Source organism: Streptomyces megasporus, assembly GCF_000718985.1.
In the GTDB taxonomy this organism is placed as follows: Bacteria; Actinomycetota; Actinomycetes; order Streptomycetales; family Streptomycetaceae; genus Streptomyces; species Streptomyces megasporus.
On the sequence record NZ_JODL01000031.1, the window covers coordinates 1 to 88,711 of the forward strand.

74 protein-coding genes and 2 pseudogenes are annotated in these 88,711 nt (G+C 73.3%); 43 read left to right on the plus strand and 33 right to left on the minus strand.

What is annotated here, in order from left to right:
• A partial coding sequence (locus IF47_RS28095) for a methyltransferase domain-containing protein (RefSeq protein WP_157840020.1) occupies nt 1–1,103 on the minus strand: 1,103 nt, incomplete at its 3' end.
• Between the two features lie 607 nt (nt 1,104–1,710).
• On the opposite strand from IF47_RS28095, the gene IF47_RS0122610 reads away from it, so the two are divergent.
• From IF47_RS0122610 to IF47_RS0122635, 6 genes are all read left to right on the plus strand, one after another.
• A complete protein-coding gene (locus tag IF47_RS0122610; RefSeq protein ID WP_031510776.1) occupies nt 1,711–2,307 on the plus strand; it encodes a DUF4956 domain-containing protein in 597 nt (198 codons plus the stop codon).
• Entirely contained in the window at nt 2,304–3,182 is an 879-nt protein-coding gene (locus tag IF47_RS0122615; protein ID WP_211257249.1) for a polyphosphate polymerase domain-containing protein, read from the plus strand. The genes IF47_RS0122610 and IF47_RS0122615 overlap by 4 nt, the downstream gene beginning before the upstream one ends.
• A gap of 136 nt (nt 3,183–3,318) precedes the next feature.
• Nucleotides 3,319–5,073 (plus strand): CotH kinase family protein, encoded by a 1,755-nt coding sequence (locus IF47_RS0122620; protein WP_051718106.1) that lies wholly within the window; start codon nt 3,319–3,321, stop codon nt 5,071–5,073.
• 383 nt (nt 5,074–5,456) lie between these two features.
• Nucleotides 5,457–6,086: a DUF6230 family protein gene (locus IF47_RS0122625; protein ID WP_031510779.1), complete on the plus strand. Its 630-nt coding sequence runs from the start codon at nt 5,457–5,459 to the stop codon at nt 6,084–6,086.
• Nucleotides 6,077–6,466 carry a DUF6114 domain-containing protein gene (locus IF47_RS0122630; protein ID WP_051718109.1) on the plus strand — a complete coding sequence of 130 codons (390 nt, stop codon included), beginning with the start codon at nt 6,077–6,079 and terminating at the stop codon, nt 6,464–6,466. The genes IF47_RS0122625 and IF47_RS0122630 overlap by 10 nt, the downstream gene beginning before the upstream one ends.
• Complete coding sequence (locus tag IF47_RS0122635) at nt 6,463–7,173, plus strand: hypothetical protein (protein WP_031510781.1); 711 nt, start codon at nt 6,463–6,465, stop codon at nt 7,171–7,173. Before IF47_RS0122630 ends, IF47_RS0122635 begins: the two co-directional genes overlap by 4 nt.
• A 222-nt stretch (nt 7,174–7,395) precedes the next feature.
• Here IF47_RS0122635 and IF47_RS0122640 read toward each other — a convergent pair whose 3' ends face one another.
• Together IF47_RS0122640 and IF47_RS0122645 are read right to left on the minus strand one after the other, a co-directional pair.
• The gene (locus IF47_RS0122640) at nt 7,396–8,754 is read right to left on the minus strand and encodes a nicotinate phosphoribosyltransferase (RefSeq protein WP_245641196.1); all 1,359 of its coding nucleotides are present in this window, start codon (nt 8,752–8,754) and stop codon (nt 7,396–7,398) included.
• A 58-nt stretch (nt 8,755–8,812) separates the two neighbouring features.
• The gene (locus IF47_RS0122645; protein WP_031510783.1) at nt 8,813–10,306 is read right to left on the minus strand and encodes a bifunctional aminoglycoside phosphotransferase/ATP-binding protein; all 1,494 of its coding nucleotides are present in this window, start codon (nt 10,304–10,306) and stop codon (nt 8,813–8,815) included.
• Between the two features lie 599 nt (nt 10,307–10,905).
• On the opposite strand from IF47_RS0122645, the gene IF47_RS0122650 reads away from it, so the two are divergent.
• Together IF47_RS0122650 and IF47_RS0122655 are read left to right on the plus strand one after the other, a co-directional pair.
• Nucleotides 10,906–11,163, plus strand: a complete 258-nt coding sequence (locus IF47_RS0122650; protein ID WP_031510784.1) for a DUF1876 domain-containing protein — start codon at nt 10,906–10,908, stop codon at nt 11,161–11,163.
• A 142-nt stretch (nt 11,164–11,305) separates the two neighbouring features.
• A complete protein-coding gene (locus IF47_RS0122655) occupies nt 11,306–12,160 on the plus strand; it encodes a nitroreductase family protein (protein ID WP_078592041.1) in 855 nt (284 codons plus the stop codon).
• Nucleotides 12,161–12,177: 17 nt separating this feature from the next.
• Here IF47_RS0122655 and IF47_RS0122660 read toward each other — a convergent pair whose 3' ends face one another.
• Nucleotides 12,178–12,462: a DUF1540 domain-containing protein gene (locus IF47_RS0122660; RefSeq protein WP_031510787.1), complete on the minus strand. Its 285-nt coding sequence runs from the start codon at nt 12,460–12,462 to the stop codon at nt 12,178–12,180.
• 378 nt (nt 12,463–12,840) lie between these two features.
• Here IF47_RS0122660 and IF47_RS0122665 point away from each other — a divergent pair, with 378 nt between their 5' ends.
• On the plus strand, nt 12,841–14,559 hold the full coding sequence (locus tag IF47_RS0122665; RefSeq protein ID WP_031510788.1) for a sensor histidine kinase: 1,719 nt from the start codon (nt 12,841–12,843) through the stop codon (nt 14,557–14,559).
• A 262-nt stretch (nt 14,560–14,821) separates the two neighbouring features.
• Here IF47_RS0122665 and IF47_RS0122670 read toward each other — a convergent pair whose 3' ends face one another.
• Nucleotides 14,822–15,334 (minus strand): flavodoxin domain-containing protein, encoded by a 513-nt coding sequence (locus IF47_RS0122670; protein ID WP_031510789.1) that lies wholly within the window; start codon nt 15,332–15,334, stop codon nt 14,822–14,824.
• A gap of 224 nt (nt 15,335–15,558) precedes the next feature.
• Here IF47_RS0122670 and IF47_RS0122675 point away from each other — a divergent pair, with 224 nt between their 5' ends.
• From IF47_RS0122675 to IF47_RS0122700, 5 genes are all read left to right on the plus strand, one after another.
• Complete coding sequence (locus IF47_RS0122675; protein ID WP_031510790.1) at nt 15,559–16,461, plus strand: universal stress protein; 903 nt, start codon at nt 15,559–15,561, stop codon at nt 16,459–16,461.
• A 133-nt stretch (nt 16,462–16,594) separates the two neighbouring features.
• Entirely contained in the window at nt 16,595–17,542 is a 948-nt protein-coding gene (locus IF47_RS0122680; protein WP_051718111.1) for a universal stress protein, read from the plus strand.
• Between the two features lie 157 nt (nt 17,543–17,699).
• Entirely contained in the window at nt 17,700–18,365 is a 666-nt protein-coding gene (locus tag IF47_RS0122690) for a DUF4389 domain-containing protein (RefSeq protein ID WP_031510792.1), read from the plus strand.
• Nucleotides 18,362–18,742, plus strand: a complete 381-nt coding sequence (locus tag IF47_RS0122695) for a hypothetical protein (RefSeq protein WP_031510793.1) — start codon at nt 18,362–18,364, stop codon at nt 18,740–18,742. Before IF47_RS0122690 ends, IF47_RS0122695 begins: the two co-directional genes overlap by 4 nt.
• A gap of 166 nt (nt 18,743–18,908) precedes the next feature.
• On the plus strand, nt 18,909–21,584 hold the full coding sequence (locus IF47_RS0122700; RefSeq protein ID WP_078592042.1) for a cation-translocating P-type ATPase: 2,676 nt from the start codon (nt 18,909–18,911) through the stop codon (nt 21,582–21,584).
• Between the two features lie 48 nt (nt 21,585–21,632).
• Here the strand turns inward: IF47_RS0122700 and IF47_RS0122705 are convergent, their stop codons facing one another.
• The 3 genes from IF47_RS0122705 to IF47_RS0122715 all read right to left on the minus strand — a co-directional run bounded on the left by IF47_RS0122705 (nt 21,633) and on the right by IF47_RS0122715 (nt 23,580).
• Entirely contained in the window at nt 21,633–22,631 is a 999-nt protein-coding gene (locus tag IF47_RS0122705) for a 2-hydroxyacid dehydrogenase (RefSeq protein ID WP_031510795.1), read from the minus strand.
• A gap of 215 nt (nt 22,632–22,846) precedes the next feature.
• On the minus strand, nt 22,847–23,368 hold the full coding sequence (locus tag IF47_RS0122710; RefSeq protein ID WP_031510796.1) for a peptidoglycan recognition protein family protein: 522 nt from the start codon (nt 23,366–23,368) through the stop codon (nt 22,847–22,849).
• Nucleotides 23,368–23,580, minus strand: coding sequence for a twin-arginine translocation signal domain-containing protein (locus tag IF47_RS0122715; protein ID WP_031510798.1), 213 nt, complete (start codon nt 23,578–23,580; stop codon nt 23,368–23,370). The genes IF47_RS0122710 and IF47_RS0122715 overlap by 1 nt, the downstream gene beginning before the upstream one ends.
• A 317-nt stretch (nt 23,581–23,897) precedes the next feature.
• Here IF47_RS0122715 and IF47_RS0122720 point away from each other — a divergent pair, with 317 nt between their 5' ends.
• Together IF47_RS0122720 and IF47_RS28905 are read left to right on the plus strand one after the other, a co-directional pair.
• Entirely contained in the window at nt 23,898–25,145 is a 1,248-nt protein-coding gene (locus tag IF47_RS0122720; RefSeq protein ID WP_211257250.1) for a hypothetical protein, read from the plus strand.
• A complete protein-coding gene (locus tag IF47_RS28905; RefSeq protein WP_051718114.1) occupies nt 25,142–25,651 on the plus strand; it encodes a hypothetical protein in 510 nt (169 codons plus the stop codon). The genes IF47_RS0122720 and IF47_RS28905 overlap by 4 nt, the downstream gene beginning before the upstream one ends.
• Nucleotides 25,652–25,666: 15 nt before the next feature.
• On the opposite strand, the gene IF47_RS28100 is transcribed toward IF47_RS28905, so the two are convergent.
• Together IF47_RS28100 and IF47_RS31660 are read right to left on the minus strand one after the other, a co-directional pair.
• The gene (locus IF47_RS28100; RefSeq protein WP_245641197.1) at nt 25,667–27,070 is read right to left on the minus strand and encodes a tetratricopeptide repeat protein; all 1,404 of its coding nucleotides are present in this window, start codon (nt 27,068–27,070) and stop codon (nt 25,667–25,669) included.
• Complete coding sequence (locus tag IF47_RS31660) at nt 27,067–28,062, minus strand: ATP-binding protein (protein WP_245641198.1); 996 nt, start codon at nt 28,060–28,062, stop codon at nt 27,067–27,069. The genes IF47_RS28100 and IF47_RS31660 overlap by 4 nt, the downstream gene beginning before the upstream one ends.
• Before the next feature lie 254 nt (nt 28,063–28,316).
• On the opposite strand from IF47_RS31660, the gene IF47_RS0122735 reads away from it, so the two are divergent.
• Complete coding sequence (locus tag IF47_RS0122735; protein WP_051718115.1) at nt 28,317–31,469, plus strand: AfsR/SARP family transcriptional regulator; 3,153 nt, start codon at nt 28,317–28,319, stop codon at nt 31,467–31,469.
• Between the two features lie 521 nt (nt 31,470–31,990).
• Here IF47_RS0122735 and IF47_RS0122740 read toward each other — a convergent pair.
• Nucleotides 31,991–33,733, minus strand: a complete 1,743-nt coding sequence (locus tag IF47_RS0122740) for an alpha-glucosidase (RefSeq protein ID WP_031510803.1) — start codon at nt 33,731–33,733, stop codon at nt 31,991–31,993.
• A gap of 241 nt (nt 33,734–33,974) precedes the next feature.
• Here IF47_RS0122740 and IF47_RS0122745 point away from each other — a divergent pair, with 241 nt between their 5' ends.
• Together IF47_RS0122745 and IF47_RS28105 are read left to right on the plus strand one after the other, a co-directional pair.
• Nucleotides 33,975–35,246 carry an APC family permease gene (locus tag IF47_RS0122745; RefSeq protein WP_031510804.1) on the plus strand — a complete coding sequence of 424 codons (1,272 nt, stop codon included), beginning with the start codon at nt 33,975–33,977 and terminating at the stop codon, nt 35,244–35,246.
• Between the two features lie 242 nt (nt 35,247–35,488).
• Nucleotides 35,489–35,695, plus strand: coding sequence for a hypothetical protein (locus IF47_RS28105; protein WP_037733155.1), 207 nt, complete (start codon nt 35,489–35,491; stop codon nt 35,693–35,695).
• A gap of 95 nt (nt 35,696–35,790) precedes the next feature.
• On the opposite strand, the gene IF47_RS0122755 is transcribed toward IF47_RS28105, so the two are convergent.
• From IF47_RS0122755 to IF47_RS0122780, 6 genes and pseudogenes are all read right to left on the minus strand, one after another.
• Nucleotides 35,791–35,991 (minus strand): DUF2795 domain-containing protein, encoded by a 201-nt coding sequence (locus tag IF47_RS0122755; RefSeq protein ID WP_031510805.1) that lies wholly within the window; start codon nt 35,989–35,991, stop codon nt 35,791–35,793.
• 126 nt (nt 35,992–36,117) lie between these two features.
• Complete coding sequence (locus IF47_RS0122760; protein WP_031510806.1) at nt 36,118–37,605, minus strand: DEAD/DEAH box helicase; 1,488 nt, start codon at nt 37,603–37,605, stop codon at nt 36,118–36,120.
• 255 nt (nt 37,606–37,860) lie between these two features.
• Nucleotides 37,861–37,968 (minus strand): annotated as a pseudogene (locus tag IF47_RS30330) (cold-shock protein); the annotation flags it as partial.
• Between the two features lie 262 nt (nt 37,969–38,230).
• Nucleotides 38,231–39,478 (minus strand): glucarate dehydratase family protein, encoded by a 1,248-nt coding sequence (locus IF47_RS0122770; protein WP_031510808.1) that lies wholly within the window; start codon nt 39,476–39,478, stop codon nt 38,231–38,233.
• Between the two features lie 402 nt (nt 39,479–39,880).
• A complete protein-coding gene (locus IF47_RS0122775) occupies nt 39,881–41,086 on the minus strand; it encodes a S1 family peptidase (RefSeq protein ID WP_245641199.1) in 1,206 nt (401 codons plus the stop codon).
• A gap of 296 nt (nt 41,087–41,382) precedes the next feature.
• Nucleotides 41,383–42,159 carry an IclR family transcriptional regulator gene (locus IF47_RS0122780; RefSeq protein WP_031510812.1) on the minus strand — a complete coding sequence of 259 codons (777 nt, stop codon included), beginning with the start codon at nt 42,157–42,159 and terminating at the stop codon, nt 41,383–41,385.
• A gap of 71 nt (nt 42,160–42,230) precedes the next feature.
• Between IF47_RS0122780 and IF47_RS0122785 the strand changes: the two genes are divergently transcribed.
• From IF47_RS0122785 to IF47_RS0122810, 6 genes are all read left to right on the plus strand, one after another.
• Nucleotides 42,231–43,400, plus strand: a complete 1,170-nt coding sequence (locus tag IF47_RS0122785; RefSeq protein WP_031510813.1) for a cupin domain-containing protein — start codon at nt 42,231–42,233, stop codon at nt 43,398–43,400.
• Nucleotides 43,397–44,236, plus strand: coding sequence for a fumarylacetoacetate hydrolase family protein (locus IF47_RS0122790; protein WP_031510814.1), 840 nt, complete (start codon nt 43,397–43,399; stop codon nt 44,234–44,236). Before IF47_RS0122785 ends, IF47_RS0122790 begins: the two co-directional genes overlap by 4 nt.
• A complete protein-coding gene (locus IF47_RS0122795) occupies nt 44,236–44,964 on the plus strand; it encodes a maleylpyruvate isomerase family mycothiol-dependent enzyme (RefSeq protein ID WP_031510816.1) in 729 nt (242 codons plus the stop codon). The genes IF47_RS0122790 and IF47_RS0122795 overlap by 1 nt, the downstream gene beginning before the upstream one ends.
• 54 nt (nt 44,965–45,018) lie before the next feature.
• Entirely contained in the window at nt 45,019–46,389 is a 1,371-nt protein-coding gene (locus tag IF47_RS0122800) for an FAD-dependent oxidoreductase (RefSeq protein ID WP_211257251.1), read from the plus strand.
• A 106-nt stretch (nt 46,390–46,495) separates the two neighbouring features.
• A complete protein-coding gene (locus tag IF47_RS0122805; protein ID WP_245641200.1) occupies nt 46,496–47,110 on the plus strand; it encodes a TetR/AcrR family transcriptional regulator in 615 nt (204 codons plus the stop codon).
• Nucleotides 47,111–47,187: 77 nt separating this feature from the next.
• Nucleotides 47,188–48,054 carry an alpha/beta fold hydrolase gene (locus IF47_RS0122810; protein ID WP_031510820.1) on the plus strand — a complete coding sequence of 289 codons (867 nt, stop codon included), beginning with the start codon at nt 47,188–47,190 and terminating at the stop codon, nt 48,052–48,054.
• A 9-nt stretch (nt 48,055–48,063) separates the two neighbouring features.
• Here the strand turns inward: IF47_RS0122810 and IF47_RS0122815 are convergent, their stop codons facing one another.
• Nucleotides 48,064–49,773 (minus strand): bifunctional 3'-5' exonuclease/DNA polymerase, encoded by a 1,710-nt coding sequence (locus tag IF47_RS0122815; protein WP_078592049.1) that lies wholly within the window; start codon nt 49,771–49,773, stop codon nt 48,064–48,066.
• 292 nt (nt 49,774–50,065) lie between these two features.
• On the opposite strand from IF47_RS0122815, the gene IF47_RS0122820 reads away from it, so the two are divergent.
• Nucleotides 50,066–51,238: an acyl-CoA dehydrogenase family protein gene (locus IF47_RS0122820; RefSeq protein ID WP_031510822.1), complete on the plus strand. Its 1,173-nt coding sequence runs from the start codon at nt 50,066–50,068 to the stop codon at nt 51,236–51,238.
• A gap of 228 nt (nt 51,239–51,466) precedes the next feature.
• Here IF47_RS0122820 and IF47_RS0122825 read toward each other — a convergent pair whose 3' ends face one another.
• The gene (locus tag IF47_RS0122825) at nt 51,467–51,868 is read right to left on the minus strand and encodes a hypothetical protein (RefSeq protein ID WP_031510824.1); all 402 of its coding nucleotides are present in this window, start codon (nt 51,866–51,868) and stop codon (nt 51,467–51,469) included.
• A gap of 209 nt (nt 51,869–52,077) precedes the next feature.
• Here IF47_RS0122825 and IF47_RS0122830 point away from each other — a divergent pair, with 209 nt between their 5' ends.
• From IF47_RS0122830 to fxsA, 5 genes are all read left to right on the plus strand, one after another.
• Complete coding sequence (locus IF47_RS0122830) at nt 52,078–52,518, plus strand: Lrp/AsnC family transcriptional regulator (RefSeq protein ID WP_031510826.1); 441 nt, start codon at nt 52,078–52,080, stop codon at nt 52,516–52,518.
• Between the two features lie 81 nt (nt 52,519–52,599).
• Nucleotides 52,600–54,240 (plus strand): amidohydrolase, encoded by a 1,641-nt coding sequence (locus tag IF47_RS0122835; protein WP_031510827.1) that lies wholly within the window; start codon nt 52,600–52,602, stop codon nt 54,238–54,240.
• Nucleotides 54,241–54,796: 556 nt separating this feature from the next.
• On the plus strand, nt 54,797–56,581 hold the full coding sequence (lnt, locus tag IF47_RS0122840) for an apolipoprotein N-acyltransferase (protein WP_051718118.1): 1,785 nt from the start codon (nt 54,797–54,799) through the stop codon (nt 56,579–56,581).
• Complete coding sequence (locus IF47_RS0122845; RefSeq protein ID WP_031510829.1) at nt 56,556–57,329, plus strand: polyprenol monophosphomannose synthase; 774 nt, start codon at nt 56,556–56,558, stop codon at nt 57,327–57,329. Before lnt ends, IF47_RS0122845 begins: the two co-directional genes overlap by 26 nt.
• 1 nt (nt 57,330) lies before the next feature.
• Nucleotides 57,331–57,969 carry an FxsA family membrane protein gene (gene fxsA, locus IF47_RS0122850; protein WP_031510830.1) on the plus strand — a complete coding sequence of 213 codons (639 nt, stop codon included), beginning with the start codon at nt 57,331–57,333 and terminating at the stop codon, nt 57,967–57,969.
• Between the two features lie 99 nt (nt 57,970–58,068).
• On the opposite strand, the gene IF47_RS0122855 is transcribed toward fxsA, so the two are convergent.
• From IF47_RS0122855 to yczE, 4 genes are all read right to left on the minus strand, one after another.
• Nucleotides 58,069–58,446, minus strand: a complete 378-nt coding sequence (locus tag IF47_RS0122855) for an RNA polymerase-binding protein RbpA (RefSeq protein WP_031510831.1) — start codon at nt 58,444–58,446, stop codon at nt 58,069–58,071.
• Between the two features lie 265 nt (nt 58,447–58,711).
• Nucleotides 58,712–60,106, minus strand: a complete 1,395-nt coding sequence (locus tag IF47_RS0122860) for an MFS transporter (protein ID WP_425423636.1) — start codon at nt 60,104–60,106, stop codon at nt 58,712–58,714.
• An 80-nt stretch (nt 60,107–60,186) separates the two neighbouring features.
• Nucleotides 60,187–60,972: a glycerophosphodiester phosphodiesterase family protein gene (locus tag IF47_RS0122865; RefSeq protein WP_031510834.1), complete on the minus strand. Its 786-nt coding sequence runs from the start codon at nt 60,970–60,972 to the stop codon at nt 60,187–60,189.
• A complete protein-coding gene (gene yczE, locus IF47_RS0122870) occupies nt 60,969–61,685 on the minus strand; it encodes a membrane protein YczE (protein ID WP_245641201.1) in 717 nt (238 codons plus the stop codon). Before yczE ends, IF47_RS0122865 begins: the two co-directional genes overlap by 4 nt.
• 98 nt (nt 61,686–61,783) lie before the next feature.
• On the opposite strand from yczE, the gene IF47_RS0122875 reads away from it, so the two are divergent.
• On the plus strand, nt 61,784–63,322 hold the full coding sequence (locus IF47_RS0122875; RefSeq protein WP_031510836.1) for an SCO1417 family PLP biosynthesis transcription factor: 1,539 nt from the start codon (nt 61,784–61,786) through the stop codon (nt 63,320–63,322).
• 64 nt (nt 63,323–63,386) lie between these two features.
• On the opposite strand, the gene IF47_RS0122880 is transcribed toward IF47_RS0122875, so the two are convergent.
• Entirely contained in the window at nt 63,387–64,991 is a 1,605-nt protein-coding gene (locus tag IF47_RS0122880; protein WP_211257252.1) for a hypothetical protein, read from the minus strand.
• A gap of 60 nt (nt 64,992–65,051) precedes the next feature.
• On the minus strand, nt 65,052–65,246 hold the full coding sequence (locus IF47_RS0122885) for a hypothetical protein (protein ID WP_031510839.1): 195 nt from the start codon (nt 65,244–65,246) through the stop codon (nt 65,052–65,054).
• Nucleotides 65,247–65,841: 595 nt separating this feature from the next.
• Here IF47_RS0122885 and IF47_RS0122890 point away from each other — a divergent pair.
• The gene (locus IF47_RS0122890; RefSeq protein WP_211257253.1) at nt 65,842–68,178 is read left to right on the plus strand and encodes a HelD family protein; all 2,337 of its coding nucleotides are present in this window, start codon (nt 65,842–65,844) and stop codon (nt 68,176–68,178) included.
• Between the two features lie 4 nt (nt 68,179–68,182).
• Here IF47_RS0122890 and IF47_RS0122895 read toward each other — a convergent pair whose 3' ends face one another.
• The 3 genes from IF47_RS0122895 to IF47_RS0122905 all read right to left on the minus strand — a co-directional run bounded on the left by IF47_RS0122895 (nt 68,183) and on the right by IF47_RS0122905 (nt 70,851).
• Nucleotides 68,183–68,602 carry a DoxX family membrane protein gene (locus IF47_RS0122895; protein WP_031510841.1) on the minus strand — a complete coding sequence of 140 codons (420 nt, stop codon included), beginning with the start codon at nt 68,600–68,602 and terminating at the stop codon, nt 68,183–68,185.
• Nucleotides 68,603–68,737: 135 nt separating this feature from the next.
• On the minus strand, nt 68,738–68,971 hold the full coding sequence (locus IF47_RS0122900; RefSeq protein ID WP_031510843.1) for a DUF2277 domain-containing protein: 234 nt from the start codon (nt 68,969–68,971) through the stop codon (nt 68,738–68,740).
• 47 nt (nt 68,972–69,018) lie between these two features.
• Nucleotides 69,019–70,851: a glycoside hydrolase family 15 protein gene (locus tag IF47_RS0122905; RefSeq protein ID WP_031510844.1), complete on the minus strand. Its 1,833-nt coding sequence runs from the start codon at nt 70,849–70,851 to the stop codon at nt 69,019–69,021.
• A 193-nt stretch (nt 70,852–71,044) separates the two neighbouring features.
• On the opposite strand from IF47_RS0122905, the gene IF47_RS0122910 reads away from it, so the two are divergent.
• The 9 genes from IF47_RS0122910 (at nt 71,045) to IF47_RS0122950 (ending at nt 78,303) form a co-directional block, all read left to right on the plus strand.
• Nucleotides 71,045–71,848 carry a DUF2382 domain-containing protein gene (locus IF47_RS0122910; RefSeq protein ID WP_031510845.1) on the plus strand — a complete coding sequence of 268 codons (804 nt, stop codon included), beginning with the start codon at nt 71,045–71,047 and terminating at the stop codon, nt 71,846–71,848.
• A gap of 264 nt (nt 71,849–72,112) precedes the next feature.
• Nucleotides 72,113–72,748: an ATP synthase subunit B family protein gene (locus IF47_RS0122915; RefSeq protein ID WP_051718119.1), complete on the plus strand. Its 636-nt coding sequence runs from the start codon at nt 72,113–72,115 to the stop codon at nt 72,746–72,748.
• A gap of 3 nt (nt 72,749–72,751) precedes the next feature.
• Nucleotides 72,752–73,165, plus strand: coding sequence for a phage holin family protein (locus tag IF47_RS0122920; protein WP_031510848.1), 414 nt, complete (start codon nt 72,752–72,754; stop codon nt 73,163–73,165).
• A complete protein-coding gene (locus IF47_RS0122925) occupies nt 73,141–73,803 on the plus strand; it encodes a DUF3618 domain-containing protein (protein ID WP_031510849.1) in 663 nt (220 codons plus the stop codon). The genes IF47_RS0122920 and IF47_RS0122925 overlap by 25 nt, the downstream gene beginning before the upstream one ends.
• Nucleotides 73,804–73,896: 93 nt before the next feature.
• Nucleotides 73,897–74,934 (plus strand): YihY/virulence factor BrkB family protein, encoded by a 1,038-nt coding sequence (locus tag IF47_RS0122930; protein ID WP_078592045.1) that lies wholly within the window; start codon nt 73,897–73,899, stop codon nt 74,932–74,934.
• 119 nt (nt 74,935–75,053) lie between these two features.
• Nucleotides 75,054–75,251, plus strand: coding sequence for a hypothetical protein (locus tag IF47_RS0122935; protein WP_031510852.1), 198 nt, complete (start codon nt 75,054–75,056; stop codon nt 75,249–75,251).
• Nucleotides 75,252–75,497: 246 nt separating this feature from the next.
• Nucleotides 75,498–76,268 (plus strand): DedA family protein, encoded by a 771-nt coding sequence (locus IF47_RS0122940; protein WP_031510853.1) that lies wholly within the window; start codon nt 75,498–75,500, stop codon nt 76,266–76,268.
• Between the two features lie 338 nt (nt 76,269–76,606).
• Nucleotides 76,607–77,491, plus strand: coding sequence for an RNA polymerase sigma factor SigF (locus IF47_RS0122945; RefSeq protein WP_078592052.1), 885 nt, complete (start codon nt 76,607–76,609; stop codon nt 77,489–77,491).
• Between the two features lie 248 nt (nt 77,492–77,739).
• Nucleotides 77,740–78,303 (plus strand): hemerythrin domain-containing protein, encoded by a 564-nt coding sequence (locus IF47_RS0122950; protein WP_031510856.1) that lies wholly within the window; start codon nt 77,740–77,742, stop codon nt 78,301–78,303.
• Nucleotides 78,304–78,511: 208 nt separating this feature from the next.
• Here IF47_RS0122950 and IF47_RS0122955 read toward each other — a convergent pair whose 3' ends face one another.
• A complete protein-coding gene (locus IF47_RS0122955; RefSeq protein ID WP_031510857.1) occupies nt 78,512–81,094 on the minus strand; it encodes an ATP-dependent Clp protease ATP-binding subunit in 2,583 nt (860 codons plus the stop codon).
• 406 nt (nt 81,095–81,500) lie between these two features.
• Here IF47_RS0122955 and IF47_RS0122960 point away from each other — a divergent pair, with 406 nt between their 5' ends.
• Nucleotides 81,501–85,970, plus strand: coding sequence for a cation-translocating P-type ATPase (locus tag IF47_RS0122960; protein WP_245641202.1), 4,470 nt, complete (start codon nt 81,501–81,503; stop codon nt 85,968–85,970).
• 264 nt (nt 85,971–86,234) lie between these two features.
• On the opposite strand, the gene IF47_RS0122965 is transcribed toward IF47_RS0122960, so the two are convergent.
• From IF47_RS0122965 to IF47_RS0122980, 4 genes and pseudogenes are all read right to left on the minus strand, one after another.
• Nucleotides 86,235–86,684: an SRPBCC family protein gene (locus IF47_RS0122965; RefSeq protein WP_031510860.1), complete on the minus strand. Its 450-nt coding sequence runs from the start codon at nt 86,682–86,684 to the stop codon at nt 86,235–86,237.
• 162 nt (nt 86,685–86,846) lie between these two features.
• Entirely contained in the window at nt 86,847–87,731 is an 885-nt protein-coding gene (locus IF47_RS0122970) for an SDR family oxidoreductase (RefSeq protein WP_031510861.1), read from the minus strand.
• Nucleotides 87,732–87,930: 199 nt separating this feature from the next.
• Nucleotides 87,931–88,350, minus strand: coding sequence for a DUF2795 domain-containing protein (locus tag IF47_RS0122975; RefSeq protein WP_031510862.1), 420 nt, complete (start codon nt 88,348–88,350; stop codon nt 87,931–87,933).
• 121 nt (nt 88,351–88,471) lie between these two features.
• A pseudogene (locus tag IF47_RS0122980) lies at nt 88,472–88,711 on the minus strand (aa3-type cytochrome oxidase subunit I); the annotation flags it as partial.

Below are 88,711 nucleotides of genomic sequence, written 5' to 3' on the forward strand. Positions count from 1 at the left end.
GGTCCGTCGGCGGCGCGCCGCTCAGCATCGTGAAGCAGTACATCGAGCAGCAGAACCGGCCGCTCTGACCCTGGCTCAGGTGAACAGTGCGGATCCGTGGACACGGCTGAGGTCAGAGCAGTTCTCAGATTCGCTTCACCACCGGGCTGAAGCCCGGTGCACTGCGAACAGCCCCGGTAGCCGTGGGCGTCGAGCTCCGCCGTCGGGACGCGGGCGGTGCGGCGGCGGACGGGGCCGCGGCCCACGAGGTGACGGTGTTCCCCGGCGTACGGCAGGCGGTGGCCGGCGACCGGCAGGTGTCCGGCCGCCCGCCCCTCCAGCGTCGCCTCCAGGCGACGCCCCCGGCGCCTCACCACCGCCTCGCCGGACCAACTCGACGAGGTGGTGGCCACCGTGGTGAGCAGCAGCCCGCCGTCGGCGAGTTGCGCGAGCCAGGCCCGGGGCACGTACGGCACCGCGAACGTCGACAGGACGCGGTCGTACGGAGCGCCGTCGGGGCAGCCGTCGAGACCGTCGGCGGTGACCACGCGCACCCCCGAGCCGAGGGCGTCCAGCCGTGCGCGGGCGGCGTCCGCCAGGTGCCGGTCCGACTCCACCGAGGTCACCGCGCCGGGCCCCAGGATGTGGGCGGCCAGGGCGGCCGTGACACCGGTGCCGGTCCCCAACTCCAGCAGGCGCAGGCCCGGTCGGAGCCGTAACCGCTGGAGCGTGTGGACGGTCATGGAGACCACGCTGCTCAGCCCCGTGATCCTCCCGCCGGCCACCATCCCGCGCCGCTGGGCGGTCACCCGCTCACCGTCGTGCTGGACCAGCACCGAGCCGCCGCCGTGGACGACCTCCGACCACTCGGCGCGGTCCTCGGGATGGGCGCCGTCCAGCAGTTGCCACACGCCCGGCCGCGCGCCGGGTTCGTTGCGGCGCACATAGGCCCGCGGCAGCAGGACCTCGCGCCGCACGGCCGACAGTGCCGCGCGGACCGCCGGGTCGCGCAGCTCCCCGCTCGCCTCCAGCCGGGCGACCATCGCCAGACGCGCGGCCGTGAGGTCGTCCGTCGGCGGGGGAGGGGGCGCGTCGGGGCGAGGGGACGGTGGGGGACGGTACACGGGCGTCTCCGGCAAGTGGTGGGCGGGCGGGGTGGGGTGGGGGCGCCGCGAGGGAGCGCCGCGTGCCCCGGGATCTGGCTACCCCACCGGGCTCGGATCTCACCGTCGTCGGCACGGGAGCCGAAGGTCTTCGCTCTCTACCGGAAATCTTTCGGTAGAGAGCGTGAACGCTTTCCCGTGCCAAGCTCTCTGATGGGGTGTCGGTCGCGTTGGTTCCTCTTCCGTTTCCGTCCTGAGCTGGGATGTGGAGGGAAGGAGGCGCTCTCGTCGCCGCACATCTCCCCGGAAAAGTTCCGGTATTCAGCATTCGGAAGACGGTTCCGGTCAGTGAACGACGCTCTCGGAGCGGACCGCGCCCGGTACCCGCGAAGCGCGGGCTGAGCTGCCCCGACGCCCCGCGCCGGGGAGCGCGCCGGGGCGTGAGGCCACCGTCCCCGCCCGCTGTGACCAGCGGTTTCCCGGGGACGATGGTCGGCCGGAAGTGGATGGCGGTGACGGCGGGGCCGGATTTACCGTGCTGGTAACCGCCAGGACGACGTCGGTTCACCGCGCGGACACCCCACAGCCGCCGCGGGCCTCCCCCCACCACCGCCGGAAGGACTACGACATGGCGCAATTGGCCCTGTTCCTGTGCGACATCGCCGCAGTGAGTCTCCTGGTGTTCGGCCTGTACTTCCCGCGTCACCGCCGCCGGGACCTGGTGGTCGCCTACCTCGGCGTGAACGTCGGGGTGTTGGCGGTGGCCGGTTCGCTGAGCGCCTCCGGCACCGGCGCCGGACTGGGCCTGGGCCTGGCCCTGTTCGGCGTCCTGTCGATCATCCGATTACGGTCCACCGAACTGGACCAGCACGAGGTCGCGTACTACTTCTCCTCGCTGGCCCTGGGACTCCTCGGCGCGGTGGAGACCTCCCACGTGTGGCGCTCGGTCGGGTTGATGGCGCTGATCCTGGCGGTGCTGTTCGTCGGCGACCATCCGCGGCTGCTGCGCGCCCACCGGCGCCAGGTGATGGTGTTGGACACGGCGCTTTTCGACCACACCGCCCTGGTGGCCCACCTGGAACACACCCTGGGCGCCCGGGTCCACTCGGTCGGCGTGCAACGGGTCGACCTGGTCAACGACACCACCGTGGTGGACGTGCGCTACCGAGGCGCACCGGGCGCCCGTTCCGAGAGCACCGCCGGCGCGGTGGCGGTGCGGCCGTGAGCCCCGCGCGCCTGGGAACCGTGGTGGAGGGCCTGCCGCCGATCGACCTGGACGAGCTCGTCGCGCGCGCGTCGTTGCAGACCCGCGTCGACCGCAAGTACGTCCTGCCGGTCGACGCGGTGGCGGCCCTGCTGAGCCGGCTTCCGTCCGGCACCCGCGTCCTGGAGATCGAGGGGGACCGCGACTTCGCCTACCGGTCGTTGTACTTCGACACCCCCGAGCTGACCGGCTACCTGATGGCCGCGCGCCGCCGGCGGCGCCGGTTCAAGATCCGCACCCGTGTCTACGAGCAGTCGGGCGAGTGCCTGCTGGAGGTGAAGGTCCGGGGGAACCGGGGCAGCACCGTCAAGGAGCGGCTGCCCCACGACCCGCGGGACCGGGAGACCCTGGAGTCGGGGCGTCACTTCGTCGACGCGGTCCTGGCCGAGAACCGCATCGTCGGAATCCGGCGGTTCACCCTGGTTCCGACGCTGACCACCCGGTACCGCCGCACCACCCTCCATCTCCCGGACACGGGCAGCCGCGTCACCATCGACACCGACCTGACCTGGGAGGACGGCGACCACCGCCTCCAGTTGCCCGGCACGGTGGTGGTGGAGACCAAGACCGGCTCCACGGCCTCGCACGCCGACCGACTGCTCTGGCACGACGGACACCGGCCCGTCCGCATCTCCAAGTACGCGACCGGCCTGGCCGCCCTGCGCCCGCACCTGCCCGACGGGCCCTGGCGGCGCACCCTGCGCCGGTACTTCCCGCCGGAGGCCGTCCGCCTCTCGACGATCGCCGGTGCCCGGGCCGCCGACGTGCCGGACGGGGGAGCCCGAGCCGTCCGTCCCCCGGAGCGGGGGCGGTTCGACTCGGTGATGTCCCACTAGCGCCCGCCGGCGCCCCGCTCGCGAACCATCGCACGCGACCCTCATTCGACGTGCCGGAACAGGACCAGTGGCAGCCGCTCGCGTCTGCCTTCGCCGCGTCACGGATAGAGGTGCGACTGTTGTGCGCAGGAAACGGATGAGTGTGGTGGGTCTGCTCGCCGCGTCGGCCATCGTCACGACGGGCGGCACGGCGGGCGGCACGGTGGTGTCCGGCGCCCCCGCGCCGTCGGGCACGGCCGGGGCCGCCGAGCGGGCCGCGACGGCGGAGAGTCGTCGGGAGGGGGCCGGGGACATCGCGTTCTCCGTGCCCAGCGGGACGTTCCGGGGGGAGGTGTCGGTCTCCCTGACCACCTCCGTCCCCGGCGCCGAGATCCGGTACACCACCGACGGGCGACCGCCCACGGCCGCCTCACCGGTGTACTCCGGCCCGCTGCGGTTCACGGCCACCACCCAGTTGCGCGCCCGGGTGTTCGTCGCCGGCGCCGCCGCCGGCGAGCCGAGCACGGCGCTGTACGTGGCCCGCTCGGTCGACGCCACGCACGATCTGCCGCTGCTGGTGATGGACGCCTACGGGGGTGGGAAACCCGGCCGCGAGTACCGGGACGTCGCGGCCCTGGTGATGGACCCGAAGGGCGGGACCACCTCCCTCGGCGCGACTCCGGAGCCGGCCACCCGGGCCGGTTTCCACCTGCGCGGGCAGTCCTCGGCCACGTTCGAGAAGGCCCCGTACCGGCTGGAGCTGTGGGACGAGGACGACGACGACGTCGACCACCCGGTGCTGGGCATGCCGGCCGACTCCGACTGGGTGCTGCGGGGACCCTTCCCCGACAAGACCCTGATCCGCGACGCCTTCGCCTACGAGCTGGGGCGGGAGCTGGGGCTGAGGACCCCGCGGCACAGGTTCGTGGAGCTGTACCTGAACCTCGACGGAGGGCCGTTGGGCGCCGACGACTACCAGGGCGTCTACCTGCTGGACGAGAACATCAAGCGGTCGCCGGACCGGGTCGACATCACGAAGCTGAAGAAGAGCGATCTGACGGAACCGGCCGTCACGGGCGGCTACATCTTCAAGTTCGACGCCTACGCGGCCCAGGAACCGAAGCTGCCCTGCACCGGTGACACGCGGACCTGCTGGCGGGACCTGGAGGTCGTGGAGCCGTCGGCGGACGATCTCCGGCCCGAGCAGCAGGCCTGGCTGGCGCGGTACGTCCAGAGGTTCCACGACTCGCTCCGCGGCCCGAACCCCTCCGACCCGCGGACCGGCTACCCGGCGTACATCGACGTCGACTCCTTCGTCGACCTGATCATCCTCAACGAGCTGAGCCGCCAGGGCGACGCCTACATCCGCAGCCAGTACTTCCACAAGGACCGCGGCGGCAAGATCGTCGCGGGGCCGCTGTGGGACTACGACCTCGGCTTCGGCGCCGTTCCCGGCTCGGACATGATCCAGGGCTGGCAGTTCCAGCCGTTCTCGTTCCCCGGCTTCCCGGCCACCACCGACTGGTTCCTCAAGCTGATGCAGGACCCGTCGTTCAACCAGAAGGTCAGGCAGCGGTGGCAGGGGTTGCGCCAAGGGCCGCTGTCCGACGCGCGGTTGAGGGAGAAGGTCTCCCGGCTGGCCGCGCCGCTGACGGGCGCGGCCGAGCGCAACTTCCGGAAGTGGCCCAACCTGGAGAGCCGCATGGTCGGGCCGTTCCAGACCAAGACCAGCCGGACCTGGCAGGAGCAACTGCGGATGATGGAGGACTGGCTGGTCCAGCGAGCGGCCTGGATCGACTCCTCCGGTTGGCGGGTCACCGCCGGCCCCTTCTCGGCTCCCGAGTCGGACACCGGACCGAAGACGGGGACGCCGCCCGCGCTGCCGCATCTCAGGGGGCGCGAGGGGCACTGACCCGACCGTCCGCCCCCGTCCACCTGCGCGTCCACCCGTCCGACCACCCGTCCGCCGCGCACCGGCGGCGCGCACCGACGAGCCGGCCCGACCTCGGGCCGGCTCGTCGCGCTTTCGGCCCGGGACGCCCGCCGCACGGGCGCGGCGGGGGCCTTTCGAATGACCGAAAAGCGTCTGTGCGGAATCTTGCCGGTGACCACAGGCGCACCTACAGTCAACCTACCCGCCGGTATTGACATGTTCACTAATACCGGACGCCCCGCGTGTGCCCCACGGCCGCGGGCGGAGCCGCACCACCGAGCACGAGTGACACCGATCAACGCTGTTCGTATGCCAGTGGCACGTCCGCGACGGCTTCGCGGACGTCGCCGGAGGGGTGTGTGATGAAGGACGTTCAGGAAAGCACTCGGGAAAGACCCACCACGGGCCGCGTCAGATGGCGCAGGTTCAGCGCCGTCGCCGTGCCCGGCTTCGCCGTCACCGGCGTACTGGCCGTCGCGCTGGCCCAGGGGGCCCTCGCCGCGTCGTTCGCCGTGTCCGGCCAGCAGTTCAAGGTCTCCGCGGACCGCCTCACCGGTTCGGGCTTCGCGCAGTACGGGAGCGTGGACGTCAACGCCCGCGACGAACTGCTGCCCGTCGCGGTGACCGGCATCAAGGAGGCCAAGCTCGAGAGCCTCTGCCAGTCGGTCGTCACCACCCTGCCGATCCTCGGCGACATCTCCCTGAACCTCACCGCCGGCAAGCAGAAGCCGGTCGAGGCCACCGACCTGTTCGTCGACGCCGTCCAGCTCTCCGGCGACGCCTCGTTCCGGAACATCGAGATCGGCCGCGACGCCTCCACGCTCGACAAGGGCCCCGACGGCGCCCAGGGCATGCAGGACGCGTTCTCCCAGCAGGCCGACAGCCTGGAGATCAGGAATCTGAGGCAGGTCGCCTGGGCCACCAACGCCGGGACGTTCAAACTGTCCGGCCTGAACATGAAGATCACCAAGGGCAAGCGCGAATGCTTCTGAGGTGGCGGACCTGGCGGCGCGGCAGGCCCTTCTGGGGAGGGCTGGTCACCATCGCCGCGGGCGTGGAGATCGCCGTCATCCCCCTGGCCCCGCTGAAGGTCATGCTCCACCAGGGAGCGGCCGGAGTCGGCTCCGTCCTCCTGGGAGCCGTCATGATCGTGATGGGGCTGTCGGCCTGGTTCGCGCCCCAGTACCGCTCGCTCGCCGGCATCCTCACGGCCATGGTCGCCGCGGCGGCCCTGGTGCTCTCCAATCTCGGCGGCTTCCTGATCGGGACGGTCGCCGGTGTCATCGGCGGCGGAATGCTCTTCGGCTGGCAGCCGGACGTCCCGCCGTCGTCTCCCCTCCCCACCCCCCAACCCTCAGAGGAGACAGCATGACGCACCGCTCGTTACTCCCCCGCGCCGTCCGGACGGCGGTCCCCCTCGGCGCCGGCCTGGCCGCGGCGGCGGCCCTGGTGCTGGCCGGGACCGGTACCGCGGCGGCCGAACCGACCGCCGCGGCGGGGTCCACGACGGTCACCCCGGCCGGGCACTACTTCAAGGCGAGCATGGTCGGCACCGCCACCTTCAAGGCGGGCATCGTGACCGTCACCTGCACGGTCTCCACCTCGGAGCCGACCGGACCGGTCGGCACCGACGCCAGGAACCGGGTTCCGGAGGCGCCGAACAACACCAACGCCGCGGGGCCGGTGTCCAACACCATCAACCCGCCCACCTACGGCTCGTGCCGGACCAGCATGCCGGGGGTGTCCGCCACCATCACCACCACCGGCACCTGGGGCGTGTCCGTCCAGCACGGCGCGCCGTCCACCGCGGCCCTGACCATCCCCCAGGCCGGTTTCGTCCTGAAGACCAGCGGTCTGGCGAACTGCACCGTGACCGCGGCCCCGAACGGTGACGCCACGGTCGCCGGCGGCTGGACCAACGGAGCGCCCTCCCGGCTCTCCTTCTCCAACGCCTCCGTGCCGGTGGACGTCGTCGGCGGGTTCGGCTGCCCGACCAGCTCCACCAGCTCCACCTTCAGCGTCGCCTACGACGTCACGGACGTGACCGACCCGACGTCGCAGATCACCGTGACCGGGTAGTCCGGCGGCCCGCCGGGCGAAGCGGCTCCCGGGCGGTTCCCGAGCAGGGCCCCGGACGGCGACCAGGCTGCCGTCCGGGGCCCGTGCCGTGCGCCGGGCGGTCTCACCGGCTCACCGCTTCACCGTTTCACCGACGGGGCGCAACCCGTTCAGGGCGGTCTCGCCCGCGTCGTCGGCGAACGGGGGGACGCCCCAAGACCGCGCCGCACCCGCCCCCATCCGTCACCCGTCACCCGTCACCCGCCGCTCGATACGGCGTCGGACCTCGTCGGTGAGACGGGCCAGGGCGTCGGAGACGACCGGTACCGGCGGCACCGGATCGTCGATCCGCCGGGCCGCCTCGGGCAGTTCGGCCAGGTCGGCCTCGAACCGCTCCCGGGCCACCGACAGCGGGACCGGCCCGGCGACCCGGTGCCCGCCGGACATCACCGTCCGCAGCAGGGGAGCGGTGCCCGGCGGCGGTTCCTCCTCCCGCAAACCGACGGTGTCGACGGTGCCCGGCCCCCGGAACACCTGCTTGGCGCCCGGAGCCGTCACCTTCGCCGCCGACAGCTTCATCACCGGACGCCCGTCGTAGGAGACCAGCTTGTAGGCCGAGTCCAGATACGGCGCGTCGGCCGACACCCCCACCCTGGTGCCCACCGCGTACACGTCGATCGGGGCGCCGGAGCGCACCAGGGTGTCGACGCGGGCCTCGTCCAACCCACCGCTGGCGACGATCCGCACCTCGGTCAGCCCCGCCCCGTCCAGGACGCGCCGCGCCCGCACGGCCAGGTCCCCCAGGTCGCCGCTGTCGAGACGGACACCGCAGCCCGTGCCGGGCACGTGCCCCAGGTCGCGCAGCACCCGGGCGGCCGTGGCCACCCCCCGTTCGGTGTCGTAGGTGTCCACCAGGAACGTCACCGGACCCGGATGGGCGCGGGCGAAGGCCCGGAAGGCCGCCTCCTCGTCCTCGTACGCCTCGACGAAGGAGTGCGCCATGGTGCCCACCGCCGGCATCCCGTAGGCGGTGGCCGCGGCGACGTTGCTGGTCCCCGCGAACCCCACCAGGGACCCGAGCCGAGCCATGCGCAACCCGGCCTCCACCCCCTGCGTGCGACGCAGCGAGAAGTCCACCACCGGACGGCCCGCGGCGGCGATCACGCAACGCGCCGCCTTGGACGCCACCGCCGTCTGGTGATTGAGCAGGTTCAACAGGGCGGTCTCGGCGAGCTGCGCCTGCGGCAACGGGGCCGTCACCTCCAGCAGGGGCTCCCCGGCGAGCACGATCCGCCCCTCCGGCACCGCCCGCACCTCGCCGGTGAACTCCAGACCCACCAGCGGAGCAAGCTCCTCCACCGGACGGTGCAGCGCCTCGGCGAAGGCGGCGGCCTCGGCGGACCCCACCCGCAGCCCCTCCAGATAGGACAGCGCCGACTCCAACCCCGCGGCCACCAGGAAACCGCGCCGTGGCGGCATCTTCCGGACGAACAGGCTGAAGGTCGCCTCGCCGATCATGTCGTCACGCAGGTACGCCAGGGCCATGCTCACCTCGTACAGGTCGGTGGTGAGCGCTCCCGGCACCGTCATCTGTCCGCTCATGGTCAGTGGAGATCCGTCCGTGGGGGCTGGTGGTGGGCGTGGAACGCGGAGCCGCGCGTCACCCCGGCTCCATGTACGGGCGGCGGAAGAGGGCCGCCCGCCCGGTTCCGTGGGGACGCACGGCCGCCACCGCCCGGTCGACCGAGGCCCGCGGCGGGCCGCCGGTGTCCACGGGGACGGCCTCCGGCCACGGCGCCTCACGGGCCGCCATGGCGGCGGCGATCCCCGCGTCGGCGTCGGAGGGCCCCGGGGCGCGACCGGCCAGACGCTCGGCGGCGACGTCCCCCGGCACCACACAGCGCAGGGCCACCAGGTCGGCACGGGTGGCCTCGGCCACGCGCCGGGCCGCCTCCCGCTGCGCCGGGTCCGTCCAACTGGCGTCCAGCACCACCGACTCGCCCGACGACAGCAGGGCGGACGCCCGCTCCAGCAGCGCGGCGTAGGTGGCCTTGGTCCACCGCGGCGCGTACAGCCCCTCGCCCCAGCCGGCCGCGGCGGACCGCTCCGGAGGGATGCCCGCCAACTCCTTGCGGACGCGGTCGCTGCTGAGCAGCGTCGTCCCCAGCCGGTCGGCCAGGGCCCCGGAGAGCGTCGACTTGCCGCTGCCCGGACCCCCGCCGACCAGGACCAGCGTCACGGCGGAGGCGCGCAGGTGGTGGAGGGCCAGTGTGACCAGGTGCCCCGCCGCCTGCCGGGCGCCGGGCGCGCCCTGCCGGGCCTGGACGAGGGAGACCTTGGCGCGGACGAAGGCCCGGTAGGCGACGTAGTGGTGCCACAGGGAAGGCGGCGCGGGATCGCCCGAGTACTCGCCGTACCGGGCGAGGAAGAACGCCGCGGCCTCCGGCGCGCCCAGCCGCTCCAGGTCCATGGAGAGGAACGCCGCGTCGTCCAGGCCGTCGACGTACCGCAGCCGGTCGTCGAACTCCAGGCAGTCCAGGACGCGCGGGCCGTCGTCGAGGCAGAAGACGTCCTCGGCGAGCAGGTCGCCGTGGCCGTCGACCACCCGCCCCTCCCGGACGCGGGAGGCGAACAGCCGCTCACGACCGGCCAGGTAACGCCGCACCAGACGCTCCGCCTCCGGCACCCCCGCGGGCACCCCGACGTCCCCCTCCACCGCGCGGACCTGCGCGAAACCCTCCTCCCACCGCGAGGCGAGCGCGTCCCGCGTGCCCTGCGCGTCCACCTCCGGGCCGCGCGGCGCCTCCGCGTGCCGCGCCGCGAGCAGCCGGGCCACGGCCCGCAGGGGCTCCGTCACGTCCCCGCCCCGCCGCACCAGGTGGGACAGCCGGCGCTCGACGGGCATGCGGCGCATCACCACCATCGGCTCCGGCCCCGGCTCCGGTTCCGAGGCGTCCGCGGCCGGGCAGTGGACCTCGGCCAGACCCAGGTAGACGTCCGGGGCGAAACGGCGGTTGAGCTCGACCTCCCGCTCGCACCCCCGCCGCCGGGCGGCGAGGGTGGTGAAGTCCACGAATCCCAGATCCACCGGCTTTTTGAGCTTGTAGACGCGATCCCCGACGAAGAACACGACCGCGGTGTGGGTCTCGTGCACATCCGCGCGCGGGGGCCCCGCGGCCTGTGGACCCACGCCGCCCCGGGAGGCGGAAACGGTGGTTCGCGGTGTGGACATCCTCGTGCTCCCTGGACGACGGTTCCGGGCCGGCCCCGAACGGCGGCCGGACACTCCGGCACGTGGTGGGGAGTACCGGGGACACCCGGCCCGGAAACACCCCGCCCGGACGGCCTCCGCCGTCCGATGGAACCCCCGAGGTCCCGGGGGTACCGTGGAGGAACAGGAGCCGGACGCGCATCGACGTCGAGGACGTCGAGGAGGTGCCGTCGATGCCCCAGGAGACGACCCCCAGGACGGGCACCCGAGAGGGCGGGGCCCGCACGCGCTCCGCGTCCGGACGGGGCGGCGGACCGGAACTCCGGCCGCCCGCACGACACAGACCCTCCCGCCGGCGGCCCGCGCCGCACCGGCCCCCGGTCACCGCCGCCCCTCCCCGGCCGACCCGACCGACCCGACCGACCCGGCCGGAAGCCGACCGGGAACGGCACCCGGCCCGCACGGAGGGCGCGCCGAGACCCACCGCATCCGACCCCACCGGCGGACCCGTCGACGGTCCGCGCCACGACAGGGAGCAGACGATGCCGCAGCACACACAGGACTGGCAGGTCCGCCTCCACCTCTCCGAGGAGGACGGAACGACGAAGGCACGCGCGGTACTGGACATCGGCGGCAACGCCGTCACCGGCCAAGGCGTCGCGCGACGCAACCCACGCGACAGGGACGTCCCCGAGATCGGCGACGAACTCGCGGCCGGCCGGGCGATGAACGACCTGGCGCAGAAACTGCTGACCATCGCCCGGACCGACATCGAGGGCATCTCCCGCCCCGGCCCCTGACCCACCCACCCGGCCGACGCGGCCCCACCCCACGCGCCGGACACGCGCCGGGCCCCCGCACCCGGGCCCGGCGCGGTGCCACGGGCATCCCGCACCCACCGCCCGCCGACCGGCGGACGGGCGACAGTCAGGGGGAGAACCGGTGAGCACCCGGACACTTTCCGAAGAACGCGCCGTGGACCTGGTCCACGACGCCACCACGGCCCCGTCCGTGCACGACACGCGGCCCTGGCGCTTCCGCTGCCTGCGGGGCGAACGCACCTTCGAGATCCGCGCCGACTCCGAACGCGCCCTGCGGCACGCCGACCCCGACGCGCGCGGCCTCCACATCGGCTGCGGCGCGGCCGTGTTCAACCTGAGGGTCGCCGCCGCCCACGCCGGATGGCGCCCGGAGGCCCGGCTGCTGCCCGACCCGCGGGACCCCACCCTGCTCGTCACCGTCCACCTGGCCGACCCCGACGGCGGCGAGAGCGACCTCGCCGCGCTGTACCCGGCGGTCCACCGACGGCACACCGGCCGCCTGCCGTACGCCGGGAAACCGATCCCGACGTCCGTGCGGTCCGCCCTGGCCTACGCCGCCCGCCGCGAGGGAGCCCTGCTGGAGTTCCCCGGCCCCCGGCACCTCGGCCGGGTGCCGGAGCTGATCGAGAAGGCGGAGTCCCGCGACCACGCCGGCACCCGGAGGATCCCCGGCCGCGAGGCCGCGGACGTCGAACGCGCCCCCCGACTGGCCCTGCTCAGCACCCTTCGGGACCACCCCGAGGACTGGCTGCGGGCGGGGCAGGCCATGGAACGCGTCCTGCTGCTGGCCACCTCCGAAGGGCTGGTCGGAGCGCCCGTCACCCAGGCCGTCGAATGGCCCGACCCGCGCCGGCCGCTGCGCGACCCCGTGTCCGGCAAGGGCCGGGTGCAGATGGTGCTGCGGCTGGGCTACGGACCGCCGGGACCGAAGACGCCGCGCCGCCCGCTGCCGGACGTGCTCGACATCGACCCCTGAGACCCGACCCACCCGCCCTACAGCGGTGAGTAGGTGAGACAGTCGGCCGAGTCCTGCCGGGCGCCCACCGAGATCCCGGTGGCCCGGCACTCGAAGTCGGTGTTGTACCGACAGTCGGCCATCTTGCAGGCGCCGACATGACCGACGGCGGACGGACTGCCGCCCTTGCGCGGCGCGGTGAAGAACGTGTCGCAGTGCGCGTGCAGGGAATCGCCGACGGTGATGGCCAGCGCGTGGCAGCCACGGTCCCTGTTGTACGCGCAGACCTCCACCGCGCACTCCGTCACAGCGGGCATCTCCATGGGGCGCTCCTGAGTGCTCTCTTCCGGCCGCCGGCTCTCGGGCACGACCGCTTCCCAGAGTGGCCGCCCCACCCGCCGGCACACCGACGCCGCCCGCCGAAACGCCGGAGTTCACCCGAAGGACGTGAGCCGGTGGAGGAGGGAGCGGGGTGGAAAAGTGTGCCAAGCGGCACGCAAGCGGAATTGGGTCGACGGTGCCGGCCGGCCGTGCTCCTTGGACCCTTTCTTCTCAACCAGCCTGCTGTGACGGCGAGTTGCCGACACCACGGGAGGGTTCGGAACCGGACGGGGGCCTTGGGGTGGGGCGGTGACGCGATGAGGTGAACGGTTACGGTGAGGTCCGGAAGGCTCTTGGGCCTGGCGGAGGGACCTGTGGGCATGGAGGACAAGGAGCGCGGCGCAGCCGGTCGTCTGCCGCGGTTGCAACTGGACGAGCTGCTGGACGAGTTGCAGGTGCGCATCGACGCCGTGCGCGGCACCCGGGACCGGGTGCACAGTCTGCTCGAGGCCGTGCTGTCGGTGGGGCGTGAGCTGGACCTGCCGCATGTGCTCCAGCGGATCGTGGAGGCCGCGGTGGTCCTGGTGGACGCCGAGTACGGGGCCCTGGGGGTGATCGGGGACGACGGCAGGCTCTCCCGGTTCATCCCGGTGGGCATGGACGAGGAGCGGATCGAGGCCATCGGTCCGCTGCCGTCGGGCCACGGGCTGTTGGGCGAGCTGATCCGCCATCCCGAGCCGCTGCGGGTGCCCGATCTCTCACGGCATCCGGGTTCCAGTGGTTTCCCGCCCCACCATCCGCCGATGCGCACCTTCCTCGGCGTGCCGATCCGGGTGCGCGAGGAGGTGTTCGGGAACCTCTACCTGACCGAGAAGCGGGGCGGACGGGAGTTCGACGCCGAGGACGAGACGGTGCTGTCCACCCTCGCCGTGGCGGCGGGGGTGGCGATCGAGAACGCCCGGCTGTACGAGCAGGCGCGGAACCGGGAGCGCTGGCTGAGGGCGAACACCGAGATCACCGCCGGGCTGCTGTCGGGGGTGGACGAGCAGCGGGTGTTGGAGCTGATCGTCGATCACGCGCGGCGAATCCTCTCCGCGGATCTGGGGGTGCTGGCCCTGCCCCTGGAGGGCACCGAGAACCTGCAGGTGGCGCTGGCGACGGGGGAGCGGAGCGAGGCGTTCCGGGGGTTGGTGCTGTCTCGGCGGGGCTCGTTCCTGGGGGCGGCCATCGAGGCCGGTGGGCCGATCACCAGTGCCCATATCGCGGAGGACCCGCGGATCACGACGGGGGCTTCCCGTTGGGAGGGGATGGGGCCCGCGGTCGCGGTGCCGATGGGCACCGGGGGCGGGGCGCACGGTGCTCTGCTGTTGGCGCGCGGGGCGAAGGCGGCGGCGTTCACCGAGGTGGAGACGGACCCTCTGTTGTCGTTCGCGGCCCAGGCGGCGGTGGCGATGGAGTTGGCGGAGCGGCGGCGGGTGGCCGAGCAGGTGGCCCTGCTGGAGGATCGGGACCGTATCGCCCGTGATCTGCACGATCTGGCGATCCAACGGCTGTTCGCCACGGGGATGACGCTGCAGAGCGCGGTGCGTTTCGTGCAGCATCCGGAGGCGAGCGAGCGGTTGCTGCGGGCGGTGGACGACCTGGACGAGACCATCAAGATCATCAGGTCGACGATCTTCGGGCTGCGCAGTCACGGGACCGGTCCCGCCGGGCGGGGGTTGCGGGTGCGGGTGGCGGAGGTGGTGGAGGAGTCCGTGCGGAGCCTGGGCTTCACGCCGGCGTTGCGGATGGAGGGGCTGGTGGACACCGATGTGCCGCCGGCGGTCGCCGACGACGTGGTGGCGGTGCTGGGGGAGGCGTTGTCCAATGTGGCGCGGCACGCGCGGGCGTCGTCGGCCGAGGTGTCGCTGGTGGTGGGTTCCGGGGTGGTGACGGCCACCGTCGTGGACGACGGGGTGGGCATCTCCCCGGGAGGTCGGCGCAGTGGGCTGAACAACCTGGCGGAGCGGGCGGAGAAGTTCGGGGGCGGGTTGTCGATCGAGTCGCCGGAGGGCGGTGGCAGCCGTCTGGTGTGGCGTGTTCCGCTGACGGAGGGCTGAGCGGAGGGTCGATCGGGGCGCTCGGGGTCGCCGGTCGCCTTGCGGGTTCCCCGTCTTCGGGTCACCGTTCCCGGGGTTCCGGTGTGGTGCGGTCGGGGCGGTGGGGGTGGCGGGGTCCTGGGGTCGGTGTCCCGGAGGACGAGCGCCTGGACGTGTCGGGGGCGGTGTGCCGCGGCGCGGAGGATCCCCTTGAGGCCGGGTCGTCCGGGGTCCGGTGCGGCTCCGACACGGCGGGGCGTGGTCGTGTGGCGGGTGGGTGGGGTCAGATGCTCAGGGGGGCGGTGACGAGTTCGTCGGCGACGGTGTGGGCCCAGCGCCGGATCCGTTCGCGGTTCCGGAAGTCGCCGCCCTTGCCCTGTTGGAGGAGCTGTCGGGCGATGAATCCCTGTGCGTGGTCGGTGAGGCTGCCGCCGAAGGTGATGTGTTCCCGGGCGTCCAGGTGGGCGGCGATGCGTGCCACGCGGGGAGCGGGCGGGATGTCGTGTTCGTCGGCGGAGAGGTCGAGTGGTCCGCTGCTGAACAGCCACACCGGCAGTCGCCGCAGTTGGCGGCGTCGGCGGCGGGCGAGGCGGGTCGCCTCGCGACGCCAGTGGCCCGCGTAGAGGCCGGAGCCGAGGACGACGGCGTCGTAGGGGGCGAGGTCGTCGACCTCGTCGGCGGGCAGGACGTCGGTCTCCAGGTTCCTTTCGCGGAGTGCTTCGCCGATCCACTGGGCGATCTCGGCGGTGGAGCCGTTCTTCGAGCCGTAGGCGACGAGGACGTGTCGTGGGGTCATGGCCGGCCGCCTCCTTCCCTGTCGTGTCCGGTGTGGGGGCGGGGGGTGGCGTCGTCGTGGGGGGTGCGGCCCTGGTGAGCGTCTACCCAGTGTGGCCGGTGGTGTGACGTGGGGGTGGGGCGGTACTCGGTCGGGGCCCGTGTCCCTTCGGGGGCGGGTGCCCCGGCACGGGGCTGGAAGCGGGGCGGAGCGCGGCTCCGCTCGGGCACCGGGAGGTGGGAGCCATGCCCGGCACCGTCATCGTGGGCTTGGACGGCTCGCGGGAGAGTCTGGCGGCCGCGGACTGGGCGGCCGGTGAGGCGCGGTTGCGTTCGTCGTCGCTGCGGGTCGTGCACGTGGAGGAGGTGGAGTCCCACCATCGGCGTTTCCTGTCGTCCCTGGACGAGGAGACGCGGGAGAGGTGGCGTCGGATGCCCGACGAGGCGGTGGCCGGTCTGGTCGGGCGCCACCCCGGCCTGGAGATCGAGGTGGAGCGGCTCTCCGGTCGTCCGGCGGAGGTGTTGAGGGAGGCGGCGGAGGGTGCCGAGTTGTTGGTCCTGGGGTCGCACGGCAGGGGGGCGTTGACGGGGTTCCTGGTCGGTTCGGTGGCCTTGTCGACGGTGGCGCACGTTCCGTGTCCGCTGGTGCTGGTCCGGGCCGGGGGCGAGGCGGAGAGCGAGGCGGGGGGCGGGGTGGAGGGTGTCGGGGGGAGTGGCGCGCGCCGCGAGGTGGTGGTGGGGCTGGAGCTGAGCAGGCCCGCCGAGGAGGTGGTGGAGTTCGCCTTCGAGGCCGCCGCCGCGCGGGGTGCGCCGTTGCGGGTGGTGCACGGTTGGGAGCCGCTGCCGGTCTACGGGATCAATCCCGTCGCGTTGGGGCCCGATCCGGTGGCCGAGCCCGCGGAGGAGAAGGCGCGGGTCCTGTCGGCGGCGCTGCGTCGGTGGCGGGACGGTTATCCGCGGGTGGAGGTGGTGGAGCAGGTGGTGATCGGCCGGCCGGCGCGCCGTCTGTTGGACGTCTCGGCGGCGGCGGATCTGGTGGTCGTGGGTCGTCGGGTGCGTCGTTCGCCGTTGGGTTTCCACGTCGGGCCGGTCACCCATGCGCTGATGCACCACTCGCCTGTGCCCGTCGCGGTCGTTCCGTACCGCTGAGGTGTGTCGGGTGGGGGTGGGTGGGGTGGCCATCCCGAGGCCACCCCAAGCGGAAACGGGATTTTCCGGACACCCTGGTGGGTAGCGGTGCGAAGTCCTCGTCACCGTGTGGACAGGGACGGGAGGAAGGACGATGGACGCCAACGGCACCAACGGCACCGGCGCGCCTTGGGGGGAGGGGGAGCCGCACGGGCACGTGGCCGTCGGGGTGGACGGCTCTCCGCGGTCCGAGGCGGCGCTGAGGGAGGCGGTGGCGCAGGCGCGGCGCCGCACGGTCCCGTTGGAGATCGTGCACGGCCGGCCGTGGGCGCGTGTGGAGGGGGCCGGGCGCGGGTGGGGCGCCGCCTCCCGGGAGGAGGCGCGGGAGCTGGCGGACGGGGTCGCGGTCCGGGTGCGGGAGACGGCTCCCGAGCTGGTGGTCCTGGTCGGGGTGTCGGAGGCGGAGGCGGCCGAGGCGCTGGTGGAGGCGAGTCGGCGTGCGGCGCTCACCGTGGTCGGTTCCCGCGGGTTGGGCGGGTTCACCGGGCTGCTGCTCGGTTCGGTGAGTCTGCGGGTGGCCGCGCACGCCGCCGGGCCCCTGTTGGTGGTGCGCGGCGCCTTGGAGGAGGAGGGCGGGGGGCTGGCGCACGACACGGTCGTGGTCGGGGTGGAGAGCGGGGCCGACACCGACGCGGTGGCGCTGGCCTTCGAGGAGGCCGCGGCCCGGCACGCGGGGGTGACGGCGGTGCACGCCTGGGTCTACCACCATCTGTCTCCGCCCGGTGAGCCGCTGGTGCCCAGCAGTCCGGTGGGGGACGACATCGCGCGGATCGCGCGCAGCGAGGCGGCGGCGGCCGAGGAGGTGGTGGCGCCGTTCCGGGAGGCGTACCCGCGGGTGCGCGCGCACGTCAGGACGGTCAACGGCAGTGCCCAGCACGCGTTGGTCGAGGCGAGTCGGACGGCGGATCTGGTGGTGGTGGCCGCTCACCGTGGGCGTGGGCGGCTGGCCCTGCGGCTGGGGCCGGTGGTGCACTCCCTGCTCCACCACGCCCACTGTCCGGTGCTGGTGGTGCCGGTTCCCGGCAAGGGCGGAAGGCCGTGACGGCCGTGCCGGTGGGCGGTGCGAGCGCCCGTGGTTCCGCCGGCGGGGTCGCCGGGCGGATCGCCGCCCGTCTCGTCGCGCGGGGTGTGGCGGCCGAGGCCGTCGCCGCTCCCCGTGTCCTGTTCCCGGCCGACGTCGAACGAAGGAGTTGATCACCATGGCCCATCAGGCGACCGCACCGGTGCGGCCCGTGACGGTGGAGGCGGCGTTGGACGAGCCGCTGTCCCGCTGGTTGTGGCTGGTGAAGTGGATCCTGCTGATCCCGCACTACGTGGTGTTGTTCTTCCTGTGGGTGGCGTTCGCGGTGGTGACCGTGGTGGCGTTCTTCGCCATCCTGTTCACCGCCCGCTATCCGCGTCCGCTGTTCGACTTCAACGTCGGCGTGCTGCGCTGGGGCTGGCGGGTGTCCTACTACTCGACCGGCGCGTTCGCCACCGACCGTTACCCGCCTTTCAGTCTGGGGCCGGAGCCGGAGTACCCGGCGCGGTTGGACGTCGCCTATCCGGAGCGCCTCTCGCGTGGTCTGGTGTTGGTGAAGTGGTGGCTGTTGGCGATCCCGCACTACATCGTGGTCGGTTTCCTCGCCGGCAGCGCGGGCGGAGAGCGGTGGTGGTTCGCCTACGCGGGGCTGATCACCGTCCTGGCGTTCTTCGCGATCGTCGCCGTGGCCTTCACCGCCGGCTATCCCCGGGGGCTGTTCGACCTGATCGTGGGGTTGAACCGGTGGGTGCTGCGGGTGGTGGCGTACGCGGCGTTGCTGACGGACGTCTATCCGCCCTTCCGGCTGGACCAGGGCGGTGGGGAGCGGGAGCCCGTGCCGTGATCCGGGCCGTGGCGGTGCTCTTGCTGATCGCGCACGCCCTGGTGCACTTCCGGGTCTGGGTGACCCCGGTCGATCCCGAGCACCCGCCTCCGTTCGATCCGGGCCGTTCCTGGGCGTTGGGCACGGCGGGCGTGCCCGGGGAGACCGCCGGGGCCGCGGCGGCCGGGTTGGCCGCGGTCACCGCCCTGCTGTACGCGGGGGCGGGGGTGGCCCTGTTGGCGCACAGCGGCTGGTGGGCCACCGCGGCGGTGGCGGCCGCGGCGGGTGGGCTGGTGCTGAAGGTGCTGTGGTTCAACCCGTGGTTGGTTCCGGGCATCGTGGTGGATGTGGGTGTCGCTCTGGCCGTGGGGCTGGGGCGGCCGGCGTCCCTGCACTGAGCGGCGCGATTCGTTCCGTTCCGTCGGCCGGTGCGGCACGGGGTGTGGACGCGGGCATGGGGGCGGGTGTTTCGGGTACCGGCGGCGCGGTCTCCGGTTCTCCTCTCCGCCCGCGTGGTCGGCGGGGGCCGGGGTGAGTGGGAGCGACGAACAGGAGGAGACCACCATGCACGGTCCGCCCGCGGCTTCCTCTGCCGCCGAGGTCGCGCGTCCGGACGGGCTCACCGAGGAGGAGGCCGCCCGGCGGCTGGCGGAGGTGGGACGCAACGAGGTGGGGGAGGCTCCTCGGACGCCGTTGTGGGCGCGGGTGGTGGCGCAGTTGCGCGACCCGTTGATCCTGGTGCTGTTGGGGGCGGTGGTGCTGACGGTGTTCACCGGGGACTACAACGACGCCGTCGTCGTCGCCCTGGTGATCGTGGTGAACACCACGGTGGGTGTGGTGCAGGAGGTGCGTGCCGACAACGCCATCGCCGCGTTGACGGCCCTGTCCGCCCCGGCGGCGCGGGTGGTGCGCGACGGCGCCGAGCGGGAGGTGCCGTCGGCCGAGGTGGTGCCGGGGGATGTGCTGTTGTTGGGGGAGGGCGACATCGTCCCGGCGGACGCGGAGCCGGCGCACTCCTCCGCGCTGCTGGTCGACGAGTCCGCGCTGACCGGCGAGTCGGTGCCGGTGGACAAGGACGTCCGGGCCGGGACGCCGGAGGCCGCCGAGCTCCGGGCCGGCACCGTCGTGGTGCGTGGGCGTGCGGTGGCCACCGTGACCGCCACCGGGCCGCGCAGCGCGCTGGGCCGCATCGCCGTCCTGCTGCGTCCTCGTCGGGAACTCACCCCGTTGCAGCGTCGGTTGGCGGATCTGGGCCGGGTGCTGGCGGTGGTCACGGTGGGGTTGTGCGTGCTGGTCCTGGTGCTGGGGGTGGTGCGGGGGCAGTCCCTGGAGACCATGGCGGTCACGGCGATCAGCCTGGCGGTGGCGGCCGTCCCGGAGTCGCTGCCGGCGGTCGTCACGCTGGCGTTGGCGCTCGGTGCGCGGCGGATGGCGGCTCGCAACGCGCTGGTGAGGCGGTTGCCGGCGGTGGAGACCCTGGGGTCGGTCACCGTGTTGGCCACCGACAAGACCGGCACCCTCACCGAGGGGCGCATGGTGGTGGAGAAGGTGTGGACCCCCGAGGGCACGGTCCGTTTCACCGGCACCGGGTACGGGCCGAGCGGGGAGGTGCTCTCCGGTGAGGGCCCGCCCGATCCGCGGGTGGCGGACGCGGCGCGGAGGTTGTTGGTGGCCGCCGCGCTGTGCAACGACGCGGCGCTGCGTCCCCCGGAGGAGGACGGGGGCGATTGGACGGCGCTCGGCGATCCCACCGAGGCGGCGCTGTTGGCGGCGGCGGACAAGGCCGGCGTCGGTCACGCCGAGTCGCGGCGGGCCCATCCCCGGATCGGGGAGGTGCCGTTCGACAGTCTCCGCAAGCGGATGACCACCGTTCACCGCGCGCCGTCGGGGGAGTCGGCGGTCTTCCTCAAGGGCGCGCCGGAGGCGGTGTTGAACGGGGTGTTCCTGGAGGAGGACACGCGGCGGTTGGAGCGCGCCCACCGGGAGGCCGCCGCGCTGTCGGCGGAGGGCTACCGTGTCCTGGCCGTGGCGTCGGGCCGCTCGGAGGGGGAGCCGGGCCGCTGGGAGGACGTCGAGCGGGGGCTGCGGCTGCTGGGTCTGGTGGCGATCAGCGATCCGCCCAGGGAGCCGGCCGCCGCCACGGTGGCGGCGTGCCGTGAGGCGGGCATCACCCCGGTGATGGTCACCGGGGACCATCCGGCCACCGCCCGCGCGATCGCCGCCCGGCTCGGCATCCTCGACGGCGACGGCGGCGGGGTGGGCGGTTCGGAGCCGTCGGGGACGCCGGAGGTGGTCACCGGCCGCACCCTGGCCGCCGGTGAGGTGCCCGACGCCTCGCGGGTGCGGGTGTTCGCCCGTACCGATCCGCAGCAGAAGGTGGACATCGTCCAAGCCTGGCAGGCGCGGGGAGCCGTCACGGCCATGACCGGCGACGGCGTCAACGACGGGCCGGCGCTGCGGCAGGCCGACATCGGCGTGGCGATGGGGCGGCGGGGCACCGAGGTGGCCCGGCAGGCCGCCGATCTGGTGCTGGCCGACGACGAGCTGCGGACGGTGGTCGCGGCGGTGGAGGAGGGGCGGCGGGTGTACGACAACATCCGCCGTTTCCTGCTCTACGGCATGGCCGGGGGCGCGGCGGAGATCCTGGTGATGCTGGTCGGCCCGTTCCTGGGGTTGACGGTTCCGCTGGCGGCGAGTCAGATCCTGTGGATCAATCTGCTCACCCATGGTCTGACGGGTGTGGCGATGGGCGCGGAGCCCGTTTCCGCGAACGCCATGCGCCGGCCGCCCAGGCCGCCCGACCAGCATGTGCTCGGCGACGGCCTGTGGTTGCGGATCGTGCGGTTGGCCGGGGTGGTCACCGCCGCGTCCCTGGCCGCGGCGGTGTGGGCCGAGGCGTCCGGGCAGCCCTGGCAGACGACGCTGTTCCTGTCGCTGTTGGCCGCTCAGCTCGGTGTGGTGCTGGGGTTGCGGGAGCGGCTGTTGACGCGGGAGAACCCGTTCCTGCCCGTGGCGGTGCTGGGTGCGGTCGGGCTGGGCGCCCTCACCGTCGTGGTGCCTCTCCTGCGGGGTGTGCTGCGCACCGAGCCGATCGGTGTGGCCGCGGTGGCGGTCGTGGTGGCCGTGGGCGTGGTCGGGTTCGCCTGGGCCCGGTTCGAGAGCCGCTTCACGCGCGGCGCCGGGTCCGGGCCCGGTGTGTCCGCGTCCGGGGGGCGGGAGGTGGTGGGGGCGGCCGTCTGATGGTCGGTCCCGGTGCGGTCGCGCCCGCGGCGGGCGCGCCCGCACCGGTCAGGCGGGGGGAGGGACCAGGGTGTTCTCGCCGGTGCGGCCGGCCAGGTGGTCCTCGACGTTGCGGGCGGTGGCGGCCACGATCTGGCCGACGGCGTCGCGGGTGAAGTAGGCCTGGTGGGAGCTGACCAGGACGTTGCGGAAGGTCATCAGCCGTGCGAGGACGTCGTCGGTCATCACGTCCATCGAGCGGTCGAAGAAGAACACCCCCGCCTCCTCCTCGTAGACGTCCAGGCCCACGCCGTCGAGCCGGCCCGCCCGCAGGGTCTCCACCAGGGCCTGGGCGTCGATCAGTCCGCCGCGACTGGTGTTGATCAGGATGGCGTCGTCCTTCATCCGGGCCAGGGCGTCGGCGTCCACCACGTGGTGGGTGTCGGGCAGCAGCGGCAGGTGGAGGCTGATCAGGTCGGCCTCGGCGAACAGCCGGTCCCGTTCGACGTACTCCATGCCCAGCTCCAGGCATGCGGGGTCCTGGGCGATGTCGGAGCCCAGCAGTCGCATGCCGAAGCCGGAGGCGATCCGGGCGAAGGCGGTGCCGATCTTCCCGGTGCCCAGCACGCCGGCGGTGCGTCCGTGGAAGTCGCGTCCCAGCAGGCCGTTGAGGCGGAAGTCGAAGTCGCGGGTGCGGGCCACGGACCTGGCCACCCTGCGGTTGACCGCGAGGGCCAGGGCCCAGGCGAACTCGGCCACCGAGTAGGGGGAGTAGGACGACACGCGGGCGACGGACAGGCCCTCCTCCCGGGCCGCGGTCAGGTCGATGTTGTTGTAGCCGGTGGCGCGTTGGGTGATCAGCTTCGTGCCGCCGCGTGCCAGGGCCGTCAGGACCTCCGCGTCCAGGACGTCGTTGACGCTGCTGCAGACGACCTCGCAGCCGGCGGCGGTCGAGACGGTGTCCCGGTCGAGCACCAGGTCCAGGCAGCGCAGGCGGTGCCGGTCGTCGAACGCCTCTTCCAGCAGGGGGCGTTCGTCGGCGACGACTCCGTAGGCGACGATGTCCAGTGCCCTGCCCGCCGTGTCGCTCACCGTTTCCTCCACGCTGTCTCCCTGTGCCGTCCGCGTCCGGGCCCGGGGCGCCCCCGGGGTCGTCGGGGGGGCGGTACCCGCCGGTGGCCGCCGGCGAACCCGCCCCGTGGAGTCTTCCGTGACCCGTGCCCGCTCTCCCAGGGCCGAACGGGGCACGCGGGGTCGGTGCCCGTGCGGGGGGCGCCGCCCGGTCAGGGGCGGGAGCGGGGTTCCAGGGAGCCGTCCCGCACGTGGGAGGAGAGCCGTCCCGGGCAGGAGGTGGCCGTGTGGTCGGCGTGCCGGTTGATCGCGTCGCCCGCGCCGCCGACGTCGCGGAGGTGGGCGATCGACCAGCGCAGGGCGTCCAGGAGCGGGTCGGTGACGGGGTCGTAGTGGGAGGAGGTGCCGCCGGTGAGCGAGCACACCGCGTACCAGTTCTGGTTGCCGGAGGCGGAGCCGTTGGCGGCGGTCCGCACGCCCGGTCCCCGGCCCTCGAAGACGTGGCCGTGGACGCACACCAGGTGGGTGTAGGCGATGTCGCCCCACCCGTTGGTGTTCATGTGGTGGTCCTGGATGCCGCGTACCTGGCGGGCGCAGTCGCGGTGTTCGGAGCAGGCGACGGGTGAGGCTCCCACGTGGTGGATGGTGACGCCGCCTTTCCCGGGGGTGATGTCGGTGGGCCGGTTCCGGGCGGGGCGGGCTCCCCAGGCCGAGCGGGGGACGAAGAGGGCCATCAGGTGTCCGCCCGGTCCAGGTCGCACCGGACGCCCGCGTCGGGGGGTTCGTCGCAGACGTCGTCCGGGGGTCGGGGAGGGACGGGTGCGGGGGTGTGGGGGGTGGTGGGTGCCGTGCCGTGGGCCGGGGTGGGGAGGGCGGTCGCGCCGGCGGCGACCGCCGTCCTGCCGGCCAGGTTGAGGAAGCCGCGTCGCGTCGGTCTGGGGGACAAGGTCGTTCTCCTGCCGCGGAAACGAGGGTGGGGTCCGAGGGTGGGGTCGGCGCCGGCCCGTGCCTCCGCCGGTGGAAGGGGGCGTTCCGGGGCGGTGGAGGGGGGTGGCGCTCGTCGGGTGCGGTGCTCGGGGGCCTACCCGCCGATTCGGGCGTCAGGCTCGCCCGTACCGGTGATGTGCGCGGCCGCCCACTGGACGCCTCGGTGGGGCTCGGCGGGGAGTGCAAGGTTTCGGCAAGGAGGTTGCAGGAAAACGGCCCGCGTCCACGGGCACCTCCACTCCGACGCAGCAACCCGTCGACACATGGGGGAAGTTCATGTCCGCTTCGAGCAGGCGCACGGAGCCTGCCGTGATCCAGCAGGGCCAGTGGCTCACCCGGACCGGCTGCAAGAGGGTCCTGGCCGTCGCGCACACCATGACCTACGTGCACCGCTTGCGCGAGGTCGTCTCGCTCCTGGAGTCCGATCTGCGGATCCAGGTGGTCTTCACCGTCGCGCCGCACGCTTTCGGCGGCGGCGTGGCCCGGCACCTGCGGAACCTGGGCATCGACGTGGTGCCGTGGGAGAAGGCGGTGGGTGCCCGGTTCGACCTGGCCCTGGCCGCGGGTTCTCAGGGAATCGACCAGGTGCGGGCGCCCGTGGTGCGCATGCCGCACGGTGTCGGTCACATCAAGCCGCTGCGCGGCGTGGAGGACGGCGAGGCGGGCCCGGCGCGCGTGCCGGGCATGCTCAGCCGCCGCCATCTGATGCGCGACGGCAAGGTGGTTCCCACGGCGATCGTGCTCGCGCACGAGCGGCACCTTCGGCAGTTGGAGCGCTCCTGCCCCGAAGCGGTGCCGAGGGCCGTGGTCGTCGGCGACCCCGGGCACGACCGGATCGTCGCCAGCCTGCCGCACCGGGAACGGTACCGGCGCGCCCTCGGGTTGACCGAGGGGCGGAAGCTGGTGCTGTTCACCTCCACGTGGGGCCCGTCCTCGTCCTTCGGGCGTTTCGAGGCGTTGCTGCCGAGGCTGCTGGGCGAGCTTCCCCGGAAGAGGTATCGCACGGCGCTTCTGGTCCATCCCAATGTCTGGGCGGGACACGGAGGGTGGCAGGTCCGGGCGTGGTTGGCCGCCTGCCGCCGTCGGGGGCTGGCGCTCCTGCCGCCGGACACCGACTGGTACGCGCCGCTGGTCGCCGCGGACTTCATCGTCGGCGACCACGGGTCGGTGACGGCCTACGGCACGTTGACGGGCGCTCCCATCCTGCTGGACCGCGATCCCGGCGAGGAGATCTTGCCGGGATCGCCGGCGGCGCACCTCGCCCGTGTCGCGCCCGCGCTGTCGCCGCTGCATCCTCTGGAGGGGCAACTGCGGTACGCGGCCGAGGAGTACCGGCCGCGGGAGTACCGGCGTGTCGCGGCGGGGCTCACCTCCGAGCCCGGTCGTTTCAACCGTCTCATGCGCCGGCTGGTGTACCGGCTGCTGGGCCTGGCCGAGCCGGCGTACGAACCCGTCACCGAGCCGGCCGCCGTGCCGGCGCCACTGGACCACGGGGGGACGCCGGTGCCGGGGGTTCCGGCGTGACGCCCGTGGTCCGCACCCGGGTCGCGGTGCTGTCGTCCGCCGGCATGTGGGTCACGGTGGTGCGCACGGCGCCCCCGCCGTACCGTTCGGCGGTCACCGAGCCCTTCGCCGACGTCCACGTGTGCGCGGACCCCGACCGGCGGGAGGACGTCCGCTGGCACGAGTACGCGGACGTCCTCGGCGGCAGCCGTCCGCTCCCCGCTCGGTGGGCCGAGCGCCGGGTGGCCGACGTGCTGGACCGTCACCCGGGGTGTCTGGTGGCGGCCGTGCCGCGCGCGGACGGCGGCTGTGTGGCCGGCGTCCGTGACGGCCGGTTGCTGGTGGCACTGCCCGTGGGCGGGGCGGCTTTGTCGGTGCGGCGGTGGTCGGCGTTCGCCTCGCTCCTGCACTCCTGGCTGGTGGCGGGGCACTCCGTGGACGTCCTGCGCACCGTGGTCCTGGACGGTGGGGCCGGCAGGGCCGGTGCGGGGCGTGGTGCGGCGCGGGTGCGTGTCGTGCGGCTGTGAGGCCGGCCCGTCGGGTCAGGCCGACGGGCCGGGGGGATCGGCTCCGGCGTCCGGCGCCCGGAGCCGGTCCTCCAGCCGCCGCGCGTTCGAGGGGCTGAGAGGCCGGTAGATGTCCAGGGCGCGTCGGAACAGCTCTCGGGCTTGGTCCTCCTCGCCCGAGCGGCGGGCCGCGAGCCCGAGCAGTTCCAGGGCGCGGGCCTGCCAGTGTGCCGAGCCGGTCTCGCGGAAGTCGGCGAGCGCCTTCCACAGGTGCTCCCGGCCGCCCACGGGGTCGCCCGCGCACGCGGTGGCGTGGCCGAGGAGGGCCAAGGCCCGGGCGGCGTCGTAAGTGTCGCCGACCGCCCTCAGATCGGCGTACGCCCGGGACAGGTGTCCGATGGCCGGGCCGTGGTCGTCGCGGGCCAGCGCGGTCTCGCCCAGGCACAGCCGTGACAGTGCGGCGCCGCGCCCGTATCCGATGGACTCGCGCAGCGCGAGGGCGCGGGTGAAGTACGCCTCGGCGTCGTCGAGCCGGCCGGCGCGCAGCCGCGCGTTGCCGAGCCCGTTGAGCGCCTGGGCCTGCCCGCGTACGTCCCCGTCCTCCTCGGCGTGCCGCAGTGCCCGCTCGTACCAGTCGGCCGCCTCCTCGATCCGGCCGGCGTCCCGCAGCCCGTTGCCGCCCGAGGTGAGCATCCGCCCCACGGCCTCCCGGTCCCCGTCCCGTCGGGCGGCGGCCAGGCCGACGGTGTGGGCCTCGATCCACATCTCGGTGGGGCGCAGCCGCAGGAACAGCGGCCACATCGCGTCCACGAGCTGCCAGGTGGTCGCGTCCCACCCGGCCTCGTCGCTGAGCCGGACCGCCGCCATCAGGGTGTTCCGGCGGGTGTCCAGCCAGGCCAGCGCCGTCTCGCCGTCCCCGAAGGGGGCGCCGACGGTGGGCGGGTGGGCGTAGTTCCGGGCGAGTCTGCGATGGACGGGAGAGAGGATCGCCTCGGCCGCCGTGGCCGTGGCCAGGCACCAGTCCACGAATCGTCGGGCCACCTCCCGGCGGGCCGCGGGGTTCTCCTCGGCCTCGCCGCGCTGGGCGGCGTGGAGGCGGACCAGGTCGTGGAAGCGGAGGCTGTCCGAACCGGCGTCCTCCAGGAGGTTGGTCTCCACCAGCAGGTCCAGCGCCCGCTCGGCCTCCTCGACCGGCAGGTCGCAGGACGCGGCGGCCAGGGGCGTGTCGTAGTGAGTGACGGGCAGCGTTCCCAGTCGCCGGTAGACCCGGGCGGCGTCCTCGGGCAGCGCGCGGTAGGACTCGTCCAGGGCGGTGCGGACGGCCGCCTCGCCCTCCACCCGTAACGCCTCCAGCGGCCCACGGCCCCGGTCCAGGGCGGCGGCCAGCGCGGACAGCGGCTGCCGGGGCCGTGCCGCCAGGTGGGCGGCGGCCAGGCTCACCGCCAGGGGCAGGAAGGCGCCAGCCGGACGACGCGGTGGGCGGTCTCGGGGTCGCGGGCCACCCGCTCGCCGCCCCCGTGGCGGAGCAGGTCCAGGGCCGCGTCCGGTTCCAGGGCTCGTAGGTGGTGGACCGCCGCGCCGTCGACGACGAGGCCGGTCAGTCGCTGCCGGCTGGTGACGACGACGAGGCTGTCGGACATCCCGGGCACCAGCGGCCGTACCTGCGCGGCGGTGTAGGCGTTGTCGAGGAGGACGGTCAGGCGCAGATCGGCGGTGACCGAACGCCAGAGCGCGACCTGCTCGGTCAGGTTGCCGGGCACGGTCGTCACGCCCAGGGCGCGCAGGAAGCGGTCGAGGACGTCGGCGGGCCGGGTCGGGCCGGTGGGCGCGTAGCCTCCCAGGTCCGCGTAGAGCTGGCCGTCGGGGAACTCCTCGGTGAGGTCGCCCAGCCAGCGGGAGGCGAGCGTGGTCTTGCCCACCCCCGCCGGGCCGCTGATCACCACGAGTCGCGGCGCGGGACGGGGGTGGGCCGCGCGCAGCGCCTCCAGGTCCGCCAAGTCCTCCGCGCGGCCGGCGAAGTGTGCTGTGAGGGGCGGGAGTTGGCGGGGGGTGGGCGGGCGCTGCGGGGTGGCGGGGGTCTGGTGCACGTGGATGCCGCCGTGGATGTCCCGGGCCTGCACGGTCGGCCCGTGGAGCAGGGCGTGGCCGCCGATGCTGTTCGTGTGGCCTCCGGTGGGCCCGTGAGGCGGGGGGTGTGCCCTCAGCCAGATGCGCAGGGCGTCGAGCAGCCGGCTGTCGCGGTCCGCCCGTCGAGCCAGGGCGGTGGCGAGATAACGTGCGTCCGGCGGGGGTTCGTCCTCCGCCACGTGGCCCGCCATGGCCGGTTCCGCGTCCGGCCCGGCCGCGTGGCGCAGAACGTGCTCCAGCGCGGCGCGGGCCTCCCGCGCCCGCCCGTCCCCGTCGGCCGCCAGGGCCCATGCGAGGGCGTTCACCAGCACTTCCCTGCCCGGCACCGGTCCCCCCGACCCCCTTTCCGGTGTGCTCCCGAGGTGGCGGCGAGTTCTTGCACAGCCGCTTCCGATCCGCAACCCCTGACCCGATGAATTCCCCATGGGGACGACACTCGATCGCACCTGCCGCGGATCTGACCGGTTTTCAGCCGATGTCCCGATGCTCTCTGGATGACCGCGGTGACGCGCTGCCATGCTTCTGTCACCGCGGGGCGGTACCGGCGAGAGGGGCGCTGGTGGAGTTCCGGATACTGCTTTTCGGGCCCGTCGAGCTGCGGGCCGGTGAACGGCGTGGCGCGTCCGTCTCGGCCAAGGGACGCCACGTCCTGGCGGCGCTCGCCTGGGACGCGGGCCGCGCGGTGCACGTCGACACCCTGATCCGCCGCGTCTGGGACGGCACCTCGCCGGCCGGGGCGCGCGGCAACCTCCACACCCTCGTGTCGCGCATCCGCAAGGCCATGCGGGATCTCGGCGGACCCGAGGCGCCTTCGTTGACGGGGCGCGCGCACGCCTACACGCTCGAAGCCGACCCCGGGACGGTGGACGTACGGCGCTACCTGGACCTTGTCGGCCGGGCCCGTGCCCGCGCGGAGAGCGGCGACCCCCACGGGGCGCTGCGCCTGCTCGACGAAGCGTCCGGACTGTGGCGGAGCGAGCCGCTGACCGGGGTGTACGGCCTGTGGGCCGAACAGGTGCGCGGCGAGCTCGCCCGAGGAAGCTCCGCGGCGACCGTGCTGCGCGCCGGGATCGACCTGCGGCTGGGCCGGTACGCGGACGCCGTGCCACCGCTGTCGGCCCTGGTGGAGCGGAACCCCCTGGACGAGTCGCTGGTCGAGCTCCTGGCCTTGGCGCTGTACGGCTCCGGAAGGACGGCCGAGGCCACCCGACTCCTCCACCGCGCCCGGCACCGGCTGGTCCAGGACCTGGGAGTGGAGGTCGGGGAGCGGCTGCACCGGGTCCAGCAGGGCATCGTCAACCGGATCCCGCCGGCGGAACTGCTGCCGCCCGCCGGCCCGGCGGTGGTCGTCCCGGAGCGCGTCCCGCGTCCGGACCACCCGCCCCCCGACAACCTGCCGCCGGACATCCCCTGGGTCGGCCGCCGGGACGAGATCGACCGGATCGTGGCCGCGGCCACCACGGCGGTCGGCCCGGCCTCGCGCGTCGTCGCGCTGGAGGCCATCGACGGCATGGCCGGCGTCGGGAAGACCTCGCTGGCCGTCCACGTCGCGCACCGGCTGAGCACGCACTTCCCCGACGGTCGCGTCCACCTCGCGCTCCGCGGTTACGACCCCGATCGGGAACCCCGTGGTCCCCAGGACGCGCTGGCCGAGCTGCTGCGTCTCTTCGGCGTGCCGGCGGACCGGCTCCCGCGCACGCTGGAGGAACTGACGGCTCGGTGGCGGACCTTGATGGCCGATCGGCGCGCGGTGGTGATCCTGGACGACGCGGCCGGCCCGGAGCAGGTCCGGCCGTTGTTGCCCGGCGCCTCCCCGTCCCTGGTGCTGATCACAGGACGGCGTCGGCTCACCGGTCTGGCCGGGGTGCGCACGCTCTCCCTGGACGTCCTGCCGGAGCCGGACGCGATCGAGCTGTTCCGGCGTCGCGTCGGCCCCGAGCGGGCTCCCCGCGACGAGGAGATCGCGGAGGTGGTGCGGTTGTGCGGACACCTGCCGCTGGCCGTCGACATCGTGGCGAGCCGTTTCCTCGCCCGGTCGTCCTGGACGGCCGCGGACCTCGTCGAACGCCTGGCGGGCGGTGGGCGGCTCACCGAGATCCGCGACGCCCACCGGGGGATCACCGGAATATTCGAGTTCTCCTACCGGAGTCTCACCCCCGTTCAACGGAGGGTGTTTCGCCTGTCGAGCCTGCACACGGGTGCGGAGTTCGGTCTTTGTGCCGCCGCCGCGCTGGCCGGACTGTCCGTCGAGGAAACGGATCGGGTGTTGGAGGATCTCCTCAACTGTCATCTGTTGATCGAGCCTTCGCCGCACCGCTACCGCATGCACGACCTGTTGCGCGAGTACGCCCGCACGGTGGTTGTCGCCGAGGAGGGCCGACAGGCCGTCCAGCGGCTTCTCGACCACTATCTGTACACGGCAGACATCGCCGACCGCGTGGTGTATCCGCACCGTACGCGCATGGAGATCGAAAACGGGCGATGGAACACGGCTTCGGCCCGGCCGGCCGAAGCACCGGATCTTCGGAAATGGTTCGTCGTCGAGGAGGCCAATCTCCTCGCGACGCTGGAGTACGTGGGTGCGCACCGGTCGCCCGGCGAGTTCGCGATCTTCTCCCACGTCCTGGCCGGATTCCTGGAGACGGAGGGCCACTGGGGAGTCGCGGAGCCGCCGCTCCGCCGCGCGGTCGAGCACTGGTCCGCCCTGGGCGACCGGGAGGCCGAGGCGCACGCCCTGCTCGATCTCGGTGCCGTGTACATCCGGACGGGAGTGTATGAGGCGGCCGTCGAGTGCACCGAACGCGCCGCCCGAATCGGTCGGGAGATCGACGCCCCGGAGGTGGAGGCGGAGGCTCTCCACCAGTTCGGCATCACCTTCTGGCACAGCGGACGCTACATGCAGGCTCTGCCGCACCAGCAACGCGTGCTGGCCATCCGGACCCGCGGCCGTGATCGTCTGCAACAGGCTCGTTCCCTGAACGCCATGGGTATCACGCTGCTGCATCTCGGAGAACTTGAAAAATCTCTTGAATGTTTCCAGGGGGCAGTTTCCGGGTTTAGATCCACCGGTGACCTGCGGGGGCTCTACCGTGCTCTCAACAATGTAGGAGAAGCGTATCGGGGAATGGGTGAGACGGAACTCGCTGGAAAATCCTATGGAGAGGCCTTCGAGGTTTCCCTTACCGCGGGCAACAGTATCGACCGTGCCACCCTTCGGATGAATTTGGCAAGCATTGCACAGGGCTCCGGGAGTGCCAGAGACGCGTACATCCTGTATCAGGAGGCGCTTTCTGTGTTTCGTGGCATGGGTGACAAGCGGAATGAAGCAATCGCCCACAACGGAATTGGTGGTGCGTTGCGGTTGATGGGACGCGGCGAAGAGGCGGTCTCCCGGCACAGGACCGCACTGGACCTGGCCCGCCGGATTGGGGCGGTCAACGAGGAGATTCAGGCACTGCGTGAACTGGCCCTCGTCGAAGGGGATATGGGCTTGGAGCAACAGGCCGCCGATCACCTGGAAGCTGGACTCGTCCTCGCCCGTCGCATCCACGCATCGGCCGAGGAAGCCGAGACGTTGAGAGCGCTCGCCGTTCTGCGAACTCGTCGCGAGTCGAACGCAGTTGCAAAGCGAAGGCGAGAGGGAGGGCTTCCCGGAGGGGGTGGGCGGCCAGTGGAGGGGGCGTCGGAGAAGGGCAATCGCGGCGTAAAGTGAACTCAACTCCGCGTTGACTTCTTGTGTTCTCCAACGGTCTCGTCCGAACGCCTGTTGGCCCGTCGGTGATGCATGCCTGATAGGGCTATGATCGGCACGCTGCGGCCTGATGGCACTCAGGTGCGGCATGTACATGAAGTTTCTAACCAGAAAGTGTCTCGAAACCGATGACGAGCGCTCTGCTCTTCGCATATGCCTTTGAAATAGGCGTTCCTCTCGTGGCCTTCCTGTCGGAGGTCTGCATGTCCCATTAGCCCGTCGAACGGGGCCGCACCCATTGCAAGCACACCGATGCGGCTCCTGCGGTGAGGGGCGCGACCGATGATCCGGGTGGCACCCCGGAACGCACCCCCCACCGCGTCCTGCCTCCGGTGGCACCCGGAGGCAGGAGTCTTCTCTCCCGTATCGGTCGGCATACCCGGGAAACGACCGCGGTAAGAGTCGGATGCGGGGTACAGGCCGTACACGGCAGCGGTGTACGTGTTCCTCGGGAGTGTGTACGCGTCTGTCCGCAGGTGTGTTCAACGCCCCGGGGCGCGGCGGCGGTGGACGCGGGACTCCCACGGGGCGAGGAGCGTGGCGGGGGAGGAGAGCGGCGCCGCGCCGGGGTGGTCGGTGAGCAGCGCCTCGGCGCCCGCCCAGTCGGCGGGGACGGGGACGGAGGCCGGCTCGGAGCCCAGGTTGGCGAGCACCAGCAGTTCCGTGACGCCACCGGAGGCGTCCTCGTGGCGGCGGAGAAAGGCCCAGATCCGCTCGTCGTCCGGCAGCAGCGGGGTGAAGTCGCCGAAGGCCACGGCCGGTTCGGTGTGGCGCAGCGCGATCAGTCGACGGTAGTGGTGGTACACCGAGTCCGGGTCGGCGACCTGCGCGGCGGCGTTGACCTCGGTGTGGTCGGGGTTGACGGCGATCCAGGGGACGCCCTCGGTGAAACCGGCTTCGGGGGAGTCGTCCCACTGCATCGGGGTGCGGGCGTTGTCGCGTCCCATCACGCGCAGCGCGTCGAGCACCTTCTCGGGGTCGGCGCCGTGCCGGACCTCCTCCTCGAAGTGGCGCAACGACTCGATGTCGCGGAAGTCGTCGATGGACGCGAAGGGGGCGTTGGCCATGCCCAACTCCTCGCCCTGGTAGACGTACGGCGTGCCGCGGTGCAGGTGCAACACCGTGGCCAGGGCCTTCGCCGAGCGCACCCGGTGGGCGGGGGAGTCGTCACCGAAACGGGAGACGACGCGGGGCTGGTCGTGGTTGTTCCAGTACAGGCTGTTCCAGCCGACCTCGCCCAGCCCGGTCTGCCAGCGCGCCAACGACGCCTTCAGCTCCGACAGCCGCAGCGGCCGGACGTCGAACTTGCCCGCCCCGTGGTCGAGTCCGACGTGTTCGAAGGTGAAGACCATGTCCACCTCGGCCCGCGCCGGGTCGGTGAACAGCCGCGCCTCCTCGACGGTCGCCCCGGGCATCTCCCCGACCGTCAGCAGCCTTTTTGGATGCCCGGCGAACACCTCCCGGTGCATCTCGGCGAGGAATTCGTGGATCCGAGGGCCGCAGACGTAGTGCGGGGCCCCGTCGCCCCACCGGCCGCCGGCGGGCACCTCGCCGTCGGGCAGGGCGGGGTCCTTCGACAGGAGGTTGACGACGTCCATCCGGAAGCCGTCCACGCCGCGCTCCAGCCACCAGCGCATCATGGCGTACACCGCCTGCCGCACGTGCGGGTTCTCCCAGTTGAGGTCGGGCTGCTTGCGGGAGAACAGGTGGAGGTGGTACTCGCCGGACGTCTCGTCGTACTCCCAGGCCGACCCGGAGAAGAACGAGCCCCAGTTGTTCGGCTCGGCGCCCGGCGTGCCGGGGACGGTGCCGGGGCGGGCGGGACGCCACCAGTACCAGTCGCGTCGGGGGCCGTCCGGTCCGCCGTCGCGTGATGCGACGAACCACGGGTGCTCGTCGGAGGTGTGGTTGACCACCAGGTCCATGACGAGTCTCATACCGCGTCGGTGGACCTCGGCCAGCAGCTCGTCGAAGTCCGCCAGGGTGCCGTAGAGCGGGTCGATGTCCTGGTAATCGGTGATGTCGTAGCCGTTGTCGTCGTGCGGTGAGGGATACACGGGGGAGAGCCAGAGCACGTCGACGCCCAGGTCCGCGAGGTGGTCCAGTCGCCGGAGAATGCCGCGCAGGTCGCCGACGCCGTCACCGTCGGAGTCGGCGAAGCTGCGAGGGTAGATCTGGTACACCACGGCGGTCTTCCACCATGGCTCGTCCGCGGTCGTGACCATGCGTCGAACCTCGCATCGCTTCCGGGGGAACGTCCGGTCGGGATCGAAGTCCTACCCGCCCGGCCGCTCCGTCATGACGGGGTGGCCGGCGGTTTCGGGGTGCGCCCGGCGCTCGGCGTGGCCGGCGCGCGGCGTCGGGCCGTGCCCGTGGGGCCCGTCCGCGGCTCGGATATCGTCTGCCGACATCGGAGTCCGTGAAGCGCGCGGTCTCGTGACGCTCGTGACGCTGAGGAGTGTGCCCATGAGCAGGCCGTCGAACGCCGGCAGCGTCCCGGAGGAGTTGCGGCGGACGCTCGGCGTGCCCGACGCCGTCGTGATCGGCCTGGGGTCGATGATCGGCGCCGGTGTCTTCGCCGCGCTCGCCCCCGCGGCGCGCGCCGCCGGCTCCGGGCTGCTGATCGGCCTGGTGCCGGCGGCCGTGGTCGCCTACTGCAACGCCACGTCCTCCGCGCGGCTCGCGGCCCGGTACCCGGCTTCGGGCGGCACGTACGTGTACGGCCGCGAGCGCCTCGGGGACTTCTGGGGCTACCTGGCGGGCTGGGGCTTCATCGTCGGCAAGACGGCCTCCTGCGCCGCGATGGCGCTCACGGTCGGCCTGTACGTGTGGCCCGGTCAGGCGCACGCGGTCGCGGTCGCCGCAGTGGTGGCGCTCACCGCGGTGAACTACGCCGGGGTGCGGAAGTCCGCCCTGCTGACCCGGGTCATCGTGGCCGTCGTCCTGGCGGTCCTCGCCGCCGTGGTGGTCGCGGCCCTCACCTCCGACGCGGTGGACGCGGCCCGGCTGGACGTCGGCTCCGACGCGACCGTCGGCGGGGTGCTCCAGGCGGCGGGCCTGCTGTTCTTCGCCTTCGCCGGGTACGCGCGCATCGCGACGTTGGGCGAGGAGGTCCGCGATCCGGCCCGTACGATCCCGCGGGCGATCCCGATCGCACTGGGCATCGTCCTCGTCGTCTACGCGCTGGTCGCGGTCTCGGTCCTGACGGTGCTGGGCCCGGACGGGCTGGCCGCGGCGACGGCGCCGCTGTCGGACGCCGTGCGGGCCGCGGGCGCCGACTGGCTCGTCCCCGTCGTCCGTGTCGGTGCGGCCGTCGCCGCGCTCGGCTCCCTGCTCGCCCTGATCCTCGGTGTCTCCCGGACCACCCTGGCCATGGCCCGTGACCGGCACCTGCCGCACGCCCTGGCCGCCGTCCACCCGAGGTTCAAGGTCCCGCACCGCGCCGAGCTGCTCGTCGGCGCCGTCGTGGCCGTGGCCGCCGCGACCGGGGACCTGCGCGGGGCGATCGGGTTCTCCTCCTTCGGAGTCCTGGTCTACTACGCCGTCGCCAACGTCTCCGCCTGGACCCTCACCCCCGACGAGGGCCGCCCCCACCGCCTCGTTCCCGCCGTCGGGCTGGTCGGCTGCCTCGTCCTGGCCTTCGCCCTGCCCGTCTCCTCGGTCGTCTCCGGGGCCGCGGTGCTCGCGCTGGGCGCCGCCGCCTACGCCGTACGCCGCGCCCTCGCCGTGCGGGGCTGATCCCCACCTCGGACGTTCCCCCGACCGCCCCGACTTCGGGACTCGCCGCCCTCTCGGCGTGTGTCCACGCCCGCCCGTGCGGAAACGACGGGGCTTCCGCCCCGCTCCGCGCCCTTGAACCGATGGCGAACCGGTGGCATCGGTCCGCATGCGCGGGGCGTAAACGGGTACGGCGTCCGCTGTCCGGAGGATCCGCGAGGATCACGGATTGTCACCGATTGTCACGGAGCGAGGAGACCGTCATGACCACGCCCGAGGAGAACCGGCCCAAGACCCGGAAGACCGACCAGGTCGTCTTCGACGAACAGGGCGAGCAGTCCGCCCGTCGGGCCGAGGCCGCCAACGAGAAGCGGGGGAACGTCGGGCGGGAGCTGGAGGACGCCATGTCCGAGGCCGGCGTGGACCGCGAGGACCTCACCGGTGGGGAGGAAGAGGGCGACCGCGGTTAGGGAAGCGGGCGGGACGTCCCGCGGCACCCGTGCGACCGGGGTGCGGCCGGCAGCCGGCCGCACCCCGGTCGGACGCCGTGTGGTCGCCGTGGCAGTCAGCTCCCCTTGCCGAAGACCGCCTTGCTGACGTCGTCCGGACCGTCGAAACGGTCCTTCTTCAGCGAGGACAGCTCCTGCACCACCTCCTCCTTCGCGCCCTTCTTCTTGGCGTTCTCGACCAGGGTTCGGCGGTCGGCGGGGTAGTCCACGCCGCCCAGCGCCTTCTGCAGCTCGATCGGGTTGTTGATCTTTCCCATGGAGTGCCTCCGATCTCTGCGGGCCGTCCGGAGTACCCGTGCGGGCCGGATGGCATGCACGGGTCCGGACATGTGCCCACGTCGGAGGGAGACGGCAGGGCGCGGGGGCGGAAGGGGGGGGCGGGGTCAGGAGGCGCCGCGTGACGTCCCGGCCGGGTTCCGGCCCCGCCCGCCTCCCGCCGCCCGGCCGGAAGAGGAGGCGGAGGCCGTCCGCCGTCCCCGCCGGCCGCGACGCCCGGCGCGGGAATCGGCGGAGGCGTCGCGCCGGGGCCGCTCGCCGGACGGTTCGGCGAGGGTGACGGGGAAGCCGGAAGGGGCCTTCGCGCCGGTGATGCGGGCGAGTTCCGGGTCGCCGGGACGGACGGCGGTGACGCGCGGCGACACCCCGGCGGCGGTCACCATGCGGTCGACGTCACGGCGCTGCTCGGGCAGGACGAGGGTGACGACGCTGCCGGACTCGCCGGCGCGCGCCGTCCGGCCGCCGCGGTGGAGGTAGTCCTTGTGGTCGGCGGGCGGGTCCACGTTGACGACCAGGTCGAGGCCGGTGACGTGGATGCCCCGGGCGGCGACGTTGGTGGCCACCAGGACCGTGGCGTGTCCGGCCCGGAACCGCTCCAGCGTGCGGTTGCGGTGGTTCTGGGACTTCCCGCCGTGCAGGGCGACGGCCCGCACGCCCTCGGCCAGCAGGCGTCGGACCAGGCGGTCGACGGCGCGCTTGGTGTGCACGAACATGATCACGCGGCCGTCGCGGGCGGCGATGCGCACGGTGGTCGCCTGCTTGTCCTCGACGCTCACCCTCAGGATGTGGTGCTCCATCGTGGTGACGGCACCCGCCGGGGGATCCACCGAGTGGACCACCGGGGCGGACAGGAAGCGCCGGACCAGCCGGTCCACGTCACGGTCCAGGGTGGCGGAGAACAGCATCCGCTGACCGTCGGCGCGCACCTGCCTCAGCAGCTCCGTCACCTGCGGGAGGAAGCCCATGTCGGCCATCTGGTCGGCCTCGTCCAGCACGGTGGTCCGCACCTGGTCCAGCCGGCAGTGGCCGCGTTCGACCAGGTCCCTGAGGCGTCCGGGGGTCGCCACGACCACCTCGGCCCCGCGGCCCAGGACGGCGGCCTGACGGGTGATCGACAGGCCGCCCACGACCGTGGCCGTCCGCAGCCGCACGGCCTGGGCGTACGGGGCGAGGGCGTCGGTGACCTGCTGGGCCAGCTCCCGGGTGGGCACCAGGACCAGGGCCAGGGGACGGCGGGGTTCGGCACGCCGACCGGCGGTGCGGGCGAGCAGGGCCAGCCCGAAGGCGAGGGTCTTGCCCGAACCGGTGCGTCCCCGGCCCAGGACGTCGCGGCCGGCCAGCGAGTCGGGCAGGGTGGCCGCCTGGATCGGGAACGGCTCGGTGACGCCCTGCCGGCCGAGTTCCTCGAGCAGGGGGGCGGGCATGTCCAGTTCGGCGAACGAGGAGACCGGAGGGAGGCCGGGAGCGCCGGTGGCCGGGGCGCTCCCCGAGGGCACGTTCTTCGACGGGGTGTTCGGGCGACCCTGGGGCGGGACGGAGGCGCGGCGCGGCCGTCGACGGGTGGGGCGGGTGGTGGAGCGGGTGGCGGATGTCATGCGGGAAGACCCTTCCTCGGGGTGGCACGCGCCGAGGAAGACCCCGCGGGCACGGCCGGACGGACCGGCCGGGCCGGGCGGGGAATCGAGGGAACGAGCCGGTGAGAAGGCACGGTTTCGGCCATCGGGGTGCGGTGGGGAACCGTGCGGTCGGCATCGGGCCGGGCCGTGACGGCCGCGGCGGTGAAACGCGGACCGGGGCCCGCACCCTGTGGTGCGGGCCCCGGTCCGTGTGCCGTGTGGGCGTGTCGGGCGTCAGGCGGGGACGATGTTCTCCGCCTGCGGGCCCTTCTGGCCCTGGGTGACGTCGAAGGTCACCTTCTGGCCCTCGTGGAGCTCACGGAAGCCCTTGGCCATGCTGTTCTCCTCTACGTACGGGGCAGTGCGGGAAATCCGCACCTCGCGGATTTCCGTGTCGCCGCATTGAGACCCCGCCGGAAGAGCCGGAAAACAAAAGACGCCCGAAGGTCACAACCATCAGGCGCACACAGAGTTCATGGGTACCAAAACTGCAACTGGTGAAACCGTAACACATCCCTGTCCCGGTGGGGGCCCGGAACCGGTCCCCCACCGGTGACCCGGGTCACCACCGGGGCATCACCGCCGAGGCAACACCGCCGGGGTCTCACCACCGGGGGATCGTGGGGTCGTAGTCGGGGTCGAGGCGGCATCGGTAACCGGTGTCGTCGCGTCGCTCGCGGCCCGACTCCAGGTACGTCCGGTGCCGCTCGGCCAGCGCCTCCCGGTCCAGTTCGACGCCCAACCCCGGCCCATCGGGCACCGGGACGCCGCCCTCGACGAAGCGCAGCGCGCCGGGGACGACGACGTCGTCCGCGTGGTTCCAGGGGTAGTGGGTGTCGCAGGCATGGGTGAGGTTCGGGGTGGCGGCCGCGACGTGGGTCATGGCGGCCAAGCTGATGCCCAGGTGGGAGTTGGAGTGCATGGACATCCCCAGCCCGAACGCCTCGCAGACCGCGCCGAGTTCGCGGGTGCGGCGCAGTCCGCCCCAGTAGTGGTGGTCGGAGAGGATCACCCGCACCGATCCGCGTTCCACGGCGGGGCGGATCGTCTCGAAGGAGACCACGCACATGTTGGTGGCCAGCGGCATGCTCGCGACCGCGGCGACGGACGCCATGCCGTCGAAGCCGGGGGTGGGGTCCTCCAGGTACTCCAGGACGCCCTCCAGCTCCCGCGCCACGTACCGCGAGGTCTCCGGTGTCCAGGCGTGGTTGGGGTCGATCCGCAGCGGCAGGCCGGGGAACGCCTCGGCCAGGGCGCGGACGGCGGCGATCTCCTCGTCGGGCGGGAAGACGCCGCCCTTGAGCTTGAGGGACCGGAAGCCGTGGGAGTCCACCATCCGCCGGGCCTGGGCGACGATGCCGGCGGGGTCCAGGGCCTCGCCCCACTCGTCGGGGATCGGGCCGTGGCCGTTCCGCGCCGGGTGCTCGGCCCATTTGTAGAACAGGTAGGCGCTGTAGGGCACGGCGTCGCGGACGGCCCCGCCCAGCAGGTCGCACACCGGACGCCCGGTGATCTTCCCCTGGGCGTCCAGACAGGCGACCTCGATCGCGGAGAAGACCCCGGCCCGCGCGGTGGTGGGCACCGGCCCGTCGGGTCCGCCGAGCGCGGCGTCCACGGCCTGTCCGATGGCGGTGGTGGCGAAGACGTCCATGCCCAGGACGGCCTCGCGGGCCACCGCCAGCCGCTCCAGGTGTTCCTTGTCGCCGGGGCTCTCGCCGAGGCCGATCACGCCGTCGTCGGTCACCAGTTCCAGTACGCACCGCAGCGCCAGCGGCTCGTGCACGCCGGTGGAATTGAGCAGGGGCGGGTCCCGGAAGGCGATCGGGGTGACGATCAGGTCGCGTATCTTCATGCGGCCACCGTCCGTGGTCCGTGGTCCACCGGTTCCTCCGATCGGTCAAGGTGTGCGGGGTCGGGTCGGGCGGTGGCCACGCTTCGGCGGCAACTCCGCACGCACCCTTCGTTCATATACCTGAATGCCTTTCATTTTCATGAACTTGCGGGAACCCTAGGAGTGGTCGCGTGGGGCGTCAAGGCCGCGGGGGAGGAGCGTCTCCGGCGCTATCGCCAAAGCCACGAAGGAGCGGGCACGTTCACGGATGTGACGCGGTACGAGCGTTCCCTGGGGTGTCTTCCCGAGGTTCTTTTGTTCCCGCGACGGTGGCGTTCCGGGGCGAGTTCACGGCGACGGGGCCGCCCGGCGTCGGCCGGGCGGCCCCGTCGTGCGCACCCCCGTGCGCGGGAGGAGGAGTCGTCAGGCGGTGTGCAGCGTCAGTCCGTACACCGACAGGATCTCGTTGACCGGCTGGAACCAGGTCTCGCCGCCGCTGGAGCAGTTGCCCCAGCCGCCCGAGGTCACGCCCTGGGCCTGGTCGCCGCTGATGAACGAGCCGCCGGAGTCGCCGGGTTCGGCGCAGACGCTGGTCTTGGTCATCTGGTGGACGGCGCCCTGGCTGTAGTTGACCGTCTCGTTCTTGGCCAGTACCTGGCCGCAGTGCCATTGGGTGGTGGAGCCGGAGCGGCAGATCGAGGCGCCGACCGGGGCCTCGGCGGAGCCGCGCACCAGCACGTCGGACGTCCTGCCCCAGCCCAGCACCACCGGCACCGTCCACCAGCCGTGGCCGGTGCTCACGAAGGCGTAGTCGTTGCCGGGGAAGGAGGAGCCCCGGAACTGTCCCATCTGGGAGCCGTCCCAGCCGCGCACCGAGTCGCCGGTCCGGCCGCAGTGCCCGGCGGTGACGAAGCCGCCGTGGACGGAGAAGCCTATGGAGCAGCGGGCGTTGCCGGTGTAGTAGGGGTCGCCGCCGACGACGCCCGCGGCGAAGGTGCGCGGCGCCTCGCCGGTGCTCTCGCGCACCGTCACGGGGCCGGCCTCGCGCGCGTCGTCGAGGAAGGAACGGACGGCGGCGTCGCGCCGGGCGCCCTGGACGAGGTTGACCACCACGGTGTTGGAGCGGGGGTCGACGTGCCAACTGCCGACCCCGGCCGGGGCGGCCTTCTTCTCGGCCCGGGCGTCGAGCCGGTCCTTGGCGGCGTCCAGCTCCTCGGCGCTGTGCTCGACGATCCGGGGCGTCGCGCCCGCGGCCCGCACGGCCTCGGCCTTCTTCTCACTGGTCACGCCGACGACCAGCTTCCCGGCGCGGGCGTCGAACCAGGCTCCGCCGAAGGCGGCGCCGGCCGCCTTCTCGGCCTTGGGCGCCACCTCGGCGGCCGTCGCCTCCTGCCGCAGGCGCTCCCGCGCCTGGCGCTCGCTCAGGCCCAGGTCGCGTTCCATGGCATTCACCAGGGACTTCGAGGGGGCCGCGGAGTCGGGGGCGGGGGCGGGGGCCGCCACGGCCGAGGAGAGGCCGGTTCCCGCGGCCGTCAGGGTGCCCAGCACGAGCAGTGCGGACAGGGTCGCGCGCACGCCGGTTCCGCGTCGCTTGAGGGGTCGCTTGAGGGGGCGCATGGGGGATCGCATGGGGGCTCCTTACTGTCGCTCGGTGTGGGGGCCGAGGTGGGGTCGAACAGCGGAGAGACACCGAGAGACGCCAGGAGACGCAGGGAGAAACTGAGAGCGCTCTCAGGTCTGGTCCAAGGAGACTGTAGAGGGGCTCCTCGGGCATGTCCATACCAATGAGGGGCCGCCCCGTTCCGCCCGACGCCCGCGGGGACCACCCTTCGGCGGCGGTGTCGACCGGCTCCCCGGAGGTCCGGGGCCGCCTCGTACGACACCGTCCCGGACGGCGCCGTCCCGGACGAGCCGGGCCGGCCGGATCAGGGCGCCGCGGCCAGGTCCGCCTCCAGCGCGCGGGCCGCGGCGTTGAGGGTCGTGACCAGCAGGCGGAGCCGCCGCGGGTCGTAGCGCACGCTGGGCAGGGACACCGACAGGCCCGCCTGCGCGGCGCCGTCCCGGTCGCGCACCGGCACCCCGACGGCGACGAGCCCGCGCTCGGAGCGCTCCTGGTTCACACAGAATCCGCTGCGGCCGACGCGCGCGAGTTCGGCGCGCAGCTCCGCCGGGTCCGGACGGTCTCCGGGGCGGTCGCGGTAGCGCTCGGGGGCGTAGACCTCCTCCAGTTCGGCCTCGGTGAGCTCGGCGAGGAGCAGCAGGCCGGCGGTCGTGCGGTGGGCGGGGAAGACCATCCCCTCCCGGGAGCCGACCCGCAGCACCCGGGCGCATTCGACGCTGGCGATGAACCGGGCCGTGTCGCCCGTGCGGATGGTCAGGTTCGCCGTCTCGTCCAGGCGGTCGACCAGTCTGCGCAGGTGGGGCAGGGCGGCGGCCCGCAGCCGGGAGACCTGCGACTGCGAGTGCGCGGCCAGTTCCAGGACGGGGCCCGCCCGGTAGACGCGGTCCTCGTCCTGCACGGCGAAGTCCCGGTAGACGAGCATCGCCAGCAGTCGGTGCGCGGTGGACCGGGCCACCCCCAGCCGCTCGGCGATCTGCGAGACCGTGGCGCCGCCCTCCATCTGCAGGATGGTCGCCGCCCGCAGCGCGTGGTCGACGCTGGCGATGGGGTAGGGCGGTGGTGTCTTGAGCGGCTTGTCCATGGGGGCGCCTCCGAATTCTGCTCTCCAGAATCTACATGTCTTGTATGCGAACTCGGCGCACGCTGAGCGCTGTGATCGATTCCACTTTCACCACCGACACCGCCGCGGGTTCCCCCGTCCGGCTGCGGGCCGTCTCCGCCGAGGACCAGCCCGAGGTCACCCCGGCGCTCGAGGAGCTGTACCGGGGCTTCGAGCAGGAGTTGCTCGTGCCGCTGTGGACCGAGATCGGCGACCTGATGCTGGCTTACCCGCGCTCGCGGGCCGTGCCGCACCTGTGGCGCTGGGAGCGGCTGAGGGAGCTGGCGTCCCGGGCGGGCGACCTGGTGCCCGTGGGCCGCGGCGGCGAGCGCCGCGCCATCGCCCTGGCCAATCCCTCGCTGGGCGGCCGGCCGTTCGCGACGCCGACGCTGTGGGCGGCCATCCAGTACCTCATGCCCGGGGAGGACGCCCCGGAGCACCGGCACACCCAGCACGCGTTCCGGTTCGTCGTCGAGGGCGAGGGCGTGTGGACGGTCGTCGACGGCGACCCGGTGGCGATGCGGCGCGGCGACTTCCTCCCGCAGGCCGGGTGGAACTGGCACGCCCACCACAACGCCACCTCCGAGCCGATGGCCTGGATCGACGGCCTCGACATCCCGTTCCAGTACGTCACCGAGAGCCAGTTCTTCGAGTTCGGCCGCGACGAGATCGGCGACGCCGAGCGGATCACCCCCGACCGTTCGCGCGCCGAGCGCCTGTGGGGCCACCCGGGACTGCGTCCGGTCTCCGCCGGCGTCACCGGCCCCGGCTCGCCCCTGCCGGCGTACCGCTGGGAGCACACCGACCGGGCCCTCGCCGACCAACTCGCCATCGAGGCGGAGGGCTTCGGCGGCACCGTCGAGCCCGGCCACGCCGCCGTCCGGTTCACCGACCCGGCGACCGGCGCCGACGTGCTGCCCACCATCCGCGCCGAGATGCACCGCGTCGTGCGCGGCGCCGAGACCGCGCCGGTGCGCGAGACCGGCTCGTCGGTCTACCAGGTCTTCGACGGCTCCGGCACCGTCACCGTCGGTGACGCCTCCTGGTCCGTGACCCGCGGCGACCTGTTCGTCGTCCCGTCCTGGCAGCCGCTCTCCATCCGCTCCGAGGCCGGCTCCACCGACTCCGACTCCGGCGCGCTGGACCTGTTCCGCTTCAGCGACTCCCCGGTCTTCGAGGCCCTCCGGCTCGACCGCACCCATGTGGAAGGAAACACCCGATGAAGCTCGCGACCATCCGGACCGACGGCACGACGCGGGCCGTGCGGCTCGACGGCGACGTCCTGGTCGACCTGGGCGCCTTTGACCTGGGCGCCCTGTTGGCGCGGGACGACTGGGCCGAGCGCGCCGCCGCCGACGGCTCGACGACGTACCCCGTGGCGGGCGCCGAGTTCGCGCCCGTGGTCCCGCGGCCGTCGAAGGTGGTCTGCGTCGGCCTGAACTACCGCAACCACATCCAGGAGATGGGCCGGGACCTGCCCGAGCACCCCACCCTGTTCGCCAAGTTCGCCGACTCCCTCGTCGGCGCCGGGGACGACATCGTCCGGCCGGACGAGACCGACGCGTTCGACTGGGAGGTCGAACTCGCGGTGGTCGTCGGCAAGCGCGTGCGCCGCGCCCGGGGCGAGGAGGCCGAGCGGGCGATCGCCGGGTTCACCGTCCTGAACGACATCACCTGCCGCGACTGGCAGTTCCGCACCCGCGAGTGGTTGCAGGGCAAGATGTGGGACTCCAGCACCCCCGTCGGCCCGTACCTGGTCACCCCCGACGAGCTGCCGGGCGGCGTCCGCCCCGCCCTCGACGTCCGCCTCACCGTCGACGGCGAGGTCATGCAGTCCGACACCACCGGCGACCTGCTCTTCGACCCGGTCGCGCTGGTGGAGTACGTCTCGACGATCACCCGTCTCAACCCCGGCGACATCATCGCCACCGGCACCCCCGGCGGTGTCGGCCACGCCCGCAAACCGGCCCGCTACCTGCTGGGCGGCGAGACGGTCGTCACCGAGATCGACGGCATCGGCCGGCTGGAGAACCGGGTCGTCAAGGAGAAGTCCGCCTGATGTCCCGCACGTTCGACGACGCCCGCCGCTGGGCGAGGCTCGGCACCGAGCTGATGCTCGAGGCCGCCGCCGGCCTCGACGACGACGGCTACGCCGCGCCCAGCGCCCTGCCCGGCTGGAGCCGGGCACACGTGGCGGCGCACGTCGCCGCCAACGCCGAGGCGCTGTCCAACCTGGTGCACTGGGCCGCCACCGGCGAGCCGACGCCGATGTACGCCTCGCCCGAGGAGCGCGCCGCCGGCATCGAACGGGGCCGTGCCCTGCTGGCCGGTGAGCTGACCGAGTGGCTGCGCGGCTCGGCGGACGCGCTGGAGAAGGGGATGGCCGCGCTCGGCGAGGAGCAGTGGCGCACGCGGGTCGTCACCGCCCAGGGCCGGACCGTGCCGGCCACCGAGGTGCCGTGGCTGCGCTCGCGCGAAGTGTGCGTCCACGCGGTCGACCTGGGAACGGGGGTGTCCTTCGCCGACCTGCCGGCCGACTTCCTCGCCGCGCTCTGCGACGACGTCGTCGGCAAGCGCTCCAGCGCGCCCGGCCCGGCCCTGCTCCTGGAGGCGACGGACACCGGTCCCGACAGCGGGACCGCCACCCGCTGGGAGCTGCCGGGCCAGGGCGAACCGGTCCGGCTCACCGGCCCCCTGCACGACCTCACGGCCTACCTCACCGGGCGGGACAACGGCCTCACCGCCGCCGACGGCACGCCCGCGCCGACCCTGGCGGCCTGGCTCTGACGCCGACTCCGACGCCGCCCGGCGGCGTCCCGCGAAACGACTGAGGAAAAGACGATGAACCCCAAGACACCCGCCACCGGTGGCCGACCCGACGTGATCGTCGTCGGAGGAGGCATCGGGGGCCTCGGCACCGCGTTCGCCCTCGCCCGCGAGGGACTGCGCGTGCGCGTCCTCGAACAGGCCCCGGCGTTCGGCGAGGTGGGCGCCGGCCTGCAGATCGCGCCCAACTGCACTCGAATCCTCGACGAGTACGGCCTGTTGGAGGAAGCCAAGAGCCTCGGCGTGCTTCCGGAGAACATGGTCATGCGCGACGCGCTCGACGCCCGCGAGCTGACCCGGCTGGACCTGCGCGACCTGGAGCGGCGCTACGGCTTTCCCTACATGGTCATCCACCGCAGCGACCTCCACGGGATCTTCCTGCGGGCCTGCGAACGCGCCGGTGTGGAGCTGCTGACCGATCGGACGGTCGTCGGCTACGAGCACACCGCCGACGGGGCCCGGGTCCGCCTGGAGGACGGCAGCGTCCACGAGGCGCCGCTGGTCGTCGCCGCCGACGGGCTGCACTCGCCAGCCCGCCGCCAGTTGGTGGGCGACGACGTGGTCAGCTCCGACTACGTCGCCTACCGGGCGGCCGTCCCGATCGAGCGGGTGCGGGACAACGGCATCGCGGAGCGGGACGTCACCGTCTACGTCGGCCCCCGCTGCCACTTCGTCCAGTACGCGCTGCGCGGCGGCGAGATGTTCAACCAGGTGGCGGTGTTCGAGTCGCCGAAGGCGCTGGCCGGGCAGGAGGACTGGGGCACGCCCGACGAACTGGACGCGGCCTTCGAGCAGACCTGCGACACCGTGCGCAAGGGCATCCCGCTGATGTGGCGGGACCGCTGGTGGCGCATGTTCGACCGGGAACCGATCGAGACGTGGGTGTACGGACGCATCGCCCTGCTCGGCGACGCCGCGCACCCGCCGCTGCAGTACATGGCCCAGGGCGCGATCATGGCGATCGAGGACGGGTGGGTGCTCGCCAAGCACATCGCCCGGCGGTCCACCGGGAACGGCGGCCGGCCGGACTGGGACGCCGCGCTGGCGTCGTACGAGGCGGTCCGCGTCGAGCACTGCCGACGGGTGCTGACCACGGCGCGCGCCTGGGGCGAACTGTGGCACCTGGACGGGACCGAGCGGTTGCGGCGCAACGCGATCATGCGGGCGCGGGACGTCCACGACTACTCCTTCACCGACTGGATCTACGGCCCCACCGCGCTGACCCCGGACGAGGAACCCGAGATGTTCACCCCGATCCCCCTGGCCTCGGCCCGGATCGAGGAGATCGAGGAGATCGAGGAGATCGAGGAGGACGGGAGGATGGCGGACGAGCCGGCGCGGGCACCGGGGGAAGCGGTGCCGGTGGCGGGGGGCGGCCCGGCGTGAGCGACGTCCGGCCGGTCGCTCGGGGCGTTGCCCTATGATGCAGCCGTGGCCGGTCGCCAACCGGAGAGCTCCATGTGGCGCACATGCCGGCAAGGCCAGGGAGGCGATGGACGTGGCGGGCCTGCGGGCGGCGCAGAAGGAGATGACCCGGAAAATCCTTCTCTCGGCGGCGATGGACCTGTTCCAGACCAAGGGCTACGCCGCGACGACGATCAACGACATCGCCGCCGCCGCCAAGACCACACGTGTCACCTTCTACGCCTACTTCCCCTCCCGCAGCGACCTCGTGCGCGCCCTCATCGGGGAGCTCAACGAGATTCTCGGGCGCAGCGCCTCGTCCCGCCACGGTTCCACCGCGAGTCAGCTTGTCGCCGCCGTCCGGGAGGGCACACGCGAGTCGATCCGGAACTGGCTGCGTGAACGCTCCGAGCAGTGGGACGACATCCGGCCGTACATGAACGTCGCCATCGAGGCGTCCACGGTCGACCCGGACCTGCGCGGCCTGGTCGAGGACTGGTTCGAGGAGGTCATCGCCGACATCGAGCAGGGCCTGGAGGAGGCGGACCGCTTCGACCCGAAGACCCGGCACACCCGCGCGGTCCTGGCCTTCGCCCAACTGCACCAGGCGGGCGGGCACTGGCGCCAGGGCCGCTGGCAGGTCGACCGCGACACCCTGCTCCAGATCCTCACCGACAGTTGGCTGAACCTCCTGTCGGAGTGAGGCGCACGACCGTGCCGTGAGCGGGTTGGCCGCCCGCTCCCGGGGAACGCGGGGGCCAACCGGCCCGAGGAGCGGACGTGTTCGACGGTTTCACGCTGGAACACATCGACACCGAAGAGGCGACCCTGCGCGTACGCCACGGCGGCTCGGGACCGCCCGTCCTGCTGCTCCACGGCCATCCGCGCACCCACGCCACCTGGCACCGCGTCGCGCCCCTGCTCGCGGACGACCACACCGTCGTCTGCCCCGACCTGCGCGGCTACGGGCGGTCCTCCACGCCGCCCACCACCGACGACCACGCGCCGTACTCCAAACGCGCCATGGCGCGCGACTGTCCGGCCCTGATGCGGCACCTGGGGCACGACCGGTTCGCCGTCTTCGGCCACGACCGCGGCTCCTACGTCGCCTACCGGCTCGCCCTGGACGCGCCCGGGGCCGGGGGCCGCTGCGCGGTCGGCGACTGCGTCCCCATCGGCGAGCACCTGGCCCGCTGCGACGAACGGTTCGCCCGCGCCTGGTACCACTGGTTCTTCTTCGCCGTCCCCGACATGCCCGAGCGCGCGATCCTCGCCGACCCCGCCGCCTGGTACGGCGGCTCGAAGGAGACGATGGGCGCCGAGGCGTGGGAGGACTACCAGCGGGCCATCCACGACCCTGCCACCGTCCGCGCCATGCTGGAGGACTACCGGGCCGGTCTGTCCGTGGACCGGTACCACGACGAGGCCGACCGGGCCGCGGGGCGCCGCATCACCTGCCCGACGCTGGTGCTGTGGTCCGAGAAGGACGACCTGGGCGACCTCTACCCGGACATCCCCGGCATCTGGCGCGCCTGGGCGGACGACGTCGTCTGCGGCACGATCGACAGCGGCCACCACATGGCCGAGGAGGCCCCCGAACAACTCGCCGGCGCGCTGCGCGCGTTCCTCGCCCCGGAGCGGGGCTGAGCGCTCGCCTCACTTCGCGTCCGCGTAGCACTCCACCACGGCCGTGGTGAACGGGAAGCGCACCGGCGTCTCGCCGAAGGCGGTGCGCCCCGCGAGGTCGCCCGCCGCGCGGACCGCCCGGACCACCGCCTCCGCCTCCTCGGCGGGGCAGTGCACGATCACCTCGTCGTGCTGGAAGAACACCAGTTCCGCCCGGAGGCCGGCCAGGGACCGACGCAGCGCCGCCAGCACCAGCAACATCCAGTCCGCCCCGCTGCCCTGCACCACGAAGTTGCGGGTGAAACGACCTCGGGCGCGGGCGCGGGCCCCGGACGCGCCGCCGTTCCCACCCTCTTCCTCCGGCACGGACCCGCCGTCCGCCGCGTCGTCGCCGTCCCGCCCCGACGCGGCCGCGGGCGGGCAGGTGCGCCCCAGCCAGGTGCGCACCAGGCGGCCCTCCTCGCCGGCCCGCGCCGCCTCGTCCACGTACGCCACCGCCGCCGGGAAGCGGCGCCGCAGATCCGCCAGGTGCCGCAGGCCGTCGCCCGAGGTCTGCCCGTACACCGCGCCCAGCAGCGCGAGTTTGGCGCGGTCCCGGTCGCCGCCGAAGGCCCGGTCCGACAGCGTCGAGTACAAGTCCCGGTCGCTGCCGGCCACGTCCATCAGACCCCGGTCGCGGGAGATCGCGGCCAGCACCCTGGGCTCCATCTGGGCGGCGTCGGCGACCACCAGCCGCCACCCCGGATCGGCCACCACCGCCCGCCGCACCACCTTCGGGATCTGCAGCGCGCCCCCGCCGTTGGTGGTCCAGCGCCCCGAGACGGTGCCGCCGGGCACGTACTCGGGGTGGAAACGGCCGTCGCGCACCCAGGTGCGCAGCCAGGACCAGCCGTGCGCGGTGTGGAGTCGGTGGAGCGTCTTGTGGCGCAGCAACGGGGCCACGGCCGGATGGTCGATCCCGCGCAGCTCCCACGCCCGGGCGGACGACAGCCGGATCCCGGCCCCGGCGAACGCCCTGACGACGTCCGCGGGCACCTCCGGACGCACCCGCACCCCCGGCCCGAAGGCACGCGAGACCTCCTCGGCCAACTCCACCAGGCGTCGGGGCTCACCGCCGCCCGGATAGCGCTCGCCGAGCAGCTCGTCCAGCAGCCTCTGGTGCACGTCGGCCCGCCAGGGCACCCCCGCGCGGCCCATCTCCGCCGCCACCAGCGTCCCCGCCGACTCGGCGGCCAACAGCATCCGCATCCGCTCCGGATGCTCGGTCGCCTCCGTGCGCCTCACCTGATCGGCGTACACCTCCAGCAGTGCCCGGAGCGGGTCCGTCCCCGACGGCAGCGGCGCCGGGCCCGGCGCGAACAGCGAGGGCTGCCGATCGGCCGAGGGCAGCGGCGGGTCCTTCGGCACCGGCCGCCCGTGCAGCCGCGCCCACGCCGCGGCCAGCGACCGCGGTTCGCCCCACCGCCCCCGGTACCCCAGCAGCAGCGCCTCGGCCGCCTCGACGTCGTGGCAGCGCTCCACCCGCACCCCGGCGTCCAGCAGCCGCGGATACACCTCGGCCGTCGACCGCCACACCCAGCGCGTCACCTCCGGCCGCGCCGCCACGGCCCGTGCCACGTCCGGCTCGGTCACCACCGGCCCGGCCGCGTGCCCCCGTCCGTCCAACGGGCACAGCCGGGCCGTGCCCTCGGCGGTCACCGCCACCGCCCAGCGCACCGACCGACCCCGATCATCCCGCATGCCGTGAGTGTGCCGGCGGCCACCGACAATCGCCGACAGCCGCGGACGGTCGCCCGCGACCACCCGCCGCCATCCGCGGCCACCCGCGACTCGCCCGTCCGGCCGTCCGGGCGTGGGCCTTCCTCTCGTCGTGACGCCGTGCCGATGATCGGGCATACTCCAATCGCCACAACCGCTGGTCAGGAACTCTCGCGACCCGAGGGGGCCCACCGGTGGGGCACTCACACCCGGCGGCGCCGCCACACCCCGAGCGCCCGTCGCCGCAGCGCCCGACAGGGAGGAGAGCGTCGCGATGACCGAGTACGGTCCCCAGCCGGTGGAACGTCGACTGCCCACCGAGGAGGCCCGCGACCTCCTCACCCTGGTCCGCGAGCTGGCCGGACGCGAGATCAGGCCCACCACCGCCGAGGACGAGGACGCCGGACGCTTCCCCCGGGAGACCTTCGCCCTCCTGTCGGAGTCCGGGCTGCTCTCCCTCCCCTACGAGGAGGAGTTCGGCGGCGGGAACCAGCCCTACGAGGTGTACCTCCAGGTCCTGGAGGAGCTCGCCGCGGCTCGGCTCACGGTCGGTCTCGGCGTCAGCGTCCACACCCTCGCCTGTCACGCCCTGGCCCGCCACGGGACCAAGGAGCAGCGCGCCGAGCACCTCCCGGCCATGCTCACCGGGGGACTGCTGGGCGCGTACTGCCTCTCGGAGCCGGCGTCCGGCTCCGACGCGGCCTCGCTGCGCACCCGCGCGGTGCGGGACGGGGACGACTGGGTGATCGACGGCACCAAGGCGTGGATCACCCACGGCGGCGTCGCGGACTTCTACACCGTGCTGGCCCGCACCGGCGGCGAGGGCCCTCGGGGGATCACCGCGTTCCTCGTCCCCGGGGACGCCGAGGGGCTGAGCGCCGCCGCGCCCGAGCGCAAGATGGGCATGAACGGCTCGCCGACCGCCCAGGTCCACTTCGACGGGGTCCGCGTCCCCGACAACCGGCGGATCGGCGAGGAGGGCCAGGGCTTCGCGATAGCCCTGGACGCGCTCGACTCCGGCCGGCTGGGCATCGCCGCCTGCGCGATCGGGATCGCCCAGGCCGCCCTGGACGAGGCGCTGGCCTACACGGCCGGACGCGAGCAGTTCGGCCGCCCCGTCTCCGACTTCCAGGGCGTACGGTTCATGATCGCCGACATGGCCACCCGGATCGAGGCCGGACGCTCCCTGTACCTGGCCGCGGCCCGGTTGCGGGACGCCGGGGAGCCGTTCGCCCGTCAGGCGGCCATGGCCAAGCTGTTCTGCACGGACGCCGCGATGCGGATCACCACCGACGCGGTGCAGCTCCTGGGCGGGTACGGCTACACCCGCGACTACCCGGTCGAGCGTCTGATGCGGGAGGCCAAGGTCCTGCAGATCGTCGAGGGCACCAACCAGATCCAACGCATGGTGATCGCGCGTCACCTCGTGGGCCCCGAGAGCCGCTGACCGGGGGCGGCGGTCCGTGGCGAACCCCCGTCCGCCGGGGCGTCGCGGGCCGCCTTCCCGCGCGTCGGGCTCGCGAGTCGGGCCGGCCCGACTCCGCTTGTCCACCTGCTCGGTGACGGCGTGCCGGACGCCGGCCACGCGGAGACCGCCGGCGCGGTGGCGCGGGAGAGGCGGTGCGGGGAATCGGTGAGAGCGGACGAGCCCCCCGGGGGCCCGCCCGCGGCCGGGTCAGTGGCGGGCGTGCCGCCCGTGCGGAACGCGCATCGGGTGCGTGCCCGGGCCGCCGGCGTGGGAGAACGGCTGCGTCCGCCAGTCCAGCCCCTCGGGCAGCGTCAGCAGCGTCGCGGCGTCCCGTTCCCGCGTCTCGTGCGCGGAGCCCTCGGGCCGGGCGTCGTCCACGGAGCGCCCCGACCCGTGACAGACCGTCAATCCGAAGGGATTCCACGGAGTCGGGCACAACGCGTGTTCGGGAAGCGTCTCCTCGTCGGCGAGCAGCGCTATCGGCTGCGAGCAGTCCGGGCAGACCACCCGGAAGATCTCGTAAGTCTCGTACGCCTCGTACTCCTCGTCGCCCTCCTCGTGGAGTTCGATGTCCGAACGACCGGCGTGGAGTGTCTTCACAGTGCGCATGCAATCCCCCTCGGACGGGCCGCCGGAGGCGTCCGTATCCCTGGAAGCCCCGGCCACAGCAAGCATTTCCCTCCGTGACCGGCCCGTAACCGTCGCGCCTTGGCGTACACGGGGGCGCTTGTGTGTCGTTCGTCACACAAGCGCGCCGGAGGAGTGCGGCCGGCACGCCCGGTGTGCCCCGACGCGCCCGGCGCAGTAGGTTGCCTGTCGTGGAGGAGCTGGATCGTCGCATCGTGGAGTTGCTCGTCAAGGACGGGCGGATGAGCTACACCGACCTGGGCAAGGCCACCGGCCTGTCCACCTCGGCGGTGCACCAGCGCGTCCGGCGCCTGGAGCAGCGCGGTGTCATCCGCGGGTACACGGCCGTCATCGACCCCGAGGCCGTCGGACTGCCGATGACCGCGTTCATCTCGGTCAAACCCTTCGACCCCAGCGCGCCGGACGACATCGCCGACCGGCTCGCGGAGGTCCCCGAGATCGAGGCGTGCCACAGCGTCGCGGGCGACGAGAACTACATCCTCAAGGTCCGGGTCGCCTCGCCCATAGAGCTGGAGCACCTGCTGGCCCGCATCCGCTCGATCGCCGGGGTCTCCACCCGCACCACCGTGGTGCTCTCCACCCCCTACGAGGCCCGGCCGCCCCGGATGTGAGGAATCCGGGGGGAGGAATCCGGGGCGGCTCGACCACCCCCGGACCGTCCCGCGCGGTCGGGACGGGGGAGACTGGCGGTCATGAGCGACACCACGGCCCCCCTCGACCGGCCCCGCACCGTCCTGCTGCGCGGCGGTGAGATCCACAGCCCCGCCGACCCCTTCGCCACCGCCATGGTCGTCGACGGCGACAGCATCGCCTGGATCGGCTCGGAAGGCGCCGCGGACTCCTTCGCCGACGGCGTCGACGAGGTGATCCACCTCGACGGCGCGCTCGTCACGCCCGCCTTCACCGACGCCCACGTCCACACCACCGCGACCGGTCTGGCGCTCACCGGCCTCGACCTGACCGGCGCCCGCTCCCTGGCCGACGCCCTGGCCCGCGTCCGGGCCCACGCCGAGGCCCGCCCCGGCGACCGGATCCTGCTCGGACACGGCTGGGACGCCGGCGCCTGGCCCGAGCAGCGGCCGCCCTCCCGCGCCGAACTCGACGAGGCCACCGGCGGCCGTCCGCTCTACCTCAGCCGTGTCGACGTCCACTCCGCGCTGGTCACCACCGCCCTGCTCGACCTCGTCCCCGGCATCGCCGACCTGCCCGGCCACAGGCCCGACGCCCCCCTGGCCGGGGACGCCCACCACGCGGTGCGGGCCGTCGCCCACGACTCCGTCACCCCGGCCCAGCGCGCCGAGGCCCAGCGTGCCGCCCTGCGTCACGCCGTCTCCCGCGGCATCGGCACCCTCCACGAGTGCGCGGGCCCCGAGATCTCCGGCGAGGACGACCTCACCGGTCTGCTGCGCCTGGCCGCCGAGGAGCCCGGCCCCCGCGTCCTCGGCTACTGGGCCGAACACGTCACCTCCGCCAAGGCCGCGGAGCGGGTGCGGGAGTTGGGCGCTCTCGGCGCCGCGGGGGACCTCTTCGTCGACGGCTCCCTGGGCTCCCACACCGCCCACCTCCACGAGCCCTACGCCGACGCCGACCACCGCGGCGTCGCCCACCTCGACGCCGACGCCGTCGCCGCCCACGTCGTCGCCTGCACCGAGGCCGGCGTCCAGGCCGGATTCCACGCCATCGGCGACGCCGCCCTGACCGCCGTCACCGACGGGGTGCGGGCCGCCGCCGAACGAGTCGGCCTGGACCGGGTGCGGGCCGCCCGGCACCGCGTCGAGCACGCCGAGATGCTCGACCAGGCCACCATCGCCGCCTTCGCCGAGTACGCCCTCACCGCGTCCGTGCAGCCCGCCTTCGACGCCGCCTGGGGCGGCGAGGACGGCATGTACGCCCGTCGCCTCGGTCCCGAGCGCGCCCGCACCCTCAACCCGTACGCGGCCATGCTGCGCGTCGGCATCCCCCTCGCGTTCGGGTCCGACAGCCCCGTCACCCCGCTCGACCCCTGGGGCACCCTGCGGGCCGCGGCCTTCCACCGCACCCCCGAGCACCGGATCTCCGTCCGCGCCGCCTTCACCGCCCACACCCGCGGCGGCTGGCGGGCGATCGGCCGCGACGACGCCGGCGTCCTCGTCCCCGGCGCCCCGGCCGACTACGCGATCTGGCGCGTCGGCGATCTGGTGGTGCAGGTGCCCGACGACCGGATCGCCGCCTGGTCCACCGACCCGCGCTCCGGCACCCCGGGCCTGCCCGACCTCACCCCCGGCCGCGACCTGCCCGTCTGTCTGCGGACGGTGGTCGCCGGACGGACGGTGTACACGCACTCGAACGAGTGACGTCCCGGCCGGCGGGTACCTCCGATCGATGTTCCCTTCTCCGGTCGCCGCCCGGCTTCGCTCTCCTCTCTGACCTGCTGTTTTTGTGAAAAACCGCAGGTGGGGAGGGTGTTGACAGGCGGCGGCCGTCGGCCGGTAGGTTCTGCCGAGTCCACCACAGGACGTTCGACCGGGGACCCTCCGCGCGCAGTCGTCGAACGAGCTGGGCCATGGGCGGTGCGTCCCACCGGCGTACGGCCGGGAACCAGGTCCAGCGCCCGCGGCTCGGGGACGGAAGGGTCCGGACCGGTCGGCAGGTGCGACCCGGGAAGGGGCCCGGACGCTCAGTAGACAACGGCTCTGGGCCGATCCGCAGCCGGCGGACCCCAGGCCGGCCCGAAGGGCACCGGGCCCCGATCCCGCGACGATCCGCCGGACCCCCGGCCCCCGCCGTCCCGCCGGACGGTCCCCCGCCGTCTTCCACCGCGTGAGCGCGCCCCACCCCCGGCCCACCATGGCCCCCCGGCGTTGTACGGTCGGGCTCGTCACCGCACGACCTGCAAGGAAGGCCGCGACCGTGCCATCGGGCCCCGACACCACCGCCGAAGCCGAGACCAAGGGTCCGGCCGCCGGACGGACGGACGAACCGCCGCGCCGCCGGGCGGACGCGCCCGACACCGCGCCCGACACCGCACCTGAGACCGCGCCCGACACGGCCTCCACCGGCCGTTCCGGTCGCCGCCCCCTGGCCCGGTTGGCCCGCCTGGCGCGCCGTGAGGCGTACCGCACGGCGGCGGCCGTCGCGAGCGGCGTCGCCCTGGCCGTCGCCTTCCCGCCCTACGACCTGTGGCCGCTGTCGATCGTCGCCGTCGCCGCGCTCGCCCTCCTCACCCGGGGACGGACCGCGCGGCAGGGGGCCTGGCTCGGCCTCGCCATGGGGCTGCCGTTCTTCCTCGTGCTGCTCAAGTGGCTCAACGTCGTCGGCTGGGACGCGGTGTTCGGCCTGGCCCTGGTGGAGGCGCTGTTCTTCGTGCCGATGGGCGCCGGTCTGGCCCTCGTCTCGCGGCTGCCCCTGTGGCCGCTGTGGGGGGCCTGCCTGTGGGTCGCCCAGGAGTGGGCCCGTGACCGCATCCCCTTCGGCGGCTTCCCCTGGGGGCGGCTGGCCTTCGCCAACACCGCCTCGCCCCTGACCCCACTGGCGGCCCTGGGCGGCGCCCCCCTGGTCACCTTCGCCGCCGCGCTGACCGGCGGCCTGCTCGCCGCGGCGGCCGTGGCCGTGTGGCGGTCGCGCGGACGCCGTGACCGCGCGGACGGCCCCGGACCGGTGCGCGCCGCGCTCCCGGCCGCGGGGGCCGTCGGCCTCGCCGCCGCCGTCACCGCCTCCGGGTACGCCGTGCCGGTCCCCACCGAGGCCGCCGACACCGTCCGCATCGCCGTCGTCCAGGGCAACGTCCAGCGGCCCGGCATGGACTTCCTCGGCCGCCCCATGCTGATCCTCGACAACCACGTCCGCGCCACCCTGGAATTGGCCGAGGACGTGGCGGAGGGCCGGGTGGAGCGGCCCGAGCTGGTGATCTGGCCGGAGAACGCCTCCGACCTGGACCCCCACCGGTACCCCGAGGCGTACGCGGCCATCGACCGGGCCGCGAAGGCCGTGGGCGTCCCGATCCTCGTCGGCGCCCTCGTCGACCACCCGACCCACGAGGGGTACGTCGAGAACCAGGGCATCGTCTGGGACCCCGGGACCGGCCCCGGCGCCTCCTACACCAAGCAGCACCCGGTGCCCTTCGGCGAGTACGTGCCCTACCGCGAGCAGCTCAGCAAGGTGATCACCCGCCTCGAGCGCGTCCCGCGCGACTTCTGGCCCGGGGAGCGCACCGGAGTGCTGGACGTGGGCCCGGCGCGGCTCGGCGACGTCATCTGCTTCGAGGTGGCCTACGACGAGATCGTGCGCGACACCGTCAACGACGGCGCCCGTGCCCTGGTCGTCCAGACCAACAACGCCACCTACGGCCGCACCGGCCAGCCCGAGCAGCAGCTCGCCATGTCCCGGCTGAGGGCCGTGGAGCACGGGCGGGCCGTCGTCACCGCCGCCACCAGCGGCATCAGCGCGATCGTGGCTCCCGACGGCGCGATAGAGCAGCGGACGGAGGAATTCACCCGGGACGTGCTCGTCGCAGACCTCCCCTTGCGCGACGAGATCACCCTCTCCGACCGAATCGGCTCCGCGCCGGAGTGGGTGCTCGCTATCGTGGGCGTCCTGTCCTGCGCCGCGGCGTACGTCCTCGGCCGTCGGGGGGCAGGCAGAACGGGACAGAGGGGAAGAGGCAGCGACAGTGAACGACGCCCGACAGCGCCGTAAGGGCCCGCTCGGCAGCATCCTGGTGATCATCCCGACCTACAACGAGGTCGACAACATCCGCCGGGTCGTCACCAGAGTCCGCGAGACCGTCCCCGAGGCCCACGTCCTCGTCGCCGACGACAACAGCCCCGACGGGACGGGGAAGGTCGCCGACGAACTCGCCGCCGCCGACGAACGGGTCCGGGTCCTGCACCGCAAGGGCAAGGAGGGGCTCGGCGCCGCCTACCTGGCCGGCTTCCGCTGGGGCATCGACAACGGCTACGACGTCCTGGTCGAGATGGACGCCGACGGCTCCCACCAGCCCGAGGAGCTGCCGCGGCTGCTCACCGCGCTCAAGGGCGCCGACCTGGTGCTCGGCTCGCGCTGGGTGCCGGGCGGGCGCGTGGTCAACTGGCCCCGGCACCGGGAGATCCTCTCCCGCGGCGGCAGCACCTACTCCCGACTGCTGTTGGGGGTGCCCATCCGCGACGTCACCGGCGGCTACCGGGCCTTCCGCAAGGAGACCCTGCTGGGACTGGGCATGGACGACGTGGCCTCCCAGGGATACTGCTTCCAGGTCGACCTCGCCCACCGCGCCGTGCGGGCCGGGTTCCAGGTGGTGGAGGTGCCCATCACCTTCGTCGAGCGCGAGCGCGGCGACAGCAAGATGAGCCGCGACATCGTCGCCGAGGCCCTGTGGCGGGTCACGGCCTGGGGCGTGCGCTCCCGGGTGGATCAGGTCCTCGGACGCAGCAGGCACACTGGATGACATGACGACCGGCGTACCGTACCCGTACGAGCCTCCGCGGCAGCGCCCCCGGAGCGAACCGCACGCCCGGCCCGGCGAGGGGCCCCGACGCCCGCGCGGCCGGAAACTCCTCCCCCTGGGCGTCGCCGCCTTCGCGGTGCTGGAGATCTGGCTGCTGACGCTGCTGGCGGACGCCACGAACGGACTGGTCGTCCTGGCCGTCCTCGCCGCGGGGGTGGTGCTGGGCGCCGCGGCCGTCAAGCGCGCGGGACGGCGCGCCTGGCGCGGCCTGGTCGAGACGGTGGAGAGCCTCCAGCCGGGTGCCGACCCCTCGGCCCGCGAGGCCGCGGAGGCCGGACGGCGCGGCGGGCACGGGTTCGCCATGCTCGGCGGGCTGCTGCTGATGGTGCCCGGCCTGATCTCCGACGCCGTCGGCCTGCTCTGCCTGTTCCCGCCGACCGCGGCGGTGCTGCGCCGGGGCGTCGAGCGCCGGCTCGCCCGCCGCGCGGGCTTCGCGCCCGGCTCCCTCGGCGACGCGTTCCGGCAGGCCCGCACGGCGGAGGAGCAACTGCGCATCCACCGTCCCGACGGCAAGGTCGTCCAGGGCGAGGTCCTGCGCGAGGGGACCGTCCGCGAGGAGGGCGAGGGAAGCGTGAGGTAGCCCGCCGCCCGGCGGGCACGTGCGAGGGCCCGGCCACCCCGTGGGTGGCCGGGCCCTCGCGTACGTCTCTCGTGCGCCGTGGCACGGCGTGGGCCGCCGTCAGGCGGACTTGCGCTTGCTGTCCCGCGGGTGCACGGCGATGTTCATCGTGCCGGAGCGCAGGACCGCCAGCCTCTCGGCCAGTACCTCCTCCAGCTCCTCGCGGGTGCGCCGCTCCATGAGCATGTCCCAGTGCGTGCGCGCGGGCTTGCTCTTCTTCTCCTCAGGCCCCTCGCCGTTCACCAGAAGCGCCTGGGAGCCGCAGACCTTGCACTCCCACTCCGGCGGAATCTCGGCCTCGACCGAGAACGGCATCTCGAACCGATGGCCGTTCTGGCATGCGTACTCCACGGCCTGGCGTGGCGCCAGGTCGATACCGCGGTCGGTCTCGTAGCTGGTCACCACGAGTCGCGTGCCGCGAAGAGCTCGCTCACTCATGAATCGTGCCTCCCGGGCTTGTCGCCCACAGGACAGGTGTCGCTGTCGTCGTCATCCGGTCAACGTCCGGTCGGCGGTGAAGATTCCCGATCTGGGAGATGCGTCGCCCGTCGTGCCGCCGCCTCGTCGGATATGCGGTACCCGTCGCTGCCCGCTTTGTCACATCCGGCCAGGGACGCGACGTAACGTTCGCCTATCTTTGACACGCAGTAACGGTCCATCCAACGAGCCGAAGGCGTACACTACCCGCCCTTTGCCCGATGGCCTAAATCCGATCCGGCTCCGCGGCGCGCACCGCCGCCATCGCTCGTCCCACCGGTACCCGCGTCAGCAGGACGAAACCCAGGACGAAGAAGATCACCAGGGAGATGATCGCGTCCCGGTAGCTCCCGGTGAGCTGGTAGGTCAGGCCGAACACCAGCGGTCCCAGCCAGCTCGTCCCGCGGTCGCTGACCTCGTAGAGCGAGAAGTACTCCGCCTCCTTGCCGGGCGGCACCAGTTGCGCGAACAGCGACCGCGACAGCGCCTGGGTGCCGCCCAGCACCATCCCGATCGCGGCGGCCAGCACGAAGAACCACACCGGCGCCCCGGCGGGCAGCACGTACCCGGCTCCCACCGTCGCCGTCCAGGCCACCAGCGAGCCCAGGATCGTGCGCTTGGCCCCGTAACGGACGGCCAGCCGGCCCAGCAGCAGCGCCCCCACCACGGCCAGGACCTGCACCAGCAGGATCGCGCCGATCAGCGTGGTCTGGTCCATCCCCAGCTCCCTGGAGCCGAACACCGACGCCTGGGTGATCACCGTCTGCACGCCGTCGTTGTAGAGCAGGTAGGCCAGCAGGAACAGCAGGGTCAGCGGGTACCGCCGCAGCTCGCGCAGCGTGCCGGCGAGCTGTCGCCAACCGCCGCCGAGGGAGGCCCGCGCGCCGCCCGCCGCGTCCCCCGCCGAGCCCGGCCGGTCGCGCAGCCGCCGCAGCGGGACGATCGTGAAGATCGCCCACCACAGTCCGGCCGACGCCAGACAGATCCGCACCGCCGTGCCCTCGGTGACCCCCAGCGACTCGTGCCCGAGGAACAGCGCGAGGTTGGCCACCAGCACCAGCGCCCCGGCCGCGTAGCCGAAGGCCCAGCCGCGGGAGGAGACCGCGTCCCGCTCCTCGGGGGTGGCGATCTGCGGCAGGAACGAGTTGTAGATCACCGAGGCCGTGGCGAAGGAGACGTTCGCCACCACCAGCAGCGCCCCGCCCAGCAGGTAGCGGTCGCCGTCCAGGAAGAACATCCCCATGGTGGCCGTCGCCCCCAGGTAGGCGAACGCGCCCAGCAGGGGCCGCTTGCGGCCCGACCGGTCCGCGACCGCCGCCACCAGCGGCATCACCAGCACCGACAGCAGCACCGACAGGGAGACGACGTAGGCGAAGTACGACCCGGCCCGCACCGGGAGGCCCAGCGGGTGGACGTATCCGGCGGCGTCCGCGGCGGCCTCGGCGACCTCGGTCAGATAGGGCCCGAGGAAGACGGTGAGCACGCTGGTGGAGAAGACGGAGTTGGCCCAGTCGTAGAAGTACCAGCCGCGCTGCTCGCGCCGCCGTGCCGCCGCCTCCGCGGCGGCCCCGGAGCCGCCCCCCGGGTCGCCGTCCGTGCCCGTCACGGTCTCGGTGTCCACCCCACGCCCCCTCGCGTCCGTACGCCGGCGGGGACGCGCGGAGGGAAGGCCCCGGTGTCGCGGGCGGCCGGACCGCCGACCTATCCGCTCCAGGCCCCCCGCTCGGCCAGCACCGTGCGCAGTGTCTCGATGTGATCGGTCATGATGCCATCCACGCCCAGATCCAGCAGTGCCCGCATCCGCGCCGGATCGTTGACCGTCCACACGTGCACCTGCAGACCCCTGGCGTGGGCGTGCCGCACGAACGCCCGGTCCACCACCCGCACCCCGCCGTGCCGCACGGGAACCTGGGCGCACAGCGCGGAGCGGCTCACCGAACCCGGCAGGCGGTACGAGCGCAGCCGCAGGCCCAGCACGCCGCGCGTGCCCAGCGAGGTGGCCAGACGCCGGCCCGCCAGGGCGCGGGCCCTGGCCACCCGCGCCTCGGAGAAGGCGCCCACGCACACCCGGTCCCAGGCGTCGGCGGCGTCCAGGACCTCCAGCAGCGGGGGCAGGGCGGCGTCCGCCTTGACGTCGATGTTCCACCGGGCGCCGGGGAAGGCGCGCAGCAGGTCGGCGAAGAGCGGCACCGGCTCGCTGCCGCCCACCCGCACCCGGCTCACCTCCGCCCAGGACAGGGAGGCGATCGGGCCGCTGCCGTCCGTCACCCGGTCCAGCGTGGCGTCGTGGAAGGCGACCAGCCGCCCGTCCGCCGTGACGTGCACGTCGGTTTCCAGATAGCGGTAGCCCAGTTCGACGGCCCGGGCGAAGGCGGCGTGGGTGTTCTCCAGGCCCGCGGCGGCGCCGCCCCGGTGGGCGAAGGCCAGGGGGGCGGGGTGGTCGAAGAAGGGGTGGGCGGGGCGCGGGGGCGTGGCGGGAGCTGTCACGAGGGCAGTATGGCGCGCCCGTCGCTGTGCTCCTCGGGGTGCTCCCGGGTGCGACCCCGCGCGTCGGAGCCGGCGGCGACGAGGGAGTCCCCGCCGGGAGCGGGGACGGCGAACACCCGCAGGAAGACCTGGGACAGCGGCCCGATCGCCAGCGCGTAGGCCACCGTCCCCACGCCCACCGTGCCGCCCAGCAGGAAGCCGGTGACCAGCACCGCCACCTCGATGCCCGTCCGCACCAACCGGACCGACCGACCGGTGACCCGGTGCAGGCCGGTCATCAGCCCGTCGCGCGGCCCCGGACCGAAGCGCGCCGAGATGTACAGGCCGGTCGCCACCCCGTTGAGCACGATCGCGCCGACCAGCATCGGCACCCGCACCGCCATCGCGCGTGGCTCCGGCAGCAGGGCCAGCGTGGCGTCCATGACGAGACCGATCACGACCACGTTGGAGACGGTGCCCAGGCCGAGCCGTTGGCGCAGGGGTATCCACAACAGCAGCACCGCCGCTCCCGCGGCGATCGTCACGGTGCCGATCGTCAGCCCGGCGCGCTCCGCCACGCCCTGGTGGAAGACGCCCCACGGGTCGAGCCCGAGACCGGCCCGCACCATCAGCGCCGCGCTCGCCCCGTAGAGCGCCAGCCCGACGTAGAGCTGGAGCAGGCGGCGGACGAGGCGGTCGGAAGAACCCCCGAAAAACCCTCTGAGAACGAACAACGATCCTTCCTTTCTGGCGCAGTGGACCGGCGCGTGTCACTCTGTGGCCTGTAAGTGGTTCGTGACCATGGCCAATTCCCAGAAGGTGGACTCGACAGATGGCGCAGTGGACTTCGACGGTCGGAGCGCAGCAGCTCGCCCGTCTCCTGGCCTCCCAGCGCGCCGCCGCGCCCGGTGCCGAAGGGGGCGGGACGCGGCGCGTACCGGCCTACCGGGCACTCGCCGACGGCGTGCGCCTGCTGGTCCTGGAAGGGCGCGTCCCCGTCGCCACCCGCCTGCCCGCCGAACGCGAACTGGCCGCGGCCCTCGGCGTCAGCCGCACCACCGTCGCCGCGGCCTACGAGGCGCTCCGCGCCGACGGGTTCCTCTCCTCGCGGCGCGGCGCGGGAAGCTGGACGGCCCTGCCCGCCGGGAACCCCCTCCCCACGGGAGGGCTGGAGCCCCTGCCGCCCGAGGCCGCCGGAACCATGATCGACCTGGGGCTGGCCGCCCTCCCCGCTCCCGAGCCGTGGGTCACCCGCGCCTTCCAGGGCGCGCTGGCGGACCTGCCGCTCTACGTCCACACCCACGGCGACTACCCGGCGGGGCTGCCCGCTCTGCGCCAGGCCCTCGCCGACCGCTACACCGCCCGCGGCGTCCCCACCATGCCCGAGCAGATCATGGTCACCGCGGGGGCGATGGGCGCGGTGGCCGCCATCCGCGGCCTGTTCGCCCCGCGCGGAGAGCGGATCGCCGTCGAACACCCCTCGTACGCCAACATCCTGCAACTGTTGCGCGAGGCGGGGGCCCGGCTGGTGCCCGTGGCGATGGGCGAGGGGCTGTCCGGCTGGGACCTGGCCGCCTGGCGCCGGGTGCTGCGCGACGCCGCACCCCGGATGGCCTACGTCATCACCGACTACCACAACCCCACCGGCGCGTTGGAGGACGAGGAGCGGCGTCGCGAACTGGTCGCCGCCGCCCGCGCCGCGGGGACCGTCCTCGTGGCGGACGAGACCATGTCCGGCCTCGACCTGGACCCCCCGCCCGACGGCCGGGCGCCCCGCTCGGTCGCGGCGTTCGACCCCGGCGGGTCGACCGTCGTCACCGTCGGGTCGGCCAGCAAGTCCATCTGGACCGGGCTGCGCATCGGCTGGGTCCGCGCCGCCCCGGAGACCATCCGCCGCCTGGTGGCCGCCCGTGCCTGGGCCGACCTCGGCAGCCCCGTGATGGAACAGCTCGCCGTCGCCCGACTGCTGGCCGAGGACGGCGGGGACGGCGAGCGGGGAAGCGGCTGGGACCGGGCCGTCGCCGTCCGCCGGGAGAGGGTCCGGGAGAACCGCGACTCCCTCGTCTCGGCGCTCCGACGGCACCTGCCCGACTGGGAGTTCACCGTCCCGCACGGCGGCCTCACCCTGTGGGTGCGCACCGGTGGCCTGTCCGGTTCGCGGATCGCCGAGGCGGGGGAGCGGCTGGGCGTCCGCGTCCCCTCCGGGACGCGGTTCGGCGTGGACGGCGCCTTCGAGGGCTATGTGCGGTTGCCGTTCACGGTCTCCGGCCCGGTCGCCGAGGAGGCCGCCGTCCGGCTGGCCACCGCCGCGCGCCTGGTGGCCGAGGGACGGAGCGTGGGGGCCGACGCCCCGCGCTCCGTCGTCGCCTGACCGTCGCCCGGGGGCCGGCGGACGTCGCCGGCCGGGGCGGGCCGTCGGAGAGGGCCGGGGACCGTCACCGTCCCGCCCGGCGGCCCGCCCCGGCCATCGGTTCCGTCAGCAGGTCCAGGACCGCCCGTCGCTGCGGCTCGGTCGCCTCCTCGTCGTACGGGTTCGGGGTGGCGGGCACCTGGAGGCGGTGCACCGGGCCCGTGCCGAGCCGGGCGTAGCCGCGCCCCGGCGGCACCCGGGGCGGCGGTGTGGTGGCGGGCGCCTCGCCGAGCACCGCCCGTACCTGGTCCGGGGTCGCCGGGCCCAGCACCGCCCGCGCCCGGGTGTGGGCCCGCACGGCGCCGACCAGGCTCTCCGCGCCCTCGAACTGGTCGGCGATCGCCACGGTCACCCGCACCGCGCGCCCGTACCGCAGGGGAACCTGGAGCAGGTCCTGCGGGTCGCGCTGGCCCTCGGAGCGCGCCAGATGGCCGAGGGTCGAGGGTCGATCCACCAGGACCCACAGCGGGCGGCAGACGTCCTCCGGCGCGTCCCGGCCGGTCTGCCGGGCCCGGTTCGAGGCCAGCAGCCTGCGCTCGGTCTCCCGCGTCACCCACTCCAGCGACGACAGCGCGCCGGCCAGCGTCGGCTCCACCGCCAACACCCCGGCGCGCCCCGCCAGGAACGCGTACTCGCCCGCGCCGCCGCCGTCCACGATCAGGACCTCGCCGTGCCCGAGCGCCTGGAGGGCGATGGACCGCAGCAGCGTGGTGGTCCCCGCGCCGGGCCGTCCCAGCGCCAGCAGGTGGGGTTCGGCGGACCGCGGGCCGGTGCGCCACACGACCGGGGGCAGGTCCCGCTGCCCGCCGCCGTCCTCGGCCACCGGAACGGTGCGCCGGACGGTGTGGGGGTCGGTGAACCCCAGCACGATCTCGCCCGGGGCGGTGACGAAGCGCTGCGCGTGGACGTCCGTCGGCAGCGGCGGCAGCGCCGTCAGGGTCAGCTCGCCCGCCTCCTCGTCCCAGGCGAAGCGGTACTCCCGCCCCCGTCCGGCCTTGGCGCACAGCAGTCGCTGGAGGCGTGTCCGGGACTCCGGGTCCCCGTCGCCGAAGTGCGGCGGGTAGCGCAGCCGCAGGTGGGCCAGTCGTCCCTCCTCGGTGAACTCGAAGGCGGTGAAGGCCCGTCGCCAGTCGCCGTCGTGGGCGTACAGCGGCTGCGGGCGGGGGTCGTCGACGATGGAGAGGTGCGGGACCAGCGCCTCGTAGAGGGTCTGCAGCCGCGCGCGTTCCGCCTCGCCCGGCTCGCCGTCGGCCGCGTCGGCGGATCGGTCGCGGCCCTGCCAGGCCAGGGCGCCCGCCAGGGCGATCGCGCCGATCAGCGTCCCGTAGGGCGTCAGCCACAGGGTCAGCAGACAGGCGGCGACCGCGAGGAGCACGGGTCTCCGCCTCTCCTTGGGGGTCCGCTCCCACCACCGCCGCACCGACGTGACGGCGCGGCCGAGGCCGCGGGCGACCAGGACCGCGAGGCGCAGGACGTCGAGGGCGCGGTGCGCGGCCGTCCGCGACAGGTCCCGCCCGCGACCCGGGGGAGCGGCGGTCGCACACGTGGGCGGGGCGGGGTGGGAGGGGGGAGAGGAGGTGGGTGAAGCGTGCAGTGGGGTCAGTGTGCGGGGGAAGGGGCGCCAGGCCACGCCGATCTCCTGCCGTCCGGAGCCCTGGGGCTCGAGGGTCCTGGAAGTCCTGGGAACTGTCTAGAAGGTGAGTTCTCCGATGAGGTCGGCGAGCGTCGCGCCGCCCGCCTGGATACCGGGTGCGATGGCCGATCCCGCGAGGTAGAAACCGAACAGCGCGCACACGATGGCGTGGGAGAGCTTGAGGTTGTCCTTGCGGAAGAACAGGAAGACGATCACTCCGAACAACAGGACACCGGAGATCGACAGCACCATGGGTACTCCTGTGTGACGATGGGATGGTCACCGTGTGTGCCTCAAGCTTCACAGAGCGCTCGGCGTGCCGAAAGCGGCGATAGGGTGATTTAGCACATTTCTTCTGCTCCCCTCGGGGGGAAGCGGGATTGAATCATCGAGCGTGTGATCCGGCGACCGTTCCCTCCGGCGTGTCCGCCCGTGTCTTCGATCCCGCGGCGCCGGGAGTCGGAGCCGTACGCCCGAACGCGGTCGCCCGCGCCTTCGCGCGGCGATGTGTGGACGGGGGCGCCGTCGACCACGGCGTCCCGTGCGGGGGCGCCTGCCGCGTGGCGGAGGAGGAGTCGCCGCTCGCGGAGCCGGGGCCTCGGCCCCCGCTTGTCGCCGAAGCGGGTGAGCGGTGCGCCCGGGGAGCGGTTCGTCGCCGCGGCGATCGCCTCGCCGCGTACTTCTCGCCCGGGAGTCGCCTCCTGCTCCCAGAGGCGGGCGGAAAAGGCGGAAAAGCCTTGAAGAAGGAAGTGGATTCTCGCTAGATTTGCGATTCCGAGAATTCACCTCAAAGGCATTCTTGTGAGTTCATTTTAGCGAATGGAGGGCCTTTTTGTCAAGGCGGGAAATCGAAAAGGAACAGCGCCGTGTCACCCGTCTCCACCACCTCCTTGACGCGCTCCGCGACCGGGAGGCCGATCGGCTGAAGCGGACTCTTTCGCAGGCCACGGGCGGTCACCAGGCGTTGCTGGAGAGAGATGTGACGGCCAATCGACTCCGGGAGAGGATCACCCGTCTGGACGCCGCCGAGAACGGTCTCTGCTTCGGACGGCTCGACCTGGAGGACGGTGAACGCCGTTATGTGGGGCGTCTCGGAATCCTCGACGAGGAGGCGGACCACGAACCGGTTCTGATCGACTGGCGGGCTCCCGCCGCCCGCCCTTTCTACACCGCCACCGGAATCTCCCCCCAGGGCGTCCGGCGGCGTCGGCACATCCGGACCAGTGGGCGGACGGTCACCGGAGTCCAGGACGAACTGCTCGCCCCGGACGCGGCGGCCGACACCGAGGGTCTGACGGGCGAGGCCGCCCTGTTGGCCGCGTTGGACGCCGACCGCACCGGGCGGATGAGCGACATCGTGGAGACCATCCAGGCCGAACAGGACCGGATCATCCGGGCCCCCCGGGCCGGGGTGCTGGTCGTCCAGGGCGGCCCCGGCACCGGTAAGACCGCCGTCGCCCTGCACCGGGCCGCCTACCTGCTCTACACCCACCGGGAGCGGTTGGAGCGGAGCGTGGTGCTGCTCGTCGGTCCCAACCCGCTCTTCCTGCGGTACGTCGGGGAGGTGCTGCCCTCCCTCGGCGAGACCAGCGTGCTGCCGACGACCGTCGCGGACCTGTACCCCGGAGTCGTCGCGGACGGCGCCGAGCCGGCCGGCACCGCCGAGATCAAGGGGCGCGCGATCATGGCGGAGGTGGTGGCCGCCGCCGTACGCGACCGACAGCGGGCGCCCGACGACGGGCTGGAGATCGTCCACGGCCGCGAGACCGTCCGGATCGGACCGGACGTCTGCCGGCGGGCTCGGGACCGCGCCCGCGCCGGAGGACTGCCGCACAACCGGGCCCGCCCGGTGTTCGTCGGGCTCGTGATCGACGCCCTCGCCCGACGGATCGCCGAACAAGTCACGGCCTCCGTGCTCGACGGCGTCCCCGTCGAGGCGATCGACGGACCGGAGGCGGAACCCCTCGTCCTCTTCGAGGAGGACGACATCGAGGGCATCCGCCGGGAACTGCGCGAAGACCCCGAGGTGTGCGCGGCGATCGACGAGTTGTGGCCGCCGCTCACCCCGCGACGCCTGCTGACCGACCTGTACGCCTCGCCCGAGCGGTTGGCCTCCGCCGCCCCCGACCTCACGCCCGCCGAGCGCGCCCTGCTGCTGCGCGCTCCCGGGAGCCCGTGGACACCGGCGGACGTCCCGCTGCTGGACGAGGCCGCCGAACTGCTGGGGGAGGACGACCGGGCGGCCCGCGAGGCAGCCGAGGCCGAACACCGGGACCGGGTCGCCCTCGCCCAGGAGGCGCTGGACGTCTCCTACGGCTCCCGCTCCACCGACGCGGAGTCCGAGGAGGAGGCGGAGATCCTCGCCGCCCACGATCTGCTGGACGCGCGGCGGCTGGCCGAGCGGCACGAGGAGACGGACCACCGGACCCCCGCCGAACGCGCGGCGGCCGACCGCACCTGGGCCTTCGGACACGTCGTCGTGGACGAGGCGCAGGAACTGTCCGCGATGGACTGGCGGCTGCTGATGCGGCGCTGCCCGAACCGTTCGATGACGCTGGTCGGGGACATCGCCCAGACCGGCTCCCCGGCGGGCGCCTCGTCCTGGCGGGAGGTGCTCGCGCCGTACGTGGGAGACCGCTGGAGGTTGGAACGGCTGGAGGTCAACTACCGCACTCCGGCCGAGATCGCGGAGATCGCCGCTGAGGTGTCGGCCGCGTCCGGCGCGCCGTGCGATCCGCCGCGCGCGGTGCGCTCCACCGGCACCCGACCGTGGCGGACGCGCGTGGCCCCCGACGACCTGCCCGTCGCCCTGGCCGCCCTGGTGGTCGAGGAGGCCGCCGAGGTGGGGGAGGGGCGGCTCGCGGTGATCGTGCCGAGTGCCCGACTGGAGGAACTGGGCCGCGCCGTCGCGGCGGCCGTGCCGGGGACGGGGGTCGGTCGGGACGCCCGGCTGGAGGCCTCGGTGGTGGTGCTCGACGCGGCACGGGCCAAGGGGCTGGAGTTCGACTCGGTCGTGGTCGTGGAACCGGAACGGGTGGTGGCCGGCGCGCCGCGCGGCGCGAACGATCTGTACGTCGCCCTCACCCGGGCCACCCGACGGCTGGGCGTGCTGCACACGGGCGAGCCGCCGGCCGCGCTCGCCCGTCTGGGGCCCCGCGGGACGGACGCCGGGGCCGGCCGGTGAGGGGTCAGTCCGCGGAAAACAGCGGGCCGGTGAAGGTCAGGCCGAGGTCGTCGCCGCAGAGGGAGAAGAACCCCAGCGTCATCAGGGCGGCTCCGGCCAGGGAGATGTCCTTGAGGAAGCTGGTCGTCGTCTGCTGCCGCGTGAGCGGATCGCTCCTTCTCCAGAAGGGGTGCATCAGGAAGGCGGTGGGCACCAGGAAGACGAACAGCAGCAGGGCGCCGAGGTCCGGCCAGACACCGAGGAGGACGCTCAGCCCTCCCAGGAGCAGCAGGAGGCCTCCGACGACCGTCGCGGCCCGGGAGGCGGGTACGCCCATGAAGGCGGCGTACCCGGCCATCTGCCGGGAGCCCAGGAGGTGCCCCACCGCCGCGCTCAGGAAGAGGAGGGCGAACAGGACACGCCCGAGGAACACCAGGAACTCCATCGGTACCTCCGTGGCGTCGCGTCCGGCCGGAACGCCGGTCGACGGTCTGTCGGGAGAGGGGCGGAGGGCACAGTTCCCCTTCCGGCGGGAAACAGTCCCGCCCCCCGGCCCGACGGAGTGGGGCGATCCGGTGGTTCAGGGCCGGGCGTCCGCCCGGCCCGTCCGGCCCCGCACCTCCAATTCGTCGAGCAGGTGCCGGGTCGCCTCGGCCACCGCCTCGACGGCCCGGTCGAACGCGGCGCTGTTGTGGGCGGCGGGGGCGCGGAAGCCCGAGACCTTGCGGACGTACTGGAGGGCCGCCGCCCGGACGTCCTCGTCGGTCGCCTCGGGCATCATGGGCGGGCGGAGTGTCTTGATGCTGCGGCACATGTCCCCAGTGTGACGCGGAAGGCGCGCGCCCGGGGAACGGACGGGGGTCAGTCCGCCGGTGCGTGCCGTCCGCGGGCGGAGCGGTGCCGGGCCGGTCCCTGGCCTCCGCCGGCCAGGAGCTGCGCGGTGGCCACCAGCGGGATGTGGGAGAGGGTCTGCGGGAAGTTGCCGACCAGCCGCCCGTGCCCGGTGTCGTACTCCTCCGAGAGCAGACCGAGGTCGTTGCGCAGGTCCAGCAGGCGCTCGAACAACTCCCTGCCCCGCCGCTCGTCGCCCCGCAGGATGTGGTTGTCGGCCAGCCAGAACGTGCAGGGCAGGAAGGAGCCCTCGCCGGCGGGCAGACCGTCCACGGCCTCGCTCCGCCCGTCCGTCGCGTAGCGGAGCACGAGGCCGTCCTGGAGCAGTTCCCGCTCGACGGCGGCCACGGTGCCCCTCATCCGCGGATCGTCGGCGGGCAGGAAGCCCACGGAGGGGATGAGCAGCAGCGAGGCGTCCGGTTCGGCGGAGCCGTAGTACTGGGTGAAGGTGCCGCGGTCGGCGTCGTAGCCGCGCTCGCAGACCTCCCGGTGGATCTCCCGCCGCAGGCGTCGCCAGCGGTCGGCGGGGCCGTCGAGACCGAAGCGCTCCACCGCCTCGACCGCCCGGTCCGCGGCCACCCACGCCATGACCTTGGAGTGGGTGAAGTCCCGCCGGGGGCCGCGCGTCTCCCAGAGGCCGTTGTCGGGATCGCGCCAGTGGGACTCCAGGAAGTCCATCAGCGCGCGCTGGACCCGCCAGGCGTCCGGGTCCGGCGACACGCCCCGGACCCTGGCATGGTGCAGGACGTCCATCAACTCGCCGTGGACGTCCGACTGCCGTTGCCCGGAGGCGGCGTTGCCGATGCGCACCGGGAGGGAGCCCTCGTACCCCGGCAGCCAGTCCAGTTCCGTCTCGGGCAGCAGGCGTTCGCCCTCGACGCCGTACACGACCTGCATGCGGTCCGGCTCCCCGGCCAGCGCGCGCAGCAGCCACTCGCGCCAGGCGACCGCCTCCTGCGCGTACCCGGCGTCCAGCAGGGACAGCAGGGTGAAGGTGGCGTCGCGCAGCCAGCAGTAGCGGTGGTCCCAGTTGCGCACCCCGCCCAGGAACTCGGGCAGCGAGGTGGTGGGGGCCGCGACGATGCCGCCGCTGGGGGAGTGGCTCAGGGCCTTGAGGACGACCAGGGAGCGGACGACCGCCTCCCGGTACTCGCCGACGTACGCGCAGCGGTCGGCCCACCGCTGCCACCACCGTTCGGTGGCCGCCACGCTGTCGGCCGGCGGCGGCGCGTCCGGCGGGGCGGGCTCCGCGCCGTGCGGACCGCTCCAGGCGAGCCGGAAACCCACCCGGTCGCCCGCGCCCACGAGGAAGTCGGCCGTGCAGTCGCCCTGGTCGACGGTGAAGTCCACGTCGGAGTCGGCGACGACCGCGTTCGGCCCGGCGTGGGCGCGCAGCCTCCGTCCCTCGGGGCGCAGCCATGCCGGGGTCTTGCCGTAGTCGAAGCACAGGCGCAGCCGGGACCGTATCCGTACGCGCCCCTCCAGCCCCTCGACCAGGCGCACCACCGCGGGTCCCCCGCCGTCGACCGGCATGCAGTCGATCACGCGCGCCCGGCCCTCGGTGCCGGCGTACTCGGTCTCCAGCCCCAGGCTGTCGCCCCGGTAGCGTCGGGACAGCGGCCGGGCCCGGTCGGTGGGGGAGAGCAGCCACCGACCGTGTTCGGGGCGGCCGAGGAGGGCCGCGAAGCACGCGTCGGAGTCGAACCGGGGCAGGCACAGCCAGTCGATCGAGCCGTCGTAGCCCACCAGCGCGGCGGTGTGCGTGTCGCCCAGCAGGGCGTAGTCCTCCAGGCGCAGCGGCACGGGGCGCCTCCTTCTCCGCCGGGGCGCGAGCGAGACGCGGAGTACCCCGCGGCACCTCGCGCTACACGGACGGGGAGCGTCGGCACCCCCGTGTGGAAAATTCGCCGGCTTGGTTGGTTTATGTCATGTTTTCCCCCTCTTTAGGGGGTACCCGCCGCGTGGACCAGGAGGAACCGTCAACGAGGAGATCCTCATGATCACCAGGGAGCAGATACCCGCGGTACTGGACCACCAGGTCTACGACGCCGAGGGCAAGAAGATCGGAGAGGCCGCGCACATCTTCCTCGACGACGTCACCGGCGAGCCGGAGTGGGCCAGTGTCCGCACGGGCCTGTTCGGCACGAGCGAGACCTTCGTGCCGATCCACGACGCCGCCATGGTCGAGGACCACATCGAGGTGCCCTACTCCAAGGACCAGGTCAAGGACGCCCCCCACGTCGACGTCGACAAGGGCGGCCACCTCTCCGAACAGGAGGAGCGGAGGCTGTACCAGCACTACGGCATCGACTGGGGTGGCTACGGCCGGGAGACCACCGGCAGGGCCGGCACGGAGGAGCGCGGCCGGGCCCGGGCCGACGCGGGCACCCGCGAGACGGGCGGGACGGGCCGCGACGACGCGATGACGCGTTCCGAGGAGGAGATGCGCGTCGGCGTCGAGCGTCGTCCCACCGGAAAGGCCAGGCTGCGCAAGTACGTGGTCACCGAGGAGGTTCAGAAGACGGTGCCCGTGCGGCACGAGGAGGTCCGGGTCGAGCGCGAGCCCATCACCGAGGAGAACGTCGACGAGGCCATGCGAGGCCCGGAGATCACCGAGGCCGAGCACGAGGTGACCCTGCACGAGGAGCAGCCGGTGGTCGAGACCGAGGTCCGCCCCGTGGAGCGGGTGCGCCTGACCACCGACGAGCGCACCGAGGAGGAGACCGTGCAGGGCGAGGTGCGCAAGGAGCGCATCGAGGAGGAGGGGACCACCAAGGACGACAAGCGGCGCCGCCGCTGAACGGCCACTCCCGGTGGCCCCGGCACCCGCGGGCGCCGGACCGCCTGTCCCGCCGAGGGCCCGACCGCAAGGCACCGCCTTCCGATCGGGCCCTCCCCGTTCCGCGGTGCGCCCGACCGGACCCGCTCGGATGGACAAAAGATGCGTTGAGTGATTGCCCGCCCAAAGGTCGGGTACTCCGGCCGATGTAAGGCAATACGCATATATGCCTCGAAAGTAGAGCCCACAGAGCAACAGGAGGCACCGGTGAGTGAATCTCCGAACGTGAGCAGCAGCCCTGCCCGGGAGACGGGTCAGGCCGCCAAGCAGGAGACCCGGGCCACGACCGACCGGGCGAAGGAGGCGGCCGGCACCGTGGCCGGCAGCGCCAAGGAGCAGGCGCGCACGGTGACGGGCGAGGCCCGCCGCCAGGCGATGGACATGGCGGGCCACATGAAGGAGCGCGCCGCCCGGGAAGCCGAGACGCAGACCAAGAAGACGGCCGACACCATACGCCAGTGGGCCGACGACCTGTCGGGCATGGCGGAGAGCGCCCGCTCCGACTCCCCGGTGCGGAATCTGGCCGTCCAGGCCGCGGACGGCGGCCGGCGCGCCGCCGACCTCTTGGAGGACCGCGGCGCGGGTGGGCTGCTCGAGGGCGTGGAGACGTTCGCCCGCCGCCGCCCGGGGGCCTTCCTCTTCGGTGCGGCACTGGCCGGGTTCGCCGTGGGGCGCATGGCGAAGGCGGGCACCAAGGCCGCCGGGCACGGGCCCGACGGCGCGGGCGGGGAGCACTACTCGTCCTCCAGGATGCCGGTGACCACGGGTGGCGGAACGATGCCGGGACCGGGGCCGGTGCCGACCTACGCCGAACCCCCGTACGACGGCACGGACGATCCCCGGCGACCGGAGGTGAGCTGAGCGATGGCCCACACCACCGAGCGTCCCGGCCGTGAGCGCGAGGACGCCTCGATCGGCGAACTGCTGTCCGCGGTCACATCGGACGCTCAGAAGCTGCTTCGTCAGGAGATCGAACTGGCCAAGGCCGAGGTCCGGGAGGAGGCGACCAAGGCGGGCAAGGCCGCCGGCATGTACGGCGGCGCCGGGTTCGCCGGGTACATGACCGCCCTGTTCGCCTCGTTGGCCATCGTCTTCGGGCTGGCCAACGTCATGGACTGGGGCTGGGCGGCGCTCATCGTCACCGCCGTGTGGGCGGTGGCCGCCCTCGTGCTCTACATGATGGGGCGCTCCCGGATGCGCGAGGTCTCCCCCAAACCCGAACGCACGGTCCAGACGCTCAAGGAGGACGCTGAATGGGCACGTCACCCGACACGCTGAGGGCGCAGATCGACATGACCAGGGAGGAGCTCTCCCAGGACGTGACGAGGCTGGCCGAGCACGCCAACCCCCGCCACGCCGTGCGCCGCCGGACCGAGCGGATGCGCGACAGGATGACCGGAGTACGGGAGCGAGTGATGGGAACCACCTCCGACGGCGCGCGGCACACCGCGGAGTCGATGCGCGAGAGCGCCGAACAGACGGCCGAGAAGGCCCGCGCGGGCGCCGAACAGGCGGGTGGGGCGGTGAAGGCGGCACCCCAGCACGCCGCCCGCAAGACCCAGGGCAACCCGCTGGCCGCGGGGATGATCGCCTTCGGCGCCGGAGCGCTGGCCGCCTCGATGATGCGCAGCTCGCGGACCGAGCAGGAGGCCATGGGCCGACTGTCCGAGAAGGCGGGCGGCATGGCCGAACCCGTCAAGGGCGCGGCGATGGAGTCGGCGGAGCGTCTGAAGGAGGACGCCACCCGGACCGCGCAGCAGGCGGCCGAACAGGTCAAGGGAACGGCCGGCGAGGCCGCCCGCGTCACCGCCGAGGAGGCGCGTGACCAGGCGCAACAGGTCAAGGGACAGGCGCAGCAGTCCGGACGGACGGTGAAGGACGAGACCCGCCGCCAGAGCCCCGGTTCGGCGCACTGACCATCCGCGGACCGTCCTCGACGGTCCGGGACGCCCGGGGCCGTCCGTCATCCGTGAGGGCGGCCCGTCCGGGCGTCCCGGAGAGGTGCCACCATGAGCAAACACAGGATCAGGAAGGACGAGCGGAGCGCGTCCGACCGGACCCCGGACGAGTTGAGCGACCTGCCGAAGAGGTCCTGGAAGGGCGTGCTGAAGCGCACGGTCGCCGAATTCAAGGACGACAACCTCACCGACTGGGCGGCGGCCCTCACCTACTACGGAGTCCTGTCGATCTTCCCCGCCCTGCTCGCGCTGGTGTCCGTCCTGGGGGTGGTCGGCAAGTCCGCGATCCAGCCCCTGATCGACAACGTCGCCACCCTGGCCCCCGGGGAGGTGCGCGACATCCTCGTGAACATGCTGGAGCAGCTCCAGAACAACCAGGCCGGGGCCGGGCTCGCGCTGATCATCGGTGTCGCCGTGGCCCTCTGGTCGGCCTCGGGCTATGTGGCCGCCTTCATGCGCGCCTCCAACGCGGTGTACGACATCGAGGAGGGGCGGCCGATCTGGAAGAAGCTTCCGGTGCGCCTGGGCGTCACGATCGCCCTGCTGGTGATGCTGGCGCTGAGCTCGTTCGCGGTCGTCCTCACCGGAGACCTGTCCCGGCGCGTGGGCGACCTCGTCGGCCTGGGCGACACGGCGGTGACCGTGTGGAACATCGCCAAGTGGCCCGCGCTGGTCATCCTGGTCAGCCTGATGATCGCGCTGCTGTACTGGGCGGCGCCCAACGTCCGGCACGGCGGCTTCCGTTGGATCACGCCCGGCAGTCTCCTGGCCGTGCTGCTGTGGGTCTTGGCGTCGGCCTGCTTCGCCTTCTACGTCGCCAACTTCGGCAGCTACAACAAGACGTACGGCAGCCTGGCGGGCGTGATCATCTTCCTGATCTGGCTGTGGATCACCAACATCGTGATCCTCCTCGGCCAGGAGTTCGACGCCGAGATGCAGCGCGGACGGGCCATCCAGGCCGGCCACCGGGAGGACGAGGAGCCCTACGTCGAGCCGCGGGACACCCGCGCGTTCTCCTCGGACTCCCCGGCCTCCTCGGGCGAGGCGCCCGAGGACCGGGAGCGGTCGGAAGGCGAGCGACGGGCGTGAGGGGGCCCGGGGGAGCCCGGGACCGTCGACAGGTATTCGGGTGAATCATCCCTATATGGAGGGGTACGCGGTCGATGATCCCATCCACGGGACCGAACCGAGCGTTAAGGAGGCTCGCTGTGAAGGGTGAACACGACAAGGATGAGTCCTCCGAGCCGCGGCGTCCGGTGCAACTGCGCAGCGGCGGCGACCAGCCGATCGACCCGGAGGACCTGGTCAGGCTGTCCGGGCGCGAGCCCACACCGGAACGGGTGGAGTGGGCCAAGCGGCAACTGAAGGAGAAGGGAGCCGCCGCGGTCGAGAGGTACCTCCCCTAGCTCCGGGTCCGTACCACGGCACCGCCCGCCGACGCTGTGTGGGCGGTGCCGTCGCGTGTCGCGGAGACGGGGCACGGGGGCGAACGGGCGGACGTGGAAGCCGGTTTCGAGGTCCGGAACCGGCCCCGCCTCGGGCGCGTTGTAGGTTGTAGCCGCTGGTGCCACTCGGCACCGTGACGCCCGGGCGAGCACGTGTGCCTGTGGCTTCGCCTCATACGCATGCGCCCGTCCCAGGAGCGGCTCTACGTGACGAATCTCGCGCTCGGTCCCAGTTGGCTGGACCCGGAGTACCTCATCCAGACGTTCGGTCTGATCGGCATCCTGTGCATCGTCTTCGCCGAGTCCGGACTCTTCTTCGGCTTCTTCCTCCCCGGTGACTCGTTGCTGTTCACCACCGGTCTGTTGGTGGCCACCGACCAGTACCTCCACTATCCGCTGTGGCTGGTCTGCGTGCTGGTGGTCATCGCGGCCGTCCTGGGCGACCAGGTCGGCTACATGTTCGGGCGGAAGGTCGGGCCGGCCCTCTTCAAGCGCCCGGACTCCCGGTTCTTCAAGCAGGAGAACCTGGAGAAGGCCCACGACTTCTTCGAGAAGCACGGTCCCAAGTCGCTGGTGCTGGCCCGTTTCGTGCCGATCGTGCGGACCTTCACCCCGATCGTCGCCGGTGTCAGCGGGATGAGCTACCGCTCCTTCGTGGTCTTCAACGTCATCGGCGGCGTGGTGTGGGGCGCCGGGGTGACGCTGCTCGGGGCGGCGCTCGGACAGGTGCAGTTCGTCCACGACCACATCGAGATGATCCTGGTGGGCATCGTGGTGCTGTCGGTGCTCCCGATCGTCTTCGAGTACCTGCGTGCCCGTCGTCAGTCCCGCGCCGCCGCGCCCGTCGCGGAGGCCGTCGACGCCGCCGCCGAGGTCGTCGCCGACGCCGTTCCCGGAGTGGGGCCGGACGCCGCCCCCGCGGTGGACGGAGCGTCCCCCGTCCAGGGGCGCGGGCGGGGACGTCACGCCCGACGCTGAGCCCGCGTCCGGGCGACCGAGCAGCTCGCAAGACCCCCGTCGCCTCCCGCTTCCACACGAAGCGGGAGGCGACGGGGGTCTTCGCCGTCGATACGGGGGTGACAGCGGGGCGAATCACGAGGGCGAACCCACGAGGGCGAACCCAAGGGGGCGAATGCCGTAAGCAGACCCTTCACGGACCTGGTGCGGGACGTTAAATCCGATATGCTTACTTTTGTTCCTGTCGCTAAGCGGGCATAAGGTGTCCGCCGGGAAAACCTCACCCGGATGGGCGTGTGAGCCGTTCGGGTCCGGGTACGCGCCGTGCTGCACATGACAGGTCAACAGAGGAGGGCATGATGCGTAGCCTGAGCCCGGAGGTTCAGCTGACGAACGGTGACGTCTTGCCGGCCCGGGAACAGGAGAAGACCTCCCCTGATCTCCCTGATCTGCCGAGAATCGAAGACGCGGGCAAGGTCGCGCCGCGCGACGCCCGCCAGCTCTCCAAACTGTTCTTCGAACGTCTGAGGGAGCTGGAGGAGGGCACGCACGAATACCAGTACGCGCGCAACACCCTCATCGAGCTCAACCTCACCCTGGTCAACTACGTCGCGTCCCGTTTCCGCCACCGGGCCGAGCCGATGGACGACATCGTGCAGGTCGGCACCATCGGGCTGATCAAGGCCATCGACCGGTTCGACCTGGACCGGGAGGTGGAGTTCACCTCCTTCGCCGTCCCCTACATCGTGGGGGAGATCAAGCGTTTCTTCCGTGACACGAGCTGGGCCGTGCGCGTCCCCAGGCGCCTCCAGGAACTGCGCATCGAACTGGCCCGGGCCAACGAGGAACTCGGCCGCAGGCTGGGCCGCTCCGCCACCACCGAGGAACTGGCCGAGTTCATGGGCGTGACGGTGGAGGAGGTCATCGAGGGGCAGGTGGCCAGCAACGGCTACGTGGCCGGCTCCCTCGACCTCCCGGTGGGCGACGAGGGCAAGGACACCCCGCTGGCCGACCAGCTCGGGGACGTCGACCCCGCCTTGGAGAAGGTGGAGAACCTCCAGGCCCTCAAGCCGTTGATGGAGCAGCTCGACGAACGCGACCGACGCATCCTGCGGATGCGCTTCGGCGGGGACATGACGCAGTCGGAGATCGGGGCCGAACTGGGAATCTCGCAGATGCACGTCTCCCGTCTGCTGAGCAGGGCTCTGGCGCGACTGCGGGAGGGCATGTTGACGCAGAAGTAGCCGCACGGCCGGTGAACGGGGCACGGCCGCCGACGGCGGTCCGTGTGCCGACGCGGGGTCAGGGCCCTGGAGCCGTGACCCCGCGTCGGCATGCCCGCCTCCCCCGCGTCGGCCCGGTGGTCCGCCCGCGGGAGGAGCCGACCGGGGGACGGCCTGCGTGGAGGCCGGTACCGCGGGAACACGGTGCCGTGTCCGCCGCCGCGCGGACACGACAGTCACAGCGGGCGAGTGAAAGGAACGTGCGGCCCATGGCACACGGCGGAGACATCATCCACGAGCTGACCACCGACCACCGCGAGGTCGAGGAGATCTTCGGCAGGATCGAGGCGCTGCCGGCGGGGGACGAACGGCGCAAGGAGTACGCGGACCAGGCCGTCATGGAACTGGTCCGGCACTCCGTCGCCGAGGAGCAGTACCTGTACCCGGTGGTGCGCGACCTCCTGCCGGACGGCGACGAGGTCGCCGACAAGGAACTCGAGGACCACGCCAAGGCCGAGCGGATCATGAAGGACATGGAGGGCCACGGCGCGGACGACCCCGAATTCGACCGCCTCGTGGGCCAGTTGATGCTGGAGATCCGCACCCACATCCAGGACGAGGAGGACAACCTCTTCCCGCGACTGCGCCAGGCGGCCACCCCCGAGCGGCTGAACGAACTCGGCGACAAGGCGCGCACGGCGAAGAGCACGGCCCCGACCCGCCCCCACCCCGCGGCCCCGGACAAGCCGCCGGCGAACAAGATCCTCGACCGGGGCGCGGGGATGGTCGACCGGTTGCGCGACGCCCTCACCGGCCGAGGCAAGGGGCACTGAGAGAGAACCGCGGGCCAGAACCACCGGGCGGACGCGCCGGGTGGACGCGCCGGGTGGACGCGAGCGGCTTCGGAGACCGCCGGAGCCCCGCACACCCCGGAGGCCGCCGGTGTCGACACCGACACCGGCGGCCTGTTGGGCGCGAGGCGCGGCGCGGCAAGGCGCGACCGGCCCGCGCGTGCCGCCTCGCGGCGGGGCCACGGGCGCCCTACAACCCCGCCGCCGCGGCGTCGGCCGCCGTGTCCCGGTGGAAGACGAGGCCGCCGTCCTCCACGTCCACCCGCACCCGGGTGTGCGGCCCCAGCTCGCCGCCGAGCAGCATCCGCGACAGCGGGTTGTCGACCTCCCGCTGGATGGTGCGGCGCAGCGGCCGGGCACCGTACTCCGGCTGGTAGCCGTGCCGGGCGAGCCAGTCCACGGCCTGCGGGGTGAAGGTGATCTCCACGTCCTGGGAGCGCACCCGCCGCCGGGTCTCGTCCAGCAACATGTCGGTGATCCGCCGCAGTTGCTCGTCGGAGAGCTGCCGGAAGACCACGATCTCGTCGATGCGGTTGAGGAACTCCGGCCGGAAGTGCTCCCGCAGCGGACGCAGCACCCGCTCCCGACGGGCCTCCTCGTCCGCCTCGGTGCCCGCGCCGCCGGAGGTGAAGCCCAGCGCGCCGCCGCGCCCGGTGATGGCCTCCGAGCCGAGGTTGCTGGTCATCACGATGACGGTGTTGGTGAAGTCGACCGTGCGGCCCTGGGAGTCCGTCAGCCGTCCGTCGTCGAGGACCTGCAGCAGGATGTTGAAGACGTCGGGGTGGGCCTTCTCCACCTCGTCCAGCAGCAGCAGCGAGTACGGGTGGCGGCGCACCGCCTCCGTGAGCTGCCCGGCCTCCTCGTGGCCGACGTAACCGGGCGGGGCGCCCACCAGCCGGCTGACGGTGTGCCGCTCCTGGTACTCGCTCATGTCCAGGCGGACCATCCGGTCGTCGGTGCCGAACAGCGCCTCGGCCAGGGCGCGGGCGAGTTCGGTCTTGCCGACGCCGGTGGGGCCGAGGAAGAGGAAGCTGCCGATCGGCCGGTCGGGGCTGGACAGCCCGGCACGGGAGCGCAGCACGGCCTCGGCGACGACGGAGACGGCCTCGTCCTGGCCGACGATCCGCTGGTGCAGGTGCTGCTCCAGGCCCAGCAGCCGGGCCTTCTCCTCCTGGGTGAGCGTGCTGACGGGGATCCCGGTCTGCCGGGAGACGATGTCGGCGATGTCGTCGACGGTCACCTCGGCGATGCGGTCGCCCACCACCGGCGGGTGCGCGCCGTCCCCCTCCTCGATCTTCCGCTCCACCTCGACGAGGCGGTCGCGCAGCTCCTTGGCCCGCTCGTAGTCCTCGTCGGCGACGGCCTGGTCCTTGTCCCGCCGCAACTGCTCGGCCTCGTGCTCCAGCGCGCGCACGCCCGTGCCCCGGGTGGAGGAGCGCAGCCTCACCCGCGCGCCGGCCTGGTCCATCAGGTCGATCGCCTTGTCCGGCAGGAAGCGGTCGGTCAGATAGCGGTCGGACAGCTCCACGGCGGCCAGCAGCGCCTCGTCGCTGTAGCGCACCTGGTGGTGGGCCTCGTACCGGTCGCGCAACCCCCGCAGGATCTCCACGGCGTCGGCGGTGGTGGGCTCGGGCACCAGGACGGGCTGGAAGCGGCGGGCCAGCGCGGCGTCCTTCTCGATGTGGCGGCGGTGCTCCTCCAGCGTGGTGGCGCCGATGACGTGCAGCTCACCCCGGGACAACGGCGGCTTGAGCATGTTGCTGGCGTCCATCGAACCGCTCTCGCCGCCACCGGCGCCCACGACCGTGTGCAGCTCGTCGATGAAGACGATCAGCTCGTCGGAGTGGGCGCGGATCTCGTCGATGACGCCGGTGAGCCGCTCCTCGAAGTCACCCCGGTAACGGGTGCCGGCGACCAGACTGCCGATGTCGAGCTGGATGACGCGGCGGCCCAGCAGGTTGTCCGGCACGTCACCGTCGGCGATGCGCTGCGCCAGTCCCTCCACGATCGCGGTCTTGCCGACGCCCGCCTCGCCGATCAACACGGGGTTGTTCTTGCCCCGCCGGGCCAGGATCTCGATGGTCTGCTCGATCTGCTCGTCACGGCCGATCACCGGGTCGATACGGCCGTCGCGGGCGAGTTCGGTCAGGTCCCGACCGTACTTGTCCAGGTTCGGCGTGCCGCTCGGCCCGCCCCGCCCCGGGCGGACGCCCGGCGCGGGCTGCGGCTCACCCGGACCCGGCCCGGCCTGGTAGTTCTCCGGAAGGCCGGAGCGGGCGTCGAAGTGGGCGGCGTTGAGGATCTGGCCGGCCGCGGAGTCCCGGTTGGCGGCCAGCGCCACCAGGATGTGCTCGGGCCCGATGTAGGACACCCCCGAGGTCCGGGCCACGTCGTGGGCGTCCATCAGCGCGCGTTTGACGGCGGGGCTGACGGAGATGGAGGTGCGTCGCGGACCGTCCCCCGCGTGCCGGTCGATCTCGGCGACGATCGTGTCGGGGTCGCCCCCGGCGCGGGAGACCATGGCGCGGGTCGGATCGGTGGTGAGCGCCGCCCTCAGCAGGTGCTCGGTGTTGAGGTCGGAACTGCCGTGCTCGGCCGCGTACGACGCCGCGGACGAGACGAGCTGCCGGGCGGGCTCGCTCATCAGACGGACGAAGTCGAAGTATCGGGGGCCGGACCGCTGCCCGCTCGACGCGGCACCCAGGAAGCGCGCGAGGAACTCTCCGAGCGGATCCCGGCCGAAGCTCTCGGGACCCATGTACCCGCTGGTCATAGATGTCCATCCCGCTGGCCCGGCCGGCGGGCCGGGCCACGCTGCTGTCTCGGTGCGTCTGTCTCGCGGTTCGGGTTTCCCGCTCGGAGCGTCACGACACGTCGCCGACGACGTCACTTGCCCGGGGTGTGCCTGTTCACGAGGGGCGCGCGGGAAGCGGGGGAGCGAAGGGATGCGGAGGAGAACCGCCGCGGCCGGTTCCGCAGGTGTGAGCCGGGCGGATGGGGTTATCCGGAGCGTGGGACTCCTTCGGTGGGGGACGTGCCCGGACCGGACGACGAGACCGCGCGGACCCGTGCGGGCGACGAGCCTCGGGCCCCCGCCCCCGACCTCGCGGGGGTGCCGGACGTTTCGTCGGTTCGCGGTCGGAAGGGCACGGTCGATGTCGTTGCTGTCGGGTCTGCGTGTGCCGGTCCCACCTGTGCTCGGGCTGGTGTCGGACGGTGTGGCGGTGGGAGCCCGGGAGGCCGTGGGCACCGCCGGGAAGCTGGCCGGCCGGCTCGTCGGACTGCCCGGACGGGCGGTGTGGACCCGGCCGGGACGCTGCTACATCGCCGTACACGGGCTGAACAACTCCGAGGGCGAGCGGCTCGCCCGCCGGGTGGAACGCAATCTGGAAGGGCACCCCCAGGTGCTCTGGGCGCGGGTGAACGCGCCGTCGGGGCGGGTGGTGGTGGCGCTGGCGTCGCCGCCCCCGCCCGAGCGCGAACTGGTGGAACTGGTGGAGCGCGCCGAGACCGCGGTCCCCTGCGAGGAGGAGCACGGCGAGTGGTGCCAGGAACCGCACCACCCCTGCGAGGGGCCGAAGACCCGCCAGTCGGTCACCGCCCTCGCCGCCGACGTCCTGGGGCTGGGGCTGTCCACCGTCAACCGGGTGGCTCCCTGGACACCGCTGCCGCCCGAGGTGGCGGCGATCACCGGCGCCGTCATCCGCCATCCGAGGCTGCGGCACCTGATCGACGTGGGACTGCACGACCCGGAGCGGGCCGAGTCGCTGCTGCCGGTGGTCTCCGCGCTGGTCCAGGGCGTGGCCACGCGCGGCGGCGGACTGATGCTCGACGTCGTCCAGCGCGCGGCCCAGTGGCGTGAGGCGGGCGCGCACCGCCGGGCCTGGGAGGAGGCCGAGCCGAGGCTGGTGAGCGGCCCACAGGACGCCGCGGCCGGCCCCATCGTGGCGGAGCGCCCCGAGCCCGCCCCCCGTGACGCCACCGACAGTTACGCCGAACGGTCGATGGCGGCGAGCGCCCTGGCCGGAGCCGCGGCGGTGCCGTTCGCGGGACCGCGGCGCGGACTGGCGGTGGCGCTCTCCGGCGTCCCCAAGGCCCCGGACGCCGGCCGAGAGGGCTTCGCCACCACGCTCGGCCGCGCCCTGGCGCTGCGGGGCGCCATGGTCATGGACCGGACCGTGCTGCGGCGGCTGGGACAGTTGGACACCGTCCTGCTGGACGAGGAGGCGCTGAGCAGCAGCCACCACGAACTGGCCGACCTGGTGCCGATGGAGGACGCGGACCCCCGGGAGACGGCCGAGCGGATCTTCGCGCTCTTCGCTCCGGAGAGCGCGGGCGCCACCCACCGCGACGAGGACGGCTGGGTGCTGGGGGAGCTGGAGGAGCTGGAGCTGACCGGCCGCAAGGGAACGCAGGCCGCGCGACGACTGCGGAAGCAGGGCAGCGAACGCGTCCTGGGCCTGGCCAGGGGCAGGCGGCTGATGGCCGTGGCGGGGCTGGCTCGGCAGAAGGCCCCGGGCGCGGACGCCGTGGCCGCCGCGGCCCGCCGCGCGGGAGCCCGTGTGGTGCTCGCCTCCGTCCGTCCGGAACCCGCGTTCGGCTTCGCCGACGAGGTCGTCCCCGGCGGCGACCGTCTCGCCGAGTCCGTGCGCGGACTGCAACGGGACGGCGCGGTGGTGCTGCTGGTGTCCGGCGACCGCCGGGCGCTGGCCGCCGCCGACTGCGGGATCGGCGTGCACCGGGACGGCGAGCCGGCGCCCTGGGGCGCGCACGTCCTGGTCGGCACCGACCTGGAGGCGGTCGGCCTGATGGTGGACGCGGTGGGCGTGGCCTCCCAGGTCGACCGCGAGAGCCGCATCCTGGCCGCGGGCGGCAGCGGTGTCGGCGCGATCGCCGCGCTCCAGGCGCCCCCGTGGCAGGCGATGTCCCGGAGCGCCGCGGCGGGCACCACCGCCGGTACCGCGGCGTTCTGTCTGGGTACCTGGCGCGCTCGGCAACTGCTGTCCCGGCCCGTCACCCCGCCGGTGGAGACCACCCCCTGGCACCTGATGCCCGCCGACCGCGTCCTGGAGCGGCTGGGCACCACCGACCGGGGCCTGGAGCGGGAGGAGGCCGAGGCCCGGGCGGCCAAGGGGACGACCTCCGAACAGCCGAGGGGCATCAGCCTGCCCGCGGCGTTCATCGAGGAACTGGCCAACCCCCTCACCCCGGTGCTCGCCGCGGGAGCCGCCCTCTCGGCGGCCGTGGGCTCGCAGACCGACGCCGCGTTGGTGGCGGGCATCACCGGAGCCTCTGCCCTGGTGGGCGCCGTCCAGCGGGTGCGGACCGACCGGGCGCTGGCGGAGCTGTTCGCCCGCTCGGCGATCGGCGCACGGGTCCGGCGGGGTGGTACCGAACGCCTGGTGGCCGCCGGTGACCTGGTGCCCGGCGACGTCATCGTGCTGCGCTCCCAGGAAGTGGTGCCCGCGGACTGCCGGCTGCTCCAGGCGGAGGGGCTGGAGGTCGACGAGTCCTCCCTGACCGGCGAGTCCCTGCCGGTGTCCAAGGACCCGGCGCCGGTCGTCGCCGCGCAGATCGCCGACCGCCACTCCATGCTCTACGAGGGCACCACCGTCTCGGCGGGCACCGCGGTGGCCGTGGTGGTGGCCACCGGGTCCGCCACCGAGGTCGGCCGCAGCCTGGCCACCGCCCGCCAGAAGGCTCCCGCGACCGGTGTGGAGTCCCGCCTGACGGCCCTGACCAAGACCAGCCTTCCCCTGGCGCTCGGTTCGGCGGTCCCGGTCGTCGGAGCCGGTCTGCTGCACGGCCGCCGACTGGCCGACACGCTCGCCTCCGCGGTGAACCTGGCCGTCGCCTCCGTCCCCGAGGGGCTTCCGCTGCTGGTCAACGCCGCCCAGTTGGCCGCCGCCCGGCGGCTGGCCGACCACGGCGCCCTGGTGCGCAACCCCCGCACGATCGAGGCGCTCGGCCGTGCCGATGTGCTGTGCTTCGACAAGACCGGGACGCTCACCAAGGGCGAGCTCCAGCTCGCCACCGTCAGCGACGGCGAACGCGACCTGCCCGCCGACCGGCTGGACGCCAACTGCAAGGCGATCCTCGCCGCGGCGCTCCGCGCCACCCCGCCCGCCCGCCCGTCCGAGCCCATGGAGCACCAGACCGACCGCGCGGTGGTGGTGGGGGCACGGCGCGCGAAGGTGGCCGTGCGCCAGGGCGCCCCGCAGTGGCGGCGCACCGACGCCCTGCCGTTCGAGCCGTCCCGCGCCTACCACGCCACCGTGGGTCGCACCACGCGCGGCACGCTGCTCAGCGTCAAGGGCGCGCCCGAGAACGTCCTGGAGCGCTGCTCCCGCCGGCGCGGCGGGAGCGAGGGCGGCGGGGAGAGCGAACTCGACGACGCCGCCCGGAAGCGGCTCGCCGCCGGAGCCGAGGAGCTGGCCGGGGCCGGGCGCCGCGTCCTGGCGGTGGCCGAACGCCGGCTGCGGGGAGACGAGGACCTCACCGACGACACCGTCGCCGATCTGACCTTCCTCGGCTTCGTCACCCTCGCCGACCCGGTGCGCTCCGGCGCCGCCCCGGCCACCGCGCGGCTGCGCGCGGCCGGAGTGCAGACGGTCATGCTCACCGGCGACCACCCCGCCACCGCCGACGCCATCGCCGCCACCGTCAGCGAGGACCCGGACCAGAAGGTGTGCACGGGCGCCGAGATAGACGAACTGAGCGACGAGGAACTCGACGAACTGCTGCCCACCCTGGACGTGATCGCCCGGTGCAGCCCCCACCACAAGGTCCGCATCGTTCAGGCGTACCAGCGCATCGGCCGGGTGGTGGCGATGACCGGCGACGGGGCCAACGACGCTCCCGCCATCCGCCTGGCGGACGTCGGCATCGCGCTGGGGCGGCGCGGCACGCCCGCCGCGACCGCCGCCGCCGACCTGGTGGTCAGCGACGACCGGCTGGAGACGATCATCGCCGCGCTGCTGGAGGGCCGCGCGATGTGGGGCTCGGTCCGCGACGCGTTGGCCATTCTCCTCGGCGGCAACCTCGGCGAGGTCGCCTTCAGCGTGCTGGCCGCCTCCCTGACCGGCAGCTCGCCCCTGAACGCCCGGCAGATCATGCTCGTCAACCTCCTCACCGACCTCGCCCCGGCGCTGGCCATCGCGGTGCGCGAGCCGGCGACGGAAGCCGGGGAGCGGCTGCTGAGCGAGGGACCGGAGCGCTCCTTGGGCACCGGCCTGTCCCGAGAGGTGCTGTTGCGCGGCGCCACCACCACGCTCGGCGCGGGGCTGGCCTGGGGAGCGGCCCGGCTCACCGGGCGCAGGCGCCGCGCCGGCACGGTGGCGTTGGCCTCGGTGGTCGGCACCCAGCTCGCCCAGACGCTGCTGACCGGGGGACTGGACCGCAACGTCCTGATGGCCGGCCTCGGTTCGGCCGTGGTCCTGGCGGCGGTCATCCAGACGCCCGGGGTCAGCCAGTTCTTCGGCTGCACCCCATTGGGTCCCGTCGGCTGGGGCATCGCCTTGGGCTCGATCACCACGGCCACGGCGCTGGGCGCCGTCGCGACCCCGCTGGTCCGCCGGCTGGCGGTGCCCTCGATCCTCCCCGACGAGCCGGAGGGCGACGGCGCGGAGGAGCCCTCGACGGAGCGGTGACGCTGTCCTCGACGTCTTCGACGTCCTGGCCTTCTTCGACGTCTTCGGCGGCGGAGGGAAGCGCCCCCGGCGCCCCTCCGCCGCCGGCCGCGCCGCCCCGGCGCGCGAGGAATCCGAGGAATCCGAGGAGTCGAGGACCGGGCGACGGACGCGCACACACGCGGCGGCCCGCGGAGCACACGGTGTGCTCCGCGGGCCGCCGCGGGAATCCGACCGCTTCGAGGATGGGGAAGAGGAGCCCGGCGGTCGGACGGGGAACGCGGGTCAGACCCGGCCGCGCCAGGCGCCCGTCTCCGCGCCCCGCTTCTCGATGAACTCCTTGAACCGCTTCAGGTCGCCCTTGACGCGGTGGCGGACCACACCGAGCTTGTCGCCGACGGTGTCCGCCAGGCCCTCGGGGTCGTGGTGCATCTGGAGCATCACCTTGGTCCGGTTCTCGTCCAGGCGGTGGAAGGTGACCACACCGGCCTGCCGGGCCTCGCCGTCGACCGTCGTCCACGCCACCCGCTCGTCCGGGATCTGCTCGGTGATGCGGGCGTCGAACTCCCGCTTCGCACCGGCGACCTTCGTCACCCAGTGGGTCAGGGTGTCGGTCTTCTGCTCGACCCGTTCGACACCCTCCATGAATCGGGGGAAGGTCTCGAACTGTGTCCACTGGTCGTACGCGGTGCGCACCGGAACATGGACCTCGATCGACTCCTCGACCTTGGACATCCGGCATCCCTTCTCTCGGTCGTGTCTCGGTCGTGATGACTGGTCTGCGGGGTTTTGTCCCGTCAACTTCCGCCTACCCGAAAGGAGTAGGGCCATTCGGCGGCCACACGCACGCGGGGCCGGGCCCGACGCGGACCCGGCCCCGGAATCGGCGGCACCGCCTCACGGCAGAGGGGTGCCCCCGGTCGCGTTGACGATCTCGGCGGTGATGTAGCTCGCCTCCTGGGACGCCAGGAAGACATAGGCCGGGGCCATCTCAGCGGGCTGGGCCGGACGCCCCAGCGGGGACTGCTTGCCGAACTCCGAGGTGTCGGGCATGGTCGCGGGGATCAGCGGCGTCCACACCGGGCCCGGCGCCACGGCGTTGACCCGGATGCCCCGCTCGGCGAGGTTCTGCGCGAGACCCTGGGTGAAGCTGACGATGGCGCCCTTGGTCGTGGCGTAGTCGAGCAGGTGGGCGCTGGGCTTGTACGCCTGCACCGAGGTGGTGTTGATGATGCTGCCGCCCGCCGGGATGTGGGGCAGGGAGAACTTGCACAGCCAGAACATCCCGTACAGGTTGGTGCGCATCGTCCGGTCGAACTGCTCGGTGTCGATGCCGTCGATGCCCTCGGACTGCGCCATCTGGAAGGCGGCGTTGTTCACCAGGACGTCGATGCGGCCGAACTCCGACACCGCGCGGTCCACCAGGCGGCGGCACTCGGACTCCTCGCGGATGTCGCACAGCAGAGGGATCGCCGTCCGCCCGGCCTCCTCGACCAACCGGACCGTCTCCCGGGCGTCCTTCTCCTCCTCGGCGAGGTAGGTGAACAGCACGTCCGCGCCCTCCCGGGCGAAGGCGAGGGCCACGGCGCGTCCGATGCCGGAGTCGCCGCCGGTGATGATCGTCTTGCGGTCCTTCAGCCGGTCGCTGCCGCGGTAGGACGACTCGCCGTGGTCGGGTTCCGGCTCCATCCGTTCGGTCAGGCCGGGATGCGGCTGGTCCTGCTGGGGGAACTCCGGCTGCGGGTGGCGCTGGGTCGGGTCCTGCGGGCCCTGGTCGCTCATGTCCGTCCTTCACTCCTTGTCCTGTGTGGTCCCGAGCGGTTCTCGGGCGCTTCTCGGGTGTTTCTCGGGTGGTCCTCGCGGACCGTCCGCGCCTTGCGGGCGTCCGTCCGGCCCCGGAGACGAGAACCCGCCCGGAGCCCTCGGGCTCCGGGCGGGTGCCGTCCGGGCGGGGGGAGCGGTGTCCGGCGGACCTTTGCCGTCAGGTGCGGTGGGTGACGTCCTCCACGCCCAGTCCGAGTGCCCGGGCGATGTCCTGGACGTTCCGGAACTCCTGGCCGGCCGGCAGCCGCTCGGCCAGGTTCAGCAGGCGGTCGGGCGCGTTGTTCTCGCGCAGCGTGTCGAGCACGGTGTCGCGGTCGGCCGGGTAGATCTCCTTGCCCAGGTGCCGGGCCAGCTCACTGCGCAGCTCGACGTCCTCCTGGTCCATCCCCGGAGGGGTGCCGCCGGTGAGCGTGGTGTTCGGCGCCCGGTCCACGTCCGGCTGGTCCTCGCCCGAGGGCTGGAGTTCCTGCGCTTCTTCCATGTGGGTCGACCGGCCCGCGCGGAGCTCGCCCTCCATCTCCTGTTTGAGCTCGTCGTCCCGGACGGCGCCGGTCTTGTTCTTCCCGTGCGTGGCCATGTCGTCCTCCCAAGATCCAGACAGTGGTCGGCGTGCGCCCACGTCCGAATCATGTTCCCTTCGACGTCGGGATTACACCGTTTGGGGATGGTTTGCGATCAGTTTGGTGACCAGCGCACCGTCACCCCATGTCACCCTTCCGTTCCGGGGTGACGTCGGCGATGTCCCGGCGTCCCACGTTCTCCGCCTGGTCGATGGCCGCGACGTCGGGGTGGTGGAGGTCGAAGGCGGGGGACTCGGAGCGGATCTTGGGCAGGGTGACGAAGTTGTGCCGGGGCGGCGGGCAGGAGGTCGCCCACTCCAGGGAGCGGCCGTAGCCCCAGGGGTCGTCCACCTCGATCTTCGGCGCGTACCGGGCCGT

Excerpts from the sequence above, each read along its gene's own strand:
- IF47_RS0122720 (WP_211257250.1), top strand. The coding sequence starts at position 23,898 with ATGTCCGCTTCGAGCAGGCGCACGGAGCCTGCCGTGATCCAGCAGGGC.
- IF47_RS0122895 (WP_031510841.1), bottom strand. The coding sequence starts at position 68,602 with ATGGAGTTCCTGGTGTTCCTCGGGCGTGTCCTGTTCGCCCTCCTCTTC.
- IF47_RS0122710 (WP_031510796.1), bottom strand. The coding sequence starts at position 23,368 with ATGGCCCTCTTCGTCCCCCGCTCGGCCTGGGGAGCCCGCCCCGCCCGG.
- IF47_RS0122820 (WP_031510822.1), top strand. The coding sequence starts at position 50,066 with ATGACCGAGTACGGTCCCCAGCCGGTGGAACGTCGACTGCCCACCGAG.
- IF47_RS28105 (WP_037733155.1), top strand. The coding sequence starts at position 35,489 with ATGACCACGCCCGAGGAGAACCGGCCCAAGACCCGGAAGACCGACCAG.
- IF47_RS0122975 (WP_031510862.1), bottom strand. The coding sequence starts at position 88,350 with ATGGCCACGCACGGGAAGAACAAGACCGGCGCCGTCCGGGACGACGAG.
- IF47_RS0122780 (WP_031510812.1), bottom strand. The coding sequence starts at position 42,159 with ATGGACAAGCCGCTCAAGACACCACCGCCCTACCCCATCGCCAGCGTC.
- IF47_RS0122815 (WP_078592049.1), bottom strand. The coding sequence starts at position 49,773 with ATGCGGGATGATCGGGGTCGGTCGGTGCGCTGGGCGGTGGCGGTGACC.
- IF47_RS0122610 (WP_031510776.1), top strand. The coding sequence starts at position 1,711 with ATGGCGCAATTGGCCCTGTTCCTGTGCGACATCGCCGCAGTGAGTCTC.
- IF47_RS0122795 (WP_031510816.1), top strand. The coding sequence starts at position 44,236 with ATGTCCCGCACGTTCGACGACGCCCGCCGCTGGGCGAGGCTCGGCACC.
- IF47_RS0122745 (WP_031510804.1), top strand. The coding sequence starts at position 33,975 with ATGAGCAGGCCGTCGAACGCCGGCAGCGTCCCGGAGGAGTTGCGGCGG.
- IF47_RS0122700 (WP_078592042.1), top strand. The coding sequence starts at position 18,909 with ATGCACGGTCCGCCCGCGGCTTCCTCTGCCGCCGAGGTCGCGCGTCCG.
- IF47_RS0122670 (WP_031510789.1), bottom strand. The coding sequence starts at position 15,334 with ATGACCCCACGACACGTCCTCGTCGCCTACGGCTCGAAGAACGGCTCC.
- IF47_RS0122925 (WP_031510849.1), top strand. The coding sequence starts at position 73,141 with ATGGGCACGTCACCCGACACGCTGAGGGCGCAGATCGACATGACCAGG.
- IF47_RS0122835 (WP_031510827.1), top strand. The coding sequence starts at position 52,600 with ATGAGCGACACCACGGCCCCCCTCGACCGGCCCCGCACCGTCCTGCTG.
- IF47_RS0122740 (WP_031510803.1), bottom strand. The coding sequence starts at position 33,733 with ATGGTCACGACCGCGGACGAGCCATGGTGGAAGACCGCCGTGGTGTAC.
- IF47_RS0122930 (WP_078592045.1), top strand. The coding sequence starts at position 73,897 with ATGAGCAAACACAGGATCAGGAAGGACGAGCGGAGCGCGTCCGACCGG.
- IF47_RS0122640 (WP_245641196.1), bottom strand. The coding sequence starts at position 8,754 with ATGAGCGGACAGATGACGGTGCCGGGAGCGCTCACCACCGACCTGTAC.
- IF47_RS0122800 (WP_211257251.1), top strand. The coding sequence starts at position 45,019 with ATGAACCCCAAGACACCCGCCACCGGTGGCCGACCCGACGTGATCGTC.
- IF47_RS0122650 (WP_031510784.1), top strand. The coding sequence starts at position 10,906 with ATGCCGCAGCACACACAGGACTGGCAGGTCCGCCTCCACCTCTCCGAG.
- IF47_RS0122825 (WP_031510824.1), bottom strand. The coding sequence starts at position 51,868 with ATGCGCACTGTGAAGACACTCCACGCCGGTCGTTCGGACATCGAACTC.
- IF47_RS0122675 (WP_031510790.1), top strand. The coding sequence starts at position 15,559 with ATGCCCGGCACCGTCATCGTGGGCTTGGACGGCTCGCGGGAGAGTCTG.
- IF47_RS0122690 (WP_031510792.1), top strand. The coding sequence starts at position 17,700 with ATGGCCCATCAGGCGACCGCACCGGTGCGGCCCGTGACGGTGGAGGCG.
- IF47_RS0122885 (WP_031510839.1), bottom strand. The coding sequence starts at position 65,246 with ATGGTGCTGTCGATCTCCGGTGTCCTGTTGTTCGGAGTGATCGTCTTC.
- IF47_RS0122635 (WP_031510781.1), top strand. The coding sequence starts at position 6,463 with ATGACGCACCGCTCGTTACTCCCCCGCGCCGTCCGGACGGCGGTCCCC.
- IF47_RS0122790 (WP_031510814.1), top strand. The coding sequence starts at position 43,397 with ATGAAGCTCGCGACCATCCGGACCGACGGCACGACGCGGGCCGTGCGG.
- IF47_RS0122965 (WP_031510860.1), bottom strand. The coding sequence starts at position 86,684 with ATGTCCAAGGTCGAGGAGTCGATCGAGGTCCATGTTCCGGTGCGCACC.
- IF47_RS0122945 (WP_078592052.1), top strand. The coding sequence starts at position 76,607 with ATGCGTAGCCTGAGCCCGGAGGTTCAGCTGACGAACGGTGACGTCTTG.
- IF47_RS0122760 (WP_031510806.1), bottom strand. The coding sequence starts at position 37,605 with ATGACATCCGCCACCCGCTCCACCACCCGCCCCACCCGTCGACGGCCG.
- IF47_RS0122875 (WP_031510836.1), top strand. The coding sequence starts at position 61,784 with ATGGCGCAGTGGACTTCGACGGTCGGAGCGCAGCAGCTCGCCCGTCTC.
- IF47_RS0122665 (WP_031510788.1), top strand. The coding sequence starts at position 12,841 with ATGGAGGACAAGGAGCGCGGCGCAGCCGGTCGTCTGCCGCGGTTGCAA.
- IF47_RS0122660 (WP_031510787.1), bottom strand. The coding sequence starts at position 12,462 with ATGGAGATGCCCGCTGTGACGGAGTGCGCGGTGGAGGTCTGCGCGTAC.
- IF47_RS0122775 (WP_245641199.1), bottom strand. The coding sequence starts at position 41,086 with ATGCGATCCCCCATGCGCCCCCTCAAGCGACCCCTCAAGCGACGCGGA.
- IF47_RS0122955 (WP_031510857.1), bottom strand. The coding sequence starts at position 81,094 with ATGACCAGCGGGTACATGGGTCCCGAGAGCTTCGGCCGGGATCCGCTC.
- IF47_RS0122680 (WP_051718111.1), top strand. The coding sequence starts at position 16,595 with ATGGACGCCAACGGCACCAACGGCACCGGCGCGCCTTGGGGGGAGGGG.
- IF47_RS0122970 (WP_031510861.1), bottom strand. The coding sequence starts at position 87,731 with ATGAGCGACCAGGGCCCGCAGGACCCGACCCAGCGCCACCCGCAGCCG.
- IF47_RS0122770 (WP_031510808.1), bottom strand. The coding sequence starts at position 39,478 with ATGAAGATACGCGACCTGATCGTCACCCCGATCGCCTTCCGGGACCCG.
- IF47_RS0122755 (WP_031510805.1), bottom strand. The coding sequence starts at position 35,991 with ATGGGAAAGATCAACAACCCGATCGAGCTGCAGAAGGCGCTGGGCGGC.
- IF47_RS0122900 (WP_031510843.1), bottom strand. The coding sequence starts at position 68,971 with ATGTGCCGCAGCATCAAGACACTCCGCCCGCCCATGATGCCCGAGGCG.
- IF47_RS0122620 (WP_051718106.1), top strand. The coding sequence starts at position 3,319 with ATGAGTGTGGTGGGTCTGCTCGCCGCGTCGGCCATCGTCACGACGGGC.
- fxsA (WP_031510830.1), top strand. The coding sequence starts at position 57,331 with ATGACGACCGGCGTACCGTACCCGTACGAGCCTCCGCGGCAGCGCCCC.
- IF47_RS0122855 (WP_031510831.1), bottom strand. The coding sequence starts at position 58,446 with ATGAGTGAGCGAGCTCTTCGCGGCACGCGACTCGTGGTGACCAGCTAC.
- IF47_RS0122625 (WP_031510779.1), top strand. The coding sequence starts at position 5,457 with ATGAAGGACGTTCAGGAAAGCACTCGGGAAAGACCCACCACGGGCCGC.
- IF47_RS0122910 (WP_031510845.1), top strand. The coding sequence starts at position 71,045 with ATGATCACCAGGGAGCAGATACCCGCGGTACTGGACCACCAGGTCTAC.
- IF47_RS0122630 (WP_051718109.1), top strand. The coding sequence starts at position 6,077 with ATGCTTCTGAGGTGGCGGACCTGGCGGCGCGGCAGGCCCTTCTGGGGA.
- IF47_RS0122950 (WP_031510856.1), top strand. The coding sequence starts at position 77,740 with ATGGCACACGGCGGAGACATCATCCACGAGCTGACCACCGACCACCGC.
- IF47_RS0122920 (WP_031510848.1), top strand. The coding sequence starts at position 72,752 with ATGGCCCACACCACCGAGCGTCCCGGCCGTGAGCGCGAGGACGCCTCG.
- IF47_RS0122805 (WP_245641200.1), top strand. The coding sequence starts at position 46,496 with ATGGACGTGGCGGGCCTGCGGGCGGCGCAGAAGGAGATGACCCGGAAA.